Raw genomic sequence first — 115,343 nt, forward strand, 5'->3', positions numbered from 1 at the left:
TGAGTTTGACCTACACCGTGAAAAATTGGAACTTCGAAACGTATTTCTCATACATCAAAGACCCGTCGATGGAAATTTCAATCCAAAATCCTGAGACTTTTGAAACGGTTTACAATTTTACAAACATCGACCACGGGAAAAATATGGGCGCGAATGTTTCTAAAAGCTTCTCTATAAAGCCATATTGGAAGCTGAACGTTTTTGCGATGGGAGAATATCAGGAAAATTATTTTATGGGCGTGGACCAAATCCTGTACAAAAATGATGTGTTCTTCTACAATACGAATCTATCAACGCAAATCACTTTGGACAAGGCGAAAACCTGGGATTTGAACGTGGGTTATGTTTACAATTCGAAGACGATTCAAGGTTCTTTTGACATCAGTTCTTCGCAGAATACTTACGTTATCATCAATAAAAAAATGTTTGATAAGAAATTGGAAGCGGGATTGGTTTTCAATGATATTTTCAAAACGGACAAAAATACGATTTCTACCAATTATGCGAATCAGAATCAATATTTCAAGGATTATCGGGACACGCGATATTTCATCATCAATCTGAAATATAATTTTGGAAATCAAAAAGTTAAAGAGGCGAAGGCTGGAAACAAGACGGAAGAGCAGAAGCGACTTTAGAAATCGAAATCTTTATGAAAGCAAAAACACTATCAAAATCTGATAGTGTTTTTTATATTTAGTTAGCGTAGGCTGATTTGTTTTGGAAAACGTTCATCGACGCAATCCTGTTGTTTTTATTGTAAACAATCTCGACGGTGAAAGACGAAATCTCGTACAGAACAAACTTGAGTTCATCTTTGATGGTTTCGTTCATCAGTTGACCTTGGTTCAAAACGATGTCACACTGAGATTCATTCGGCAAATTTTTGAAATCGTAGTAAGAAATATTCATAGTGGTCAGTTTTAAATTGTTAGTTATTAAGTACATAATGGACTACACAATTTCTTTGCCAATTCTGTGGAAAACTACCCTACTTCAATATTATTTTTCAAAATATTAATAATATGATATCAAAAATATGAAATTAAGACGAAAGATCTTGCTGATACTTCATCTTGTTGATCACTGGATTTGCGTACATCGCTAGAAAACTCTCTTTCAGGGCAGAATCAAAACTGTCAATTCGCATCTCCAGTCTTCTGATGAACAGTTGTTTTTCTTCTTCTGTGTAACGGTGAGCAAATTGATCGGTCTTGTGAAGCAGATCGTACGCAATATACTTGGTTGGCCAAAGTTTATAATTCTGGATAATCGAGTCATCGATGATCTGTGCGATGGCCTGAAGTTGTTTGTTCTTGTTATCAAACTCGTTGGCGATGTTGTCCAGTTCTGTGTTCAACACTTTTCCGGCGTGGAGGTGGATCCGTTTTTTCTGTCCCAAAACGCCGCTGAGCATCGTTGTGAAATCTTCGTTATGATCTTTAACATATACTTCATTTCTAGATTTTGCCATCAGCTGCGGCATTTTCAAGGAATCTGTAGGATCGTATTCGTAAGAGATGGATAATGGAACAATTTTCAATGTTTTGAAAAAGTCAGTCAGAGATTGATCTTCTGCAGACATTGCCAGCATTTTCAAGACGCCTTGCTGCGTAAAATCATTGCCATCTTTGGCTCTTCCCTCACGCTGTGCCATCCAGACGGAGCGGTTTTCATTGATTAGAAGATTATAAATATATTCTGACAATGTTTTGGAACTGCTAAGTTGTTCGCGAATTGAAATCCCTCTTTGGACCAAAAAATTACGGTTCAGTTTTGCAAGGACGTGGAGAAAAGGTTTTTTGACCAGATTATCACCAATGGCCGATGACGTCATTACAAAACCTCCATTCAACAATGCCAAATTCAATAGTGAAGTATCAAGCACAATGTCTCGGTGATTGGAAATGAAAAGATAGGACTGATTTTTATCCAGTTGATCGAATCCTGAAGTCGTTAAACCCTCCGAACTTCTTTCCAGAATCTGAAGTACGGTCTGAGAAATAAACTGACTTTGAAAATCATTAATAGAATGAACATTCTTGAATTCATCAATCCAAAAATCCTCATCCTTATTAGGAAATGTGAAACTCATCAAAGCCTTCATCATAGGATGCTTTGCTACACTCTGCAGCGCAACATTTACTTCATCATCATAAAATGGTCTTATCTCATCAAACTTCGACATATTTCTATTTAAATTAACAATTTGCAAAACAACGAAAAATTATTGAACCTGCCTTAGGAATCATTGTGATTGAATTTTTTCGAATTGATTTCAAAACCCGAGCCAATTATGAAAGCTTTTATCATCAGTCATTGGCAGATATTAATTATATTTGTGTAACTTTTAAATTCTTTAATGAACTCTCCCGACCTCATCCAGCCCGAGCAGTTACTTAGTATACTTTTCAAATCTCCGAATGCGACAGCAATTTACACTGGCGACGAGATTACGATAATAAGTGCCAATGAAGCCATGCTGAACTTTTGGGGAAAAGACAGAAAAGTCGTAGGGAAAAATTTCACAGATGCACTTCCGGAACTCTCCGGTCAGCCATTTTTCGATATTCTGCAGAATGTTTGGCGCTCTGGCGAGACCTATCTGGCAAAGGATTATCCTGCTGTACTTGATGTGGACGGCGAACTTCAATATTATTATTTCGATTTTGAGTATAAAGCCATTACTGATGAAAATGGTAAAACGAAATATATTCTGCACACGGCCTTCGAAGTATCCGACAGGATGGCTGCCAGAAAACTGGTCATAGAAAAGGCAAAAGCCGAAGAAAAACTCACAAAAGATCTGGGGGAAATAAATGAAGAATATCAGATCACCAATGAGGAACTTTTAAACATCAATGCTAAGCTGGAAAATGTCAACAAAGAACTTATCCATTATAAAAATCAGCTTGAGGAGCTCAATCATAATTTAGTTGAAAGTGAAACCCGCTTCAAATCTTTGGTAAAACATTCTCCTGTGGCAATGGCATCTTTGAAAGGAAAAGATTTTGAAATCGATGTAGTCAATGATGCGATCTTGGAAATCTGGGGAAAGGACAGATCGGTGATTGGTTTGCCTCTCGCTACCGCATTACCTGAAATAAAAGAGCAAAATTTCCTTAATATTCTCACAGACGTCTATAACAGTGGGAAATCTTTTTATGGTAAAGAACACAGAACTGTGCTTTCTATTAATGATCAGTCGGTTGAACGCTATCTCAACTTTGTTTACAAACCCATAAGCGATGCGACGGGAAAAAGTTATGCTATTCTCATCGTAGCTATCGATGTTACAGATCAGGTCAACTCCAGAGAATCTGTGAATGAGATTAATACAAGATTGCAAATCGCAATGGATGCCAGCAGCCTGGGTTCTACCGAAGTGAATGTTGCAACTGGTATTATGCAGAGTACAGATCAGTTCAAGCGCAATTATGGTTTTTCTCCAGAAGAAGATTTTACCTATGCTGATCTTTTTGAAGCAATGCTTCCAGAACATCACGAGAGGGTTAAAGGATTGGTGCAAGAAGCTATGAGAACGAATGGTATTTATAAAACAGAATATCCCATCAAATGGCGAGACGGCTCTCTGCACTGGATTGAAGCGCACGGCCGGCCAAGATACAATAAAGAAGGTGTGGCAGACCGAATGGTAGGAATGACTGCAGACATTACCGAAAAGAAAATGTTTGAACAGCGCAAGGATGACTTCCTAAGCATCGCCAGTCACGAACTGAAAACACCTCTTACGATTTTAAAAGCATCAATCCAATTATTAGACAGGCTGAAGGACAAACCATTTTCTGCGACACACAGCAAACTCATAGATCAATCTTCTAAAAGTGTGGAAACAATGGTTGTTTTAATTGATGAACTTCTTAATATGAGAAGAATGAATGAAGATCAGCTTAAGCTTGAGAAAACAAAGTTTAATCTTTTCAATATGTTGTCCAACAGTTGCAATCACGTGAGAATGGAGGGCAAATATAATATCACTGTCCAGGGCGACAAAAGTATTGAAGTGTATGCAGACGAAAACAGAATTGACCAGGTGGTGATCAATTTTGTGAACAATGCCGTAAAATACGCCGCTCATTCCAATCAAATCCAGATCATCATCGAATCTTTGAATGATGAAGTAAAAGTTTCTGTGAAGGATTTCGGAGATGGAATTGATGCTGAAATTTTGCCTCATCTTTTCGACCGTTACTACAGGGCAGATCATTCGGGAAAAACATATTCCGGACTTGGATTAGGACTTTACATCTGTGCAGAAATTATCAAAAAACATGATGGAAATATAGGCGCAAAAAGTACAATCGGTGAAGGAAGTACTTTTTGGTTTACATTGCCTGAATAATTTTTTTTTAATTCTAATATTAAAAAGGATAGCCGATCGCAATATTCAATATCAAATTATCCTTTCTCCAAGCGCTATCTCCGAATTTCACTCTATCCAGCACCCAACGGTCACCTTTTTCGTAGTAAGGAACCTTCAAAGGCATTGCAAGATCCAATCTCAAAACCAAGATCGAGAAATCCAATCGCAAACCGACTCCAGCGCCGACTGCTACTTCACTCAAGAAATCTTTGGAGAATTTTCCGCCAGGTCTGGTATTGACGCCTTGTTCATTGATATCATCATTCACCAACCAGATATTTCCTGCATCTACGAAGGCCGCTACATTTAGGAATTTGTAGATATTGGCTCTGTATTCTGCATTCATTTCTAGTTTGATGTCACCTGACTGGTCAAAGTAGAAACTTGCATTCTGAACTCTCGGATCATAACTTCCCGGTCCTAACGTTCTGGCTCGGAAAGCTCGAATACTATTACTTCCGCCGACAAAGAACTGTCTGGAGTAAGGCACAAACTCTGAGTTTCCATATGGATAGGCAATTCCGGCAATGATTCGGGAAGCAAAATTTGTCTTCTCATTGAACTTATGATAGAACCTGAAATCGTGTTCCATCTTCGCATATTGACTGAATGGAACGCCGAAAATATTTTTCTGATCACCTTTTTTCGCATTCGCTCCGGTTACAAGTCCAGTGATATTTCCTGCCAGATCCAACATTCCACGGTAATAGATCGTGTTGGTCTTTGGCGAAGTTGTATTGGTATAAGTATAAGTGTAAGTTGGTCCAAAGATCAATTGTTTGTCCACTACCCTTTGTAAAGTTGGATTCGCAGGAATTCCATTTTCAGGGTCTCCGTTGATTTGTTGGCGGTATTTATCGGTTATCGTTTGAGGCGCGACCATCGTGATATCAATGACCTTCAGATCGTGTTCTTTTCTGACGTTCTCTTTCCAAACGTAACCAAATGACGCATTGAAGTTGTGAAGCGTGTACAATTCCGTACGGCTTTGATATTCATATCCAAGGTTGATGTTGGTCCTAGGAACGAATGCACTGGAAGAATTAAATCTAAAAGGCGCCACAATTCTCGGAATGGAAAGTTGGGTGTTCGCCCCAACTCGGATGATGTTGTTCGCATCTTTTGGTCCACCCAACTGAACATCGAAAGCACCATATACAGCCGCTTTGAACTGCTCAGCGCCTCGGAAGAAGTTTCTGTGCGTCCAGTTCAGGTTCACCTCGCCTCCACCATAATTGGCCGAGTTGGTTCGTCCCAAAGTTTCCAAACGCAACGACTGGATCTGTCTTGGTGTCAATAAGTAATAGGCATCGAATTTATGATTCAAAGAATCTGAAACGACAAATTCATTTTTCACAAATTTGAAAACGCCTAAACTGATCAATCTGCTCAAAGTCAAGTTGTGGTCTTTACGATTGTAGACATCGCCTTTTTTAAAGTACAAAGCGCGGTCAAAGATCCTTGGTTTGAATTTATGATCCGGGTCGATCACGTAGATATCTTCGTAAGCATATTTGGAAAGGGAATCTGCGTTCATCGGAACAGTGTATTTGCCGTCTTTCACATCACGAATGTTGTAATTGGGGAAAACCACCACTTTATCAATGGAAAATTGCTGCGTTGCAAGGTCTGGCGTTTGTTCTTTCAGTTTGACATTCAGTTCCACCTTGTGATTTTTTGCCACGGTGCTGTCTGCCTGGACGATGATATTATCTGGATGAAAATAGTAGAAACCTTTCTCCTTTAGTCCATTGTCGATCCTTTCCCGTTCGGCTTTGATGACGCCGAGATCAAATGGATTTCCGACTTTCAAAAGAGATTTGTCTTTCAAATTTTGAATTTCCTGATTGACCAAAGTCGAATCTTCCTGGAATTTGACCTGACTGATCAAATACTGATTTCCAGGTCTTACCGTGTAAATGACCTGTGCTTTTTTATTCTTCGAAACCGTGTCGTACTTCGCTTGCGCATTGAAATAGCCTTTGTTCTCAGAATAATTGACCAAGATATCTTTGTTGAATTCCTTATCGACATCGCCCAACAAGACAGGTTTTTCACCAAATTTATACTTCAACCAATAGTTGAATCCTTTCTCCTTCTTAGGTTCTTTGGCAATATTGTACGCATATAATTTTGGTCTCAGACCAAGAAAACTTGAGTTGGGTTTTGGCGTCAGATTTTCTTCGAGTTCAGCCTTTAAAGCTTTCCTTTGCTTCTTCGGAATGCTGTCGTTTTCGATCTTAACTTCGGCGCCTGTGTAAAGCATTTGTCCATCTTTCAGAAATTTGGTATTGCTGCAAGATGAGATGATCGCGATGGACGACAAGGCAATGACTGGCTTAAAATGGATTGGAAATCGGCTCTTCATTATTATTTAAAATCTACTACTTGGTTATTGTTTTTTTGTCTTTCTAATTTTCTTTTCTCACGCTTGGAACTCTGGAAAATCTCACGGAATTTATCATAATCCAAAGTGATGATGAAACCAACGCCTGTTTCCACGATCTGTCCTTGCAAAGCGACTTGATATTCGTTCTTACGGTAAGCTCTCAACATATATCTGCCATCTCTGGAGAGGCTGTAGTCGATTGTGACATCACCTGCGATATTGGTCGTATTCTCGTTTTGTCTGGCATCGCCTTCCAATCCGAAGTTACTTCCTACAGATACTTTCAATCGGTCATTCAGTAGTTTTTTGCTTAAGCCGACATTCAGGTCTGTTCTGGTGTTTTGAGCTCCTGTGGAATAATCTTCGGAGGATTCCAGATCAAAATTAAGGTCAACACCTTTTATCAAATCGGAAGCCAAATTATTCAATTGTTGCGATAGGATCTTGCTCACACTTTGTCTCGCCAAAGTTTCGGTGGAAAGTCCCGCACTATTTTCAAACGGATTTTCACCGATAAATCTATTTAATAAAAGCAATGCGAAAACCTGCTTATTCATTTCGTTTTCTTCCGTTCTTAGTTGTGCTAATTTTTGATCCACAACATCTTTTACGTTGGAAGAAATAGAGTTATTTTTTTCATCCGTCGTAATATCAAACGTGATGACCGGTTTCAACAGTTCGCCTTTCATTTGAAGCAAAGTATTGAATTCCATTCTCTGTTTATACTGATTGAGCATTGCGGCACTTTCTCCACTGATCTGCTGTTCCACAAGATCCAGCGGCGCGGTTTGGGTTTTATAAACTGCCGTGATGTCAAGCGTTGCTGCGGTCGGTTCGCCCGTCCAGGTGATTGTACTTCCTTTTTGGATCTCGAATTTACGTTTCAGAAGGCTCACGGTCATATCGTAGCTTCCCTGCTCTACTTCGTAAACGCCGACCAAAGTGGTTTTTCCGGATGGGTCGATTCCGCCGGTCAATTCTGCTTCACCTTGAAGTTTCACAAAATCACCGTTGGCTTTGTCTATGACCACAGACATTTTGGCTTCTTTGCTCACTTCAATATTGACACTCACGTCCATTCCTTTGATCTGGTTTTTGGCAGCCAAAGAATCTGTAACGATGGTTTTGTTCAATGCGATCTGGTCTTGGTCAATGAATTCTACAATGCCGTCTCTTTCCTGCAACGATGGACTTGATTGAGGCAACACAAATGTAAAATCTGTATCATCCGAAACCGCCAGTCTACCATCGACTTTTGGAAGGTCTAGGTTTCCTCTTACCTTCAAAGCAGCGTCGATAGACAAGATCCCGTACATCAAAGCGTCATTTGATTTTTCTGAATTCACAACTTTGAAATCTTTGGCATTGATGTCAAGATTGAAGGCAAAATCCCTGTAGGTCTGAGTCAAAACCTGACCGTCGATCTTAAGCGAATTTCCGTCCTTATCATTGATTTTGAAATCATCAAACTCGATTCCTCGGTTGGTGAACGCGATTTTATCATTGATCTTTCTGAAATCACTTCCAGTTTGCGCAATCATCAATCCGACATTATTCATTTTCACATCGCCGAGAATTTTCGGTTCAGTCGTTGTGCCTGTAATTTTCAGATCACCTGAGAGATAACCTTCTGTGTTGGTGATTGCATTCATAGAAAAGCCTTGTAGCGTTTTCATCTGAAGTTGATTCATCGCCAGATTCAGGTCAAAACTACTTGCTGCAGTGTTGTAATTTCCAGTGATCTTCACATCATTTTCGTTTCCGGAAAGCGCAATATCTGCATTGATGACATCGGCCGAAGTATTATTGGCCTTCAAAGCTAGATTCCCAACTGGACTTCCGTAAACAAAAAGGTCGGAAACATTGATGTCTGCATTGAAATTCATTTTTTTGTTCAAGTCTCTCAACTGCGCTGTTCCGTTGATCGTTCCTTTTGCCAACAGCGAATCTTTTTTAATGATCTCTGTAATGGTTTCGATTTTGAAATCTTTCAAAGTGACATTCAAAGGACTGTTTGGCGACGTGTTTTCTGATTGAACCAAGATCTCGCTTCCAGAATTTGACAGTCTGAAATTATCCGCAAAAATCCCCTGACTTCCGATCTGGATCTTGTTACCGTCAGCAACGGCCCAATCCATATAATTCAACTTCAAACCATTCGGGTTCAAAGAGATCTCTGTAATGTCATTCATCGATTTGGCGTTACCAGCAATCAGGAATTGTGTAGCGTCTTTATCGTCTTTGGTCGTGATGTTATAATTAATGATATTATCGGCGACATCACCATTGATATTGACTTTGTTCAAAGCAAAACTTTCGCTCTTCAAAGCTGCAACATCCAGATTATATTGTAGAGCTTGATTTTCGTTGGTTATCTTCAGGTTTGTATTTTCAAGCGAATTGGTGCCATACAATACTTGCGGAATCTTGGCATCGAGTTCTATTTTTTGAGAATCAGCGTTGTAGTTTCCAGTGATATTGATGGTTTCAAAGCTTTTCAATTCCGGAACGAACTTTCTGATCAAGTCGTCGTTTTTGATCGTAGCATTGACCGTGAAATATTGTCCAGCATCGATTTTCGCTGCCTTTCCTGGTTTTTGGAATTGATAATATTGATTCATCGTTTGCGACAAAGCCCCGAAGATTTGGGTCAATTTGTATTTTCCATTCAGTTCCACATCCGCAATCTGAGAATTGAATTTGATCTGCGTTGAATCCGCTGTAGAAACGGCCAACAAATTCACTTCCTGAATTGGATAAACTTCCTTCGTATCAGAGATGGCGAAGTTTTTCAGATTCAAATAACCATTCAGATTATCCGGATCAAGGCTTTTGAAATCACCATCGATTGCGCCAGCCAAAATCATTGGCGAACTGTAAAAACCAAGTTTGTTCAAATCTAATTTATTGATATTCCCATTGACTTTCACCGTTGGATTCTTGTCGTCGTAAACACCGGAAGCGGTCAATTGAAGGTTTGCATTCGGGTCTTTGGAATTGAGAACAATGTTGTAAGCGCCACGATTGATCTTGCCGACCAAATTCATATTTTGATAACGATAATCTTTGTAAGTCGCGGATTGCACGTTTCCTACAATATTCGCATTCGCATTTTTGAAATCAAAACTTTCTCCTTTCGCAGAGATCTGAGCCGTAATTGCACCGAGATCTTTGTTCTGAATGATCTTTCCGATCTGTAGATTTTGCAAGTTGGCTTTCACATCGTACAACTCACGGTTTTTTCTACGCATATCAACTTGCGCTTTGATTCCCGCGTTTCCGAGTGTGGAATACAAACTAAGATTCGTATTCACAACTTTCGTCGTGCCTTTCGCAAAGCCTTTGATGCTGAAATGCGAAGGCAAAGAAATATTGGACGGAATCGTCCCTTTTGGAACCAAATTGAAGATCGTTCTTCCAGATGAAGCCAGTTCGCCGATTTTCAAATCGTAATACAAATTGTCAGGATTCATCGCATTTCGGATTCTTCCTGATGCATTGACACGCAATTGATCCAGACCAGAAACTCTCAGTTCGTTGATCAAAAGGTCATTCACCAAACCTTTTACGTTGGCATTGACGGACAGAATTGCGTTTGGATATTTGTTGAATGGCGCGGTATTTCTAAGTGTAGGGACCAAATTCAGAATATCAGCAAAACCAATTTTGGAATCTTTGATATTTGCAGAGATATTGACCGCGCCAGGATTGGCTGATAATTGCTCGATAGAATTATAATTAAGGACAACCTCGTCTCGCAAAATGGTTTTAGAAGTCTGAAGATAAAGGTCTTTCAAGTAAGCTTCTTTGTCCGAGTACACAAAATCCGTATTGAATTTTTGAATATCCAAACCTCGCGCTTCCTGGATCTCAGCCGATTTCACACTTCCTGCAAAACCATTGTTTTCCATTTTGAAATTACGAACGTCGACATTCAGTTTTCCAAAATTAAGATGGTTGAAATCCATTCCAGTTTTGGTCGGCGCCACAGCAGTATTGTTGTAAGCGACTTTCACGTCATTGAATATCAACTTTCCGAGAAGAACTTTCATCGCTTTTTCCTGCGTTGTACTTTTTGAAACTTCAGATGTTTCCTCTTTAGGATTGGCGTTTGAAGTTGGAAGGAACAAGTTGGCGTTGATGTTTGCGCCCGTCAAATAAACGTTTCCAACATCGTAAGCATTATTTTGAAGGTCGAGATTGTTGACTTTTGTGCTCAATTCTTTAAACAAAACCTTCGCAAAAGTCTTGGAATTATCGTCACCGTAATCGATATTGAAATTCGTCAGTTTGATTCCGCTCAAGCCCAATTGCATTGGTTTTTTCTGATTGAGAGAATCCACTTTTTCCTCCACATTTTTGGATACTTCCTCGATCAGATCTTGTTTCAGTTTTAATTTCAAACCATCAAGATTGATATCGTTGACCGCGTATTTGTTATTTTGAAGATCAAAGGTTTTCACCCGTGTATCAAATGAATTGAAGTAAACCTTGATGTCATTTTTCGACTGTTGGTCGTTGAATGTAACGCCGATATCTTTTAGATTGATTTTATCAAGAGAAATAATAAAAGGCTTGGATGGACTTTCCTCTTTTTCCGAAGTCGCAAACGCATCCATTATGTAATCAAAGTTGAATTTCCCTTGCGGATCACGCACCACATTGGCACGAACACCTTCCAGATCAATTGAAGTCAGATCCGCTTTTGATTTGATCAATTGCCACATATCCAATCCGACATCAAATTTTCTCACCGCCAAAAGCGTATCTACTTTTTGACCTTTCAAGTATAGATTTTCGATGACCAAGCTGTGGGGAAAACCGATATAAACCTTTTCCAGACTTACTTTGGTCTTGATCTTACCTTCGAGGTATACGATCAATTTATCTTTAATTAAATTCTGAACGAATGGCAGCCTTAAACTAAATATGAGCAACACAAAAAAAACCACAATCGCAATGATGGTTCTGATGAAACGTCTAAATAGTTTTCCTTTATTGAGTTTTTTCAAATCTTAAAATGTTAACAAAATTAGCTATATCAAATACCGTACTATAAATACAGAATAATGATTATTCTTATAATTAACTTACATAGGAACTTTTAAAACTGCAAAGTTATTTGCTTCATTAAAGGATCATTACATCTTTTACTAAAATATAAAAAACAAAAATAAAATGTTATGAATCGCTATTCAATAATGATGGATTAACCGATAGAATCGATTGGAGCAAAAAAGTTATAATTCTAAAACAATAACCTTTCAGTAATTGAAATTCAAAAATAAAGGTATTCCTGAGGAATTGAATGGGAATTATAAGACTTATAAAAGAAAAAATTAATTCTGATCCAAATAACTCCTTACAATCTGCAAGACACCAAAGTTATCATTGGAAGAAGCGCCAAAAGTGGCAGTTTCTTTCACAGATGGATGGGCATTTTCCATGGCGTACGAGTATTTGGAGTTTTTCAGCATTTCGATATCATTCATATAATCGCCAAACGCCATCGTCTGCTCTGGTAAAATGTTGAGGGATTTTTGAAGCTTTTGTAAAGCATGACCTTTATTGATATTTTTATTCATCACATCCAACCAATATTTGCCGGATACCACGACATCGAGATCGTATTCTTCGAATTTTTTCAAAACGGGATATAGATTTTTCTCAGATCCGTTCGGGTGGTAAATGGCAATTTTGAATGTGCTGTCATCCACGACTTCCGTCATATCATTCACCTTTTGATTCTTAGTATAATATTGGCTAAAAAAGTCAATGAATTCCTGATCATCAGTTTCATAGTAAGCGCTCTTTTTAGCAGAAAGAACTGCTTTAGCTTTAGGGATCTCACGCGTTGCCTCGATGATTTTGACAACCAGGTCATGTGCCATTTCATCAGCAAAAAGTTCCTGATTTTTATAAATGATGTAGCCTCCATTTTCTGCAATGAAGCCAATTTCAGATTCTATATCACCGAAATATTTTGTAATTCCTGCCATCTGTCTTCCGCTGGCCGGCACAAACATGATATCCCTTTTCTTCAGTTCCTGATACATTGCTGCAAAATCCGGACTCACCTCGTGTTCCGAATTCAAAAATGTACCGTCCATATCCGTTACTATCAGTTTGATATCTTTCATAATTTAATCAAAAAAAAATGTTCCTTAAATAAAATCTAAGGAACAAAGGTCTTAAAATATTGACCTTTAAAAAAATCAGACTGATTAATTTAAAGTCAATTTATTTTCTTTTCAGGACTTTTTGCACAGCTTTTACAATCGATTCTGCATTCAGCCCATATTTTTCCATCAGCTCCGCCGGTGTTCCGCTTTCTCCGAAACTGTCGTTTACAGCTACATATTCCTGCGGCGCCAGATGTTCTGTGATCAATAGTTGCGCGACACTGTCACCCAATCCGCCTAATCTATTATGTTCTTCCGCCGTTACAACGCAGCCTGTTTTTTTGACGGATTTCAAAATTGCTGCAGCATCCAAGGGTTTGATGGTATGAATATTAATAATCTCTGCAGCAATTCCCTGCGCTTCCAATATTTCTCCGGCTTTAATTGCTTCCCACACCAAATGTCCAGTTGCAACAATCGTTACATCCGTACCTTCGTTTACCATCCACGCTTTTCCAATTTCGAAAGTTTGATCTTCATCTGTGAAGACAGGAATCACAGGACGTCCAAATCTCAAATAAACTGGACCTTCGTAATCTGCAATCGCAATAGTTGCCGCTTTGGTTTGATTGTAATCACAAGTATTAATGACCGTCATCCCGGGAAGCATTTTCATTAATCCGATATCTTCCAAAATCTGATGTGTTGCGCCATCTTCACCCAATGTCAAACCGGCGTGAGACGCACATATCTTGACATTCTTGTCGGAGTAAGCCACCGACTGGCGAATCTGATCATAAACTCTGCCAGTCGAAAAATTCGCAAATGTACCAGTAAATGGAATCTTCCCCTGAATTGCCAAACCTGCAGCAATCCCAATCATATTGGCTTCTGCAATCCCAATCTGGAAAAATCTTTCCGGTGCTTTTTCTATGAATTTTTCCATTTTCAAAGATCCAATAAGATCTGCGCAGAGTGCTACCACATCAGGATTTTTATCTGCCAGTTCTGCCAATCCAGCTCCGAATCCGCTTCTGGTGTCTTTGCTTTCTGTGTATGTATATTTTTTCATTTGATTCAAAAATTAATAATCGCCCAAAGTTTCTTCGAGTTGGTATAATGCTGTTGCCAATTGCTCATCATTTGGCGCTTTTCCGTGCCAGGCGTGTGTTCCCATCATATAATCTACGCCGTGTCCCATTCCTGTTTTTAGCAGAATACAGATTGGCTGTCCCTTTCCTGTGAGAGATTTTGCTTCGTCCAAAACATTGAGGATTTCCTCAAAGTCATTTCCATTTTCTACGTCCAGAACTTTCCAGTCGAAGGCTTCGAATTTTGTTCTGAGACTACCTAAAGAAAGAACTTTCGATGTTGGTCCATCAATCTGCTGCCCGTTGTAATCTATGGTAGCAATCAAATTGTCAACTTTGTTATGAGACGCGTACATTACCGCTTCCCAGTTCTGTCCTTCCTGAAGTTCGCCATCGCCGTGAAGACTGAAAATCAGATTCTCATCCTTATCCAATTTTTTTCCAACTGCATGACCAATAGCAACCGATAAACCTTGGCCAAGTGAACCCGAAGCAATGCGGATTCCAGGCAAACCTTCGTGCGTGGTTGGATGACCTTGTAATCTGGAATTCAGTTTTCTGAAGGTGGCCAGTTCGCTCTTCTCAAAATAACCTGCGTGCGCCAAAACGCTGTAGAAAACCGGCGAAATGTGACCATTGGAAAGATAAAATGCATCTTCGTCTTTCGCGTTCATATCAAAGCCATCTTTTCTTTTCATCACGTCAAAATAAAGCGCAACCAGAAAATCCGTACAACCTAGCGAACCACCAGGATGACCAGATTGGCAAGCGTGAACCATTCTTACAATATCCCTTCTGACCTGAGAAGCGATATGTTGGAGTTTTGAAATATCGTGTGACATCGATTACTGCATTTTTTGTGAATCCTTGATAAATTGCTCCAATCCGGAATCCGTCAAAGGATGTTTTAACAAAGAAAGAATTGGCTGGATCGGACAAGTCACGACATCGGCACCAATTTTTGCACAATTGATAATATGCATACTGTTTCTTACGGAAGCCGCCAGAATTTCAGTTTCGAAGCCGTAATTATCAAAAATCAATCTGATCTCTTCAATCAGATTCAAACTATCTGTCGAAATATCATCCAATCTTCCTAAAAACGGTGAAACGTAACTTGCTCCAGCTTTTGCGGCCAAAAGTGCTTGTCCAGCTGAGAAGATCAAGGTACAATTTGTTTTGATGCCTTTGTTTGAAAAATATTTTAGCGCTTTTACGCCATCTTTTATCATCGGGATTTTTACAACGATGTTTGAATGAATGGCGGCAAGAATTTCGCCTTCTGCAATCATTTCTTCATAAGTTGTGGAAAGCACTTCTGCTGAAATATCGCCTTCAACAATTTCACAGATATTTTTGTAATGCTGAAGGATTGCTTCTTTTCCGCTGATGCCTTCTTTTGCCATCAATGATGGATTTGTTGTTACACCATCTAAGATTCCCAAATCGTTAGCTTCTCTGATTTGATCTAAATTGGCTGTGTCAATAAAAAATTTCATTATAATTTTAAGTTTTAAAGTTTTATTAATTTTCTTTGATTTTGATTAATTATGATGCCACATATTGAGTTTGATTTTCTTTAAATCTTCCAATTCGTGAACTGGTTTTTCAATATAACTTGGAATCGGTTGTTTAGAAAATGTCTGGAAGTAAAGCAGACACGCATCTTTCCACCAAACCGCATCTTCTGCCTGAATTTTCAATTTTGATTGTACAGATTTGAATCGCTCTTCGTCAACCAAAGTCTGCAATTTGTCCCAGGTTTCCTGATAGTTTCGAACACCTTTTACGCCAGTATCATATTTTAGACAAAGTTCTTCCCAAAGGGTTTTGCCATCCCTCATTTTGTAATTCCAAGGCACGTGATGGAACCAGAGAATCAGATTTTCGGGTGTTGTTTTAATATTACCATAAGTTTGATCTAATGGCGGGAAATAGAGCGAAACAGCATTACTTCCGGTCTTTGTCCTGTCGAATCCTAAGCCGTTTGTATCTGCCTTGTGGTAGTAAACCGGCGACCAGTCTGGTCTTCCGTTTTTATAATCTCCCCAAGGCTCTGGACCATAGTGGTGTCCCGAAGCAAAAATGTGGTGAAGTCCCAAAGGCATCATATAATCAACCGCCGTTTCTCTTGAGGAAAGCATGATTTCTTTGACCGGTTTTACGAAAGACTGATTATCGGTAAAAGTCATTTTAAGCCATTCGTCTGCAATCTGCTCCGAAGACAAATCGTGATTCCAAGCCAATCTTCCGAATGCATACCAATTTGCCTGGGCAAAATGATGACCTGTCCAGTTCGCATCTTCACCAATGTTGGCTACTGCGGAAATCGCTGTGATTTTATTTTTCATTAATGTTCCGTCTGTGATCTTTGCGATTGTAGAACCTTTGCCATAAGCATAAGTATCACTATCCAAATTTTCTTTGAATAATGGAGCCAGGAAAACCAAATGATTTGAGAATCCTAAATATTCCTGTGTGATCTGAAACTCTACCATTTCCGGTGTTTTCTTCAAAGCACCAAATAATGGATTAAAAGCTTCTCTCGGCTGGAAATCAATTGGTCCATTTTTAATTTGAATAATGACATTATCTTTGAATTTTCCATCCAATGGTACAAACTCAAGATACGCCTGTTTTGCGCGGTCTTCGTTGCTCGGACTGTAGACAAATGCGCGCCACATTACAATTCCGTTATATGGTTTCAGAGCATCCGCCATCATATTGGCACCATCCGCGTGAGTTCTTCCGTAATCCTGCGGTCCAGGCTGACCTTCGGAATTGGCTTTCACTAAAAATCCGCCAAAGTCAGGAATTAATTTATAAATCTCTGAAGCTTTTGACTTCCACCAGTTTTGTACATTTATATTTAGTGGATCAGAATTTTCTAAGCCATCCAGGACTTTTGGTGACGAGAAATTGACCGACAGATAAACCTTAATCCCATAAGGTCTGAAAATATCAGCCAGAATTTTCACTTTCTCCAAGTAATCTTTTCTGAGCATATTTGGAGATGCATTGACGTTGTTCAGAACTACAGAATTAATTCCGATTGAGGCATTGGCTCTTGCATATTCTTTGTAACGGGTCGAAATTTTATTCGGCAAATCTTCCCATTTCCATAAGGAATGTCCTGCGTAACCGCGCTCGATTGTTCCATCCAGATTATCCCAATGGTTTAGGATTCTGACATCATAAGAAGGTTTTTCTGTGAGATTGAGTTTTTCCAGATTTGCTTTGGTTTCCTGTAGGCGAAGAAGGTGATAAACACCGTACAACAATCCGATTTCTTTACTTGCTGAAATAGTAATTTTATTTGCTGAAGATTTGATTGTGTAACCGTCTTTCAGATCCTTCAAAGCTTTATCTGTTCTTAATTCTACAGCCTGTCCCTGCCAGAAACTGATTAATTCATTTTTAGCAATTTCAACTGTCGGATTTTTTCCTTTTGAAATGATTTTGTCTGCAGAAATCCCGTTTTTGATATTCGGGAAACGCAGCCATAATTTGCTGCCATCGTCTGCGAAAATCATTAATGGAAATAATAAAAATAAAAGGATGTAAGCTCGGAAATTTTGCATTTGGAGATTTTTCAGATTGTAATTATAACCGTCATCTTCTAACAGTTATCGGTATTGAAACCTATGGGTTGGGCAAAGGTTAATTTAATCTAATCCTTCGATGGTTTTGAAAGTGCCATCCTCATTATATTCTAATTCAACCACTTTCATACTTCTGAGCCAGGTTTTGCCTTCACTCGGTACAGAATCGTGGAAGAACAGATACCATTTCCCTTTGAATTCTGCGATGCTGTGATGCGTGGTCCAGCCAACAACCGGCGTCAGAATCACACCTTGATAGGTGAATGGTCCGTACGGATTTTCACCAATAGCATAACATAAAAGATGAGAATCTCCTGTGGAATATGAAAAGTAATATTTGCCGTTGTACTTGTGCGTCCAAGATGCTTCGAAGAATCTGTGAGGATTGCCGTGAAGTAATTCGTCTCCGTTTTTATCTAAAATCAATAAGTCTTTTGGTTCTTCGGCAAACTCCAGCATATCATCACTCAACAAAGCCACTTTTGACGGAATTGCCGGCTCTTCTTCATTTGGAATTGCGGCAGATTCCAAAGCTTTGTTGTTTCTGTAACGCTGCAATTGTCCGCCCCAGATACCTCCGAAATACATATAATGTTTGCCTTCATCCTCGAAAATACAGGGATCGATGCTGTAGCTTCCCAATATCGGATGTTTCTCGGGAACGAAAGGGCCATAAGGTTTGTCGCTCACCGCAACTCCGATTCTGAAAATGTCATTTTTATCTTTCAAAGGAAAATACATATAATATTTACCGTCTTTGAAAGCCACATCGCAATCCCAAAGCTGACGACCAGACCAAGGAATATCTTTCACAGAAAGTACAACGCCGTGATCTGTCACCTCACCATTCTCAACATCATCCAGAGAAAAAACATGGTAATCATTCATATCGAAATGGTCGCCATTGTCGTTCTCCTCTATTCCACTTTCGCGGTCGTGGGATGGATAAATATAGATTTTACCTTCGAAAACGTGAACAGAAGGATCTGCCATATAATCTTTCGGGAAAAGGTATTTTGCTTTGTTCATTTTTTATTTAGATTTTTAGATGAGAGACTGATAGATAATATAGCTTAAAATTATTTTTTCTCAGCGAGTTTGATGATTTTTTCGACGACTGGTTTTGCATTGCAGTTTCGGTCAAAGAATAAAGGATAATCGGTGCGGCCTTTAACCGGGAAATCGTTTTTCCAGGACTGGGAATCTGTGACGCCCCACAATGTCACTCTTCTGATTTTGTCTTTGTGTTTCAGGAACAGGCTGAAGAAATCGGCGTATCTATTTTCCCACTTCTCCTCCACATCTCTTGGAAGTCCATTGACGTAAGGATTAATTTCTTTATTGTATGCAAAAGTATCGGCGATGTTGGCTCCAGACTGACCTTTCGGAACCGGTAACGCGCTGATGTCCAACTCTGTGATATTTATTTTGACGCCAGATGCGGCATATTTTATAATGGCATTTTCATATTCAGCCATTGTGGGACTGTTCATTTCCACGTGAGCCTGCATTCCGACGCCGTCTATTCTGATGCCTTTGGATTTTATATTCTTAACCATTTTTACGATGGTTTCTATCTTTTTTGGATACCATTCGTTGTAATCATTGTAGTATAATTCTGCATTTGGATCCGCTTCCTGAGCATATTTGAACGCTAATGGAATAAATTCTTCGCCGAGAATTTCGTAGAATTTTGATTTACGGTAAGAACCATCTTCCATAATCGCTTCATTTACCACATCCCAACCTTTTACTTTTCCTTTATACCGGGAAACGATGGTTTGGATATGAGATTTCATTCGTTGCTTCAAAACTTCGGGAGAGACATCTTTTCCATTCTCATCCACAAAAAACCAGCTTGCCAATTGTGAATGCCAGATCAAAGTGTGACCAATGGTAAACATATTATATTTTTCTCCAAGCGCTACGAATCTGTCTGCGTCATCAAAGAAAAACTGTCCTTCTTTCGGTTGTAGATACATAGACTTCATACAGTTTTCCGCCACTATGGAACTGAATTGATTTTTAACAACATCGACAGAACTTTTGTCGTCCTCATAAATCTGTGAAAGACCCAATGCCGCACCGATAAAAAAATCATCTTTGTACGCTGATTTGAGTGTTGAGGCCGTTTGTTTTTGGGCGAAAACACTATTTGAAATAGTTATGGCCGCAAAGCTTAAGGAAATGATTACCTGTTTCATATGTAAATTTTATTTTTTAATTGTCACATTCGCTCACCCCTTTTACTTATTAGCTTTTGAAAGTAATGGGCGATTCCACATGATTCAATTATTTTTTTCTTCTTTCTGCTAAATCGTGTTCGATCTGCACTTCTAATTTTTTATCGATTTTATAAAAGAAAAGCAATCCACAAGCAAGGAAAAATGGGATCGACGGGAAAATACTGACGAGCATTTTTGCTCCTGCTGAAACCGTTTCCGGCTGAATGACATCTTGAGTTCCTTCTGTAGAAATGTAACCGTACTTACCAATAATCAAAGCGACCAGTGAGCTTCCGATGCTCAAGCCGACTTTCAGTCCAACCATCATTGCAGAGAAGATTATGGCTGTTGCTCTCCGGTTGTTTTTCCATTCAGAATAATCGGCTACATCAGCAATCATTGCCCACAAAAGCGGCGTTCCGATACCGTAGAAGAAACCGTGCAAAACCTGAGATAAAAACATCATCCCAACAGCTTTCGGCGGATAAAAAATGAACACGAAAACAAATACAGTTGCGATGAATAATGACGTCATAAAAACATCACGCTTCCCGAATCTGTCAGCAAATCTTTTTGAGAAAGTAATTCCTACAATCATCATAATGATTCCGCCTGCATTGAACAATCCAAAACCTGCCGATCTTGGATCTTCTCCAAAGAAATTCATCCCGATAGAATTGAAAAATGAAGTGATTGGAGAAATAAAATTTGCCAGTGCCGTTTCATCAACATAATTATTAAAATAATAAACATAAGAACCACCTTTCATTGCCAAAGTGATAAAAATCAAAGTTGTAACACACAAGGTGATGACCCAAGGCTTATTTTGAAACAAGTCTTTGAGGTCGGCTTTCAAACTGGATTCCTGTTCTGGTTTTGGAATGACTCTTTCCTTCGTCGTGAAAAATGTGATCAGCAACATCACAGATCCGATGATTGCCAGCCAGGTCATTACGCTTTCAATCCCGACAGCTTTGTCGCCGTTTCCTGCAGAAAAAATAATCGGCAGCATAAAAACCTGTACGAAAAACTGAGCAAACATCACCGCCACAAAACGATAAGATGAAATGCTGTTTCGCTCCTTCATATCTCCCGTAATAACGCCGCTCAGAGCTGAATACGGTAAATTATTAGCCGAATAAAGCAACAGTAATAAAGTGTAAGTGGCCGCTGCATAAATCATTTTTCCTTTGTAAGAAAAATCCGGCGTGCTAAAAGCAAACAACGCTGCAACACCCAACGGAATTGCTGTAAACAAAATCCACGGACGGAACTTCCCATATTTGGTCCTAGTTCGGTCTGCCAAAGCGCCAATGACCGGATTGAATCCAAAACCAGCAATCAAACCGACTACGAGTGTAATGACAGAAGCGTCTTCCGCCTTCAGTCCGTAGATATCGGTGTAGAAGTAGGCCAGATAAGTTACCAAAGTCTGAAAAACCAGATTTGCAGCCAGATCGCCAAGACTGTAGCCAACTTTTTCTATTACTGATATTTTTTGTGCGTTGTTGTCCATTTTTGAAATGATTAATTCTATTAAATTAAATTTTTATTCTGTGGTGAAGGGCGATGCAGGAAGGCCGCTTTTGTTTCTGAGGTTTCCCTCGGGATTGTCTGCCCAGTTGTATCTCACCGCAATCGGATTTTGGATTTGATCGTTCCAGACAATGATTTTATTTCCTTCGATTCTGGCATCTGCCCATTTGTAAATTCCGGTTTTATCTTTGACTGCAAAGCCTTTTAATTCCTGAATTTGCATAAAATCATCCATTCCTTTTTTGAATGAAAGTATGATTTTGTTGCCATCAATTTTCATTGATTGATAAACAGGACCATCTGCAATGACATTCTTTTTATCAGCGATTTTTAAAGCCTGCAAAGCGAGTCTGTCGCCAACTGTTTTTTTGTTTAATGGATGAATGTCATTCCACTCGCCAATATCTGTGATGACGGCCAATCCCGTATTTGGAACTTTCAAAGAAACCTGACGTTGTTGATTTCTAAGTTCTGCCCAATTGCTTTCAACAGGTTGTTTTTTAGCTTCCATAAAATTGGCGAGCTGAACAATTAAAAATGGTAAATCCTGCTTCCATTTCGTTCGCCAATCTGAAATCATCGTGGTCAAAAGATCGCCGTACTCCTTCGGTTTTTTGGTGTTGCTTTCTCCCTGATACCAGAGGAAACCTTTAATAATATAATTTATCAAAGGATTGATCATCGCGTTGTAAAGTCCTGTCGGTTTCCAGCGGATGAAGGTTTGTCCCGGAGCCATTTTCTCCATTTTGGTTCCGATTTTATATTTCCATTCACCTTCTAACGATATTTTTTGACCATCAATTTCCAGATAGTATGGTTTGTCTGCGATGAATTCTCCTTTCCCGCTTCCATTGATCACTCTGACGGTGATGATATTTTTTCCTTCTTTCAGAACACCAGCTGGAATGTCGTACCATCTTGGCGGATATTCATAAGTTACATTGCCGACTTTCACTCCATTAATGTAAGTTTCATCGGCATCTTTGATTCTTCCAAGATTCAGAAATGCAGCTTTTCCAGTCTGATTTTTGGTTAAATTAATTTCTTTCCTGAACCAAACTGAACCGTCAAAAGATCCTTCTTTGTCTTCCCAAGATCCTGGAATTTTCATTGTTTTCCAGTCAGAATCATTGAGTGAAACATCTTTCCAGTTCTGATTTAATCCAATATCGCTTTGATCTAATTCTGAATACCAGGCTTTGCTCAATGTTTGTTCGTTAGATTCCGTTGATTTTATTAGATCATCATTTTTCCATTTTTCTGCTTCCTCAAGAGATTCAGGATATTTTTTCAGAGAATTGGTGTCCATCCAGGCTTGGATTGGTGAACCGCCTAAACTCGCGTTGATAATTCCAATTGCTACTTTATTTTTGAGATTTAATTCCTTGGCGAAAAAATAGGCAACCGCAGAAAAATTGACGATTGTTTGCTGACTGGCACTTTCCCATTTTCCAGTTTCAAAGTCATTCTCTGGAGCTTTGAAGTTATATTTTTGAGGAACCGTGAAAAATCTAATGTTTGGATTGTTGGCATTTTTAATTTCATCTTCATAAAGCGGTTTCACTCTTCGCATCGGAAGTTCCATATTAGATTGCCCTGATGCTAGCCAGACATCGCCAATCATAATGTCTTTCAAAGTGATTTCATTAATGGTCATAAAATAGGGACCACCGGCTTTAATTTTTGGTAAGCTGATTTTCCAATCGCCATTTTCATTTGAAATGGCAGCATATTTTTTGTTCAGAAATGTGACCTTTATTTTTTCATTCGGATCTGCTTTTCCCCAGATTTTGATTTTCTGGTCTCTCTGCAAAACCATTCCGTCCGACACCAAAGCCGGAAATTTCACTTTTGCAAAAAGAAAATTTCCTGCGAAAAGTAAAATGCCAAAAAGTAAAATAGATCTGAATATTCTAATATTTTTCATTCCGAATATTATTTATACTCATAAAGTTTAACATGCAGAATCTGGAAGTCATCCACTCCAATTCTGACGTGTCTGCCTTGGTGAGTCTGGTCGCCATTGAGTCTTCTGATGAAAACAAATTTTCCATTTTCATCCAAACCAATTTCGTCTACAGGTCCAATGCCTGCCCGCGAACCGCCGTTCCAGACCGATTGCGTTTTTTCTTTTCCGCCTTGTGCTGCAAAACCATCTTCGCCCAAATCTTTTGCCTGGATTACTTTTTTCTCGCTTTCTTTCTCGAATTCTACTACGATTCCGCTTCCTGCAACGATGTATTCGTCTTTGGCAATTCTCAGAATCAATCCACCGCCTTCCGGCCAAGTACTTCCGTCTTTGGAACGTGGATCCCAAGGCAATGAGAAATAATGTCTCGCTGTTATTTTAAGATCATCATAATTAATGATTCGCTCCGTACTTTTCTGATCGAACAATAATCCTTTTGACGCGCCTTGCCCCTGATACTTTGTCAGCAAAGGCATCAATTGTTTTAATTTGGAATAGGCATCTGCCAACCTTTTGCCTCCAGCTTCCGAATTATTTTCGATTGAGAAAGGACTGTAACCAATAGCATCGTGTTCTCCGAAAGCATAAAAAGCCTGAACGCCATTGTTCTGCGTCATTTTGATTTCCGGAACAAATAACGGATTGTTATGAAGTCTGTACTTTGCTGACCAAGAAACGAAATCTCCATCGTACAAATCCGGAGCAAGAATATCGATGCTTGGTGCAGATGCGTGCCAAATATCAATCAAATGTGCCAATGGTCCGCCCGCAGGATATTCTCCAGGTTGACGGTTTCTGCTGTTCATCGCAGCGTTGATGTACAAAGGTAGATTATGAATCGAGTGCGATGTCTTTGCCAATTTCTCAACATAAAGTCCGTAAGAATACGCGGTGAAAAGTTCATCTGTGTACAAATCTGCACCGAAAATTTCCTGCCAGTTTCCTTTGGTTTTGAAACCCGATTTACCCCATTTTTCTGATAATGAAGGATGCAGGTCTTTTTTATTTTTAACCAAGAATTTTATTAATGTTTCAGGAACCTGCGCATTGAAAATGGCATTGGCTTCTTTGGAATAATCTCGCGCGCCTTCCAGCATTCCGATCTCATTTTCCACCTGAATCATAATGACTGTTTTTTCTTTGTCAGTCGCTGCAATATGTTTGACTAATTCTCCAAAAATCTTGTTGTCCGCTTTCAAAACATTATCGGAAAATGAACTTGCAATTTCCAGCGGTTTTCCAGCTTTAGAATATGCTCTCGGATACTTTTTGTAATCCTGTTTGAACCAAAGTGGCGCATAGCAGGACATCGAATTTTTGTACGAACCAAACCAAAGGAAAACTACTTTGAGGTTATTTTTCTTAGCTTCATCAATTGACTTATCAATCAAACTGAAATCATATTTCCCTTCCTCCGGCTCTATCAGATCCCAATAAGCCGGAACCAAAACTGTATTAAGTCCCATTTTCTGAAGCTTAGGAAAATCTCTTTCAATATCCTGAAAAGATGAAGCTGATGAATTGCCTAATTCTCCGCCCAAGATCAGGAATGGTTTTTTGTCCACCATCAATTGGGTTGCTGTTCCTTTTTTCTGCAGATAAGGAATTTCCTGTGCCTTAAGAAAAAATGAAGCTGCAATACTAAAAAGAATAAAGCTCTTATTGAAATTCATACGAGAGTTTTTTGAAAGTTTCTTAATCTTGATTTTATAAATTAATGATCTTATTTCTCCTGCTTCAATTAGTGAAAAATTGATAATTCCTCTCTTCGTTATTAATAAGTCGTAATTCTACATTTCTAAAAATAAAAGAAAGTATCTACATACAAAACATTTTCGCGTCAACATTAGATTTAATGCACTAAAACGAGATTCAAGACCTCCTAAAATTATACAATTACTGCACTGACTTATCATAAAAAATAAGATTACAAAAACACAGTAAAACTTACCGTATCCATCGGAATTCTTTATCTGCAAATACATTAAAAGGAAATGCATATTTTTCAAAATTTTTATTTTGCTTGGCTTATCGTATTTTAAAAGATATCCCTTTGAAGAACTTTTTATGAAAAGGCTAATGATTCGACTGCAAACTTTAACACAATTTTAACATTCGGTTCATATAAATTTAATGTGATTCTTTACAAAAAGTAATGTTTATTAAAAAGATTAATAACTAAAATTTGGGTCAAAAAATGCTTTCCACGTCATCTGCCCGAAATATCAAATCAAAATCACTAGAAATACAATTAAGTATTGAGAATAATAGTTTAAAGTTTAACTGAAAACTGAAAATTTGTAAATCGTTTTTGAATCATATTTTTCTCCCGGTTTCAACATTGTTGATGGGAAATCTGGTTGATTTGGAGAATCTGGAAAATGCTGAGTTTCCAAACAAAACCCCGTTCTCTTTTCACTTTTTCCGCCAGTTTTTGTTTCAAATTTTCCATCGAGGAAATTGCCGGAATAGAACTGAACGCCTGGTTCGGTTGTCAAGACTTCCATCACTCTACCCGATTCCGGATGATGAACTTTGGCGATATTTCTAAGTCCATTTCCATTCAGAATATAATTGTGATCGTAGCCCTTTCCAAGTTTCAATTGCTCATCATCTTGATTAATATCTTTTCCGATTGGCTTTGAAACTGTAAAATCAAAAGCTGTGTTTTCAACATTTTTCAATTCCCCAGTTGGAATCATCGTTGAGTTTGTTGGAAGATATTGATTGGCTTCAATCTGCAATTCGTGGTCAGTAATTTTTTTGGTAAAATCTCCAGAAAGATTGAAATATGAATGTTGCGTCAGATTGACAATTGTCGGTTGGTCGGTTTCGGCTTCGTAAGAAATTTCTAAAGAATCATCGTCGGTCAAAGTATAAAAAACTGTAGTTTTTAGATTTCCAGGGAAACCTTCTTCGCCGTCTGGACTTGTGTAAGTCAGTTTTAAAGTTGGAAATTCTGAGTGGTTTACAATTTCAATATTCCAAAACTTGGTGTGAAAACCATTTTTTCCGCCGTGAAGATTATTAGAATGATCATTTTGATCGACTTGATACGTTTTTCCATCAATTTCAAATTTTCCGTTCGCAATTCTGTTTCCGTATCTTCCGATGATGGCTCCAAGGTAATATGGATTTTCATTGAAATAATCTTCTGGTTTTGTGAATCCTAAAACCACATCCTCGTAATTTCCATTTCTGTCAGGAGCTGTGAGAGAAGTGATGATTCCACCAAAATTGATGACTTCCAACTTCATCCCATTTTTGTTGGTAAAGGTATATTTTTTGACAACATTTCCGTCAGCCATTGTCCCGTAATCTGACACTTGAATATCTTTCATTAACTTAAAATCTAACTAATTTACAAAATCACTTTCCGGTGCACCAAGATAAGAATCTTTGAGTCTGCCAGTATCAATCAATATTTTTTGTAGAACAATTCCCGCATCCAAAACTCGGAATCGCAAGGTATGTTTTCCAGTTTTTGAAATTTGATGTTTCGTTTTGGATTTGATGATGTGTTCCGATTGCCATTGCCCTAATTCTCCACGATAATGACCATTGAAATTAACAATTTGAGGTTTTTCATTATCAAAAGAAATCTCGTAACGAAGACCTTTGTTCGAATTAAAATTAAGCGTCGGCGCCAATAACAACTGAACTTCAAATTCTCCAATTGAAGTGAAATCAACTTCATATTCAAGCGACACATTTTCATTTCGTTGGGGAGAAATATTTTGAGGAAAAGTCGTCACTCCTGATAATGTTTTCCCAAAGTCCGGAATCACTTTCCATTCGATTTTATCTGAATTATTTTTGCGTGAAAAATGCTCTGCTTCGATAGAAATGTAGCAGTCTTTTTCTCTGAAAATCTTACTTTTTGAACTTTCATTTTCATTTAAATAAATCAATTCCGGTAATTTATTTTTGTCCGGCTGTTGCCAATTGTCGTAACCAATTCTGGTTTGATCCATCGTGTGTTTCCACTTTCCGCCAGAGATTTCGTTGTTGTATTTGTTTTGAAGAACCGAATCATATTCAAAATTCTGTTTCGCTTTGTCGGCAAAATCATTCGCTCTGGTGTCTTTTTTCGAGGCTAATTGGTGGTTTTTTGCGACATTAAAATACAATTCATACAAATTACTGCAAGCATCGATCGGATACAAAACCAATTGGAAATACGCATCTTTATATTCAGCAGGAATCTCGTTGTACAAGCGGTTTGCATCGAGTGAAAGTTTTGTGTAATCATTCACAACAGTTTCAAATTCGTTGTAATTTTCCAGACTGTAAGTTTTGCTGTCCAAAGTTTCCGGCGTCACTCTTCGGTTGTATTTTGCATAAAGATTGATCATCCTCGCGATTTCCTTGGAATGCTTTTCTCCAAACTGTTCAGATGCCCAATTTTCCGTGTATTCCAAAAGATTGTCGGCATTGAATTGTTTCGGATTCCAAGCCATTTCCATAAAGAAACTGATCGGAAATTCCATTGGTTTCAAATCGCCAACGTTTACGACCCAAATCTTGTCAACGCCGTGTTCATAAGTCAAATTCATCTGCTCCCAAACACGTTGGATGGGACTGATGTTGATCCATTTCGAATTCCGTGGTCCGCCAACGTAATCAAAATGATAATACATCCCGTAACCGCCTTTGTGCAAAGGTTTGCTCAGATCAGGAAGCTTGCGGACGTTGCCCCAATTGTCATCACAAAAGAGCAAGATCACATCGTCCGGAACTTTCATTCCTTCATCATAATAATCCTGAACTTCCTTGTACAAAGCCCAAACCTGAGGCGTTTTGTTCGGATTTTTCCCGGTCACATTCTGGATAATTTTCCGCTGGTCTTTGACGATATTTTCCAGCAAAGAAATATTGGTATCTTCTCCCATTGCTTCGTCGCCGTCGCCACGCATCCCGACGGTTACGAGCTTTTCCCAATTTTTGCTTCGCTCGATTCCGGATTTCCAGAACTCTTGCAACACTTTTGCGTTTTTGGAATAATCCCAAACGTTCGGCAGATTGTTTTTTTTGATATAACGATGCCAATCGGTTTGCGCCAAAGCCATCGGTTCGTGGTGAGAAGTACCCATCACAATTCCCATTTCGTCGGCCAAAATTCCGTTTTGAGGATCATCGTCGTAGAAGGCTTTTCCCCACATCGCTGGCCAAAGATAATTACCTTTGAGTCTCAAAATCAATTCAAAAACTTTCTCATAAAACTTGGAATTTATTCCGCCAAAAGTCGTTCTCGCCCACGTTCCGAGCGATGGTTCTTCATCATTCAGGAAAATTCCGCGGTATTCTACGGCTGGCTCGTTGTCTGTGTAAATTCCTTTTTTGAAGTACAGATTTTCAGATTTTTTGACCGGAACATCTGCCCAATAATGCCACGGCGAAACACCGATTTGCTTGGAAAATTCATAGATTCCGTAGATGGTTCCGCGTTTGTCGCTTCCAGCAATCACGATGATTTCTGAGATTCCGTTGAAATCTTTGATATTTTGAATAAGATATTTTTCCCGTTTTCCCTTTAAATCTTTCTCGCTGATTTTTTTCTGTTTGATTAATTCATCAACGATTGAATTGGTTTCAATCGTTCCAATGATAATCAATGGCGAATTTGAATTTGAAATTTGATTAATGATAATCGGAGTTTCGCCTGTGACTTTTTGAAAATCGGATTGAAGATTATTGACAGCTCTCAGAATTCCTTTATCACTGGAAGAATTTGTGAAGATTGAAAGTTTCGTTGATTTCTCTTTGATAATGAGCGTTTCAGAACTTTTTTCTGTCGTGATGAAAGGTTCGGTCGCTTTTACATTAATGAAAAAGGAGAATATCATTAATAATAAAAAAAACTTCAAATAATTTATTTTAATTAATTGACTCATAAATATTTAAAATTTAATGTCATTATCCGAAGTTGCATATAAGCCAATCAAACTTCCGGTGAATCCGCCTGCAACATCCGTTGATAGAATATCACCAGAAACTTTTCCACCAAGATTCTTGTAATTTTTCCCATCCAAAGAATAATTGAATTGGTAATCATCGGCCACCACAGAAACCTGAAGCTGAATATTTTTTGAAAGTGAAATCTTCTCACTAGAAATTATCGTCGAATTTCCTTTTTCCGTACGTTCCAAAACGATGTAGAAATCTTTGTCCTTCTTCGTAATTCCAAAAACGTAATTAAAATTTTCGCTTTGATAGCAAGTGATTCCCGCCAATTCTTTTTCAGATTTTGGTCTGAAATCCAAGGTCACAGAAGTTTCCGAAGTGGCGTGTTGCTGTCTGTGAAACAATGCAGAAACTGGTGCTTTCGCTTTAATATTCGTCGAAAAAGGATTGATCTTAACACCATTTTTAGTCTGAGAAATAAAACTTTCACGCGGTCCACGCATCGCAATCCATCGGTAATCCAATTGAGATTTTTTTAAATCATCATTAAACGTGAAATTCCCATTTGGAAAAAATCCGTTTTCATTGGTTTGATTTTTCACGCCGTTTGGTAATTTTAATTTTGGTTTCATCGGCACCAAACCGTTTTGAAAAACTGGATAAGTTCCGCTCCAATCCACAGGCAAAATGAAGGTTTCGCGTCCAGTTGTCACTCTGTTTTTTTCATTAGGACGAATCGCTAAAAACACGCCGTAATACTTGCCATCAGGCGTTTCCACCAGATCGGCGTGGCCAGCCCAATCCACTTTGTCTTTTCTGTCTTTTGGGAAATATCTTTGCGTGAGAATCGGATTATTTTTGCTTGGAACAAACGGACCTTTCGGAGAATCTGACATAAAAATCACCTCGCTGTGATTGCCTCCAGTTCCGCCTTCTGCGCACATCAGGAAATATTTTCCGTCTTTTTTGTACAAATGTGGACCTTCTATCCAAATCGGTTTTTGGGTGATGTCCACGCCTCCATTCACGATAATTTTGTCCGAACCTGCAACTACTTGATCTTTTTCCAAATCGTAATCCCAGATTTTGATCACTCTGTGACCGCTGTATTGCTCGGTTCCTTTTGGTGGCGCATCGTTGTGAACGATGTAGGCTTTCCCGTCATCATCAAAAAAAATCGCAGGATCGATTCCATCAAAGTTTAGTTTTTGAACTTCGCTCCAGCCTTTTTTCGGATCTTTTGTTTTTACGACCATATTTCCGATTCCGCTCGCGATCTGCGTGGTTATCATATAAAATGTGTCGTTGTGCTTGTTATATTTGATGTCGGGCGCGTATATTCCTTCGGAGAATCCGGCTTTATCGACTTTCAATTGGGAAGGTCTGTCGAGAACGTGACCAATTTGTTTCCAGTTTACCAGATCATTAGAATGAAAAATCGGAACGCCGGGAAACATCGCAAAGGAAGAATTGACCAGATAATAATCGTTTCCTTTTCTCGTGATGCTCGGATCCGGATAACAGCCTTGAAGAATCGGCGAATAGAATTCATCGGATTTGAGCGGATTTTCTGAGTAGATCTTATCATTCCCTTTGTATTGAAAATCTGAAAAAGTCTGTGCAGAAAGTTGAGAGATTGTCAAAAATGCTGTTGCAATCAGCGTGATTCTATTTATTTTAAAATTGAGATTCATTGGATTCTGTTTCATTATTTTATTTTAAACTGAGTTTGCTTCTAAATTTTGTAAATAACATCAATAGGAATGGGCTAAAGCCCATTTATAAAATATTAATCCGAGATTGGCTTTAGCCAAAATCTATCATAATTTTTGGCTAAAGCCTTTTAATCTCTACATTTTGTAGCCGGGCTAAAGCCCGACCCTATTGATTTAAATTAAACCATATAACAATCAATTATTAATCAAACTCAGGTTTTTAATAGATTGATGATAAGTTAAATTGAGAAAATAACCTTTAAAAACAAGACCTTAATTGAAATTGAAATCAAGGCCTTGCTTACTGTATAAAGAAAATAATACTCAATTTTAAACGCCACTGAAAGCGCTGAAACCACCATCAACAGGAATCAAAGCACCTGTGATAAAACTTGCCGCGTCTGAACAGAGAAACTGAACGGTTCCATTAAGTTCTTCCACCTCGCCAAATCTCTGCATTGGTGTTTTGGCAATTACTTTTTTGCTTCGGTCTGTCAAAGATCCGTCTGGATTGATGAGAATCGCACGGTTTTGATCACCAATGAAAAAGCCTGGCGCAACGGCATTTACACGGATCTTATCTCCAAATTTGAGTGCCAAATCTGTTGCCAACCATTGGGTAAAATTGGTAATCGCAGACTTCGCGGCCGCATAACCTCCAACTCTAGTAATCGCGGAATATGCCGCCATCGATGAAATATTAATAATGCTTCCACTTCCCTGATCAGCCATTGCTTTCCCGAAAACAAAGCTCGGGTAAACCGTTCCGTTGATGTTCAGATCCGTCACCTCATCCCAGCCTTCCATATTCATATCGAAAAAAGATTGGTCTGGAGAAAGTGTTGCCGAAGGAATATTTCCGCCAGCGATATTCAATAAAATATCGATTTTGCCATATTTTTCGAGAATCAGTTTTGAAGCATTTTCGAGACTTTCGATATTCATAATGTTGGCCTCGATGGCTAATGCATTGCCTCCGGATTCTGTAAGTTCTTTGACACGCGCATCCAAAATTTTCTGATTTCTGCCAATCGCAACTACTTTTGCGCCAGCTTCGATGAAACTTTTGGCCAAGCTTCCGCCGAGAACGCCTGAAGCTCCGGTAATGACTGCGACTTTTCCTTTTATGCTGAATATTTCGTTCATTTTTTATAAATGATAAATGATGGTTGATAAATGATTTGTTTGTTAATTTTTATTTGACAATTCGTTTTGAACTGTTGCGATCACGCCGTCAATTTGACCTAATGCCAACATTCTTCCCAGGAAAGAATAGCCAGGATTGTAGCCTTTGTCGATATCATCTGTCAAAAGACGTCCGTGATCGATGCGCATTGGCAAAGCTGGATTTTCCTTCTCGAAAATTCGGACGACCTCAACGATTTTTCCTCTGCCTTCCAAATGTCCGGCTTCTATGAAATCTCCATTTTCGAAAACATTGGTACTTCTGAGATGGACAAATTTTGTTCTGGAAACATATTTCTGAGCCAACTTAGGAACGTCATTTTGAAGTCCGGCACTGAGAGATCCTGTGCAAAAAGTCAATCCGTTGTGGGGATTATCGACCGCAGTCAGGAACCAATCGATGTCATCTTCATTGGTTACGATTCTTGGCAAACCTAACAATGAAAATGGCGGATCGTCTGGATGAACGCACATTTGGATGTCATACTCTTCGCAAACGGGCATAATCTTTTCGAGGAAATATTTCATATTCTGGCGAAGCTGATCTTTGTCGATTCCGTCATAAAGAGCCAATAGACTTTTGAAAATGGCAACTGGATTTTGATCGCCCTCTTTGATGTTTCCATTCACGAAACCTTGTGTTTTCACGATGATGGAATCAATCAGATCATTGTTGTCTTGCTCGGTTAAAGTGGTTTTTAGTTCTTCAACTTTTGAGAGAATTTCTTGGGTGTAATCTTCCTCGGCACCTACTCTTTTCAGAATGTGAATTTCGAAATAGGCAAATTTGGCTTTATCAAAATACAATGATGACGAACCATCTTTCCATTGAAAATAAAGGTCTGTCCGAGCCCAATCCAAAACTGGCATAAAGTTGTAGCAAACGGTTTTCACGCCTGCTTTGCCAAGATTTTTTAGACTTTCGATATAATTTTCTATCAGTTGGTCTCTGTTTTCGCCTCCGTACTTGATAGGCTCGCTCACGGCAAGGCTTTCAACTACAGACCAACGAAGTCCGAAACTTTCTATAAAGTTTTTATAATCCTCGATGGCCTCCAATGTCCAGATTTCACCATTCGGAATGTCGTGAAGTGCAGATACGATGCCTTCTACCCCAATTTGGCGGAGCATATCCAATTTGATCTTGTCCTTCTTCCCAAACCAACGCCAAGTTTTTTCCATAGTAGTTTATTTAATTAAACAAAGCAGGTGTAAAGGCTACACCTACTTTGTTCTTGATTGATATGAATGTAAAATTATTAATAATTAATATCCTGGGTTTTGATACGCTGCCAATTCTGAAGCGCTAAGTTCCATTGATTCCAATTGTCCCTGTGGAATTGGTCTCAGATACAAATAGTTTGAAATTGTTCTATTGTAAACTTTAGCTGTATGATCTGTCAATGCAACGCCTCCAATTGTGTAGGTTTTGGCCAACTCGCCCCATTTCTGAGTTCTCACAAGATCAAACCATCTGTAGCCTTCTCCAAAATATTCTCTGGATCTTTCTGCAAGAATGTAATCAATTGTAATTACAGATGGTGTTGCTGCTATCATTGCTGCACTGTTATCTTCATTCTTCACTACATTTCCGTTATTGCTGAATCTCCATTTTCCAGCACGTGCTCTGATGACATTAATCAAATCTCTTGCACTTGTAGCTCCGGTAGCACCTTTAACAGCTGCTTCTGCCGCTACAAAGTAAAGTTCTGAAAATTTAGCAATCGGAAAAGGACGCGTGATACCACCATTTGGCTGGCCAAGTCCATTCCCGTTATCCGTTCTGTAAGTTCCAATTTTCCAAAGATTTGGATAAGCATATCGGTTGATACCGTTTGGAGCAATCACAAAGTCTGCCCTGCCTGGTAAAACACCTGCTCCAACATTGCTTTTATACACAGCATTTGAGTAATCGATGGATGTGTTGTCCTGATCGATAAAACTTAGAATGGCACTTCCAACTTGTACCGGCAATCCATTTGCGCCATATAAAGTTCCAGTGGAAATTCCTGCTTTGTTCCAGTTAGATCTGAAAGTCGTCACAAAAGTTCCGTCGTACCTTGAGTCATTGGTTTTATCAGCAAATGTATTTTTCACCACTTCAATTGGTGGCGCCATACATTTCCAAGGACGTCCGTAAGCTTGCGCCGCTTCTCTTTGAACCGTTCGGATTTTTGCACCTGTCCAAGCTGCGTCCGTTGAACTTTCTAAGAATGTATAATCCCAAGTTGTCATCCAAGCCGCAAAGTTTCCAGGAGAAGATCCTGTATTGTATGAGTGGCTGGATCCATCATAATATTCACTAGATTCTGTGTGGTCTGCGAACAGCAACATCTCTTTGTGACGATCATTCTGAGCCACATTTACATCGTAGTAAGTAGCCTGAAGTCCGTAACCTGCAGGATTATTGATACCTTCCATTGCAATGTTATAAGCACTTTGGAAATACCATTGCGCACTTTGACCATTCGGATCTACTCTAGGTGTTTCCGGATATGTTGGAATATTGTTTGGGTTTTGAAGCCACCAACCGTAAGTCAGATAAGCTTTAGCCAAATAAAGTCTTGCAACCGTTTTTGTCACACCTCCAGTTACACGTGGCGCTGTTGGCAACTCTTCAATTGCTTTGATAAGATCTGGAAAAATCGCTTTGGTGTAAACCTCAGTCACTGTATTTCTCTTGGATCCTCTGACTGTACTCGTATTGAATGCTAAATCTCCTGATCCTAAATCCAAAGGAACACCTCCAAAAGTCTGAACTAAATTGAAGTACATAAATCCTCTGAAAAATCTTGCTTCTGCAATGATGCTGCCTGCAATATTGAACTGACCGCCTTTTTCTATAACACCATTCGAAGTATTGATTGACTTGAACGCATTGTTCCATAAAACATCAGAACGGCTGCTTGCCGGCGTCAACTGACCAACACCTGAGAGATCCATATCTTTGTAGTTACCGTCTGCACCGTGTCCCCAAGTATATTCGTCGGTTCCGGTTTCGGTTGCATTCAGCCAATATCCATTTCCATAGATGTTTCGTAGATTGGCATACATATAAGTAATACCCCCTAAAACGCCTGCCTCTGATTCAAAATAAGCTGATGTATAGGTTGCACGCGGTGTTTCTTCTAATATATCATTTGAACAGCTAGATAATACTAATGTAGCCAAAACTGCTGTTACCGCTGTATTTATTCTTAATTTTTTCATTTTGAATAATTTTTAGAATGTTAAGTTTAGACCGATCATATAGTTTCGTATAGATGGTGTGTTGGTTCCAATTGTAAGGAATCTGCTTTTGTAGACATCATTAACAGCCTGGTTCTCGTTTCCAAGAGAGTTGCTTTCCGGATCCATTCCAGACTCGTCGTGATACGGAGAGAAAAATACAAATGGATTCGTTACTGTGGCATATAATCTCAGCCTTGTAATCCCAGCTTTTTTGAAAACTTCCTGATCAAAGTTATAACCTAAAGTGATGGTTCTGATTTTTACATAAGAAGCATCAAATAAGGCTAAAGTACTGCCATATTTTGGATTGTTACTACTTTGGATTCCGCCTGGTTTTGGATATCTCACATTCGGATTCTCTTCTGTCCAGTAGTCAACATCCACGTTATTCCTTCTTCCACTTAGCATATTGAGATAACTGGTGTTTCCGTAAAGTGTACTGATGATAACACCTCCACTTTTGAAAGCGCCCACAAGACTCAAATCAAAGTTTTTGTAAGCCAATCTGGTATTAAAACCACCTGTAAAATCCGGATCTGTATTGATAATCTGTCTGTCCGCAGGTCCAATTGCTCTGACTGGTGTTCCGTCTGCATTGTATCCACCGGTGTATAGAACTTTAATCATCCCGACATTTCCGCCTGGTTCCAATGTACTCAAGTTGGGATCGCCATTCTGCCAAAGACCTTCGTACTGATAATCGTAGATGGAATTGATAGAATGTCCCACAAACCACCAGTTACTCTCATCTCTTGTTGCTCCAGAAGCCAAAGATGTGATTTTGTTCTTATTAGCAGATAAATTAAATCCTAGATCCCAGCTGAAATCCTGCTTATTAATAATTGATCCGTTAAGAGAAATTTCGAAACCTTTGTTTTGTGTAGATCCAACATTGGAAAGTGTTCTCTCCGCTCCTGAAGTTGCCGGTAAATTAACATCTAACAGCAAATCTTTGGTATTAGTCACATAATACTCGAAGGTACCGGTAATTCTGTTGTTTAAAATTCCGAAGTCTAAACCGTAGTTGAAAGTTTCAGAATTTTCCCAGCCTAACTTTGGATTTGGTAGCCTGGAAACATAATATCCCATTGCATAATCGTTACCAAAATTGTACGGTGTCGTAGATAACTGACCAAGGGTTGTATAAGGAGTCACAGCCTGATTCGCCGTTCCACCATAACCAAAACGCAATTTCAAATTATTGATGTATTGTGAACCTTTAAGAAAATCCTCATTAGCAACGTTCCATCCTGCTGAGAATGCGTTATAGATATTCCACTGATATCCTGGAGATAACCTTGAAGATCCATCACCTCTAATGGTTGCAGAAAACATATAACGCCCGTCATAATCATACATTACACGTCCCATCCAGGACTTCAAACCAGCGATATAATATCCTTGCTGATCTGGATTGATCGTAATTTCCCCTTCAGCATGACCCAAATTGTAAAACTGGAAAGCATCTGTTGGGATATCTCTAGCAGTGATGAATGAACTGTTAAATTTTGTCTGCTCCTGGGACTGCAATGCAACAACACTCACTTTGTGTTTATCTGCAAACGTTCTGTCGTAACTTAAGATATTCTCGTTTACCCAATGCGTTGTAAGCGAATTACCGATAGAAGCTGTAGAAAGATTATTTGGTTCTGAGCTGAAAACACCCTCTCCGGTGTAAGACCCAGAATTTGTCGTTTTAAAGTTCAGACCGACATTAGATCTTAGCTTAAGTCCTTTCACCCAAGGAATATTGAATTCCCCGAAGAAATTATTGTAGGAACTGAAGGCTATCGCTTTGTCAATCCAAGAATCTCCAAGTCTGTCTATGCTTTCTCTGGTAGTCACATATTGTGTGTCTGCAGACATTATTACACGTTCTTTCAAAGTTCCGTCTGCGTTGTAAGGATTGGCAATTGGTGTAGAACTTAATGCATTATAGATTCCTAGGTTAGAACCTTTGTTCACAGTATAAGCATTGTTGCTGGACATTCCAATTCTGAAATATTGCCCTAATTCCTGATCCAAACTTCCTCTGAAATTCAGTCTTTCAAAACCTTGTCCCGGAAGAACAGATTTCTCATTATAATAACTGAATCCGAAGTTGTAAGAACCTTTCTCTGTACCGCCAGAAACGCCGACATCGTGGTTGGTAACGATTCCTTTTTTATAAAGAAGATCCTGCCAGTTTGTGTTCACATCATTGGATTCATCAACACCCGGTTGTACAAATAGATTTGCATCTGCTCTTAGTTTGATGAATTTTTCAGCATCCATCATTGGGTATTCTGAAAATATCTTGGAAATCCCTGTGAAAGTGTTGTAAGAGAATGTCGCTTTCTGTCTTTTTCTACCAGTTTTGGAAGTGATTAATATAACTCCATTCGCTCCACGGGAACCGTAGATGGCTGTTGCAGAAGCGTCTTTCAAAATATCCAAACTCTGAATATCATTTGGACTGATATCCGCTAAAGATCCAGGAAAAGGAATCCCATCCAAGACAATCAAAGGATCATTGTTCCCTGTAAGAGAACGCGTTCCTCTAATTCTGATCTGCATCGGCGCACCAGGCTTACTCGACGACTGGGAAATGTCCACACCCGCTGCTCTACCCTGCAAAGCCTGACTGATATTGGCAGAAGGCACCTCTCTCATCACATCTCCTTTTACAGAAACCACAGATCCCGTAACAGCCTCTTTCCTCTGTTTACCATATCCGATGACAACTACTTCTTCTATCTTTTTTTCGCTAGCGGAAACCGTATCATTTGTCGTTTGTGAATAAACAAGGCTCGTAGGCAATAAAGCCATTGCAAAGAATATTGCAGCTTTATTTTTGGCAAAATTAAATCTATTCATAATTTTTGTTTGTTTGAGTGTTAATAAAAACCGATGTACTAGATGTACATATTGACGATAGCTTCAAACAATTCTTGTTTACCACTTTTTCTCTGTGGCTCGCCAATTTCATGAGCTATTTTCTGAAGATCTTCCAAAGTAAGTTTTCCTTCTTCAAAGCTTTTCCCGTTTCCATTATCAAAAGAAGAATACCTCTCTGTTCTCAATTTTTTATAATCTGATTTTTCCAGAATGTCTGCTGCTACCAACAATCCTTTTGCGAAAACATCCATTCCCGATACGTGAGAGATGAATAGATCTTCCGGATCTGTAGAGTTTCTTCTGATCTTTGCATCGAAGTTGACACCACCTGTTCCTAAACCACCACTTGGAATAATCGCTAACCAAGCCTGAGCTAAGTCATAGTAGTCAATCGGGAACTGGTCTGTATCCCAACCATTTTGATTGTCTCCGCGGTTGGCATCTATGCTTCCCAACATTCCTGCATCTACAGCTGCCTGCAAATCGTGCTCGAATGTATGGCCGGCCAATGTAGCGTGATTCACTTCCAGATTCAATTTGAAATCTTTGTCCAAACCGTAGTGTCTTAGGAATCCAATGACTGTTTCTGCATCGTAGTCATACTGATGTTTGGTTGGTTCCATTGGTTTTGGTTCGATTAAGAAATTACCTGTGAAACCTTGCTGACGTGCATAATCGCGGGAGATTGTCAGGAATTTTGCCAAATGCTCTTTCTCACGCTTCATATCGGTATTCAGAAGTGTCATATAACCTTCTCTTCCGCCCCAGAATACATAATTCTCTCCTCCAAGTGCAATCGTTGCATCGATGGAATTCTTAACCTGAGTTCCTGCGCAAGCCAAAACATCAAAGTTTGGATTGGTAGAAGCACCGTTCATATATCTCTCGTGCGAGAAAACGTTTGCAGTTCCCCAAAGTAGTTTGATGCCGGATTCATTTTGTTTTTCTTTTGCGTACTCTACAATTTGCTGAAGATTGCTTTCATAATCTTTCCAATTGTCTGCAGGATCTACAAGATCTACATCATGGAAACAGTAATATCCGAAGCCCATTTTGGTCATAAATTCGAAGCCTGCATCCATTTTATATTTTGCTCTGGAAACGGCATCATTTCCAATACTCCAAGGGTGGTGAATAGTTGGACCTCCAAATGGATCGCTGCCGTCTGCACATAACGTGTGCCACCATGCCATTGCGAAACGCATCCACTCCTTCATTGGTTTTCCCATCACGACTCTGTCTGCATCATAATAGCGGAATGCCAATGGATTTCTGCTTTCTTTTCCTTCAAATTTGATTTGTTCTACACCTGGAAAAAACTCCTTTGTTCCTTTTAAAATGTTCATAATTCTTAATTTATATATTTAATTATTTTCTAAATTTTGACATAGAGGTAACCTTCTCACTGATTTTTTGAGTCTCAGCGAGCTTGGTAAAAACTTCTATTTAATTTGGATTTATATAATGTGCTTCAGGTAACTATCCCATTTTCCGTAAGCCTCTAGATATTGATCTCTTTTTTCGTGTTCCGGTTCTATCACTGCTATTTTTTCTAATGAAGCAAAGGCTTCCTGGGAGTCCGCATAAAATCCGATTCCCATTCCGGCGGCTCTTGCTGCTCCAACTGCTCCATCTGTATCATAAAGTTCTATCACCACATCGCTGACACTGGATAATGTCTGGCGGAAAATCGAACTTAAAAACATATTGGCATTTCCGGCTTTTACAACCTGGATGTCCATTCCCATATTTCTCATAATCTCCATTCCGTACTCGTAAGAGAAAACGATTCCTTCCTGTGCAGCGCGGAGGATATCGCCTTTGGAATGGATATTGAAATTAATACCGTGTATCGAGCAATCTGTTTCCTTATTTTCCAAAACTCTTTCTGCCCCGTTTCCGAATGGAATAATGCTGAGTCCTTTGGAACCTATCGGAGAAAGCGATGCTAAGTCATTCATATCACCATAAGAGGATAATGAAGTGGCAAAATTATGTTTCAGCCAGGAGTTCAGAATTCCTGTTCCATTGATGCAAAGCAAAACGCCCAATCTGGTCTGCTCCGCTGTATGATTCACGTGAGCGAAAGTGTTGACTCTTGATAATTTATCATAATCCAATTTATCCAAAACACCATAAACTACGCCCGAAGTTCCTGCTGTAGAAGCGATTTCGCCAGGATTGAAAACATTAAGGGAAAGTGCATTGTTTGGCTGATCTCCTGCTCTGTAGGAAATTGGTGTTCCGATCTTCAAACCTAATTCCTGAGCTGCAGCTGCGGAAACCGTTGCTTGAACTCCAAAAGTGGGAACAATCTCTGGGAAGAAACTTTTTGGAATGCCGTAATAATTAATCACATCCTCCGAGATGCAGTTGTTTTTAAAATCCCAAAAAATCCCTTCTGACAAACCTTCCACAGTAATTCCTATTTCGCCGGAAAGTTTCATTGCGATGTAATCTCCGGGAAGCATTATTTTATCAATCTTCTCGAAGATCTCTGGTTCGTTTTCTTTTACCCAAGCCAGTTTTGAGGCTGTAAAGTTGCCTGGAGAATTCAAAAGGTGGGAAAGACATTTTTCTTCACCAATCGCTTTGAATGCTTTTTCGCCGTAAGGAACAGCGCGACTGTCACACCAGATGATGGAAGGACGAAGAAGATTCTGATCCTTGTCCACCAATATCAATCCGTGCATTTGCCAAGTGATACCAATAGCTTTGATATCCTCCGGATCAATTCCGGAATGGTGTATCACGGATTCGTGAGCCAATTTCAAATTAGTCCACCAGTCCGAAGGATTCTGCTCTGCCCATCCGGGATGAAGGGCAGAAATTTTCATTTCTTTTTTGGGAGAAAAGTCTGACGCAATAATTTTTCCGCTGGAAGCTTCCATTAGACAAACCTTTACGGACGAACTACCTATATCATATCCAAGCAAATACATTGTACAGTGTGGGGGATTATTTGATTAATTTATTATTGTTCTTTTTATAAATCTTAGCATCGAATTTATAATATCGGGCTGCTCTGTGGGCTACATTGGTTTCAATCTCATCCAGCGGAATGATGTAGCTGAAAGACGAAATCTTCTTATGAAAATTCTTGATATCAATATTTCTCTCACTCACCGCATTGTACAACTGATAAAGCTGTCTGATTGTAAACTTCTTAGGAAGCAATTCGAAGATAATAGAGAAGTCTGATTCTATCCACTTCCTGATTTCCACCAGGGATTCTTTGATAATCTGATTGTGGTCAAAAGGTAATTCCGGCAACTTTTCTATCGGGCACCAGTCTACCGTGTCGTACTTTGCACTGTTGATCTTGTGATCTATTTTGCAAAGCGAGAGATACGCTACCGTGATGATTCTGTCAATATTATGTTTGTACTCCTCTCCCATCCAGCGGATATCGTGCTTGTTGCTGGCACGATTGGGATCTGCAAAACATTTGAATTGTTTGAGAACCATTTTCTTGATTCCCGTGAGTTCGTGGAGAACTCTCTCTGCAGCATCGTCCACATCCTCATCACTCAGGATCAAACTTCCCGGCAGTTTTTTCTGCTTATTTGTCGGCATATCATCCAGATATCTTTGAGCCAACAGAATGTTGAGGCGGTTCTCGTGATCGAAACCAAAAACCACACAGTCAACAGACACATAAGTATGAATAAAATTGAAATTCATTATTGAGTTAACATTTACGTAACATTACAAATATAAAAATACAATCGAGATAAAAAAATATTTTTTTCATTATTCCCTGCTTATCAAGTATTTACATATCTATTTTTTATGATAAGAATTTATTACGAATTATGATAAGCTTATCATACTAGTTATGATATTAATTTATAATGTACTTATAAACAGTATTATAAAATGCTAGAAATATGGATAATTTTTCGGCAATTGAAAAGGCGAGATATGATAAGAATTCAGAAATTTTCATCTAAAAATCTTGCGAAAAAATTCAGAAAACATACTTTTTAGATCAAAAAAACTTATTTGGAGAATTATTTTTTAACTTTTTTTAATGGTAAAATTGCAAAATGGCACAAATTTTAATTTTATAATACACTTTTTCCTAGTATTGTCTTGTTGGTTTAAAATCTAAAAAGCTTTTGGTGAATAACAATATAATATAGTTAAAAATCACGCATTATCTCAGTCAAACGCGCTTAAAAGACCTTTCCAATCTATTGTTTCTCAATTGAGAAGTGATCTTATTAATACTTTAAATAGCTAAAAAAAACCAATGAAAAATATCCATTGGTTTCTTAATTATAAAAGTCGCAGCTAAAATAATAGAAAGCTTTGAAAACTGAATCTAATTGCTGAGACTCATCTCTTTTAAAAACTTCAAACTTCTTAATGCCAATTCTTCTGCATCGTAAGGCGATTTTTGCCACAATGAAACCATTTGCTGCATTCCGGAGATTGACGATGAAAAATTCTCTAGAACCAAATTTCCTTCAAAATCGATTTCGTTCAAAGCATTGAAAAGTTCTTCCCAATTGACCGTTCCTTCTCCTAACATTCCACGGTTAGATTCTGTTATATGGACGTGTTTCAGTTTTTTTCCGGCAAGAATGATTGGATCATAAAAATTATTTTCCTCAATATTCATATGAAATGTATCGAGATGAAGAAACAAATTATCTTTTCCTGTTTTTTTAATTAAATCCAAAACATTCTCTGCCGTATTGCAAACATAAGATTCATAACGGTTGATGGGTTCAATTCCGATATTGACACCTTTTTCTTTGGCATAATCAGCAACTTTGCTCCAAACTTCTACAATGATTTCAGATTCATTTTCAGTCAATGGATTTCCTGAAAAAACACCAATTCCGCCGTGAAGGACACCACCTAAAAAATCAGTTTCGAGTTCCGAGGTTTTGTCAATGGCTTGCTTTATTAGTTTTTCTGCAACTTCGGGATAGAATGCGATGTGTGCATCTTTCGGAAGATTCAGTGAACAAACAACATCCAGATGATGATCTTTCAATTGTTGTTTTACTTCTTTAGAATTAAATTCCATCGAGGTTGGCAATAGGATTTCAATCAAATCAAAGCCTGCTTTCGATGTTTTTTCTATAGCATATTTTCCTGCTTTCGGATTCCAATTTGGTGTGATCCAGGAAAGCAATGATGCTCCAAATTTTACTTTCATTTTTTTATTTTAATATTAATTAGAAAATCCACCATTCCGTTCTTACGCCAAAATAAGTCCCGAATCTCTTCGCTCCGGATTGCTGTAAAAATGGTGAATACAAACTGTTCATCGCCTGATCATTATATCTCGAAACTTCTGCAATGAAACGAATATGCGGTCTTGCCCAGACGCTTCTTTCCGCGGTTGGGACAATGGTTGGCGCCAAAACTAATTTCGTCATCGCAGCTGGATTTTGATTGCCGTCTTTCCTTGATGCAAAGTGAAGTTCTGAGAGAATGTGAAACCAATTATTGAAATAATAAGTCGCTCTCAAACCTGTATTGAATTCAGTTTTTTTATTAAAAATCTCTCTTTGATAATAGTCGATTGCTTTGTTATTACTTTCCGAACCTCCTTTACTCATCGTAAAAACCGCATAAGCATTGGCAGACCATTTATTGGAAAGATTTAACAAAATATGTTCGACTGCGGTCAATGAATAAGCACCATTATAGTTTTTCGTCACTTCGTCCGGAGCGCCATAAGTTCGCCAGGTTTGGGTGTTTCCTCCGTCTCCTCCGTTGGCAATTCCGCCTCCGTATCTGATTGATATTTGATTGAAAGAACCTGCAATTTTTGTTTTTAAATTAGTATTCAATTTTGCTCCCAAAACCCAGCCTTGGTCAGACTTATATTGCTCCATCGAGTTTTTGCCCGACTTATCGACGTTATGAAATTCGGCCAGAAGTTTCAGTTGGTGACTGTTATTTCTGAATGGAATGATCTGTTCCAAAATAAAAACTTCCCGTTGTCTGTAGATCAGATTTTTTGTTCCACTAATGACATTCGTATAAGAATATGGCGTCGAATTACTGGCTGCCGTATCAATCGCTGCAGGAAAAAACATAGAAAATCTTGTATTTTTATGTCTCACGCCCCAACCCGTCGCCGAGTGGTCATCAAAATAAAAATAATCTGCAATATGAACGTCATCATATCTTAGCCAACGCGAACCTGCCCAAACATCCCAGTCGCTTCCCATAATATTTCTAGCTTCCACAAAGGCTTCTGGCAAAGCGATGATCATTCCCTGATTTGATTTTGAATCTACATTCCCGAGAAAAGTGCCGCCCGAATAGAAACTCAATCTCGCCTGCATATCGATCTTTGTAGATCTCATACTGTCGCCGTTGACAAGCGGAGTGAAATGAAAGGCTGGCAAAAAATCCACATAATCGCCCTGATCCATTCTTCCACCCAATGAACCTTGATTATTAAGATTCAGTTGTCTACCTGTTTTCCCATCTGCGTTTGGGGAATATCCTGCGCCAATCCTCCCCGTCGTTCCAAAGGAAAAATCCTTATTTTTGATAACAATTTGGGCGTGAGAAATCTGGCTGATGATTAAAATAAACCAAAAGCTGTGCTTAAAAACATTTAAATTTTTCATTTTATTTAAGTGTTTTCGGCTTGTAAAATTTCAAAGCAAATAATAGAATTACAGCATAACAAACAATCGGAAGAAGATAAGCGTGCGCAATATCTGTCTCGGCAATTTTGCCCATCAAAGGTGGAAAAACAGCACCTCCAAACATTGCCATTACAAGGAACGATGAAGCTTGTGGAACTTTGTTGCCCAATCGCTTCAAACCAAGACTGAAAATTGTAGGATACATTACACTCAAGAATAAATTTAATAAAATCAAACTGATGAAAGATGTCCACCCGAAACTTTGGGAAATGATCAAACAAAGAACGATATTACAAGTTGTGAAAATTGCGAGAAGCTTATTCGGAGCTATGAATTTCATTAAAAATGTTCCTACAAAACGTCCGATCATCATCATTGCCATACTTAAAGAAAAATAATAAGATGCCTCAATTTCCGGAAGATTCATTTTTTCCACGCCGTAGTTTATAAAATACGCCCAAGTTCCGCCTTGTGCAGCAATATTGAAAAACTGTGCGATGACAGCAAATATAAAATGTCTTTGTTTCCAAAGTGGCGCGTGCGGATCTGAAACTGAAGCTTCTACTCCATTTTCGTTCTCAGAGATCTGAATATCTTCTGCGTGAGGATCTTTCAGACTTGGAACCTTAATAAAAGAAAAAATAATGGTGATGGTTAAAATAACAAGGCCAATCCAAGTGTAAAGATCTTTGACGGAATCTAATGAATTATCATCCAAACCCGATTTCCCGAAAATGAAAAAACCACCTAAAAGCGGACCGATAATCGCACCCAAACCATTGAAAGACTGGGCAAAATTAACCCTTTGATCACTCGTTTTCTCATTTCCCAATGCTGCAACAAATGGATGCGCCACCGTTTCCAAGGTCGCCATTCCCATTGCCAAAACGAAAAGTGCAATTCTGAAAAAGTTGAATGACATCTGATTGGCAGCTGGAATGAATAGAAAAGAACCAAGCGCAAAAAGTGATAATCCCAAGATCACACCCAATTTGTAACCGAATTTCTTCATAAATAATCCAGCCGGAATTCCCATCAATGCATATGCTCCAAAGATTGAAAGCTGTACCAATCCTGATTCTGATTTTGATATTTTCAGGACATTTTGAAAATGTTTGTTTAATACATCTCCCATCGTCAAAGCAATTGCCCAAAAGAAGAATAATGAAATCACAAATGCCAGTACGACATAGTATTTCTTTTCTGTAAATTTTGCAGTATTCATCGTATTGATTTAAATAGTTTGACCGTAATGTTCTTCACGGAAAGATTTGAATTCTTCATAAGTGTAATCTGGGCAAGCGCCAGATTTCGATGTGATAAATGCACCTAAAGCAACCGCCTGTTTCATAATCTCATCAGGCGTTTTCCCTTGAATCCTTTTAGATAAAAATCCGGCTAGGAAAGAATCTCCGCTTCCCACAGTATCGTTAACCTCTATCGAGACTGCTGAAAAATCGTAACTTTTATCTCCTACAAAATATCTTGCACCTTTGCTTCCTTTGGTCAACACGATTTCATTCATATTAAAATAATTTTGAAGATATTTTATACTGCTGTTTTCATCGATGTATTCTTTGTCCAAAAATTCGATGATCTGCCGCAGTTCGGCTTTATTCATTTTCACCAAATCAGCTTTACCCAACAATGTTTTCACCAAATCAAAATCAATAAAAGGCGGACGAAAATTGACATCAAACACTCTGAATTTTGCAAACTCGATCAATCGGAGCAATGTATTTTTTGATTCTTCATTTCTGGCGATCAGACTTCCAAAAACAAAAGCTTCAGCATTTTCTATGAGTTCACGATGCTCAGGACAGATCTTGATATGATCCCAAGCAATGTCATTTACAATATCGTAATGCGCTTCGCCGTGCTCGTCAAAACTGGCAATGACAGTTCCTGTTGGTTTCTCTTCATCGATTTGAATATATTCCGTAGAGATATTCCAGCTTTTGATTTGTTTTAGAAGATCATTTCCTAAAGTATCATTTCCGATCTTAGTAATCATTTTGACATCAACATCCATTTTGTCCAGGTTGTAGGCCACATTGAAAGGCGCACCACCCGCTCTGGATCCGGATGGGAAAATGTCCCAGAGTACTTCTCCAAAACAAACGGCATAAGATTTATTATTTTCCATATTAGATTAAACGTTTAAGTTAACTAGTAAAAAAATTATTTTATAGAATTTTTGATTATCAGACTGCCTGACAATGTTATTTTCTTTGCGGTTGTAGAATACTGATTGATCTGCAGATCCAGTAATTTGATTGCCTCATCTGCCATCTCTTCCAAAGGTTGTTTGACATAGGTGATCTCAGCAGGAAACAATTTATACGCTTCTGTCTCATCAAAGGCCAGTACGGAAACATCTTCCGAAACCTTGATGTTATTTTTAATCAAGTATGAAAGACCTGCCACTGCCAGCTTATTACTTGAAAAATATAGAGCGGTATTTTTTGGATTTTTACCTAAAGCATCCTTAAGTTTTGTGTGGATTTCCTCAGTTATATTATCAAGTCCTACCAAAATATTTTTGCTTTCTACCTCTTTAACTGCCGCTGATATACTTGCTTCGAAGCCGTGTTGTCTATCCAAAAGATGAGGCAATTTGGTATCATACCCAATATATAAAATCTTCTCAAAGTCCTTTTCCAAAAGATAAGAAGTTGTGGTTTCTGCAAGTTCCCGGTTGTTGAGTATCACACCTGGTACGTTGACGCCCTTCAAATAGCGGTCAATGGTTACAACCGGATAGTTTTTGTCCATCAATTTTTGGAGAGAATGTTCGGAACCGGCAACTGGAGCAACAATCATCCCATCTACCTGTTGTTGCGAAAACAATTCAATCAGCTTTTCAAATTTTTCTGCATTTTCGTCAGAACTTCCGATGATCAATGTGTAGCCTAATTTCAAAGCTCTGTCTTCGAGATTCCTGGCAATACTGGAATAGAAATCATTGGAAATGTCTGCTACAATAAGTCCTAACAACTTGCTTTTATTATTTTGAAGACTTCTCGCAATTCTGTTGGGAACATAGTTAATCGTTTCAGCTATTTCAAAAATTTTTTTCTTGGTATCCTCACTGATTCTTTGACCTTCTTTTTTGTTCAGAACGTAAGAGACTGTTGCCACGGAAACTCCGGCAATTCTAGCAATATCTTTAATGGACGCTCTTTTCATTCTTCAGATTAACAATGCAAAGTATTCTATAATAAATTAAAAAAACAATAGTTGATTTTTTTTCGCCAGTTTAAAAAAAAGTGTAATTTGGCAAATTTTTCAATCGCTAATATTAATCAAATAAAACATTGATTATCAAACAATTAGCAATCAATTATGTCTGGAATATTAATTCTATATTAATAAATAAGTGGTCTATTGTTAAATTTTGGTTAAACGTTTAATCCGATAAATTTAATAATATTTGTCTATTGTCGTGAAAATTAATGATAACGTCAAAAGTTATGTCGATTTTTTGATGATGTATATATCCAAATTCTTACTGTCTTGAATTTTTAAAGACAACATAAGTTTCACAAATGCCTACTACTCGATTATTACATTTTTCAATCTTACTGTATGAGCCGAGAAATATCCCAATGCACCATTACTAAAATTGCTTGGCGGATTTGTCGGCGTCAGACCACCACCAAATCCTCCTCCACCCGAGAGCTGAAGAAGTGCAGAGAAATAAGTATAAACTTTTTCATCAATACAATTCATCTCAACTTCTATCTTATCGCCGGGTTTCACTTTTACACTACCATCCTCGTCATCATTAGGTAACAATAATGGCCGTTGGTTTGGCAATCCGTTGTTGACATTATCCGAGAATTCCAAGAAATTCGTTTTAGAACGACCATTGACAGAATAACGGAAAAGATAACGATTTCCCAAAGCTGGCGGGTCGGTAAAAATCGGTAAAAGTGTGTAGCTCAATTCTCCGGCTACGAGAAAAGAATCCTGCTGTAAACCTTCAAAGTCTACTGCTTTTGGCATTGTGCTTTGTGCGACATATTCTTTTCCTTCTGCAAGGATTTTCAAAGTGTAAGTTCGCCCCTGCCGCCCTTGAAAATTCAATGCTTGGTAGAATCCGTTTCCAGCATATTGTAAAGTTTCTATTTGCCCAAGATCATTGCTCAACGTCACTTGCGCATTTTCAATCGCTGGATACTCATTACTTTGAGTGAAGGCGACTGACTTTGTAATTCTAACAAAATAAGGTCCGGCTTGGTCTGTGATATTTCCCTCGATGACGATTTTTCCACTTTGGTCTTCCAAATCCAGATTGATTTCCTTCTCACAAGAAACGATTAGAAATAACGACAATATGATTAAAAATAAATGCTTCATAATTAAAATTTGAAATTGTAAGTAATGTTCGGAACCCATCGGAACAAGGAAGTCTGCATTGCTCTCGTCGTTCCCGGATTGTCTGGATTATCTTCAAAATTGATGGTGTATGCATTTTGTCGACCATAAATATTGTAGACGCCAAACGACCAAGAACCTTTGAAACGCTTGTTGGAAACGGGTTCGTACGTGGCGTTGATATCCATTCTGTGGTAGGCTGGCATTCTGTCGGCGTTTCTGTTGCTGTATTGGAAAACCGTTTGTCCGTTCAGTTCATATTTTCCGGTCGGGAACGTGACGGCATTTCCTGTGCTGTAGAGAAACAATCCTGAGAGAGACCATTTTGGATTCAGTTCGTAAGTGGCTACAACAGAGAGGTCGTGGGTTTTGTCCTGTCTGGCGTTGTACCATTCGTCATCATTGATTCCGTTGATTTTTCTTTCCGTTTTTGACAACGTGTAGGAAATCCAACCTGTCAGTTTTCCGCTTTTCTTCTTGGCAATCAATTCCAATCCATATGCTCTTCCTTTTCCAAACAACAACTCGCTTTCAACATCTGAAGCAGTGTCAAACGTGATTTGGGCGCCGTTTTTATAATCGATTTGATTTTGCATTGATTTGTAATAAATCTCAGCATTCAATTCATAATTATTGTTGTTGAAGTTTCGGCTGTAACCCGCGCTAATTTGGTCGGAAATCTCAGGTTTCACCGTGTAACTGCTTCCAATCCATTGGTCGGTTGGATTTCCGCTTCCGCTGTTGCTTAATAAATGGAGATTCTGCGTGTTTCTGGAAAATCCACCTTTCACACTGCTGACTTCATTAATTCTGTAATTTGCTGTGATTCTTGGCTCCAAATTCACATAAGTTTTTCCGAATTTTCCTTTTTCCAGAAATTCAGAATTGACGATGGTTCCGTTTTCATAAGTGTTAAAAGTGTCGCCACCCAAAACGCTGAACATCGAAAGTCGCAATCCATAATTGATGGTCAACTTGTCGGTCGCTTTGAAATCATCATTGATGTAAAAAGCATTTTCCCAGGAATATCTCGGGTTTCTCGGAAAACTACTCACGCTGGTTCCGCTTGCACTGCTCGGAGAAATCGTATGGTAAATAGACTGCAAACCAAATCGAACTGAATGTTTGTTCCCTGCAAACCAAGTGAAATCTTGTTTCAAATTCCAGTCTTCAATCTGAGAATCAAGTCCAAAAGTATTGTCGTTACTGCTGAGAGCGACATTGTAGTTGTAGTTGCTGTAAATGAACGATGTATTCGAAAACAACTTGCTGTTGATAATGCTGTTCCAACGCAAAGTCGCCGTCGTGTTTCCCCAATCTGTGGAAAAAGTATCGCCCAAACCTAGAACGTCTCGCCCAAAATATCCCGATAAATATAATCGGTTATTGTCATTAATCTGATAATTCGCTTTTAAGTTCAAATCGTAGAAATAAAGTTTGCTGTCTTTAAAATCATCGGTCGCTTTCAGAAAAACATCGGCGTAAGTTCGTCTTCCGGAAACGATGAATGAAGATTTTTCCTTTTGAATCGGACCTTCAACACTCAATCGACTGCTAATCAAACCGATTCCGCCTGTGACATTGTAGTCTTTGTTGTTTCCGTCTTTCATTTTCACATCCAAAACTGATGACAATCTGCCACCATATTGCGCCGGACTGTTTCCTTTGATAATACTTGCATCTTTCAGCGCATCACTATTAAAAGTACTGAAAAATCCGAGCAAGTGCGAAGCGTTGTAAACCGGAGCTTCATCAAGCAAAATCAAATTCTGGTCGGTTGCGCCACCTCGCACGCTGAAACCACTGCTTCCTTCGCCATTGCTTTTGACTCCCGGCAAAAGTTGAATCGTTTTCATCACATCTTTTTCCCCGAAAAGAACCGGCAGTTTTTCAATTTGTTTGATGCTCAACGTTTCCGTTCCCATTTGCGCAGTGGAAAGATTCTTGTCTTTTTTCACAGCAGAAATGACGACTTCATCAATATTGGAAGTCTTTTCCTCTTTTTCTTGACTTAATGAAATATTGAGTTTCAAGTTCTCTTCCACATTAATAATCTGCTGAAAATCTTTAAAACCAGGATTCGAAATCATCAACGTGTAAGAACCTTTCGGAAGTGAAAGAGAGTAAAAACCATATTCGTTGGCAGTGATGGAAATCGTAGGATCTTCGGCAACTTTTACAGCCACGCCGATGAGTAATTCGCCATTTTTTTGATCTTTAATCGTACCGCTCACTGAGAAATTCTGCTGTGCAAAAAGGACGGAGCTAAAACAAATTGCGGCAATGGAAGTCGCAATTTTAAAGGATGATATCTGCATTGAGGTGTGTTACGCAGTAAAGATAATATTTTCAGGACTCAAAATCTAAGTTACACAGGTCATTACTTTAAATTTAAAGATTAAATCACATTGTAAATTGTTATTTTTTAATGGATTTACTTGCCGATAAATATTCATAAGAAAACCCTTAAAAAAGTTTAAGGGTTTTTATATTTAAATTGAAAATTTCTGAAGCAGAATATTAAACAGTCACCAATGTTTCAGAAGTTGTCAATATTTGCAGTTCGTTTTTTTCTGGTTTGATGAGTTGTAAAGGATACAAATTGGGATTGTACGCACCATTCAAAACTTCGTTCAAGGCAGACTTTTTTGACTTTCCAAAAGTAATGACCAAAACATTTTCTGCTTTATTGATGATTGGCGCGGTCAGCGTAATTCTGTACATTTCTTGTGGTGCCAAATAGTAAGCATCTACCCACTTTTCGGTTTCATTCAAAATCTCTTCTCCAGGAAATAGGGATGCCGTATGTCCATCATCGCCCATTCCTAATAGGATGAAGTCAAATCGACCTTCTTCTCCAAGAACCGTTCTGATGTCATTTTCATATTCTGCCGCATAAGCTTCGGGAGAAATCCCCTCTTTGTACATTGGATATATGTGATCTTTGGTGACTGGAACCTGATTCAAAAGGGTCTCAAAGGTCATCTTGGCATTGCTTTTATCATCATCCAGCGGAACCCAACGCTCATCTACCCAAAAGAAATAAATATTTTTCCAATCGATTTTTTCTGAATATTCTTTTGTCGCCAGCAATTCGAAAATCGCTTTTGGTGAACTGCCACCACTCAAAGCCACAACGAATTTGCCCTTCTGCCCTATTGATTCTTTGGCAAGATCACTGAACAATTCCGCTGCTTCTTTGTAAAGATGGTCTAAGTCATCTACTATCTTAACACTCATTTTAATAATTTTAATTAACTTATTTTATTCCCAAGTATGCTCTTCTCGTTGAAGTAACAATTCACATTGCTCCGGTCCACTGCTTCCCGCTGCATAATTTGGGAAAGATGGATCTGGATTGCTTTCCCAATATTCCTGTATCGTTTTCACAACATCCCACGCCTCCTCTACTTGATCAGAACGCATAAATAATGTCAGGTCTCCTTCCAATGCGTCCAAGAGTAAGGTTTCATAAGCTTCCGGCGTATCTTCTTTGCAGGAAAAATAATCGAAGACCATTTCAACTGGTTTCAGTTCCACGGTAAGTCCAGGTTTTTTTGTCATAAACTGAAGTCTGATATCCATCAAAGGTTGGATGTTGATGATCAGTTTATTTTGAGAAAGTGCGTGCTTTCCTGCTATGAAAGTTGATTGTGGAAGCGGTTTGAATTGGATAGTGATGTAAGAATGCTTTTCTTTCATTCGTTTGCCTGTGCGAACATAGAAAGGAACACCATCCCAACGCTCGTTGTCCAGATAGAATTTGATGGCAGCAAAAGTCTCGGTGTTGGAATCTGGAGCTACGCCTTCTTCCTCACGATAAGCCTTGAGCTCTTTCCCGTTCAATGTTCCTTTACCATATTGACCTCGGACAGCATAATGACTGACACGATCCAGTGGGATTCTTCGGATGGATTTTAGAACATCTACCTTGCGATCTCGGATTTCACCGGCATCCAAAGAAGCTGGCTGTTCCATCGCGACCATACAAAGGATCTGCAACAGATGGTTTTGGATCATATCCTTCAATGCACCTGTGACTTCGTAAAAACCGCCTCGGGATTCTACTCCAACTTCCTCTGCTACGGTGATCTGTACCGATTCTACATAGTGGCAGTTCCAAATAGGTTCGAAGATTGAGTTTCCAAAACGGAAGGCCAAAATATTCTGAACCGTTTCCTTTCCTAAATAATGATCGATGCGGTAGATCTGCTCTTCTTCAAAAGTTCTTGACAGCAAACTATTCAACTCTATTGCGGAACTTTTATCGTGGCCAAAAGGTTTCTCAATGATGATGCGATCTTGTGCTGGATTGGGAGCCAACGCCGCTTTTTTGAGATGTCCAGAGATCACCGACACAAAATTAGGCGCAATCGACAGATAAAACAATCTGTTTGCTCTCAAACCATATTCATCATCAAGTGATTTTAATTTTACATCAAGCTCCTGATAGGAATTATCCTCATCGATCTGATGTCTGAAGTAGGTGATATGGGACTGAAACTTTTCCCATTCTGCATCAATTGATTTTTGGTTGCGGGAAAAAAGAACTAAGTTTTCTTTGACGTAATTTTTGAAATCCTCATTATTTTTATCTGCTCTTCCCAATGCCACAATATTGAATTGCTCGGGCATCCGACCTTCTATAAATAGATTGTAGAATGCTGGGAAAAGTTTTCTTTTTGCCAAATCTCCAGTTGCACCAAATATAATTATACTGGTCGGCTGCAACGCTTTGTTGTCATTCATAGATTTGACGCTTAATGATTTGTAGATTCCCACTGGGTATGAAAGACACCATCCTGATCTTTTCTCTGATAAGTGTGTGCACCAAAGTAATCGCGTTGTGCCTGGATCAGGTTCACGGGAAGATTTTCTGTAGTGTAAGCATCAAAATAGGCCAAGACCGTTTGTAATCCCAATGTGGAGATTCCATTGGAAGTTGCAAAACCAATGGTCTTTCTCAATGAACTGATCTTAGATTTTACAAGCTTCGAAATATTTTCATTAAGAAGAATATTCGATAAATTCTGATCTTCTGTATATGCTGCGTAGAAAGTTTCCAATAATGAAGAACGGATGATACAGCCACCACGCCAGATCTTCACGACATCTTTCAATGGAATTTCAAAATGATATTCTTCAGATGCTTTTACCAGAAGTGACAAACCTTGCGTGTAACTGATCAAGGTAGCCAGAAAAAGGGCATCACCAACTTCCTGCACGAATAGTTCGGTATTTTCCGGTTTCGCAATTTCTGATTTTGGATATAATTTGGACGCCAGGATCCTTTCATCTTTATAAGAAGACAAAGTTCTGGATGCCACAGCAGCATCGATGGTCGGAATAGCGACTCCGTTTTCCAATGCTTCCTCGGAAGTCCATTTTCCTGTTCCTTTGGATCCTGCTTTATCCAGAATTTGATCCAATAAAAATCCACCTGAAACGGAATCTTTCTGTTGGAAAATATCTCTTGTGATCTCAATTAAAAAAGAATTCAGCTCACCATTGTTCCAGTCTTTGAAAACTTCGTAAAGCTGGTCATTGCTAAGTTCTGCACCTCTATGAAGAAGGTCGTAGGCTTCACTGATGAGCTGCATGATGGCATATTCAATTCCGTTGTGCACCATTTTGACGTAATGTCCAGCGGCGTCTTTTCCCATGTAAGCAGTACACGATTCACCGTTCACTTTCGCAGCGATGGCCTCCAACATCGGACGAACGGAATGGAAAGCTTCCAGATCTCCACCAGGCATAATACTTGGTCCAAACCTCGCTCCTTTTTCTCCTCCGGAAACGCCCATTCCCATAAAATGCAAACCTAAAGTTGCAAGGTCACTAATACGTCGATTGGTATCTTGAAAATAAGAATTCCCGGCATCGATCACGATATCACCTTTGGTCAGGAGTGGTTTGATATTTTCTAATCCCGCATCTACTGGTTTTCCGGCGGGAACCATCAACACTATTTTTCTTGGTGTCTCTAACTTAGCCACAAATTCCTCAAGAGAATCTGTACCAGAAACAGTTGTTCCTGAAGTTGCGCCGTCTTCTAATTCCTGAACTTTCAATTTGTCAAGGTCAAAACCTGCAATAGAGAATCCATTATCTGCGATGTTGTAGAGGAGATTTCTCCCCATCACGCCAAGGCCGATCATTCCATAATTATACTTTTCCATTTTTTACTTAAAATTTACTTTATTTCATTTGTACAAAATCGTTCTTAATTTTGCACGATCAAATGTACGAAGATTGGGAATAATACGTGGATCGAAAATTCTTAATATTATGTTATAATTTCAAGATACAATCGACATCTATGCTTTCAGAAGCGCCAATTAGAATCACTCCCACAAAAAATTTTGAGGAGTTGGACAGCTTTGAAATTTATAGATATTAATTCAGAATAATTGAAAAAAATTGCACTGTCAGAATCAATATTGCATTTCAATTTCTAAGAAAAACATACCTGTAGAAAGGATATATTCTACCTCATTTAAATAATCAACTTAAATCACTATTTTACTACTGAAACTAATTTGATTTTTGATAAATTTGCGTTTTTAAATCTATGAATTATAAACTTGAACTGCAGACACAAGATCCTGGATCAAACATTGTCTTCAATAATATCATATTAGACGTTTTCAAAGTAAATATTGTTGAGAGGTACAGCGGGAAAATGAATATGAAACCGAAACTTTGCGAAGTGGTGTTTAAGGTAAGAACCTTGGACGACCAAATCATCAAAAAGAAGGATGGCAACGTCAATACCTACATAAGAAATGATGGATTTACCAACTACAAAACTTTTATAAATGTTCTTTCTTCCTATCACTACAAGAAAAAACTAATCAACAGAAAGGAAGCAGAGCAGGATTTTGTCCACTTTATTTTAAGTCTTGTAGTCACTAATTATGAATTGAATTAATACTCAAATAGAACAGCCCACAAAAAAAAGCCTTGAATTATCAAGGCTTCTCTTTTTTTAAAATCAATTAAGCTTTAGTAGCTTCCAAAGAAGTTTTTCTAAACTCTTTTAATAATTTTTCGATGCTTAAAGATGCTTTACGCGCTCTTGTACCAGCTGCTTTGTTTGATTTTTCTGCTTGCAATTCAGCGTCTGCTTTGAACGCTTCAAATTCTGCGTTGATTTTTTCGATTAATTCTGTCATAATAAAGTTGAATAAAAATTATTGGCCGCAAAAATACATTTTTCATCAAACAATTCTTATTTTTTTTATTATTAAATGTGCTATAAATAGCATATTTTCTCTTATTAGACTAATGTTTTAAATCTTCAATTCTAAATTAATCGGCAAATAACTGTCCAGAAAGAAAATTTTCCGTGGCAGAATGGATAAAATTTCTGACTAGAAAAACACTACTTTTCTAACAGATTAAAAATAAATTTACTTCCCATTCCCAATTCACTTTCTACAAAAATTTCGCCGCCTTGTGCTTCAATGAATTGCTTACTTATCGTTAAACCAAGACCTGTCCCCTCTTTTTTTGTTCCGGGAATTTTGAAATAGCGATCAAAAACCTTTGAAACATATTGTGAAGGAATGCCTTGTCCTTTGTCGATTACAGAAAATTGTATCTTGTATTCCACTTTTTCTACTTTCACATGGATTTCCGAATTTTCGTGAGAATAACGAACCGCGTTTGACAGTAAATTATTGAGAACCCAAGCCGTTTTCTCAGCATCAGCCAAAACTTCCCTCAGACCATTTTCTATATTGATTTTGAAAATAATATGCTTCTGCTCTGCCGCCGATTTATTTGCATTAATCGCATCCTCGATGATCATTCTAATATCAGAGGCTTGTATGTTGAGCTGTATTGCACCACTTTCAACTTGTGTGATATTCAAAAGTTCTTTGGTGATCTTCAGTAATCTGTTGGCGTCTTCTTTGATGCCATTGACAAGCGTTTTCTGTTCCTCATTCATCATTCCAATCTGTTCATTTTCCAACAATTGAAGTCCCATTTGGATGGATGAGATCGGCGTTTTGAACTCGTGTGAAACCGTTCCAAGAAAATTAGTTTTTGCCAGATCCAACTCTTTGAAAGGCGTAATATTCCTTAACATAATCACTTGCCCGATGAATTGACTCTCCTTCTCTCCCGTCGGAACCACGTTGATATCGATGATCTCTTTTTCGAAATAACTTTCTTTTCCATCAGCGTAAATTTTCATTGTTTCGCTAGTACTCTTTTTATTTTCTTCAATGATGTCCTTAATAATATTTCTGATAAGATCATTTGTCACAGCTACGTCCTGAATCAATTTACCTACGAAGTTTTCTTTTCTTAGACCTGTGATCTTCAAGGCTTCATCATTGACGAAAAGAACTTTTTTGCCTTCATCAATGCCTATCACAGGATCATGCATATTATCGATCAGAGTTTCGATGCGGCGTTTTCCGCGGATGATCTTATCCAGTTTGCTTTCAGAATATTCCTGAAGTTTTTCAGCCATTATGTTAAATGACATCGCCAATTGCCCAAACTCACTTTTGCTTTCAAAATGAACCCTTTCTTTATAATTCTGATTCGCAATCTGTTTAATACTTTCTGTCAAAACCTGAATTGGATTGGCAATATTGGAAGGCAGATTTACCATCAGGATGAAGGCGATAATGAAGCATAACATTCCTGCAGCTGAGATGATGGCAATAGCGCTTTTCGCAGTCGCATCGGCAACACTGCTTTTATGCTCGATCGCGACCATATTGAGTTGCATCAGCTCGGCAATATCTCTTCTGATGGATGATAGTAATTTAGGATTGTCTGATTTTTCTTTTAATAATTGAAAATGCGTGGCTATATTTTCTGTTGCTTCCTTCTCGCCAGTTTCGGTCACATTTTTCTTTTGTTTTTCGAGATGTTTTTCAAAAACACCGAAGGCCGCCGGATCGGAACTGATCTCTTCCAAGGCCAACAGCATATTTCTGGAATATTGCAGTGTGTTGTAATTGGCGACCAAGATGTTATTGGTATCTTTTTTCAGTTGATTGATGTACCAGCCGCTGAGCACAGAAAGCACGATGATCATTAAAAAAAGCAAGCCTACGCCAGCGTTGAGTTTTGTTTTGATTTTCATTTTAATTTCAACTTAAAATTACAAGGTCGATGTTTTCCTGTGATAATTTATTCAAAAGCGAATTGAAAGTATCCGTGGCGACAATGACTTTCCAAAGGTTGAGATGTGGTTTCCCGATACAAACGGTTGTGATTTTCCGCTCTTCACATTGTTCCATAATTGCTCGTGTGACATTCGTACTTTCTACCTTGATGATCTCTGCTCCCAATTCGGTGGCTAATTTAAAGTTATTAATCAAATGCCGTTGCTTGTCCAGCGCAATTTTATCTGCACTTTCTCTCGGGATCTGAACATAGAGAAGATACCATTTGCTGTTGTAATAATTGGCCAGCCTCGCTGCTTTCCTGATGACGTTCTTCGCTGTTTTCTCGTTGGAGCTGATGCACGCCAGAAATTTTTCCTTTCTAATATTTTTGATATTTGAAACTTCGGTTTCCACTTTACGTTGAACCTGCGAAGCCACTTCTTTCAGCGCCAGTTCGCGAAGCTGCAGGATATTGTCATTTTTGAAGAAATTGCTGAGCGCCGAATTGATCTTTGCCGCGTCGTAGATCTTTCCAGCTTTCAATCTGTCGATCAATTCCTCAGCTGTCAGATCGATGTTTACGACCTCATCCGCTTGGGCCAAAACGCTGTCCGGAATTCTTTCCTTAACTTCGATATCTGTGATGTTTTTGACATCTTCATTCAGACTTTCGATATGTTGGATATTGACTGCGCTGATGACATTAATGCCAGCGTCGAGGATTTCCATCACATCTTGCCAGCGTTTTTCGTTCTTGCTGCCTTCGATATTGGTGTGCGCCAATTCATCTACGATCACGACTTCTGGGCGAAGATTGATTACTGCCTGAACATCCAATTCTTCAAGCTCTTTTCCTTTATAAAATAATTTTCTTCTCGGAATGATTGGTAATCCGTCCAGCAAAGCGTGCGTTTCCTTACGATTGTGGGTTTCGATGTAGCCGATTTTCACATCGATGCCGTTTGTTAGTAGGGAATGCGCTTCTTGGAGCATTCGGTACGTTTTTCCCACACCGGCACTCATCCCAATGTAGATCTTGAATTTCCCGCGTCTTGATTTTTTTATTAAATTAAGAAAATCCTGAGCTGACCTTTTTTCATCCATAACAGATTATCTATATCAAATTTAGGTAAATCCCTTGTCAAAAATTCAACAAGGGATTTGGTAATATGGAAACTATTAAAAACTTACGGCAAGCGATGTGACTGCCATAAAATTATTTTTGTTCAACCGATCATCTCGGTCGAGGAAAATATCGTCTTTGCTGCTGAGATTTTTCACTTCTGTACGCCAAACGAGATTTGGAAGGATCCAGTAATCTGCATTCACAGAATAGCCGAAGGTCTTGAATCCATTTTCTGTTCCCGTCGCAATGATGACGCCTTTTTCATCACTGTAATATTCGCCTCTTGCCGCAAAACTCAACTTGTCTGTGGCCGCATACTTTGCAATGATCACAGGCGAAAACCAAACATTGTGCTGATTGCTGCCTTTTATTTTTTGTTCCGCGCCGATATCGAAACCTGTGGTCAACGCCAACTTTTTACTCAGCTGAAAAATACCGTACAGATTATGGAAATACCGCATCTGTCTGATGCTGTCCGGCTTATCATTCCCAACGAAGGAACTGCTGTTTAGCGTGATCTTATCTGTCGGTTTGTAGGTCAATTGGTGTCCAAAACCAAGCGTCGAATTTCCATCCACTCGTTGAATTCTTTGCCAGCTATTCAGAACCAAACCACTGACCAACCATTTTCCGCTGTCGCTGGTGTAGGAAATTTTTGCACCACTTTCGTAATAAGGTGAATTCTCTGCCAAAAGACTTCTGGTCAAAGTCCAGCAATCTTTGCTGATGGCACTTTCGAAACCAATGTGTGAAGGCATAATTCCGGCATCGATCCATAGATTCTTGGTCTTCGAAATTTTCAAACCGATGTTGGCTTCATAAATGTTTTTGAGGACGCCAGGTTCTGCAGCATAATTGGAATTCATATAAGTTCCGGTTGCCAGAGATAGATTGGCACGCAATCTTTCGGTTTCGTAATTGGCTTTTACGAATCCGAGATTCAGATTGACCTCATTATTACGGTTGTGGCTGTAGATGAAACCCGGACGTGTGTTGTTCTGAGGATTGCTGAAATCGAATTGGTAATAGACCTCAGCGTAAGCCGAAATTTTCAATGGTTTCACATCGTCTTCCTGTGCAAACAAAGATGCGGAAGCGCCTAACATCATCAATGTCAATAGTTTTATATTTTTCATTTTTATTAATTTCATTTTTTATTATTTCAAACCGTCTAGCGCGATATTGAGTTTTAATACATTGATCTTTTCTGTTCCGAACAATCCCAGAAATGGTTTTTCTATATTGGATGCTACCAGATCTTGAATTTTGTTTTCATTAAGATTCCTGATCTTCGCAATTCTTTTCACCTGCACATCCGCGGCCTGCACGGAGATATTCGGATCCAATCCACTTCCGCTGGCGGTGACGAGATCAGATGGGATCTCGGCTTTTGAAACTTCAGGATTGTGTTTGATGAAGTTGTCAATTCGCTCCTGAACGGTTTTCAAATAATCCGGATTGGAAGGTCCTTTGTTGCTTCCTGCGGCTCCGGCTGCGTTATAATCTACAGCTGAAGGGCGTGACCAGAAATACTGATCTTCTGTGAATGCCTGTCCGACATTTGTATAATACTTTTTGTTGCCCACCGTGACAATCTCGCCTTTCCCATTGTTCGGAGAAAATTGTGCGATTCCGAAAATGATGAGCGTGTAAAATCCTGAGAAAAACAGAAGACAAACCAATGTCAGTTTCAAGGCAGGAAGAATATTTTGTTTCATTTGATTTAATTTTAAAGTTCGATTTTATGTTGTGGCATCTTTTGACACTGGATCTGCAGCCCGGCCTGAGTGGAGCTCATTTTTTTGTGGCTGGAAAAGCTGGGCAAAAAATAGCGGGAACGGAGGACGGAATAGCTGCCCAAATCATTTAAATAAACAGGGACACAATCAGGTCGATGATCTTGATTCCGACAAATGGGATCAAAACGCCGCCCAGACCGTAGATTAAAAGGTTTCTTCTGAGCAATGCACTCGCACCAATCGGTTTGTAGGCCACACCTTTCAGAGCCAGTGGAATCAAGACCGGAATGATGATCGCATTGAAGATAACAGCCGACAGAATGGCACTTTCCGGGGAATGAAGGTTCATAATATTCAGTCCTTGCAACGCTGGAATCGAGGCGATGAACAATGCCGGAACGATGGCGAAATATTTAGCGACATCATTTGCGATACTGAACGTGGTAAGCGTTCCTCTGGTCATCAAGAGTTGTTTCCCGATTTCCACGATCTCGATCAGTTTGGTCGGGTCGTTGTCCAGATCCACCATATTTCCGGCCTCTTTTGCCGCTTGTGTTCCGCTGTTCATCGCAACGCCCACATCTGCTTGAGCGAGTGCTGGCGCATCGTTGGTTCCATCGCCCATCATCGCGACCAATCGGCCCTCGGCTTGTTCTTTTTTGATGTAGTTCATCTTGTCTTCCGGTTTCGCCTCGGCAATGAAATCATCCACGCCTGCTTTTTCAGCGATATATTTGGCGGTCAAAGGATTATCGCCTGTGACCATCACGGTTTTGATTCCCATTTTTCTCAGACGTTCAAAACGCTCCTGAATGCCCGGTTTGATGATATCTTGAAGCTCCACGACACCCAAAACTTTTTCGTTCTCGGAAACGACCAATGGTGTTCCGCCGTTGCTGGAGATGGTTTTTACTGCTTCCTCGATTTCTTTCGGAAAAGGATTGCCTGCTTTTTCAACCAAGTTTTTGATGGAATCCGAAGCACCTTTTCTGATTCTGATGTTTTCATAATCCACACCTGAACTTCTCGTCTCTGCTGTGAAATTGATGAATTCGGGACTTTTTACCTCGTAACTTTTAGGGTCAATTCCTGCCAGTTCTATAATCGATTTTCCTTCTGGCGTTTCATCTGCCATCGAACCTAAGACTACCGCTTTCTGAAAATGTTTTTCGTCGATCCCGTTTGCAATATGGAAATGGGTCGCTTTTCTATTTCCAATCGTAATCGTTCCGGTTTTATCTAATAAAAGAACATCTACGTCACCGGCAGTTTCTACCGCTTTTCCGCTTTTCGTGATCACGTTGGCTCTTAAGGCTCTGTCCATTCCGGCAATTCCGATGGCTGATAGAAGTCCGCCGATGGTCGTTGGAATTAAGCAGACAAATAATGAGATAAAAGCAGAAATAGTGATTGGCGTATTTGCGTAATCTCCAAAAGGTTTGAGCGTTACCGTCACGATGATGAATACCAATGTGAAACCTGCCAAAAGAATTGTTAAGGCGATCTCATTTGGTGTTTTCTGTCTGGAAGCTCCTTCTACCAAGGCGATCATCTTGTCCAAGAAACTTTCTCCAGGTTCTGTGGTTACTTTGACTTTGATCCTGTCGGAAAGTACTTTTGTTCCGCCGGTCACACTGCTTTTGTCACCGCCAGATTCTCGAATCACAGGCGCACTTTCTCCAGTGATCGCACTTTCGTCAATGGTTGCAAGACCTTCGATGATCTCACCATCTGAGGCAATGATATCGCCTGGCTCACATAGGAACACATCGCCTTTTTTAAGTTGAGAGGAAGGAATAACAGTGATTTCATCATTAAAAATATCCCCCACCGGCTGAATCCATTTTGCAGGTGTTTCTTCTCTCGTTTTTCTGAGTGAATCTGCCTGTGCTTTTCCTCTTGCTTCTGCAATGCCTTCTGCAAAATTGGCGAACAATAAGGTGATAAATAAGACAGCAGTTACTATGATATTATAGATCAAACTTCCTTGATCTTTCTCGCCAAGTACGATCCAGACACAAACGCCGGCCATCACAATTGTTCCAATCCATACCATAAACATTACAGGATTGCGGAACATTTTGGATGGACTTAGTTTTATAAAAGACTGTTTCAATGCTTCATTGACCAATTCGGCCTGAAACAAATTATTTTGATTTCCTTTCATTTTAATTCAATTATTTAAGTGAAAAATGTTCTGCGATAGGTCCCAAAGCCAAAGCTGGGAAGAAAGACAGCGCAGCAACAAGTGCGATAACAGCGAAGACCATCAGTCCGAAAGTTGGCGTGTCGGTTTTCAATGTACCAGCACTTTCCGGGATATATTTTTTGGCAGCGAGACTTCCGGCAATGGCCACGGGACCGATGATTGGAAGATATCTTGCCATCAACATAACGATTCCACAGGCGATATTCCAGAAAGGTGTGTTGTCTCCGAGACCTTCGAAACCACTTCCGTTGTTGGCACTTGATGATGTAAATTCGTACAGCATTTCGCTGAAGCCGTGAAAGCCAGGATTATTTAGCCAACTGGCGTAAGCTTCGGGGTTATTCGCATAAGTATAACTTGCAATTGCAGTTCCTGCAAGGATCAAAAGTGGATGCAGAAGTGCGATGATCATTGCGATCTTCATTTCTCTGGCTTCAATCTTCTTACCCAGGAATTCCGGTGTTCTTCCAACCATCAAACCACTGATGAAAACGGCGAGAATGATGAAGATGTAGAAATTGAGGAATCCAACGCCAACACCGCCGTAGAAGCAATTGACCATCATCCCCAGCAATTGGTTCATTCCACTAATTGGCATAAAACTGTCGTGCATCGAATTGATACTTCCTGTGGAAATGACCGTCGTCGCAATGCTCCAATAAGCAGAAGCTGCAGCACCGAAACGGACTTCTTTCCCTTCCATATTTCCCATCGATTGAGAAATTCCCATCTCGGAAATCGCAGGATTGCCATTGACTTCGGAAACGACGGTCGGTATCATTAACATTAAAAATCCGATGGTCATCACGCCAAAAATCGTCCAGGAAAGTTTTCTTCTTTTGATAATAAATCCCATTGCAAATATCATAGCTAAAGGAATCAACATCTGAGTGACAATCTCAACAATGTTTGTAAAGTAATTCGGATTTTCTAGAGGATGTGCGGAATTAGGTCCGAAAAATCCACCACCGTTGGTTCCTAAATGTTTGATCGCCACAAATGCAGCGACTGGACCACGGCTAACTTCCACTTTATCACCTTGTAAATTGATGATCGAATCCTTGCCCTCAAAAGTCATCGGCGTTCCGTTGAATGCTAATAATGAAGCAACAACAATTGCAATTGGAAATAAAATTCTGGTGCAACTTCTCACAAAAAAGAAGTAGAAATTCCCCAATTTATCGGTCGTTCTTTCTTTCATTGCAAAAAATACGACAGCTGCGATCGCTATTCCGCATCCAGCGCTGATGAACTGCCACAGCATCAAGGTTAATTGTCCGAGGTACGACATTCCTGTTTCGCCAGAATAATGCTGAAGATTGGTATTTGTAACAAAACTAACCGCCGTATTGAAAGCCAGATCACCGCTCATCGATGGATTGTTGTCCGGATTCATTGGGAGCCAGCTCATATTGGTGAGGACGAACATCGCGGCTAAAAACCATACAAGATTGATGGTCAATAAGGCAATCAGATGTTGCTTCCAGGTCATTTCTTTTTCTGGGTCGATGCCTGCAATTTTGTAGAATAGTTTGTCTACAGGATTTAAAAGCTTGTCCAGCCAGGTTTTTTCGTTTCCGAAAATTTTTGAGATGTATCGGCCGAGCGGCAGTGCAACACCGACTGCGAGTGCGAACATCAGTATTATGCCTAATATTTCTGTATTCATTTTTTTAATTAATGTTTTTTGGATGTTAAAATTTCTCTGGATTTACCAAAACGTAGCACACGTAGGCGAAGACGCAAATGGCAATAATGAATAGTAAAGTCATATTGTTTCAAAGTATTTAGTGGTTAAGAAAACCTGACTTATAGCCAGATTGCTGATACAATTAATATTGATGTCATTTTTAATTGTTTAAAACGATTGTATAAATGCTGCAAAAATGAAGACGCCTAGAATAACAGCCACATTGATGACCAAGATTTGAAGGTTATGTTTTGCGTTTGAGGATTTCCATTTTTCCCAACTGCCTTTTTTTCTGATTCTCATATCAATTTTTTACAAACCTGATTTATAAACCTGACGTAGATAAGCTTTTTGTAAGCCTAGTGGGATTTTTTCGAAAATGAGATTTTTGTACGCATTCTCACAGTTGAAAGTGATTCTGTCCAGAGAATAGATGAAAATAGATTCGACTGCATTTTTTAGAGTTTGATCGCCTTTTCTGTAGATTTCATTCATCTTGTTAAGACATTGTATCAGAACTTTTTTGTCTTTTTTGAGGATGAGTTTCTGGATCTGCTTTGTGAAAACATTGATGACCATAAAGGAATTTTGGGTCTTGTAGGTTTCTTCGAATTCCTGTGTTGCTTCTGGAGCCACTTTGATGATCTCCTGTATTGCTTCTATGTGATTCATTTTAGTAATTGTTTTGAATCACTAATGCCAATAAATATTCCCACAAGAAAACAAATCTTATAACCCACAAACAATCAATCAGTTAAAATCAAAGTAAAGATTCTAGTCAAAAAAAAAGCCTATCAAAATGATAGGCTTTTTCTCAATATGGTAATGATTTTATAAAATCTTGTATTCTTCAATCTTGCGATAAAGTGTGGCAATGCCAATTTCTAACAGTCGTGCTGCTTCTGCTTTGTTTCCTTTGGTGTAATTTAAAGTTTTCTGGATTTGAATTTTCTCTGCGCTGGCAAGCGAAAACGCCGACAGACTTTTGTTATCGGAAACGTTGGAATTTACATTTTGAAAATCCGACGGAAGTGAAATCAATTCCAATTCCGAATTGTCTGTGAGAATCACACTTCTTTCTATCACATTCCGAAGTTCGCGGATGTTGCCTTTCCAATGATGTTGCTTGAGTGCATTAAGACATTCTTGGCTGATTGAATTAATTTTCTTTCCAGTTTTAATAGAGAATGTTTTCAGAAAGTAGTGCGCCAATTCTTCAATATCAGAAACCCTTTCCCGAAGCGATGGCAGGGAAATATTAAAGATATTAATCCTGTAATAAAGATCTTCGCGGAAGTTTCCAGCTTCGATCTCCTTCTCCAAATCTCGGTTTGTGGCTGCGATAATTCTGACATTGATCTTAGTCACTTTGTTGTCGCCAACTTTCAAAAATTCACCTGACTCCAGAACACGAAGCAGTTTTGCCTGCAGATCAAGCGGCATCTCTCCTATCTCATCCAGGAAAACAGTTCCATTGTTAGCCTCTTCGAAAATTCCTTTGGAATCCTTGATGGCTCCTGTAAAAGCACCAGCTTTGTGCCCAAACAATTCGTTTTCCAGTAATTCTTTGCTGAATGCCGAGCAGTTTATCGCTACAAAATTCTGTTTGCTCCGGTTGCTCGCATTATGGATCGCTTGCGAAAAAACCTCTTTTCCTGTTCCAGTTTCGCCGGTCAATAGAACTGTAGCGTCCGTAACAGCTACTTTTTTCCCGGAATCTATTGCAAATCTTATCGGTTTTGATTTTCCAAAGATTGTATCAAAAGAATACTTTTTGCTCAGTTGTTTTTCCAATTGAAAGACGCGTTTGTTTAATGCAACCTTCTCTATGGCTTTGTAAACCAACGGGATAATTTTGTTGTTATCATCGCCTTTTGTAATGTAATCAAAAGCGCCATTTTTTATGGCCTGCACGCCATCTGGAATGTTTCCGAAAGCCGTGAGTAAGACGACTTCCAGCGATGGATATTTTTCTTTGATGAATTTGGAAAAATCGACTCCACTGCCGTCTGGAAGTTTGACGTCACAGATCACGACATCGATATCAGAAATCTCCAGTCTTTTTTTTCCGTTTTTGAGATCGGAAGCCTGGAAAACTTCAAAGCCTTCCAAACTGATAATCCTGGAAAGTAAGGTTCTGATCTTTTCCTCGTCGTCGATGATTAGAATTTTATTCATTCTACAAAGAATTTTTTGCAAAGATAAATATTAATAAATCCGTGATATGAATAAATCTTTCAGAAATAATTCCTTTTAAATTTGGAGAATTTTTCAAATGAAGTCATCGAAACTTGTTAAAATTATTTTCGACAGTACGCTTAAACCTGATGTCAAAATTGGATAGAATGTCATCTAATTATTTTGAAGGAAAGTTTGAGACGAATTTTCAGTGACATTACGTCACTTAAATTTTATCTAGAGTTAAGGAAATAAAAAAACCCAGCAAAAGCTGGGTAAAAACTAATAACCATGAAAACTCAAATTAAACTTGAGAATCGCTTCAATAGGAAGCAATAAGTAAGCCACAGTATCCTAAAACTATCTTAACAAATGTTATATTATGTTAAATTTGACAGACTTTGTTTCTGATCTGCTTTAGATTTAATTTAAAACAATCGATTATGTAACGATCTAAGAGCTTCTATCTTGTAGGTAGATGGGACTAATAAAGAAATATTGTTTTCACTTCCACCATACGAGATCATCCTTATTGGAATATGTTTGACAGCTTCAGAAACAATTGTTGCATAACCGTGATTTTTTTTATTAAAATCTCCTACAATACAAATGATGCAATGATCAGTGTCTGTATCAACAGTACTAAAAAGTTCCAGTTCTTTCAAAATTTCAGGCAGGTAGGTAACTTGATCTACAGTGAGGGAAACCGCCACTTCGGAAGTCGTAATCATATCTATTGGCGTTTTGAATCTTTCAAAGACTTCAAAAACTTTCCTTAGAAAACCATAGGCCATCAACATTCTGGAAGACTGGATTCGAATCGCGGTAATCCCATCTTTTGCAGCTACTGCCACTATTTTATTGCGGTTGGTCACTTCCGATGATATCAAAGTTCCCAGTGCAGTGGGATTCATTGTATCCAACAATCGGACGGGGACATTATATTTTCTTGCGGGAAAAACACTCTGTGGATGCAGGATTTTGGCACCGAAGTATGACAATTCAGCAGCTTCATCAAAACTCAGATTGGCGATTGGATTTGTATTGAGAACATGTCTTGGATCATTATTATGAAACCCATCGATATCTGTCCAGATTTGTATCTCCTCTACCTGTAATGCAGCGCCTAAAAGTGATGCTGTATAATCGGATCCTCCCCTTTTCAAATTATCTATTTCTCCCCGAGAATTACGACAGATGTATCCTTGCGTGATGAACAATTTTTCATCATCATATTTTTCAAACTCAGCAGAAAAATTTGTTCTTATGTAGTCTATTATTGGTTCATCGTCTTCATCAATCCTCATAAAATCCAACGCAGATAGAAGAACAGAAGAAATACCTTTTTCCTTCAGATGCAAATGAAAAAGTGTTGTGGAAAGAATCTCACCTTGAGCTAAAATCACTCGCTCTTCTGTTGCAGTAAACTGATTTTCATCCCCAAACTGATAAAGAAGATGAAATATCACGCCAATAAAATTCTGCGCTTCTGAAATTCCGGTTTCAGTTTTAAAGAGTTGATTGACAAATTTTTTGTAGTGATCGTAAAGTACATCAATATGTTTTCGGGCTAAATCGTTTTGTTTGTTGAGAAACAGTTCGGAAATCTTCACAAGCTCATTGGTAGTTCCAGAGACAGCGGACAAGACAACCAAGTGCTTATCTGCTGTCTGAGATTCAATAATTGGTAATAACTGCTCGATTCTTTCCGGGCTTCCAACAGATGTCCCTCCAAATTTTAATACTTTCATAGTAGATTTAAATTGTTAATAATTAATTAAAAAAAAAGAGCTTGTCGTGATGACAAGCTCCTGTATATTTTGATTCTAACCAAAGGAAAATGACTCACGACGTTCGACGTAAGTACTGTTTCTTTGCTTTTTTTAGGTTAGATAATATCATTTTTCTTTTTTTGCTGGGCAAATATACAAATTTTGATGAATTGTGGTAAAAAAATATTGAACCATTAGTAAAATCATAATATAGAATGCTACATATTTATAATTTTTTATAATTTGTACACGGGATGTGATAAATCATACATCTGTGGCTTTTTTCTTCTTTCTAATTTTGTATCAAATAATTGATATGAAAATATTAAACCAGATATCACGCAAAGATTTTCTTAGAAATTCTGCTCTAGCAATGGCTGGTCTCACTTTAACTCCCAATATTATGATGGCAACTTCTGTTTTTAACGATGAAACTATTTCAACAAATCCAAAATTGATTTTAAAAAATGTTCGATTGGAAGCTGGTTTTGAATACGAAGAAAATGAAGTGATCGCTACAAAAACAGATTTGTTTCTCATCGAAATTGAAAATGGAAAGATTGTAAAAATATCTCCTAACAATGCCAATGCAAAAGCCATAGATGCAAAAGGATTTCTGATGCTTCCTGCTTTTAAAGATATGCACATCCACTTGGATAAAACTTTCTACGGTGAGAGATGGCAAGCTGTGAGGAAAAGAAAAGGCGGTGTAAAAGGAATGATTGAGCTGGAAGAAAAACTGATGCCCGAACTGCTGAAAACTTCTACTCAGAAAGCCGAAAAAATGATTGAGCTGCTTCATTCCAAAGGCACTTCATTTGCCAGAGGTCACGTGAACATTGAGCCGACTTCTAAATTAGACTCGTTGAAAAATCTTCAGGTGGCTTTAGAAAACAAGAAAAAGACTTTCGATGCAGAGCTGGTCGCTTTTCCACAGCACGGTGTTTTTTATAAAAATTCTGTCCCCTATCTTAAAGAAGCTGCAACAATGGATATTGATTTCATTGGTGGCGTAGATCCATACACGCTGGATGGATCGATTGAGAAGACCATCGATTTCACTGTACAATTGGCATTGGATCATCAAAAAGGAATTGATATTCATTTGCACGAAACTGGAGAATCCGGCTTGATAACCGTAGAATACTTAATTGATAAAGTCAATGAAAATCCTGCTTTGAAGGGGAAGACTTTCCTAAGTCATTGTTTTGTTTTAGGTAAATTGGAGAAAAATCGACAAGAAGAGATCGCAGAAAAATTAGGAAACGCCCAAGTTGGGATTGTCTCCACAATTCCTTTTGGAAATCTCGTAATGCCACTTCCGACATTACAAAAACGAGGCGTCACCGTTTACACGGGCAATGACAGCATTGTAGATCATTGGAATACATTTGGCACCGGAAGCGTTTTGGAAAAAGCCAACCTTTACGCTCAACTTTACGGCCAGTCCACTGAATTTCAGTTGTCGAGATGTTTAAAATTAGCAACCGCAAATCTTCTTCCATTGGATGATCAAGGAAAACAACAATGGCCAAAAGCTGGAGACAATGCCAATTTGGTCTTTCTTGACGCCAGTTGTTCAGCAGAGGCTGTTTCCAGAATATCAGATGTGAAATCATTAATTCATAGCGGTAACATCGTATTTTAAATTAAATCAAAAATCTATGAAAATTATATTTTTTCTACTCGCATTTTGCAGTGCCAGTGCCTGCGAAAAGAGCACAGTTCAAAATTCAAAAATAAATAGAATGCAACAGGAAAACTTGGTGAGTCTGGTAATGAAAAATGACATTTCAAATGTAAAAACAGCTTTAGACAAAGGTGCTGACGTCAATACGAAAGATCAGAATGGCAGATCTCTACTACTTCTCGCGGTGATTGGCAAGCAAACAGAAATGGCGAAACTTCTAGTAAGTCATAAAGCAGATGTGAATCTTCAAGACTCACAAAACGATAGTCCGTTTTTGTATGCGGGAGCCAGCGGACAAACCGAAATGGTAAAACTATTCCTGCAAAACGGAGCCAGATTCGATGTGTTTAACCGCTACAACGGAACTGCTTTGATTCCTGCCTGCGAAAGAGGCCACGTAGAAACCGTGAAGATCTTAGCAAATACAAAAGGCTTCCCAATCAATCACGTCAACAGACTGGGTTGGACAGCTCTTATGGAAGCCGTTGTTTTGGGTGATGGAAGCGCAAAATATCAGGAGATCATCAAGATTTTGAAAACAGCAGGTGCAGATTTGAATATTCCTGACAAAGATGGAGTCACAGCTTTACAACATTCAAGATCGTTAGGATTCAAAGAAATTGTCGCGATACTGGAATCTTAAAAAATTTGAAATTTTATTCGGAATGGTTTTTCTGTTTTAAATTTTACTAATTTTAAGCGAAAATCATTCAGGATGAATCATCAGTCAGATCACTTTCCCATTTTGGGCATTCAGGATTTCAGTGAAAATGAAAATGCCGGAGGTCAGATTTTGTTTAATGAACTTCACGGTGAGCGGTCGATAGATCTTCCACACAAGCACGATTTTTTCATCATCAACCTATTTGAAAAGGGAAATGGCATTCACACTATCGATTTTGAGTCGTTTCAAATTCAAGATCATCAAATTCATTTGGTTTTCCCGGATCAGGTTCATCAATGGCACATCGAAAGAGGAACTGTGGGCTATCAATTGATGATCAGCAGAAGTTGGTTTGAGAATCTGCTTTCGTCACTTAGGTTTTCCGCACTATTTTATCAGAACCAGCCAGTTGTTGACCTTTCTAATCCATTTTTCCAATCTATTTTATATGAATTTCATTGTATTAAAAGAGAAATGGAGGCATCTAATGTCTTTTGGGAAATGGTGCAGAAACGCTGTGAAGTGATTGGACTAATGATCAGCAAAGCTGTCGAGCAAAGTTTCAAAGATTACGAAGCCGTTCATTCCAATCCTGTCATTTCGCGATTTTTAAATTTGATAGATTTGAATTTCAAAGAAGAGCGATCCGTTTCTTTTTACGCCGACAAGCTACATATTTCGGCAAATTATTTAAATATCATTTCGAAAAAAAGTCTGAATACGTCCGCCTCATCATTGATTCAGAATAGAATTTTACTCGAAGCAAAACGTCTGCTCAAAGTTTCGGAAATGTCGGTAAAAGATATTGTTTATAATCTTGGGTTCTACGATCATGCAAGTTTTTCGAAATTTTTCAGATCCAATACTGGAATGACACCTACTCAATTCAAGGAAAAGAATTTTTAAAGACAGAAAATCTTTTTAGATAGCTAGAAAATCTTTTAGTATTATGAATTGATGACAATGTAGGACTGACCAGAGATGTTATTCTATTTCAATTTTTGTGATTATTATAAAGTGTAAAATCTTATAATTATGGATTGTATTTTAATTTAAGTTAGGTATATTGAGTTTTATTACTTTCGATAACTTTACTTTCCGATACAAAACTTAAGATATGCCTGTTTATTATGTTTAGTAATAAATTAGGGGACAAGTGAAGGACAAATGATCTCAAATCCATAATAACAGCCTCAAAGCTAATCAAATTTGACTGAACAAAAAAGAAATTTTTTTTTTCTTTTCTGTTCATTTCTAGGATCTTATTAGGCTGATATTTTTGTAAATATCTATTGAAAATATTTATAAAAAATTAAGCATATATTCTTAAAATCTCCGTACTGGATGTACTAATTTACCGTCCAATACAAGTAAAGCATAAAAGACTAATTTTTACCTATGAAACGAGAGCGAAAAATCTACGATTTTGCTTTTAAGACCAAAGCCCGTTCAATTGAGCATTGAGCGAACTAAGATATCAGAACTCGCACGTGAACTGGGAACGCAGTCACATTACTTTATAAATGGCGCAAAGAATACAAAGAATTTGGGCAAGGCAACTTCCCGGGAATGGAAATTTCAAACTAACACCGGAACAATAAAAGATTCATGAACGTGAAAAAAGGTGAAAGATTCTGATTTAGAGCGGCATATATTAAAAAAAGCAATCTGTATCTTCTCCAAAAGCTGTCGATGAAATATAAATTCCTACAAAATAATGAATTTATATTCCCGATTGAAAAGATATGTAATGTTTTAAAAGTAATTTCCAGCGGCTATATTAAATGGCAGAGCAGACCAAGTAGCAAAAAATTGCAGTTGAAAGAAAAAATAAAACAGCAGATAACTTCAATTTATTTCTTATCCAAACAATACTGTGCAAGCCCCACAATTTACTTTTGAATTGAATTGTTGAGGCTATAAAATCTCCAGAATAACTGTTGCTAAATATGTGAAAAAACTGGGTTTGCGTACATGTCAGATGCAAATTTAAAGTGAAAAGATTTAAAAATAAATATATGATGCGATAACAATAATTTCCATATAAATCTTTTACTCCCTTGTTTTAAATAGTACTTTTTTCAGCAATAAATTCTACGTCAATTTTAAATCTTCAATATCGATAATAATAATAGAAAACTTTATCCGAAAAATATAGGCACTATGAAAGGTCCAAGCTGATCAACTCTTGATACAAATTATTCAATAATTATATTTCAAATAGGAAAATCGCTAAATTATCTATCGTTTTGTTTTGCTATAATGCATTTAATAACATTCATTGCTTCGTTATATTAGTATCTACAGCATTTTAGCAAGGTTTTGAGGGCCCTGAATATGAGCTGGATAATTTTTCACAATCTTGAGGTATCTATTCGACAACTTGTTGTGATTTCTATTAGGTTGACAAAATTCAAAATACGGTATATCTAATCTTTGTTCTTAAATTTTATTTTGTTAATTATTTTCTCTAATTTTTAGTGATGGAGCTTCGCAATATCCATACAAACTAAATTTTCACTTTTTACAATAGTAATCTTCAATTAATTTTTGAAAAAATTGATTAAACATTACTATTACTGTTAAACAGTAGATCTAGAGCAGTTTGAACTAAATATTAAATTATCAAAAATAGCATATTACAATTGCCTACTGCATAACATAATTGCATTACTAGCTATTTATTGGCAACATATTTGCTTTTAAGCTTTTCGATATCATTACGCCATAATATTAACAGATTTAGAATTTTATTTAAACTTTATTAAAATTAATTTAATGTTTATATCGAATACACTGTTTTACTGTTTTACCAACTCCTATTGCTTTTCTGCAAAAAGGAAAATCCCTCCAAACGAATAATATTTCTGATACAACTTTTTCTTAAATCATTGATTTAAATATTTTGATCTTTTAGTACTCACTTAAAAACTAAAACCTGGAATATTCGGTATGTATAATAACTCTACTAAAGCAACACGATTCTCAATCGCAGAAAACGATTTTTATTTCAAGCAATTTCTCGTTAAAATGCTCTTGGAAAATCCTTTATTTTCAATCGTTAACGATTGCAATAATGGAAACGAACTTATCAACAGGCTTTACAGAAAACAGGAAGATGTATTCATCATCAACTTGTTTATGCCAATTCTAAGTGGAATCGAAGCTATAAAATACATCCGTCAGCATAACAAAGAAGTTCCAATCCTTACTTATTCTACAACATATCAAGATGATATGGCTGCCACAATCAGCGAAATCCCCAACACATATTACTGCCAGAAGAACAGCATCATCATCAAAGATATTCTTCGCAATTGTATTCTCAACAAAAATTCTGATTATGAAGAATATAAGAAGGAATGGGCTTCACAAGAACAAGCTGTGAAAAGTTATATGGATCGTCAGAAAAAACAGCAAGATGAATTAAATGTAACAGAAATTCACATTATCAAACTTTGTTATGAAGGATTTAGCAACAAGGAAATCGGCGATAGAATTAGCTTAAGCACTAGAACCATTGATACGTACATTAATAGACTAACGGAAAAATTAGGTTTGAAAAGCAAATTAGATCTTGCCAGATTTTGTGTGGAAAACGGATATTATAATTCAAGCATCTAGAAATTATGGCTACACAAGGACAAAAAAGATTGAATTCTAATGATGTTAGAAACGGAATCATAAAATTTATCTCTTCATTTGTTGTGTTGATTGCAATCAGTTTAACAACGGTTTTTATGTTTTTCAAAAGTTCTAAGATTCAGCAAGAACAAATTCAAAAAGAACTTAATGAATACAAGAATATTCTAAGCAGAAATGAACTATTGAAAATCAAAATGGACACCATCTACTATAAAATGGCTTTGCTAAACACAGATCGGGTTCAAAATGATATTTTCTTGAGAAATTCAATATTAGAAGATCTTCAAGACACTCGAAACATTATGGGCGCAGACAGCAGCAGATCTTTCAAACAATATTCGACATTGACAAAAAACATTGGAAAGATGACCATTTTTAAAAATGAACTTATCAACGTAACTGCAAAAGAGAGAAATGCTTTGAGAAGCTTAAATGAATGCATCGGAAAGGTTGGAAAAATGACAACTCAAATGAAAAGTAATGAGCCAGGCGGTAAAATAGCCAGGCGATTAAAATAAACTAAAAACTATGCAAGCCAAAATTATACTTTCCAACAAAGAAAAAAGATATTATTTTTTATATCTATTGGGACTACTCTTTTTCGCAGTCTTGCTTCTTTCTGTGATTATTTTGTACCGCTATGAGTCGCCATTCAATAATTCTGATATTTTGGCAATCCAGACTTTGGAAGAGAAAGTCAAGTTTGATAATCGTCAAAAAATTGCGCAACCTGTTGTCGACAGTACTTTTAATAAAATCGAAAAAGTTTCGGCTGAGAATCAAAATCCGCTGTTGGAAAACGAAATCAGATATAGCATCAATGATATTGCCAATATTTTTGAAACCGTCAATATCACAGATCCTAGAAAAGAGTCTTACAAACAGATTGCCCAATTCTATAAGATGTATGTTGAAGACAAGAATATCGCTGGCAAAAAAAATGAGAATATAAAAATTTTCACCAAACAGTTTGAAGACTGCTCCATTGGTTTCAAGGAACGTAAAAATCAAAAATTGCAAAGAGATAACGCATTACTTATGAAAAATAACTAACAACTTTTAATTATGAATTACATCCAAAAAAACAGGAAGAATATTATTATCGTAGTAATAAGTCTTTTGCTTTTAGCGGCCATCATTATTTTGTGGTTACAGAGGAAAGTCATCCACAGCTCAGACGATATTGTTGCAGCCGTTTATCCAACTTCTCTCAATGTAGGCGACACATTGACTTTTGAAGATAAAACCACTTTTGGAAAATCCAGAAAATGGGATTTTGGTGATGGATTTAATTCTGATAAAAACAAAGGTTCTCATTTTTTCAAGAAACCGGGTTATTATCAAGTTTCTGTAATTATTGATAATAAATATACCAAGTCGTTTCCAGTTCTAGTATCAGGCGGTATTTCAAGACCAATTGATACTATAAAAGCTGCCACCAGAATCGATGCACCCACGCAAGCGATGCAATTGGAAAATGTATTTTTCCGCGCAGATTCTCCTGATGCGAAGATTTACACTTGGAAATTTGGAGAAACAGGAAACATAGATGCTAAGGAGAAAATGGCAACCTATGCTTTCAAAAATCCAGGAAATTATATCGTGACGTTATATACTGATATCGATAATGATCCTATACAACATATGATAAAAATCCTTCCTGCCTATGAGGAACTGGATGATGAAGTGATAACTGCGCCAACTGTGACGGATATTTACAGCAAAATCAATGACGATTTCAAATATCATCTTCAGCAAATCGCAAACGGAAGCAATTTCAATAGTCATTACAATTATCTTCTCAATACATATCTGTGCAACAAAGATAATATTGGACTGACTGTGAATGACAAGAACAACTCATTTTACAACTATTGTATGGGTTTGCAATTCGATAAAAATAATTCTATACAGGAAGTGAAAACAACTTTGGACACCAATCAAAATTGCGTTGTCAAAGTAGAAGTAAAACAAAGTAAGTAATAACCAAAAAATTAAATTATGAAAAAAAACTTCCTAAGTGCTGCCTATCTTTTTGGATCTTTATCTATTTTGATTGGATGTCAAGTCAGGATTCCTTCTCAGGAAACGCCTGATTCTGATTTTTATGGTTATGTAGATCAAGTGAGAGTTAATGACGGATTTCCTAAAAATGCCGAACCTTGGTTAGTAATTTCTGACCGCGCCAACAACTCTGTTTTTATGGATAAAGGTGACGAAAAATCCCCAAAAGAAATCAAATTCTTGGAACCATTACTGGTGGTAAAAGAGAAATCATCCAAAAATCTGATCAAAGTTGCGGAATATAATCCTGATGCTTTGATGAAAAAAATTCCTTCAAGATCTGTTAAAACTTACGGCTGGATTCCGAAAGATCAGTTGTTGCTTTGGACCAATTCTTTGAAACGTAGTGATAATGGTTTTAATGTAAAAGCGGTGATTTCTCCCAACAATTCTGATGTTTTGAAAAACGGCTCGAAATACATGAAAGGCGATTCTGCATTGCTTTTTTCTTCGCCCGATTTAACAAAACCAATCAACAAAAAAATCGCAGTTGGTCAATTGGTTTACGTTTACAAACAAGCAGAATCTAACAAACGATTCCTGATTGGAAAATCTCCCAATCTTAAAATTGACAGTATTCCCAAGGACGTTTATGGTTGGATCAGTTCCAATATGATTGCAAATTGGGGAGACAGAACTGCTTTGAAAGTTTCATCAGATTTCAATTATTCCGATGAAAATAATTTAGCGATCTATAAACAAAACCAAGATGGATCTTCGACGGAAACGACCTTCTCTCTTTCTGACGGAATCAACAGAACTCCAGTCGAAAATCTGGTATCGGTGACGCCTTCGATGGTTGATAATTCTAACAAAGCGAGATTTTTCACTAATGCTTTAGATTACAGCAAAAACTTTGTTTATAATGTTTTAGGACAACCAGTTTATTATTATAGATTCAAAGAAATCACGAACAGAAGTAAAAATCTGAACATTGTTTTCACAGTTGATATCAGCAGAGACAATATTCAGAATTCAGCTTTGGCTAAATCTGTTTTTCAGGATATTCAGTTGAAATTAGAGCAGCTGAAATATTTCAAAAGCATCAAATACGGGGCAGTTCTTTATAAAAACAATACTTGCGGAGAAGATGTTTTATCATCCACTTTGAGCAATAATTTTGAAGAAATCAATTCATTCATTGACTTGCAAGCTTCCAATCAAAATTGTAGTGATGGCGGAGCACAACCGTTACTTGAGGCACTATCTGCCACAGGAGAATTACTAAGGAATAATTCCGACGAAAATAATATCGTCATAGTTGTTGGTTCTACTGCGTCAAGTTATGGCGGTGTGAGCGAAGCAATGAGAAACTTAACAAAAGCACGAGCCAAAATGCTGTTTTTCCAATCCGCTTCGGGATCTTCTGATTTCTACAATAACTTTGTTTTATTTTCAGAAAACGTTTTGACAGGAACTGCGAGAAATATTGCAGAACTAGATAAAGCCAGAATCGTTGATCAAAAGATGATTATGGATAAGAATAATTACAGTCTCGTGATGGGCGAAGGTGGTGTTTATTCTTTAGACTACCCGAAAGCGAGTATGGCTCAGGGTTTTGTGGTCTATCCGAGAAAAGGAGAAATCAACTCTAGCAATTTGCTTGTGAAGTCTTTAGACAGTCTTTTCGCTCAGGTCATTGATTATAATAAAACAGTTAATACTTCTTTAACCAATTATTTCAAATCTGCAGTTGGAAGTTCAAAAACGATCGTGAAAGCAGATTTCAAAAATCAATTTTCTGATGCGCCAACACCAATTCCTACAGAAACTACAACACAATTAATCACTTATAATAATCCATTTATCACAAAAGGAAGTTTCCCAGATCAATTCAAAGATAATTATCCAGCCGTTGAAAAAGGAATTCTATTATCTGAGACCGAATATGATAAACTTAGAGCTTTTTATCAAGAAATCTATCAGGAAACAAAGAGTTTTACGTCCAATTTCAGTCAAGGGTCGGCAATCAATTGTTATTTGAAAACGCTTAACAAATATTATTCCGGCGACACGAAATTTGATAAATCAAAATTGAAAGATCAATCGATGGCGTATTCTGTGGCAGTAAGTACAGGTTTTGACAACGCAGGCGAGGAAACACTATCAAAATTCAAACTGAGTGGATGGAAACAATCAAAAGTGGTTTCCAACGAGATTGTAAGAAACTATTTCAAACAATATAAAACATTGGCAGACAGATTGCTAAATAATAAAAATAACCCGAAGATCATCATAGATCAGAATGGTGAAAAGTTTTATTGGCTCAACAGATTCTTTATGCCAACCATTGAACCCGTAGAATCTCTGTAATGTTTTCATTTAATAAGATTCTAAAATATTTTAGTAAAAAATCAGAAAATCAATCACAAAAAATAAATGATATGGCAATGTTTAATTATGGTGTTGGGGGAAACGAAGTAAAAGTTGACGCTAACGAAGCAATCCAAGAAATTCAGGAAAATAGATCTCTCATCGTTGGTCAACTGACGGCAGACGAACCATTTATTCCAGAAATTACAAAAGGTCTTAAATCGGTAGATGATGTTTTCAAACATTTTCAACCTTCTATTTCCGTGCAGCATGAGACAGAAGACGGCACTTATGTGGATGAAGAATTCAGATTCCAGCAGTTGGGAGATTTCACTCCAAAAAATCTGACTCAAAATTCAGAATATCTGAAAACGCTAAGCATAGAACAGGAACAGTACAACAAAATACTGAGACAACTGAAAACGAATAAAATCCTTCAAAATATTCTAGCAAATCCTCAAACCAAAGATGCTTTGATAGAAGTTTTGAAAGATGTTGCAAGCGAACTCGAAAAACAATAAACACGAAAACTATGGATAATAGACAACAAGCAGCGCCACAAAATCAGCAAGCTGCAGAACAACAGCAAGATCAAAGAAAAGGTGGATCAGCGATTAATGACCTGAATAAAGTTGGTGGATTTAATTTTATTGAAACCGTTGTGGACGGAATCGCAAATATGAATCCAACGAGAAAAGCGCGTAAAGAAATCTTCTTAAATGATACAAATAAGCAATCTGAAAGAAAAGATTTAGCTCAAAAACTGAATCTATGGATTTCACTTTTGGAAAACAATGCTTCTGCTGACGAAATGGCCGAAGCTTGTAAAACCAAAGCTATAAACGCAGAGAAAAATCTGAAAACCAATCTTAAAAACAGTCTTAGTGCAATTCGTGATTTGGAAACATCCTATAGAACGATGGCTCAGTTTTTTAAGAATACCGAGTTGGACAAGGTTGATAACGTTAGTATCGTCAACGCTTCTCTGGATCAGATGAAAGATTTGGATAATCCGCTTTTCATTGATGCTATTGCAGATGAATTCAAACAAAACTACGACCGTCTTGATTTGAGAGACAACTACTCTATTCTTGCAATTCCAGGGTATTTGGGATCCAATAAAGTGGTTGAGAAATGGGCAAAAATCTGTAATGAAAACAAAGTGATGTTGGTAACCGATTTTGCGAATCTTGATAAACCAGATGACGTTGTAGATCTTTTCCATTCAGCGAATCTTACAGGTGGAGAACTTCACAGAAGTAATGTGATTATGACAACCAACTGGCTTGTAGGAAGAGGCAGAGCTGAAGAAGTGGGCGAAGAGGAAAACGTAGATCTTCCACCTTCTACTTCTATGGCAGGGAAAATTTACAAAACATTGATGTCCCAAGTTGCCGCTGGTAAAAAACACGGAAATATCAATGAAGTGGATGCTGTGAAATTTGATCTTAAGAAAAGTGAAATTTCTCAATTGGAAAAAATGGGATTGGTTCCAATGGTAAACGAGTACGGAAAAATTATGGCATTCTCAGCAAAAACATTGTTCACGGGAGACAATATCGGTTTACAAACTTATTCGGTTGTAAGAGTTTTCGATTATGTGACTAAGGTTCTACTCGATTTCCTTAACAGAAGAGCTTTTGAAAACTGGAATCCAAGAAATGAGGATGACTTGAGAAGACAAATCGTAACATTTTTGGACGGAATCAAAGGTGCCGACAAATTGATCGAAAAATTTAAAATTGTAAGATTTGAACAGGATAAAGTCAATAAAGATCGTGTTTGGCTGGATATCAGAATGACGCCTTACTTCCCAACAAAAAGTTTCGTCATCAAATTAGACGGACATAAAGGTGATGACGGTAACGAATGGGATGCTGAATATCAACAGGAATAAAACCTTAATAAATTTAACAATGAAGGGAATTTGCAACAATAAGTTATGAATTCCCTTTTTCATTTTAAAAATCTATCACGATGAGAAAAGTTAATATCTACACTCAATTTATCTTGTTAGCACTAGTAATTTCTTGTAAAAAAAAATATGAAAGACCAGATCATTTTTCGGTAGATCTTTTTGAAAATGAAAGAAATGAACAGCCGAAAAAAACGCTAACACCGCAAGAAGCGTCGGGCAAAAGTTTATTAGTTTTAAAAACAATTGATATTGAATTGCTTAATAAGTTTAAAATCGAAGATAAAAATATCAAAATTTTTAAAATCAATTCTGGCACAATCATAAAATCCGCAAATGATAGTATTCGGTTTCCGATCAAGATTATTTCGAATTATGATTTGAAAATTAGTGATTCTAATGTAGACTCAATCGCTGTTTACCTTATCAAACCGCAATCGTACAAATTATTAGTGAGAGATATAAAGATTGATTATCAGACTTTGCCTGCTCAGATCTCTCAATAAAATTAATAATGATGAGGTTTAATCAAAATAAGATTGTCTGAAAGTGTAGTAATTCTACTATTGAATTTTTTGGAAGATGGTTCTATCTTTGGTATAATAAAACCAAGAAACACACTAACAAACAACACAATATATAATAACAATTAAATTTTAGAAATCATGGCAAACAATTCAAGAGCCGTATTAAAATTCAACGGCGGATCAGAACAAAAAATTCTTAAACTGAATTACGGTGTATCAAGAAACACGGACGTTTCCGGTAGAGTTGCATCAGACCCTTCCAACGCATTGATTAAAATCACTGTTGAAGCGACTGAGGATTCAGGAATTTTGGAAAGTTTATTAAACGGGAAGTACAAACCAACAAGTGGTGAAGTAACTTTTAACAAATCTCACGAAGAAGGAACTTTGACAACTTTGAAATGGGAAAATGGTTATGTAATCCAGCACGAGGTGGATTATGACGCTTTGAATGAGGACAATATGTTCATAAGCTTTGTAATCAGTGCAGAAAAAATCGACTATGGCAATTCTGCTTATGATGGAATTTGGCCAGGCGCGAAATAATCAGATGATTATTGATTCTTCCAAATATTAAAGCAATAATCCTGATGAAATCCCCTTCTGGTCATATTCATCAGGATTTTTGACTATTTAACAATCTTTGAGCCCATTATTGCATCATTATTGCTACGATTTGAAGAACATATTATGGATTTATAATTAATTTCGGATGTAGATTAAAATTTTCATCAATTTGATTTTATCGATTTTAAATTCAATACAAAAAAGCTTTTATAGAAAGCTGAATAGCAACATAGCTTAACAAAAGTAACAGATATTTCAATACCAAAAATCACAAAATATGGCTACTTCCAATACTCCTACCAAAAGTTTCAAACCCGACAATAGCGCCAATTCCATCTCCTCAAGCCAGATATTTGGAATCAACCGATTGGTTAAACTCAATATTGTGATAGAAGGAATAGTAATCTCACATTACAAACATTTTACGCTATCTCAGAACAGCGCTAAACATCACGAATTCGAACTGATTCTGGCGCACGATACTTTGGGAAATCAGGAAAATCATAATCTGGAATCCAGCCAAGAGTTTTTAGGGAAAAGAATTACAATTGTTCAAAAATATAAGGACATCCAAGATAGCCCGGAAAGGACTTTTGTGGGTGTGATTACACGAGTTGGATTCAGTCAGGAAAAAGGTGGACTTCCGAATATCGTTTTGGGCGGTTTCAGTCCGACGATTTTGCTGGATGCTGCACCAACTATCCAAAGTTTTGGTGGAGAATCACCTGTAAATATGAGCATTATCGCTGCACAACTCATCAAGGAAGGTTTAGGTAGCAGCAAATATGACGTTCGTGTGGATGCGAATGATTTTTCTGAAATTCCATTCAGTATTCAGTACAACGAAACACATTATAATTACCTCGCTAGAATGGCTGAAGCTTACGGGGAACAATTTTATTACGATGGCGAGGTTTTACATTTTGGTATGTTACCGCCACAGAATCCACCACTTAAATTAATCTATGGAAGCAATGTCAGCGATATCAGAGTAGAGCTCAAAGCAGTTCACACTAAACCCGAATTCTACGGCTACAACAGCAGTCAGAACAGCAAATTGACCTCAGGAGAAACGCCGATTAAACATAAAAGTGATTTGGCAAAAAATGCATACAGTCAAAATCAGTCTGGCATATTCACAACCAAATCCTTGCAGGTTTCGCCTATAAAAGCAGTTACAGATAAAGACGTCATAAATTCCCAAGAAAGTGCAGCAGGAAGCAAAGCGGTGGAAGTTTTTACAGTGACAGGAAATATTTCCATTCCGTTTTTATATCCTGGATGTGTTGCTGATTTGGAAATGAGAAAACCAGACAGCAATCAAACGAGTTATTTTACAAGGATAATGGTCATCGAAACGTCTCACGATGTCGATACTTTAGGAAATTATAAAGGAACTTTCAAAGCGATTGCCAGCGATACGGGATTTCTGCCAAAACCAGAGTTTACAATTCCTTCAGCACAAACTCAGATTGCAACTGTCATCAGCAATACAGATCCTCAAGCCCAAGGTAGAATCACAGTTAAATTTGATTGGCAATTACACGACACGACGAACTTCATTAGAATGATGAGTCCTGATGCTGGAGGAACAGATCAAATCACACAAAATAGAGGTTATGTAGCAATTCCAGAAGTTGGCGATCAAGTGATGGTTGGTTTTGTACACAATCATCCTGACAGACCTTTTGTAATGGGCGGAATGTTCCACGGTGGAATTGGACTTGGTGGCGGCGTTGATAACCGCGTCAAATCCATTATGACAAGAAGTGGACACAAAGTGGTTTTCACAGAAGATGAAAGCATCATTATTACAGATAAATCAGGAAACGAAATTCATCTCGATACAACTGGAAGCAACATCAACATCACAGCTCCAGAGACGATGACATTGAATTGTAAAAATATGAACATTAATGTCACTGAAAATATGACAACCAATATTGGACAAAATTCTTCAGAAACTATTGGTATGAATAATACCCAGAGTGTAGGAATGAATTCGACACAAAGTATTGGCGCAATGAAACTGACATCGGTTGCTGGTGACGCTAGTATGTTTATAACAGGAAAATTAACCGAAATGATAGATGGCGATGTTCACAGCGAAACGAAAATGGAAAGAACGGAAATAAGTGAGAAATCTATGAATATTCAATCCAACGAATCAATCCACAAGCACGCTCAAAAAGAAGTTCAAAATAACAGCGGAGAGAAATCTAAAGCCAATTAAAATGAGCAGAACCCGATTTGTCAAAGGAACATACACCAAAGTGTCTCAAAGCAGACACAGTATGTACTCTAATGAAAGCATCATCTCCAACGCATTAAACTGGATTTCTGAAGTTGGAGAAAAAATTGGTATTACTTACGGAGATCCAGCCAATCCACCTGCGACGGAAATAAGAGCAAAATGTGTGGTACATTTTCGCAGTAAAGATGGATGGAAAGGAGAAGATTATGGCTTCGATTGGATGAGACTTGGCGACACTTCGGTTTTTGGAGATTCTAATTATGAGGACATCGTTTCAAAACAATATACAGATTCTACTTACACGACTCTGGTTACAGACATCAACTCATACGGTGGAAGTTTCAAAAAGTCACCTACTCTATTTTCAAATCTTAAAAGAACATACGGAACATTTAGCATTCCTTGGAAAAAAAAGGCCGATGGAACTCTAGAAAATTATTATTGTTCTTGGGTTTCGTTGTATCCTTCTCAGATCAAAAATTCGAGAACTCAAAAGCTTGAAGCTTCTAATTTCAAGAACACGAAAGCATTACTGTCATTGAATATCGAGGTTGATGAAGAGCCAGATACTTTAAAATTCAAAGCAAACAAATTCTTCAATATTTCGCCAATTGACATTACTACCAAGTCAAAAGGAAAACACACTCTCAAAGACTTTGTAACGATAGAATGTCTGGAAGAATTTGCAACAGATCAGGTTATAGAAGTGATTGCTACCAAAAAAAATGCGGCTGGTGCAGAAGTTTCCGAAGTAGCAGGACGATTGAAAGTCTGGGCAAACCACAAACCACGACGAAAAAAAGCTAAAATTGTTCTTATTGAAGTTATCGCTCCCATTATAAGCACTGGGAATCCAGGAAGCGCTTCGGGACAGAAAGATTTATTTGAGCGTTATTTAAAACAAGCACTGATAGAGACAGAGGTACAAACTGAGGTATTGGATGTATCATCAGATTCAAAATTTCAAACGGGAGGTTCGTACGTTGTTGGTGGACAAATTGCGGCGTATTATTATCCATCATCACTAGCACCTTCGGGTTTTCAAACGCTGGAAAATTATCTTTATGATAAGTTAAAAGCTCAATTAAAATCAATCAATCCTGCTGATGAAAACAAATATGATTCTTATTACAAAGCGTTTTATTTGGGAGAAGGTGGAGGATATGCAGATGCTACAGGAATTGTTAAAGGTTTAAATGGCTATGCTCAAGGAAGAAATGTTGTCCTGTTTCCTTCGAAAAATGACCAAACTGCAGCGCACGAGTTTTTACACTCATTCAATCTTCCTCACAGTTTTACCAACCAAGAAGCAGATGCAGATGCTCTGTACACCTACGAAGCCATAAAAACAGAAAACCTCTTGGATTATTCCCACCGGATTCCACAAATAAGATACTCTCTTTGGAAATGGCAGTGGGAAAAAGCTAATAACAGTATCACTTGAAGTATCAGCAATGAAAAATATAATATTAATAATCCTTTTATTTATTTCTACATCTTGTCATTCCCAAAACACAAAATATATGTTTCCACAAATTGATAACAAATCTGAAAAATTTGACTTATCTAAATTCGATAATTCCAAGAAAGAAAATCAATATGTTCTAAGGGAAACATTGCCAGATGCTTCTTATCTTGAAATGGTAAGGTTACAAGAAAGTAGATTTTTTTTAACGTCTAAAAATTCTTATTTTACAGTTGTAAAAATATACCACCAAAATTTAAATATCAAACAAAAGGGGCTAGGTTTTAACACAAATCCATTCTCTTTTAAGAAAGGAATATGGTATGAGTTTGATGAACAGGGCAATTTAATTAAAGAAAAAGATTACGACAAAAATTATCAATTTAATTTTGAGGATGTTTTAGAATTTTGCAAAAAAGAATCCATACAGGTTGATAAAGGTCCAATTTTACAAAGTACAGGCTACCACACAATGATTTCGAGAAATGAAGATACAGAGAAATCTGGCGCTATTTGGGAAATAAAGTGGATGAAAGATAATCACATAGAAGAAATTATCAAATTGGATGGCAAAACAGGAAAAGTTTTGGAAAGACGTGAGCAAAAATTCATTAACAACTAAATGATTACAGAGACGGAATATGAAAGAAATTTTCATTTGAAGATGTTTTAAAATTTTGTCAGAAAGATCAAATCTGTTTAATATAAAGTACCGATTTTAAAATTACAGGTTCGCATACCAATATTACCAAAGGACTAGAAAATGAAAACCTATCTGGAAAATCCAGTGGAAAAAGAAACCTGATATTTTGGAAACAATTATTTAGGATGGTGTTGCCGGTAAGTTTTTATCAAAAAGAGAGTCACAGTACTTCAATGATCAATTTGTTATTCAGAATCACATCAATCAAGAGACATAATATTTTCAAAAATTAAACAACAATGAGCAGAACAAGAATCGTAAAAGGCACCTATAACAAAGTATCCGAAAGAGGTCACAGTATGTATTCTAATGAAAATATTGTGACAAATGCAACACATACTGTAACTGAAGAAGGTACTGAAAATGGTCTGCATTGGGGATCTCCTGAAGATCCGCCACAAACAGCCAGCAGAATTATCGATATTGTAATGTTTGTCGCAGGAACTACAGATCCCATTAATACTACCGGAGAAAGACATCAAGCCAATACAAGATACTGGCAGGCGATTGATGCAGAACTCAAGCGAAAGACAAAAGAAAGTCTCAATAACTTTTGGCACAAAATCCAGGAAATCAAACTGCATTATCTAAACCTTCATATAGAAGGTGAATTTTTCAGTTGGTCTGGTGATAACAATACGAATGAAAGAATTGTTGCTTCCGAACGTTTATTGGATGTGATGCTGAGGACCTACCGTTTTTGGAGAAATCAGGAAGTTCATCTGCATCTGATTGGTCACTCGCACGGCGGAAATGTCATCAATCAATTTTCTGAACTTATTACGAGCAGAGAAATGATAGGTAAATCTGCAATTCTTAAAAGAAACAACTTTACCGAATTTCCCACGCCTTGGAAAATCAAAAGTATTACTTACCTCTCTACGCCATTTTTCCAGAGAAAACATCAGCTGAACCACGGTAAACTGCATCCAGGTTGTAAAATCATCAATGTTCACAATGAATATGATCTGACACAGCAGTTGATTGCAGATTTCAGTTTACTTAATATGGAAGGATTGCTAAAGTCTTTTCAAATGGAAAAATTCGAAAATGGAATCACTATTCTGAGAAATGTAAAGATGGATCTCATTATGCAATATCTGAAAGGTTGGTATAATGAGAATAAAGCTATTACTGCCTGGAAAGAAATGTCTAATGCCTTTTTGGGAATAAATTTGATTGTTCAGGAATTCATCAAATATATTGATTCTATAACAATCCAAAATTCTACTTTAGCGAATGAGAAGCAGTCATTCATAAACTTATTGAGAAACGTTCTCCACTGGACTTATGATGTTCATAAAAATTTTTCCGGAGGCGGAAGACATGATAAAATAACCTTCGGAAGACATCTTCAACTTACCCAAGGAATTACCACGCTGAATATGTTGTTTGATATAAAAACTGGCGTGAGAGACAGTTATATCCTAAGTTTGCTAGCCAACGTTTTTGGCGAAAATAGAGGAATTACCGACAGTATAGACGCCACTTCCTGGACGCCTCGAAGACAAACCAGAGGATTAACCATTTTGGATGTTAATATTACCCAGCATGATCCTTACAATTCCAGAAGAAAGAAAAGTGCATTTGACACATTTTTACGAGGAACTCAATCTGCGGTGCAAAACAATAATCTGGAAGATCTGCTTATGAGACTTATCAGTCAGTTTGTAAAACCTGCTCAACTGCAAAAAATTACGGAAGGAATTAATGCTGCAGAATATATTTTCACTGGTAATCTAGATGCTCAGCTGAAAATTCTGAGAGGAAATCTAGAACGATATCACACACTTGTAAATCAGTATCATGCCTTTCTAGTCACTGCAAACGATGAAGCAACTATCACAGAATTGGATAAAAGACCCGGATCAATACCATATCTCGCCATGGCTTCTCACAGCTTAAGTCATACACAATTTTGGCAGCAAGTGGAAGATGGATTGCGAGGTTCCTTCAGCTCTGGTAGAAATCCGAGATATCAGTAAGAATGAAGAGATCTATAAACTTGTACTTCGGTTTGTTCATCTACATTATTTTTGTTATCGGACTTACAATTTGGTATCAATCTATCCATTATTTGACTGAGATTACAACAAAAAACATTATTAAAATCATTACTCAAGTTGCAATGATAGCAGCAATTGTTCCTTCGATTTTAGCTTTTTTAATGTATTACTTCTGTACAAAATCAATGGATAAAACTTCCAGATTTTTCTTAATTTTAATATTGTTTCTATTTTTTATATTTTCAATTTACACTATGACTTTGGTAATGGTTTTTGATGATCTATCAGATTCGAAATCTTTTTTACAATCTTTAATAGAATCATTTTAAATTTTTCAAATTGCAACTAATTATGAAAAAATCGGTCCTATATTCCATCCTAATTTTTCTATCTGCACCGATAAATTATTATGCTCAAAAATCTGCAAATCAAGCCAATTTCACATTCATTGCGAAGGAGGATGAAGGGGATTTGAATAATGATAAAAAACTGGACAGAGTAATTGTAGAAATGGATTTGAAGAACGAAACACGACCGCTAAGGCTTCGGATTCTTCTTTCTCAGTCTAATTCTAAAACTTTGAAACCTGCTATTTCTTCTACAAAAATTATTGAAAGTCAATATCCAAAAAATAAGGAAGGGAAACATAATGGTAATAATATTCCTGATTTTTTTATTGAGGATGGAAATTTGCAAATGTTGACTGATATTAACAATCTCAAAAGCCGTTACACTTTTAAATTCCAGAACGGCAATTTTGAGTTGATTAATATTTCTAGAGTGATTTGGAACGGAAAAAATAAAACTTCGGAAACCGAAATCGACCTCGTCAAAGGAACTAAAGTCGAATTTGACCAAGGATTGGATTCTAATAAAATTCTGAATAAGAGACAGAAATCGATAAAACATAAGAGCTTACCAAAGCTTCAGGATTTGACGTTTTCTGATTTAGAACGTTATTAATTTAAAATAAAAAAAATAATTATTTTTGATAATGTTTTTTACTGAAGACAGCAAAATCAACATCTTTCTCTAATGATTTTTCTGATGAATCTTTAACAAAAAACTCATCATAGACGTTTATTTTTATGTATGTGCTATTCACGACGCTGGTCTTCCCATTAACTGTCTTTTCCTCTTTACCTATTTTATCATCGCTTACCAATTGCACAATTTTATCTTTTCCAAACCATTGATGGACAGTCAGATCGCCGTACATCTTGTTTTGCTTATATTGAGAGTTATTATTTTCTTTTTTTAAATCATTCACAAAATTATTTATATCAGACATTTTTCCGTCATAAAAATTCTTGGCTGAGTAGCCATAAATTTTATTCTTGGCATCCGTCAAAATTACCAATCCATTGAAGAAAAATTGATTATTATAATGGAATAGATTTTTGCCCAATATCAAATTTTGTTGATTGGAAAAATGATATTTGTAGAATTTTACAACATCCGATTTTTGCAGCGTTTCAATTTCTTTCTCTTCGTTGTTAGCATTCACGATAGCTGTTTTCCAGACTTCTGTTTTGGATGTTAATTCAGAAATATTTTCATTAAAGGTCATTTTTGATAAATCGAAACTTCCGCATTCTTTACAAATAAAATCCGGATTTTTCTGACCTTTGGATTCTGAGCAAGAACTCAAAATCATTAGAAAACTAAATATTATTATTTTCGCTGTCATATTACACAATTTTTATTTCATTTAATAATCGAAATACGTATTCCAGATGAAATCATTTATCTGATAATCTCCAAAGCTTCGCCTTCAGATTTTCTATGAAAGAACAATAGAAGACTCACACCCAGGCTTTCCTCATTTACAGTTATAGGCTGATATGTAAAACCTGGAAGTTCTTTAGGAAGTTGTACGCTTACCAGTTTTCCGTTTCCAAAGATGCCAAGTTGGTAGATGTGATCTGGCAACGATTTTAAATCCTTGAACTTCGAATGGAAAATATTTTGTGAACTTTGAACAAATGGTATTGTGTAAGCTTTCGCATATTCAGCTTCTCTTTGGTAATAAATCTTGTTATATTCTGATATGTTGGAAGTCTTATAAATAGTCAATAATTTTTGATTCCAAGCCAAAACTTCGCTGAGCAATTTATTTTTATCTTCGTCCATCAATGAAATGGAGTTTTTCCAGCCATCATTTTTATATGGGACAGTTACTGGGAAACTTCCTTTTTGAACAAATAAAGGTAAGGTATCTCTATTTTTTATATCTATTGATGACTTTTCGATAATTTCAATTCTTTCGTCTTCTGTCACTGCCTCTATCGCGTGAATTCCAAATTCCGCCTCTGCCTGCTGCGATAATCCGGATTCTCCTTCGTAAGGTAAAAGTCTAACTTCATAGGATTGTACACCAGATTCTAAAATAAATTGATTAATAGGCCAATCTACCCAGATACTTCCATTTTTTTCGTAATGAGCAAATACAATAATATCGTTGAGCCATAATTCCACATAACAATGAAAAGCTTTGATTTCTAAGTAATAAATAGGATTTGTCATAGAACTGAGTTTTTTCTGTAGTCAGATAGTGTTGAATCTCCGATAGCATTATTTCTGTCAAAAACCTTATAAAATCCAAGATTATTAATTGTATTTGCTGTGCTTGAAGATTGATTTTGATTAAAGTTCTGCCTCGTAACATCATTCCCAAATTTCAGATTAAGATATTTTGCAATATTATTATTAACGTAATCAAGATGTTTATTCGCCATTGGAAAAAAACTGTGAAAATCAATATTTCGATAATCATCAATTCTAATAATCGTCACTTCAGCTCGGTCTGTGTGAGCGGGTAAAATTTTATTATACCACTTTTGATCTTTGTAACGAACTGTCTTCACGGGAGTTTTGGCAAAAATAATATACTGAAAATTGAAATATTCACCATCCAACGGCGCTGAATTCATTAGAAAAACTGCTTCAACCTGCTTCCACTCTACAATTTTTTTTTCTTGCAAAAGAGGACTGTCGATCACAAATTCACCGTCATAAAAATACAATCTGTTTTTACTGATTTCTGACTTCTCAAACTGTTCCGCGGAACCATAAGTTTTAACATTAAAACTCGCTAAAACTGTAATTAAAACAAGAGTGATTGCACCAATAACAATGGAAGAAACAACGGTCAACTTATCTGATTTCAGAAGAAAAATAAATATTAAAATGCAAATAGATATAAAAATGACTAGAATAATATTTAATGCGATAATTGGATTAAAACTTTTCATACCGTGTAATCTTTATCAGATTTGTACCAAGGATCTACAGGTTTTTCTATGATGGTAAAATCTCTCCTGAACGTTTCATTATATTTCATACCATCCTTTATAGCATAGACAATGATAGTAGCTTTCAATCCGGTAAATTCTAATTTATGCTGACTATACTGTCCTTTACTATCAGATGTTACCTCGTAAGTGTAAAGTATAGAAGACACTCCAGAGGCTTCTGCTTTATATTTCTCAACCTTTGCAGATTGTAACTTTCCATCTGCTTCTGGAACCATTACGGTCACAAACTCTGTGCTTTTCACACCACCTTTTATAGCTATTGCAGGTTCTACCTGTAATTTTCTGGGTCCTGGTGCGAAACCTTCTACCCGATTATATGTCAATGTTAATTCACCCTTAGCTTCTAAGGACACTTCGAAAATGACATATATTGTAAAATTATATCTGTTTTCCAATTTTTCTTTTATCCAATCTGCAATTTTTCCACCAACTCCAGCGTATTGTAAAAGAGTCATCAGATCTACACCAATTTTAAACTTTGCGATAGGTTTTAGTGCGATAGCCCCAGTTAATTGCCAAACGATATCACCCGTACCTTCGATTTTCTTATTTGTGATTCGTAATGCAAGAGCTAAATTAGGCGGTTCTAAATCAAAAGTAACTTTTGGTAAGATCTTTTTTTGATATGCGATAGAGTCAGAAACTTTATCCCTTCCATCGAAAGGTGCTAATACCTCATTAACTTTATTGTAAAAACCTATCAGTTTTTTAATTTGATTTTTAGTGTGTCCTAGTTCTACAGAAGATTCTACACTATCAACTTTTATTTTCGCTGATAATCCAAATCCAAGACCACCTTTCGTCTGATATAGAATCTCTAATTCATCACGAATCAGCCTCATGCTTTTTTTCTTGTTGTAGTCGGTCAACTTCTCCCTAGTTGAAAACTTAGGATTGATCTCTGCATTCAATGTTTTGAAAAGCGTTAAAACAAAAGCAACCTCCCTTTCTACAACAGGATAGACGTTGATATTAATAACTTGGTTTGGTTGCGCACAAGTATTTGCTACAAATTGATATTTATTGATTTTATCTGGCGAAAAGAAGAAAAGTTCAGGATTGGTCCTTATTAAACCTCTATTACCGTTTCCCTCAATCTTTAATTTATATTGATCATTTTCTGCTGTTATAATTTCTATTTTATTATCAAATATAAATCTACCTTGCTTTTTATGTTCATTTTTCTGTATACATTCAAGTACACTATAACCGTTATATTTAAGCTCAAGAATATTAGGATTATCATCGTCAGAGCTTGCAAAGCAATTATAAGTAAGACTATCAATAGCTAGTTTATCTGCACTATTGTACAATTGCTGGTCCGCCACTTTGTTTTGTGGATCAGTTAACAAAATCTGATCATATCTACAAGGAGAATAGGCCGCTACGTTGGTTTCTATTTCGCTTACAACTACTGGTTTATTAGTAACCTCTTTCTGCACATCATACAATACGCCATCTCTGCTGCAAACTTCCAAAAATTCTCTGGAAAAATTCTCGTAGTACTTACCCGTTTTCAAAGATTTTACAGTTGGATAAATTTTAAGATGCTCTCCAGCGCTTTTCATCCAAGCATAGTCAACTTTTACCTCTATCGTAACTTTTTGTATGTACTGCTCTCTCTCTATTGCGTTATCTGTTGCGCTTTGATCTGATTTTATAAGATTATCGGCAACACCTTTTTTACCAATTTCCTTTGGGTGTACTTTTTCTATATTTACTTCACGCCGGAAAGAATTTCCTTTCGCAATATTCAAGCCGTCATCATTGAAGATATCTTCATCAAAAAGATTAATTTCCAATTCTTGTCCGTAGAGTGCTTCTGTATAAATATGTAGTAACACTTCTGAATTGAATGCAACCAACTTATTCTCTAACAGATTATAATCAAAATCCGTCCATTCCACACGTACGATCCGAGGAGTACCTGTAGCTTTTACAAGTATACCAAAAGGCTTTTTACCTCTTGCTCCTTCTTCTGCTTGAAAAGCTTCTAAATATGCCATTCCACCTCCCTCCAAAATTTTCGGAAATGTAATAGTATATCTACCGTTTTGTGTTATACCCTTCGAAAACGATTGATTATGAGAAAGTTCTGCCGAGGTCAATTGTTTAGGTGCTACCACCCAAACCCAGTTTACATCCTTGTATTTTAGATGCATTGCATCAAGTGAATCCTTTTTTTTGGCATCTCGCTGAACTTCATTTGCCTTCCAGTTTTCATCTAATTTTTCTTTGCTCCAACCAGCATCAGACCTTTCCTTCCATTTTTGCTGGGCAAATTTTCCATCTTTCTCGAATTCAAGCGCTCTTTTTTTATATTCTGCTTCATATTCCTCTACAAGTATTTTAAAAGTTCCTGCTCTTAATAATGTCAAACATCCGTATACTGCATCAAACTTATTTTGTTCAAAACCTTCCTTAATAACTTGTATATGGAGACCAGTACTCATAATTTATAAATTTTTGATATTTAATAAATCTTTTTCTCGCTGAATATCACCTAGCGGAAACAATTCCGCTAAAACTTCTTTATCTGCATTTTTCACGTTCTGATTAGAAAGTTCAGCTGTCTGTCCGTGGTTGATAATCGTAATACAATCTGTAGTTCCAATAGGACAAGTTGCCTTACTACTTTCTAATAAGGCTTTGCCACCATTTTCTTCAATTGTAATTTTGTCATAAAAACCACTCCATTGCGTGACAGTAACTTGGCAAGGATTATTATTAAGTTTAGAACAGTTTCCGAACATGTTTTTTTCAAACGTCTTACCAATATCTTTTTCGGTAGCCACCAGTTTTTTACTACCTCCATTATCGTTGATGTAGCGCTTGCTTTGTGTTAAGACTTTTAATTTATCAGGAGTTGTCCCGAAGTTGCAACGGCAAATGGCGCCTTGGCAAACAAGATGTCTCTCACTCATAATATTGTTTTTACACTTCTTATCACTTAATTCAAAATATTAAATTTCGAATATCTGTACTTCAATCTTTATTTCTTTTCCTCTCTCAAAAGTGGAAACTGAACCCGTTATTGAAAATAAATCATGGGTGTCTCTATGGAATTTATATAGCCAGTCTAAACATCCCTTTTCTTCTTTTTTAACCCAGTAATCATCTGCTTCGTTGCCCGAAATCCGTAAAGCGATTTTATTCCCTCTTGTATATTCTTTTTCTAAAGTATATTTTACATTAAAATTGATATCACTTTGAATTTTAGCAAAATAAAAACTAAACGAATCCTCTTTACTGTACCCCGAATACAGCTGGTAAAGAGGAAGAAAAAAAAGTTTATAAAAGCTACTTTGAGACAAATAACTTTGTTTTGACTTCATATTTCTAAAAGTGATGTCCATCTTCTTTAAAATGTCTTCGGCAATTTCTCCAACATAATATTCCTTCAATTTCGGTGAATATTCTTTCTCCCATCTATCCTGGATTTCCTGTTCGTTTTCAATTTTAAAAAAGAGTCCTTTGTTATCTACTGATATTTTTATGGGATAAATTGCTTGCTCTGCCTTTTCAAATAATTTTTCAATAGTATTTTCAACTTCCGTATTATTGATAAAATTCTTTCCTTTTTTAATTTCAACCAAATATCCATCCCGCTTAATATCAACCTCAAAATGGATCTGAGTATTACTGTGAAGATATTTTATGACAACACCATATTTTTTTTGGCTTATTCCGATTGGATATTGCAAATCACTTGACTTTAGAAACTCCAAATTTCTGTCCTCAAAATTCTTCTTTGGCAAAAAAAGAAAAGGAACATATTTCGGAAGATGCAAAGGCAGAATCTCTCCTATCTCGCAATGTTGATTATGAAATTTGATAATGTCTTGTTTGGAAATCTGGTATTCTTTTGCCAAGACTTCCAAATCCAATAAACCATTGATTTTTAATTTGATGTAACTATCTTCTGAAAACATTCATTTACACAATTTCTTGCGATTATTAAAATTAAAAAACATATTTTGATTGGAAAAAAATCATTCTATATAATTTTAAAAATGTAGTAATTCTACGACTAAATCTATTTATTCCCTACCTAAAATTAATCGATAACACTCCAACCTTTTTTCGGATCGTCGTTGGATTTCACTTCTTGCTCGTTTACGATGATATTTTCTTTTCTCTGGCCGATGTAATCTAATTCGCTCAATTTTCCAAAAATAGATTCAAGACTTTTCAGCATTTGATTGATATTGTAAAAATATTCACCGGTATTATGATGATCGTAATTAATTTCTGCAGAAACCGTCAATTGATTCAACAATGAATGAGGTGTAATTTCGCTCCATTCTAAGCTGTAATTCAGCATTTCTTCCAACTCAGACTGGACAATCATCTGCGTATCATTGTAAAGTTGAAGTGCCAGTTTTGAGAAAATATTAATCAAGAAAATAGGAGGTTGTTCTGTTACTACATTTTTAAATTGGAAATAATTCTCCCCGATATTAGAAATAATCGTTTTACAAAGTATTTTCACGTTTTCTGCCAAAGTCACATTCTGGTTTTTATGTGCCGTTTTCTGGATAATTTTAAACGCGTATTGACGAAGATTGCTCAAAGAATTAGAGTAACTATTATAATATTCTACCAATCTCGGGTGACTTTCTATCGAACTACAAGGCGGAATAAAATGCGCATCAATCTGAGCCATTCCAGTCTTCATTGCGACTTTTCCTAGAACCAAATAATTTCCTCCGGAATAACTGCTATTCAAAATTGAAATATCTATCAACTCAATTTTGTAATTCGGTTTTGTAAAAGGATGTCTTGGCGGGATTTCTTCTGCATCAATATCTCCAAAAGATATGTGATCAAAAGGATTGACTGAAGCCAGAATATAATATTCACCGTCCATATCTTCCTGTTCATGAGACATATTTTTTGCCAGATTTCTGATATTGACTTTATAATCGAACAACTCGATTCTGTAGCCTGCAAGTGTGACAGCCGTACATTTTTTGATTGTCAGTTGCGCATCATTGGTTGCGGTGCTTTGAAGTTCGTAGATGGTTTTGTCTCCAAATTTTTCAGAAATCGGAAGCAATCCAAAGTTGTAAGAGTTGATTTGCAGAGAATTACAATCTCGGATAGAATCTATAATAAAATCTTCCTGTTGTACAAGATGATCTTTCGAAATCTTCATTCCGTCTACCCAGTTTACTGCATAATGTTTAATTGGCTGTATCATAATGTTGTCGTTATTTGGTTTGCGATATTACCTTCTTCCTGATGTCTTATGACTCTTTTGCAGATGATTGTTTGGTTTTCGGTAATTTTATTGGTTAAAATATCTTTCTCAAAATCGATGTATTTTCTAAGGCTGAAAAATGATTTTTTGATGTAGAAAATCCAATAGAAAGGTTCATCGTTTGCGTCCAATAATTTGATAGTCGTTGCTGGATTTTTGTAATTATAATCATCAACCAGGCGATAAAACCAATCTCCAAAAGTGATTCCCGTAGGAAGCGTTTTTGCTTTTACAATGAATCTCTGCTGATCTTCGGAATTTTTGCTTAATTCTACATTCAGAACCATTAATTTATCAAAATCAACACCTTGAAAATTGTGAGGTTTCTGCTCTGGATCAAATCTCCAGGTTTTGTAAATATCAAAAGGAATGCTGATAAATTGTACGAAGCAGTAATAAAAAACCAGAGGAACAATGAAAATCAAAAGACTAGTTGCAGCCATATATTCGTTGCCCAGATCTTTGCTCATCCATTTGAAAATCAATGTAAAAAGATAGCCTCCAAAAAGAATACATGTGATGCTAAGGATGCTTTCAAAAAGAATACTTTTCCAAAGTTTATCTATATATTTTCTAAAATAATGATGCAATAAATTTACGTGAAAAATCCCCAATCCCAAATAAATCACCTGTGAAAAAAGATACCAGTAAGGATTAAAAAGATTCCCCGAGAATCCCAGAAAACCAGGTAAAGAGAGGCATAACCCAGCTATCAAAATATAAAAAATGATATGTTTTATTTTGATGGCAGGTTGACTTTTGCGAATCAGTGCAAGAATAAAGACCATAATTCCCGCAATCAGTGGCATCAGAAGATATCTCAAAAAAATCTCTTTCACAGATCCTACTTCCATATTAGTTTTTTATTTTATATAATTTTATCTTTTTTAAATATACGTTGAAAATCCCAATCTATTATTGTTTCCTGTTGCACTTATGATAAATGAATCATCTCTTTTTTCAGTCACAAATTTCTCCTCAATTTTTACATTGATTGGAATAAAATAGTCATATATATTCTGCAACAACTCACGAAAAGCCGTTCCTGAAACATACTTATGAATTTGATCATACGGAATAGATCCCACTTTGATCTGCCAATTTCTTTCCCCATCCATATGTTTTCCGTTTGGGATCAAAGTAATTCCCAGTTTTGCGTTTCCTAAAGATGAAATTCCTAATTCGCCTTCGTTTTTATGAATGATATTTGGGACAAAATCAATCTCAACTTTTACATTCAAAAAAGCAGTCAGAAATCTTTCAATCCAACGTTTATTCCCTCTCACTTCGTGCAAAAACGGAAGAATGTAAAAAAAGACTTTTGCTGTTTCCAAGTCTACCTTTTTCAGAATCGGCCAAAGCTCTGTAAATGTTTCGATCAACGTATCCGACTTATCCGCAATATCAAATTCAGTTTCCTTCAATAGCGCAGAAACTTCTGTGTAGAAAAACTCCTGCTCAAAAGGTTGGAAGAAATTTCTGGCATTTTCCTCAACTTCTTTTTGTTTTCTAATAGCCTTCACAACACTCTCTACACCTCTGCTAGAAGCACTTCCCAAAGATGGCGGATGAAACAAACCTTCTGGAAGATAATCGTAAATACTCTCGCGGTACGTTTCCATAATAATTGTCTCATTATCCAGACCATAATACGTGGAATATATATTTTTGATATCCTTGAGATAAGGACGGTCATTAATCCCAACTCTTCTGACAAAAATGCTCGAACTATCATTGTAATATTTCAACAAATTGGCAGCCACCGATTCTATTTTAAAATCAGTTCCGAGTTTGTTGTACTTCAGTTCAGAAATATGTTGAGTATCGTTCATCATTAGTGAGTTTAAATTTCCAAATGCATAGCTTCTTCCACGATCATCACACGATATTCTACGCCGTCTATTGCTTTTGCTTTTATATTATTTCTTAGGACATTCGCCAGATTATCCCAGTATTTTCTTCCATAAAAAGAATAATTCAAAGGTGTGATTTCCACATCCACAGTTCTGATGAAACCTTCTCTTGGTTTGTCGCTTATCATTGTTCCACGTTTGACAGTTACAGTTTTCAGTTCGCTGTTCAACATCATTTTGCAGTAATTTTTCACATCTTCTGCAGAAATAATTTTATCTCTAGTTGTCAATGCATATTTGTAAGCCAGAATCGTATCTGACTGCTTTTTCTCTTCTGCACCGCCAGTAGTCTCAGTAACCAAAGTAATGATCTGAAATTTTTTCTGAGAATTAAGATCTGTACCGGGACGAATGCTGTTAGCCAATGAAGCGTGAGAAACCCAAAATGACGCATAAGTGTGAGTAGAATTTTCCAAAGGTTCTATGATGACGTAATTGACATCTTCTTTAAGTTCCTTATTCGCCTGCTCTACTTTTTTCATCAGACCTTTCATCTTATCAGAAATTTCACCCAAAACATCTTTCACTTTATCTCTGTTGACGATGGCGAAAGCTGCAACCTCATCTCTCAACAATTCCATTACATAGGACATCAGATCAGTTGCATTTCTGCTGGTAAAGCGTTCCATTCCACCTTTTCTGACGGTGAAAAGCCCTTTCTCAATTTCATCATTTGGAGTAAACGGAATTTCGGAATATCGTTTTCCAAGACCATCTACCACTTCTTCTACATATAAGAAAAATTCTTCTTCACTGGTTTCCATTGGGATGTTATTTCCCATAATATCCAGATTGTATTCCGTCTTTTTCCAACCACGGTTATAAACGGGAAAAGCATTCATTACAAATGAAAAATTCTCCAAAATCTCTGACGTGAATTGTGGTGGAAATTCCATTTTCAGCCAAAGGATTTTTTTATTTCTGAAAGGATCCAAAACTGAACTTCCATCTTCAATATTTTCTGGCAATCCTAGCGTAATTCTTTTCAAAAGCGATTGATAAAGACCACTGATCTCTATGAATTTGTGATTGTAAAGATTTTTGACATCTTCTTTGATCTTATGCCGAATAGATTGTTCCTCGAAAATACCTTCATAACCTTGATCTTCACTCATTTTATTATAATTAATTCCTGCAGAAACCTGCAATGGAATATTATTATGAAAAACCTTGATATGAGGTAAAAGTCTATAAATGAAATCTACTTTTTCATAAGTAGGATTTGAACAATACAAATTGAATTTTTCTGGGAAAACTTCCGATTCGTACTGACTGATATCAATGCCAATCATTATATTTCTGTATTCAGAAACATCTTGCGAAATTCTCTTAATTGGGATTTTATTCAATTGTTCATCTATATGATAAACTGTATTTCCAGCAACCATTAAGATATTTTGAGCCTTGACCAAATCAATATTATCGACTGGCGTAAAAGGAATTTCGACCTGTTTATCAGACTGTGTTTTTCTAAAAGAATTCAAATGCTTTTTAAAGAAAAATTCGGAATGTTCCATCAGGATTTCCGTATCTTCTTCCGGCATACAAAATGCAATGGCGTGAGATGGCGTCGGATGTGTATAATTGGTTGGAGTCAGCAATTTTGCCAATCGTTCCAAAATTCTTCCATTGATGCTCTGGATTTCGTTATTAGCTTTAAAAACTTCCGTACTAAATGCGTCAATCAGCAATTTTACAAACGGATCCAACGATTGGATGCTTTTCAAACCCCAGAGCTTGGTCGCATTCTGAAGCATTCTCGCTTTTATGACTTCCTTAGAAAAAGTCTGTTGTTGATCAAAACTCATACTTCTATATTTTAATCGATAGACATTGGACTTAAAAACAATTCTGTAGAAAAATTAAAACGCTCGCCTGTTGATTCCATTTTGGCATTGATTCCAACTCTCACTTTCTTCTTCACTTCGCTGAAACCTCTAGTTGCATAACTGTGTTCTACATAAGTAATATTTGCCTGAACTACTGCATTCACGATTCTTGGCTCATATTCTGCAAGTTGCCTTTGCAAGCTGGTTACGAATAGATTTTCCCACATTGCAGGCGTTACACCATTATCAAATTCTACATTCCAGACATCGTTTCCATAGTTTTCATCATATCTGTTTTCTCCTTTTTTAGTAACGATTAGTAGCATAATATTTTGAGCAATACTTTCCGCCATATCACAAGTTTCAATTTGACCGTTGCTGATCATCATATTCGCAGGATTGAAGGGAATTTTATAATTTTGGCTTTCCATAGATTAGTTTTTACATTAATTCTTCAAAGAATTGTTCAGAATTTCATTTTTATTCATCAAGAAATTAACCATCAAATCCTTAGGCAAATAAAAATTGCTTTCTCCTTGTTCACTCAGATTCTTTTCTAATTTGGGATTCCAAGCTAAAATTTCTTCTTTATTAATATCTAGCCATTCTGCAATTTCATTGATATCAAAAGCGCCATTTAATTTGGTTTCCGCTAAATTGGCTTGAGAATTCGAAAAATCTGATTTGAAAGGCGTTGTAGCTTTCCGGCTTGCAGTAAAATTTCTGTAATCATTCAGAATCTGTTCCAGCTCTCCTGTTGCATAACCTGCATTCAAATATTTCTTAACGTGATTTTGAGTTTCTAATGGAAGATAAGACGCAAATTCTGTGTAAACTCTGGAATTCGCTTTATCCATAGCCTTTTGGATATTACCTTCACCACAATTGTAAGCGGCAACAACCGTGATCCAATTTCCATATTTTCTGTACAGATTTTTCAGAGAAATCGCAGCCGTTTTGGTGCTTTTGTACATATCACTTCTGTTATCATCGGACAAACCATAACCGTTGGCGTGTGCTGACATAAACTGCCACAAACCTTTTGCCCCAGCGTGGGAAACCTGTGTATGATCCAAACCAGATTCTATAACAGCAAGGTTTTTTAAATGTCTCGGAATGCCTTTTTTCACAAAAGTATATTCTATGAAATCTACAAGTTGTTTGTTGCCTTTGATAACGCCTTTATACCTTCTCACACTCTGTTCAGATGTGTCAGATGCCGTTAAACCTTGAGCATGAAATTTTGAAACGATAATCGTAAAAAATAAAATGATAAAATATTTCATTCTTATAATTTGATTATTACTTTATGATATTACCCACTCCAAATCTTCCCTCTCATTATTCCAGCTCACATGGATTGTTTCACCTGATTTCACTTCCTCTCTAACAATTTTTTTGGAAATTGGTCGTGCCAATTGCGCTCTGATGACACCAGAAATTTGACGTGCGCCATATTTTGAACTGAATCCATTTAAAGCTAAATTTTTGATTGCGTCATCGTCAATATTGAAACCAATCCCCAATCTAGTTAAAGCTTTTCTCAATGATCTTAATTGAATACTGAAAATCTTCTCAGCCATATTTTCATTAATCGGCGCAAAAGGAATAATCTCGGTAATTCTAGCCAAAAACTCAGGTCTGAATCTTCCCGAATCCGTCATTATTTTCATCAGATTTTTAGAGTTCGGAATTTCATTTTTCTCAAAATGTTCCACAATTTGTTCACTTCCAATATTAGAAGTAAATAAAACCAAGGAATTGCTAAAATCACCTTCTTTCCCTAATTTATCGTGAATTTTACCTTCATCCATTATCTGAAGAAAAACATCGAAAACTGAAGTATGTGCTTTTTCTATCTCATCAAAAAGAACCACAGAATAAGGATTTTGTCTGATTTTATTGACCAACATTCCTCCTTCTTCATAACCGACGTAACCTGGAGGTGCACCGTACAACAATGCAGCAGAATGTTCCTCTTTAAATTCCGACATATCAAACCGAATCATCGCAGCTTCATCATTGAAAAGTAATTCTGCGATAGATTTTGCTAATTCAGTTTTCCCCGTTCCGGTTGGTCCTAGTAAGAAAAATGATCCGATTGGTTGTCCCGGCTTGTTGAGTCCGCTTCGGTTTTCTACGATCGCATCAGATAGGATTTTCAAAGCGTGATCTTGCCCTACTACTCTTTTGATGAGCATTTCCTCCATATTCAGGAGTTTTTCTTTTTCCTTGGCTTGGATTTTCCCAATTGGAATTCCAGTTTTTGCAGCCATAACTGCAGCCAATTCCAGTTTGCCAACTTTTTCTCTTTTTATCGAAGCTAACTGTATTAATTCTTCAAAGGTTGAATTAATAATATTTTTAATCTGAGCAATATCCATTGATGCTTCCAAAGTATGTTGTTCAGACAGTGAACCCCAAAGAATTGGACTCAGTTGATTTTGAAGAAGATTGTAATTCCAGATTAATTCATCAGCTAAAATCGGATCTGTTTCATCAATTTCGGCAATGATTTTATCATAATTTTCTTTCCAGGATTGTAATTCTGTTTCAGACAATTCATCCAACATTTTGATCGAAGCCATTGTTCTGTCTAGCAAATCGATTGCAGAATCTGGTAATTTTTTTCCCTTAGAATAACGCTTCGCCAAACTGACACAATCTGCCAATGCACTTCTATCGACATCTACTTGATGATGATTTTTATAACCATCTAGTAGAACATCAATCATTTTCACGCAAGTTACATCATCTGGCTCTTCAACATTCAAAACTTCAAATCTTCTATCGAAGGCGCGTTCTGGTTCTATAATTTTTCTATATTCTTCTTGTGTAGTTGCGCCAATTACTGTTATTTCTCCTCTCGCTAACTCTGGCTTCAAGAGATTAGCGACATTTCCTGCACTTCCTTTGCTATCTAAAAGAGAATGAATCTCATCTATAAAAAGAACAGCTTTGTTAATATTTTTACATTCATTAATCACTTTTTTCAGACGATCTTCGATTTCGCCTTTGTAGGAAGTCCCGGCTAATAATGATCCTGTGTCCAATTCCAATAAAGTTGCTTCTTTCAGCATCTGCGGAACATTCCCTTTATTAATTTCAATCGCAAAACCTTCCAGCAGAGCGGTTTTTCCAACGCCTGGTTCTCCAACAATAATAACATTTGGTTTTGTGCGGCGACAAAGAATTTCGATTAACATTCTGAGTTCTTTATCTCTACCGATGATATTATCTAGTTTACCCTGGTTAGCTTGCTCAGTTTTATCAATACAATAACTTTTGATAGCTGGAAATGAATTTTTATTGGGGGTAGAATGTCCCGTCAAATGATTTTCGTGAATATTGACATTTTTGTCTTCACCACGGAAAAAATTTAGAATCTCATGTTCGCGGAGAGGAAAAGATTTAAGTTCCTGAACATTGTAGGCAACATTTGGTTTCGAAATGGCAGCAAGTAAACATAGTGGAGAAATTTCATCTAATCCCAATTTTAATCGAATATCATCCGCTTCTTCAAGAATAGTACTCACTTTTTCATCTTTTATAATATCATTAGGAAGATGACCAGTTTTTGCGAGTTCTTCGATTCGAACTTCTGCCCATTCATAGATGTAAGCTGGATCTTTGTCGATATTTAAAAGAAAATCTTTTAAACCAAAATTATTGTGCAAAAGCGCTTGTAAAAGATGGGAAGCTCCATATTGATTATTGTAATTTTCTCTTGCTACAGATTCAGCAATATGAAAAACTTCTTTTATTGTCTCGTTAGTTACCAGTACACTCATAATTTTGATTTTAGTTTTTGTATCTAATAATTAATGGTAAGGCTTATCAAATCAGAAAAACTGATTTCCTAATTCGCAGTAAAAATGATGCCACAACGATTGAATTAACAACATTAATTTAATATTACTAGAAAGTATTCAAAACATAAAGTTATTTTAATCATACAATAACAATTGTATAATCAATATTATCATAACTTAGTTTTTTATCACATGATATCTCACACTGTTTTCAAGAGAGGATTATCAACCATCTTTCAAAATTTACAATCGTAGAATTACTACACTTTTTCAAATAAACAGAATTACTGGAAATAATGGAATATGATTAGCTAAATTTAGAAGAGAAAATCTGTTAGCAAATCCCAAGTTATGGACGACAATATTTTACTTTATGACATAAAAGCTGGCGATAACCTTGACATTATAGCTCACAAAATCGGGATGACAGGTGATGAACTGAAAGATTTTCATAATAGTCATTGTGATAAAATGAATAGATTGTGGTTTAATAATTTAGCTGGTGTAAGGCAAATTATTATTCCTAAACAATATAAAAATCCGGAGCAGGCCAAAATTGAATGCGAGAAAGAATTGCCATCAGCCAGTGTGACGAAAGATTTTTATGCTGATACTTACTTTGTAAAAGAATCATTTTCGGGAATTACGGAGAATAATTTAAGATTAGAATATAAAGTTGATATTAAATTCAGAGAAAAAAAAGAAACTAATCTTCCTTTTGAGATTGTAGATGTTCAAACTTATGATTTTTTAAAAAATGGGTCAGTGCCAGATGATAAAATAAGCTTAATTTCTTTAGCTTGTATGCAGTGTATTTCGCCAATTTCTTTTACAATTCCAGTGCAGGGAAAAATCTCTGGATTTTTTGAATTTGAGAATCTCAGGAAGAGATTCAGTGAAAAACGAGTGCATTTGGAAGATTTTTTCGTCGGAGAAGTTTATCAAGCTTACTTCAAACGATTTTTCGAAAATCTTGAAAAAAAAGATTATACCTTAAAAATGTTTACGTCATGCTTATTATACCAATTATTATTTCCTAAAATGGATTGGTTTTATAAATCGGGACAGTGGACAGAGCAATTTTATTTGTTACCAAACTCGATGTTTATCAATTGCTCAACATCGGCAAGGTATAATCACGAAGATGAAAATATTGTTGTTACAAAATTGAAAGGTATGATAAAGGATTTGTTCAGCCTTCAGGATATTTTGCGAGGACAGTCTTTTGATAATTATTCTCAAGAATTGGCGGATGGAGAAATAAACCTTATTTACAAAACTGATAAGAAGACAAAAAAAATGCTAGGGGCAGAAGCTTCGATAATATTTAGAAAAGATTCTGAAATTGTAAGAGAACAAACTTTAAAGCTGCTACAAAATGGATAGAAATTCTGATTTAAATACACTTTCCAATGAAAATTCAAATACTGATTTCAGTAATCCCAATATATCGACTGGTGAAGATTTTTTGGAGGTTGATGAAGGACGTGACACAATGGAGGATGAAAGCTCTGGCGAAGATGAAGACGAAAATAAGAATTTGGATGATCAGACAAACGAAATTGAACCGAAAAATCAAACTAAGTCAAGCGAACACGATGGCAAATTTCTAGTGGTACAAAAAGGTCTATCATGCTGTGATAAAGGTTCTAAATTTCCGTCATTCAAAGTGACAAGCCATCAAAAACATTATTGGAATGATGAAGATGGAAATGCTGATTATCTTGTAGTTACAGAAGATGATCTTAATTTTAATCCTTTAGGAATGCCATTCGGTGCATGTTCCGTTAAAAACGGAAATCCTTGTGCTTTTGCACCTTCAGGAAAGTGGACTAAAACCTATGAAAAGGTAAAGGTATCTGGGAAAAAGTGCGTGACGGAGATTTCTGAATTGCTTTGTTCCGTCGGCGGAAAAATAACCGTTATGAAACACGGTCAACAAACGGAGGCAGGAAAAAGCAATACCAACAATGCCAATTCACAAGAACAACAGACCTACAATCCAATGATAGATTTTGAGGAATTCAAAGAAGAAATCAATCAGGCTGATCAACTTTATTACACCTAAAACTATGGCGGCAATCATCGGTAATCAGAATCCAAAAGTTGGAGAAACTAATTTCTATGAAGTCAGTATTTTCGGCGCACTACCCTACTATAATCCTAATAGTACTTATGAGTGGTATCTCTTCAAAAAACAAAAGAACGGCAACTGGATAGATATTACCAAAAACGGAATTCCAAAAATTGGAACTAAGGTTGACTACACATTTTTTGAACCTGTAGCAGGCGATTTATTTGAAATCAGAATCTTCGAAATCAGGCAAACTCTACTTCCAACAACGCAAAACACCAAAACATTCTACGGCAAACTGGAAATTACGCCCACAGCTAGTATAAAGGAGCAAATTAATAAAGTGGTTCTTTTCAACCGTGGAAAAGTTGATGTAAACAAGGCTGATTATCGAGATACTTTGATTGCCCAAGCTTTCTGCACAGGACTTTTTGGGAAGGAAATAGAATTCCAGCTTTGGGAGGATGATGCGCTTGGGGATGGGCATAACCCTGAAATTAACAAAAGCAACAGAATCCCAAGGGTTTATAATGCCACTGTTAATGAAAAAGGTATTGCTGAAGCGAAAATTCCACTGAGTGCTGATGAAAAAGTGATGCGACAAATAGCCAATAAATATCTGATGAAAGGCGATGAAGACGAAGGTGCCACTCACGAATTTTATGTTACTGCTACCCATCTAGGTAAAGGTGAAAAAGCGAGTCAAATCAATGTGAATGTGGCAAATCCTGATTACAGACCAAAACCAAAACAAAATTCTGCCAAATTTCCGGCAACTATTGCAAGTAAGACTAAGAAACAGCCTGACCCAAAAGGAAAAATAACAGATGCGTATTTTGTTGATGCCAATGAAAAAAAATTGACTAAGGTTGAGGTCGGAAATAAAATTCGGGTTAGGATCAATTCCCAGAATCTGAAAGGCAAAAGCATCCAATATGTCATCTGGGAATATGATAATCTTTCTACTAATGACGAAGTTTACCGTAGTGGAAAAATAAGGGTTGACCACGATGCGATTGTTACAATGGGATTTACATTAACGGAAAGTATTTTTTCTAAAGGGACTTCTGGCATTTGGGGAGATTCTGACAATGAAAAACAGAATTACTTTATAGAAGTTATTGTACTGGATGTTTCTGCTGAATCTAAAAAATTCGGTATTGATTCTGATGGTTTGATGACGGTTGAAAAATTGAAAAGTCCAGCCGTAATTAATAAAAAAGATAAAAAGGACACAATTGGAAATTGCATTTGCCAAGAGCAATACAAAGATCTCATTTGGGGAGGAAAAGTCAGTTGTCAATTCAGAAAGAAAGTTGTGCAAATCTGCACGGAACTTTGGGGAGAAGATCGAAAAATGGAGATGTCCAATGGTCTAATGGCAGTAATGAATGTCGAAACTGCTGGCTCATTCAAAGCGCATCAAATAATGGGTAAATCTTTACAAGATGTGAACTCTATAACTAAGGATGATTTTTGGCTCTACAAAAAAGATAAAACTGGGAAAATCATTTCTAAAGGTTCTAGAGCCGTGGGTCTGATTCAATTTACACAATCTGCTTTGCAGGCTATCGGAGAATTTAAATCTGGGACTGGCTTTGATAAATTACACGAGTTGAAATTAAAATTAGCCAAAATGGGCGAGGTCAATCAACTGGATTATGTCAAAAAGTATTTTGAAGATAGTAAATCCAAGATAAAAAGTCCAGAAGATATCTATCTGCACGTTTTTGCTCCAAAAGGTGTTGGAAAAGCAGATAACTTCGTTCTGTACGAAAGTGGCACGGAGGAATACAGGCAAAACGCCAGTGTAGATACAAAAAGTACCGGCATATATAAGGATGACAAGAAGATTCAGCGGTCGGAAATCTTGGAACGTTATTATCATAGTTTGAAAGAAGGACAAAATAATAAGCCACTAGAGTTCAAATGTTCATCTTCTGAAACTGCGCCAGTTTCTAAATCACCTGCAACTCCGAAAGAAGACATGCTGAGTGTTCATTTAAGTCTGGCACAAGCTATAAGAAGTGATACCGCTAAGCAAAATGGATTGGATAACACTCCAAGCGCAGCAGAAAAGGAAAATCTGAAGCAACTTGGCATAAATATTTATGATAAAATTTACGATCAATTTAATGGTAATGTGAAGTTGACAAGTGTTTTTCGAAGTGAGGCTGTTAATAAAAAAGTAGGTGGTTCAAATACTTCGCAGCATCGTTTCGGGCAGGCATTAGACATCCAAGGTACCAACGGGATTACCAATAAGCAAATATTCAAATATGTTAGACATAATCTGAGTTACCATCAGATCATTTGGGAGTACGGAAGCAAAAACGAACCAGATTGGGTGCACGTTGGCTACAAACCAAGTGGAAATAAAAAGATCAACACTAGAGCTGTACGCATCAAAGGGAAAACCAATTATATAACTTTCGATTTAGAAATTTAAAAATCATAATTTTATGAGAAATCTGACCACTTTATTTATTTTATCGTGCCTTTTGTGTTGTAAAAAAGAATCTGGCAATTTATCAAATACTATAAAAAAAGATTACACTTTTGACTACAATAAACAGTCAATTGATGATCTCGCAAATTCAAATTCATATTTGAATACAGAAGAAAATGAGTACGATCAATTTTTAAAACCAATTTCAAGAGCAGAATTCATCAAAGACTCATCAGCTTATCAAAATAATCTCGATGAAAAGAAATATAGGTTTAGCAGCAACATTTTAAAAACAGACTACGGAAATATAAAAATGATTCCCACCAATGATAAAAACTCAGATTCATTTGTCAATTATTCTTATGCAGGTTTTTCCGATTTGATTAATAGCCATATCATCAATTTAAAGCTCTACGACGGTGAAAAGGCATTGATATTAAGCAACAAAGATTATAAATCAGCAACTATTTCATCTCTGCCCTATTTTTCTAAGAGTAAATTATACGCACTGAACTTTAAGAATTCTGATGGACTTTCATCCCAGATCTCTATTTACGATATCAAGGAAAAAAAACTAAAGCATTTTACAACGCTATGGTCAGAAAACTTTTTGACAGATGATGTCTTTTGGGATTCAGATGATAATATGATTCTTAAGCTGAGAAAAAATGATTCTGGCAAAATTTCCTATTCTAAATTAGTAATTTCGGATATTAAATCATTAGATAAAAACGATATCATATCGACTAAAAAAGAGAACAGCCAATCTTGGAAAGGCGAATATCAAATTACAACAAAAGCCATAAGTAATTATAATCAAAAAGAAATAGATTTACTATACTCCATATCACTAGCATCAGACGAATCAGCTATATTAAGTATTGGAGCGGACCAAGCTCAAGATTACTGGTGCGAAGGCGAGTACTATCTCACTGAACAAAATGGAATTCTAAAAGCGACTGGAAAATGCGATGAAGATGACATCAACGATTTTTATTTGAAACAAGAACAAGGACGTTATTATATCAAAAGCAAACGTTTTCTAGACCAAAATTGGATAGTTCTGATAAAAAGCAACAATTGATTTTGGTTTAGAGAAACCGTTATTGCTAAAATTTACACCGAGAATCTATATAAAAAATCCTGACGAATAAATTTTCATCAGGATTTTTAACTAAAAAGTTTTATGACTATTTTGCTCCTGGCCAAATTCCGTCGTAAGAAGAATTACCGTAGTCGATTTTTTCTGCACTGATGACAAAGCTTACGAACATATTGTCCTCGTTCAAAGCATCATAATCCACCTCGTGCTGGATTACATAACCATTGTCCCATTTCAAAGTTGTCAAAGTTCCTTCTTCGTGAGATTTGTTAAAAGTTACTTCACCATTTGTTGGTTTGTACTTCCCGTTCAATAAACTTTCCAAAATTCCTGAATCCTCAGTCGCTTCAACAGTGATTTTAATCAATGCGTTGGAAGGGTCTGATGCAACTCTACCGGAAACGTCTGTGTTTCTTGATACACCGTAATTCAGTTTAAGAATTTTTTGTTCTGATCCGCCGTTGAATTTTAATACGGCTCTTGAATTGTTTGCCATGATTTCTAAAATTTAATTGTTAATATATTGTATTTTAATGTTTTCCTTACTTTTAACATACCAAAGATAGAACCACAGCACTTAAAAAAACGTAGTAGAATTACTACAATTGCCATATAATATTAAGTTAGGTGTGGAACATTTTTTCATTCAATATCAACTATAAATCATTTTTCAGAAATGAAATATCAGCTTGGTTATTACAATAGAAAAAAGACAATTTACATAAAAATCTAAATACCAAAGCATTATCAAAAGTGAGTGAATGATATTAATCTGCTTTTTTGAGAATATGAGATTCTTTTCAATAAATACTTCAATTATCTATAAATTCTATTTGGCAAAACTATATTAGCAGATTACCAGTACCAAAAGGACGATAAGCACACACTTTTATTGTACTCAAACTAAGAAACCGTTAAAATTTATTCGTACCTATCTTTATACGGAGACAGTAGGATACCTTTTACTGTCTTGATATGCCTAAACCTTATTTCTGGTATCGGCATGAAATTGTCCACTTGATTTGGGTATTGCATACTTGCACATTAGACAATCAGCTACAATCTCTCCCATTCCACTGCTGTCAAACGTTTCACAGACTATCTTCGCCGGAAAACAGCTCAATCTACTAAAGGTGTACTTCTTGAAACGGGAATTAAAGCTTAGTTTGAAAAATATTCCGATAGATCGGCTTCTTTTATTCTCTGGTTTGATCTCGTACTGAAGTTTACATCTCTGTTTTACAGGAACCAGCAACCGTTCTTCAAGAATTTCAATCTCGGACTTACCTCTTGGAGAATAGAACAAGAATGTAAGAAACTTAAAAGACATATTCTTTCTTTGTCGTTAGATATGGAATACTTTAATTAAAAAATTCAAAGTTATCATTGGTCATTACCTGTGCACCATAACTTAGCATTTCTTCTGCCCAAGAGATCTTATCGTCGAGGACATTTTCCTTGATGTTTTGTGCCGGTTTTCTCACTCGCCTTAATGACAATCGTTGCATCACTGATCAACTCCATTGTGCGGTTTCTTATAGGGAAACTTTTGGGTAACCTTGAAATTCAATAGCAGTTTTGTGTGCGATTGAATCGATACCTTCCGCTAAACCACTAACGACAGTGACATCATTTTGCACCAACAGCTACACGATCTTCCTTGTTCTTTCTGCTTATAACCATTTCAGATACCTTCCAAGAACCAACAACCGCTAAAACCTTGAAGCATTTTCAATTCTTTGATTCTTACTATTAAAGCGACAAAAAATGCCGCTTTATCAGTAAATGTTTTAAAACATTAAATCAGTTTCAATAGCTCCTCCGCAACTTTTTCAGAAGAAGCTGGATTTTGTCATGTGATTAGTCTTCCTTCAACTACTGCATAAGGAGCCCAATCTTCAACTTTACTATATGATCCACCATTCCTTTTAAGCATATCCTCCACCAGGAACGGAACAACATCAGTCAGTTGTACTGCCTCTTCTTCCGTATTGGTAAATCCGGTGACATTTTTACCCTTCACCAGATATTCACCATCTATTTTTACATCCTTCAAGACCCCGGGTGCATGACATACAAACGCTACTGGTTTATCATTGTTATAAAAATCAACAATAAGGTCTTGTGAAACTTTATCTTCAGCCAGATCCCACAAAGGACCATGTCCACCAGGATAAAATACCGCATCAAAATCTTCGCTTTTAACTTCCGATAACTTATGTGTATTTTTTAATTTTTCGTTTAATACCTCATCATCGTCCATTCTGCGTGTAGCATCTGTCTGAGATGAAGGGTCTTCACTTTTCGGATCAATCGGCGGTTGACCACCCTTTGGAGATGCCAATGTGATCTCTACCCCTTTATCCGATAATGCATAATAAGGAGCGGCCAATTCTTCAGTCCAGAATCCTGTCTTTAAACCTGTATTTCCTAATTCATCGTGATTCGTAAGCACGAATAATACTTTTTTGCTCATTTTTATAATTATTTATTTGTAACTACAAAGTTGGAATTTACCTATTTTTTAACAAAGGATCCAAATCACTATTTAAAAGTGATCCGGATCACATTTTTTATTGCTTCAACTCCTTTTGGATCATAGAATTATACGCCGACATAGTCAACATTAAAGGAAAAGTATGAGCACACCATTTCCCACACCAAGATAATGAAGGTCGAGATTATCAATCTGATAACACAATGTGGCAGAAATCCTGAAGATTCAGCATCAGTCACCGGTACATTGCACAGGGCGTGGATCGATATTAAAAATGCATTTGTGATCAGTGACCTTGAATCATCGACTTTGCAAAATGTAATGTTTGGAGAGAATGCAGCGATTCAGTCCTACCAAGACGCTTTAGACACAAATGAACTAAATACTGAAAGCTTCAGTGTAATAGGTGATCAACTAAAAAGGATCAAGGATTCAGCTCAGGAATTCAGGGGAATTGCTGAGAGTATCAAATCATAAAAATTAGACATACAGATGAAGATACAGGACCGTAATATTTTCGGTCTTTTTTTGCGTTTTACCTTGCGTAAATTCTTCTTCATTTTATTTAATTACCAAAAGAGATTATTAAGAGCTATCTGATATGGACGTCAAATAGTATAAGTCTTCTGTTCTTTCGCTTATAGTCTTAAATTTATTTTTCCTACTACCTTCTTTTGACTTAGACTTTTAAATAAGTTTACAACTATTATAAAAAAATAAATTAAGTAACAATTCAACTATTTTCTTTCTTGATCTGATATTTTTAAGTAATTTTACATTATGCTTTAGGGGTATTCTGAAAAGAATTGAGAGAGTCCCTTTGAACCTGATACGGCTAACACCGACGTAGGGAAAAGCAATAAGTCATTCACTTAAAAATGGCTGTTGTTTCTTTTATTTTTCCTAAAGCATTTATTTTAAAATATTTGAATATGGAAAATAATCTTTGGAAACACATCCTTACTGTTAGAGAATCGTCCCCTCTCGTACACAGCATCACCAACTATGTAGTAATGAACAATACCGCTAATGCACTTCTTGCCATCGGTGCCTCTCCTATTATGGCGCACGCCAAATCTGAAATGGAAGAAATGGTTTCGATTTCTCATTCTCTGGTCGTGAATATCGGGACATTGGATGAATATTGGGCAAAATCAATGTTACTGGCAGTGAAAAAAGCCAATTCATTAAACAAACCTTGGGTTCTGGATCCTGTTGGAGCTGGCGCCACTTCTTATCGCGACACTGTACTAAGCGAACTTTTAACTTTGAATCCCACAGTAATCCGTGGAAATGCATCAGAAATCATTGCTTTGGCAAAGGCCAATGTCACAGCAACCAAAGGCGTTGACAGTACAGCCAAGAGCGACGAGGCCATAGAGGCAGCAAAAAATCTGGTTCGAAATTATGGTTCGATCGTCTGTATTTCTGGCGAGACAGATATTATCATTAATGATAAACAAGGTATATTTTTAAAAAACGGCCACGAGATGATGACAAAAGTAACAGGACTTGGTTGTACTGCATCAGCACTGATAGGCGCATTTGTTGGCGTCATCGAAAATAAAACAGAAGCTGTAGCCACGGCAATGAGCTTACTGAGTATTGCCGGTGAGTTGGCTTCTGATCTAAGTGTTGGACCGGGAAGTTTGCAGCTTCATATCATTGATAAGATTTTCAATATGACGGAAAAAGAATTTTCACATCATCTTAAACTAAGCTATTAATGAGCCTTCATCCAAAATTTCCTTATCAGTTGTATTTGGTCATTTCTGAAAAAGATTGCTTAGGAAGAAACTTTCTGAAGGTTGCAAAAGAAGCTATCCTCGGCGGTGTTGACATCATCCAGTTGCGTGAGAAAAATATTGGAAAGAAGGAATTTCTTCAAAAGGCATTGCAGCTAAAGGACGTTACAGAAAAATACAACATTCCGCTCATTATCAATGATCACCCTGAAGTTGCGGAAAAAGCTGATGCCTTTGGAATTCACGTCGGAAATAATGATATATCCCCGACATCTTTGAGAGATCAATCATTCTTCAAAAACAAAATGATCGGCTACTCTATCGAGTACCTAGAACAGTTGGAAAATGAGCAAACCTCTACTTCAGATTATCTTGGAATAAGTCCGATATTCAGTACCAACACAAAAGAAGATACGGTGACTGAATGGGGAATTGATGGTCTTAC

The 115,343-nt window shown here is 37.0% G+C and carries 88 protein-coding genes, 1 pseudogene and 1 riboswitch (2 of these 90 only partly in view); of the genes and pseudogenes, 27 read left to right on the forward strand and 62 right to left on the reverse strand.

The genetic code is table 11. From position 1 onward, the window contains the following. A protein-coding gene (locus tag PQ459_13160; GenBank protein ID WDF45846.1) for an outer membrane beta-barrel family protein crosses the window boundary here: on the forward strand, positions 1 to 638 show its end. 1,714 nt of this gene lie to the left of the window's left edge; the window shows 638 of its 2,352 coding nt (coding positions 1,715–2,352); the start codon falls outside the window, past its left edge; it ends in the stop codon at positions 636 to 638. 58 nt (positions 639 to 696) lie between these two features. On the opposite strand, the gene PQ459_13165 is transcribed toward PQ459_13160, so the two are convergent. Next, positions 697 to 912 (reverse strand): hypothetical protein, encoded by a 216-nt coding sequence (locus PQ459_13165; GenBank protein ID WDF45847.1) that lies wholly within the window; start codon positions 910 to 912, stop codon positions 697 to 699. A 133-nt stretch (positions 913 to 1,045) separates the two neighbouring features. Then, a complete protein-coding gene (locus tag PQ459_13170) occupies positions 1,046 to 2,188 on the reverse strand; it encodes a 1-acyl-sn-glycerol-3-phosphate acyltransferase (GenBank protein WDF45848.1) in 1,143 nt (380 codons plus the stop codon). A gap of 174 nt (positions 2,189 to 2,362) precedes the next feature. Between PQ459_13170 and PQ459_13175 the strand changes: the two genes are divergently transcribed. Next, positions 2,363 to 4,363 (forward strand): ATP-binding protein, encoded by a 2,001-nt coding sequence (locus tag PQ459_13175; GenBank protein ID WDF45849.1) that lies wholly within the window; start codon positions 2,363 to 2,365, stop codon positions 4,361 to 4,363. A 19-nt stretch (positions 4,364 to 4,382) separates the two neighbouring features. Here PQ459_13175 and PQ459_13180 read toward each other — a convergent pair whose 3' ends face one another. The 32 genes from PQ459_13180 to gndA all read right to left on the reverse strand — a co-directional run bounded on the left by PQ459_13180 (position 4,383) and on the right by gndA (position 55,415). After that, positions 4,383 to 6,752 carry a BamA/TamA family outer membrane protein gene (locus tag PQ459_13180; GenBank protein WDF45850.1) on the reverse strand — a complete coding sequence of 790 codons (2,370 nt, stop codon included), beginning with the start codon at positions 6,750 to 6,752 and terminating at the stop codon, positions 4,383 to 4,385. Between the two features lie 2 nt (positions 6,753 to 6,754). Then, positions 6,755 to 11,785 carry a translocation/assembly module TamB gene (locus PQ459_13185; GenBank protein WDF45851.1) on the reverse strand — a complete coding sequence of 1,677 codons (5,031 nt, stop codon included), beginning with the start codon at positions 11,783 to 11,785 and terminating at the stop codon, positions 6,755 to 6,757. 327 nt (positions 11,786 to 12,112) lie between these two features. Further along, positions 12,113 to 12,913, reverse strand: a complete 801-nt coding sequence (locus PQ459_13190; protein ID WDF45852.1) for an HAD family hydrolase — start codon at positions 12,911 to 12,913, stop codon at positions 12,113 to 12,115. A gap of 100 nt (positions 12,914 to 13,013) precedes the next feature. Beyond that, on the reverse strand, positions 13,014 to 13,967 hold the full coding sequence (locus PQ459_13195; protein ID WDF45853.1) for a transketolase C-terminal domain-containing protein: 954 nt from the start codon (positions 13,965 to 13,967) through the stop codon (positions 13,014 to 13,016). A gap of 12 nt (positions 13,968 to 13,979) precedes the next feature. After that, entirely contained in the window at positions 13,980 to 14,828 is an 849-nt protein-coding gene (locus tag PQ459_13200; GenBank protein WDF45854.1) for a transketolase, read from the reverse strand. 3 nt (positions 14,829 to 14,831) lie between these two features. Then, entirely contained in the window at positions 14,832 to 15,485 is a 654-nt protein-coding gene (gene fsa / locus PQ459_13205) for a fructose-6-phosphate aldolase (GenBank protein WDF45855.1), read from the reverse strand. 45 nt (positions 15,486 to 15,530) lie between these two features. Beyond that, a complete protein-coding gene (locus PQ459_13210; protein WDF45856.1) occupies positions 15,531 to 17,567 on the reverse strand; it encodes an alpha-glucuronidase in 2,037 nt (678 codons plus the stop codon). Positions 17,568 to 17,651: 84 nt separating this feature from the next. Next, complete coding sequence (locus PQ459_13215) at positions 17,652 to 18,617, reverse strand: glycoside hydrolase family 43 protein (GenBank protein ID WDF45857.1); 966 nt, start codon at positions 18,615 to 18,617, stop codon at positions 17,652 to 17,654. Positions 18,618 to 18,667: 50 nt separating this feature from the next. Further along, the gene (locus tag PQ459_13220) at positions 18,668 to 19,792 is read right to left on the reverse strand and encodes an endo-1,4-beta-xylanase (GenBank protein WDF45858.1); all 1,125 of its coding nucleotides are present in this window, start codon (positions 19,790 to 19,792) and stop codon (positions 18,668 to 18,670) included. An 88-nt stretch (positions 19,793 to 19,880) separates the two neighbouring features. Continuing rightward, on the reverse strand, positions 19,881 to 21,329 hold the full coding sequence (locus PQ459_13225) for an MFS transporter (GenBank protein WDF45859.1): 1,449 nt from the start codon (positions 21,327 to 21,329) through the stop codon (positions 19,881 to 19,883). 33 nt (positions 21,330 to 21,362) lie between these two features. Next, complete coding sequence (locus PQ459_13230; protein ID WDF45860.1) at positions 21,363 to 23,276, reverse strand: sialate O-acetylesterase; 1,914 nt, start codon at positions 23,274 to 23,276, stop codon at positions 21,363 to 21,365. Between the two features lie 8 nt (positions 23,277 to 23,284). Continuing rightward, complete coding sequence (locus PQ459_13235) at positions 23,285 to 24,991, reverse strand: DUF5597 domain-containing protein (protein ID WDF45861.1); 1,707 nt, start codon at positions 24,989 to 24,991, stop codon at positions 23,285 to 23,287. Positions 24,992 to 25,597: 606 nt separating this feature from the next. After that, positions 25,598 to 26,659, reverse strand: a complete 1,062-nt coding sequence (locus PQ459_13240) for a galactose mutarotase (protein ID WDF45862.1) — start codon at positions 26,657 to 26,659, stop codon at positions 25,598 to 25,600. A gap of 15 nt (positions 26,660 to 26,674) precedes the next feature. Continuing rightward, positions 26,675 to 29,185: a glycosyl hydrolase 115 family protein gene (locus tag PQ459_13245; protein ID WDF45863.1), complete on the reverse strand. Its 2,511-nt coding sequence runs from the start codon at positions 29,183 to 29,185 to the stop codon at positions 26,675 to 26,677. Between the two features lie 33 nt (positions 29,186 to 29,218). Beyond that, positions 29,219 to 30,931: a glycoside hydrolase family 43 protein gene (locus PQ459_13250; protein ID WDF45864.1), complete on the reverse strand. Its 1,713-nt coding sequence runs from the start codon at positions 30,929 to 30,931 to the stop codon at positions 29,219 to 29,221. A 336-nt stretch (positions 30,932 to 31,267) separates the two neighbouring features. After that, positions 31,268 to 32,083, reverse strand: coding sequence for an SDR family oxidoreductase (locus PQ459_13255; protein ID WDF45865.1), 816 nt, complete (start codon positions 32,081 to 32,083; stop codon positions 31,268 to 31,270). 42 nt (positions 32,084 to 32,125) lie between these two features. Then, positions 32,126 to 33,304 (reverse strand): mannonate dehydratase, encoded by a 1,179-nt coding sequence (gene uxuA, locus PQ459_13260; protein ID WDF45866.1) that lies wholly within the window; start codon positions 33,302 to 33,304, stop codon positions 32,126 to 32,128. Between the two features lie 84 nt (positions 33,305 to 33,388). Further along, the gene (locus tag PQ459_13265) at positions 33,389 to 35,332 is read right to left on the reverse strand and encodes a RagB/SusD family nutrient uptake outer membrane protein (protein ID WDF45867.1); all 1,944 of its coding nucleotides are present in this window, start codon (positions 35,330 to 35,332) and stop codon (positions 33,389 to 33,391) included. 12 nt (positions 35,333 to 35,344) lie between these two features. Continuing rightward, positions 35,345 to 38,209, reverse strand: a complete 2,865-nt coding sequence (locus PQ459_13270) for a SusC/RagA family TonB-linked outer membrane protein (GenBank protein ID WDF45868.1) — start codon at positions 38,207 to 38,209, stop codon at positions 35,345 to 35,347. 38 nt (positions 38,210 to 38,247) lie between these two features. Beyond that, positions 38,248 to 39,576: a xylose isomerase gene (gene xylA / locus PQ459_13275; protein ID WDF45869.1), complete on the reverse strand. Its 1,329-nt coding sequence runs from the start codon at positions 39,574 to 39,576 to the stop codon at positions 38,248 to 38,250. 111 nt (positions 39,577 to 39,687) lie between these two features. Then, on the reverse strand, positions 39,688 to 41,172 hold the full coding sequence (locus PQ459_13280; GenBank protein ID WDF45870.1) for an FGGY family carbohydrate kinase: 1,485 nt from the start codon (positions 41,170 to 41,172) through the stop codon (positions 39,688 to 39,690). A gap of 16 nt (positions 41,173 to 41,188) precedes the next feature. Then, positions 41,189 to 41,914, reverse strand: a complete 726-nt coding sequence (locus tag PQ459_13285) for an NUDIX domain-containing protein (protein WDF45871.1) — start codon at positions 41,912 to 41,914, stop codon at positions 41,189 to 41,191. 643 nt (positions 41,915 to 42,557) lie between these two features. Further along, positions 42,558 to 43,403 carry a sugar phosphate isomerase/epimerase gene (locus tag PQ459_13290; protein WDF45872.1) on the reverse strand — a complete coding sequence of 282 codons (846 nt, stop codon included), beginning with the start codon at positions 43,401 to 43,403 and terminating at the stop codon, positions 42,558 to 42,560. 19 nt (positions 43,404 to 43,422) lie between these two features. Beyond that, positions 43,423 to 44,835, reverse strand: a complete 1,413-nt coding sequence (locus PQ459_13295; GenBank protein ID WDF45873.1) for a carbohydrate porin — start codon at positions 44,833 to 44,835, stop codon at positions 43,423 to 43,425. 1 nt (position 44,836) lies between these two features. Then, entirely contained in the window at positions 44,837 to 46,081 is a 1,245-nt protein-coding gene (fucP, locus tag PQ459_13300; GenBank protein WDF45874.1) for an L-fucose:H+ symporter permease, read from the reverse strand. Between the two features lie 9 nt (positions 46,082 to 46,090). Further along, positions 46,091 to 47,002, reverse strand: a complete 912-nt coding sequence (locus PQ459_13305; protein ID WDF45875.1) for a carbohydrate kinase — start codon at positions 47,000 to 47,002, stop codon at positions 46,091 to 46,093. Positions 47,003 to 47,037: 35 nt separating this feature from the next. Continuing rightward, positions 47,038 to 48,045: a LacI family DNA-binding transcriptional regulator gene (locus PQ459_13310; protein WDF45876.1), complete on the reverse strand. Its 1,008-nt coding sequence runs from the start codon at positions 48,043 to 48,045 to the stop codon at positions 47,038 to 47,040. A 366-nt stretch (positions 48,046 to 48,411) separates the two neighbouring features. Further along, a complete protein-coding gene (locus PQ459_13315) occupies positions 48,412 to 49,218 on the reverse strand; it encodes a DUF4249 domain-containing protein (GenBank protein ID WDF45877.1) in 807 nt (268 codons plus the stop codon). A 2-nt stretch (positions 49,219 to 49,220) separates the two neighbouring features. Continuing rightward, a complete protein-coding gene (locus PQ459_13320) occupies positions 49,221 to 51,554 on the reverse strand; it encodes a TonB-dependent receptor (protein ID WDF45878.1) in 2,334 nt (777 codons plus the stop codon). Positions 51,555 to 51,756: 202 nt separating this feature from the next. Further along, positions 51,757 to 52,476 carry a 6-phosphogluconolactonase gene (gene pgl / locus PQ459_13325; GenBank protein ID WDF45879.1) on the reverse strand — a complete coding sequence of 240 codons (720 nt, stop codon included), beginning with the start codon at positions 52,474 to 52,476 and terminating at the stop codon, positions 51,757 to 51,759. 24 nt (positions 52,477 to 52,500) lie between these two features. Next, positions 52,501 to 53,985 (reverse strand): glucose-6-phosphate dehydrogenase, encoded by a 1,485-nt coding sequence (gene zwf / locus PQ459_13330; protein WDF45880.1) that lies wholly within the window; start codon positions 53,983 to 53,985, stop codon positions 52,501 to 52,503. 11 nt (positions 53,986 to 53,996) lie between these two features. Further along, positions 53,997 to 55,415 (reverse strand): NADP-dependent phosphogluconate dehydrogenase, encoded by a 1,419-nt coding sequence (gene gndA, locus PQ459_13335; protein ID WDF45881.1) that lies wholly within the window; start codon positions 55,413 to 55,415, stop codon positions 53,997 to 53,999. A gap of 392 nt (positions 55,416 to 55,807) precedes the next feature. Between gndA and PQ459_13340 the strand changes: the two genes are divergently transcribed. Continuing rightward, positions 55,808 to 56,167: a prevent-host-death protein gene (locus PQ459_13340; protein WDF45882.1), complete on the forward strand. Its 360-nt coding sequence runs from the start codon at positions 55,808 to 55,810 to the stop codon at positions 56,165 to 56,167. 67 nt (positions 56,168 to 56,234) lie between these two features. Here PQ459_13340 and PQ459_13345 read toward each other — a convergent pair whose 3' ends face one another. The 11 genes from PQ459_13345 to PQ459_13395 all read right to left on the reverse strand — a co-directional run bounded on the left by PQ459_13345 (position 56,235) and on the right by PQ459_13395 (position 69,063). Next, positions 56,235 to 56,411, reverse strand: coding sequence for a histone H1 (locus PQ459_13345; GenBank protein WDF45883.1), 177 nt, complete (start codon positions 56,409 to 56,411; stop codon positions 56,235 to 56,237). A 209-nt stretch (positions 56,412 to 56,620) separates the two neighbouring features. Then, a complete protein-coding gene (locus PQ459_13350) occupies positions 56,621 to 58,345 on the reverse strand; it encodes an ATP-binding protein (protein WDF45884.1) in 1,725 nt (574 codons plus the stop codon). Positions 58,346 to 58,352: 7 nt separating this feature from the next. Beyond that, a complete protein-coding gene (locus PQ459_13355; protein WDF45885.1) occupies positions 58,353 to 59,474 on the reverse strand; it encodes a sensor protein KdpD in 1,122 nt (373 codons plus the stop codon). Positions 59,475 to 59,549: 75 nt separating this feature from the next. Continuing rightward, on the reverse strand, positions 59,550 to 60,632 hold the full coding sequence (locus PQ459_13360) for a porin (protein ID WDF45886.1): 1,083 nt from the start codon (positions 60,630 to 60,632) through the stop codon (positions 59,550 to 59,552). A 21-nt stretch (positions 60,633 to 60,653) separates the two neighbouring features. Next, positions 60,654 to 61,214, reverse strand: coding sequence for a K(+)-transporting ATPase subunit C (locus PQ459_13365; GenBank protein ID WDF45887.1), 561 nt, complete (start codon positions 61,212 to 61,214; stop codon positions 60,654 to 60,656). Positions 61,215 to 61,362: 148 nt separating this feature from the next. Continuing rightward, a complete protein-coding gene (gene kdpB, locus PQ459_13370) occupies positions 61,363 to 63,402 on the reverse strand; it encodes a potassium-transporting ATPase subunit KdpB (GenBank protein ID WDF45888.1) in 2,040 nt (679 codons plus the stop codon). Positions 63,403 to 63,412: 10 nt separating this feature from the next. Continuing rightward, positions 63,413 to 65,113 (reverse strand): potassium-transporting ATPase subunit KdpA, encoded by a 1,701-nt coding sequence (kdpA, locus tag PQ459_13375; GenBank protein WDF45889.1) that lies wholly within the window; start codon positions 65,111 to 65,113, stop codon positions 63,413 to 63,415. Positions 65,114 to 65,302: 189 nt separating this feature from the next. Beyond that, positions 65,303 to 65,437: a hypothetical protein gene (locus PQ459_13380; protein WDF45890.1), complete on the reverse strand. Its 135-nt coding sequence runs from the start codon at positions 65,435 to 65,437 to the stop codon at positions 65,303 to 65,305. Between the two features lie 9 nt (positions 65,438 to 65,446). Beyond that, a complete protein-coding gene (locus PQ459_13385) occupies positions 65,447 to 65,806 on the reverse strand; it encodes a hypothetical protein (protein ID WDF45891.1) in 360 nt (119 codons plus the stop codon). Between the two features lie 159 nt (positions 65,807 to 65,965). Continuing rightward, complete coding sequence (locus PQ459_13390; protein WDF45892.1) at positions 65,966 to 67,312, reverse strand: sigma-54 dependent transcriptional regulator; 1,347 nt, start codon at positions 67,310 to 67,312, stop codon at positions 65,966 to 65,968. Between the two features lie 428 nt (positions 67,313 to 67,740). After that, complete coding sequence (locus PQ459_13395) at positions 67,741 to 69,063, reverse strand: aspartate kinase (GenBank protein WDF45893.1); 1,323 nt, start codon at positions 69,061 to 69,063, stop codon at positions 67,741 to 67,743. Between the two features lie 337 nt (positions 69,064 to 69,400). On the opposite strand from PQ459_13395, the gene PQ459_13400 reads away from it, so the two are divergent. The 17 genes from PQ459_13400 (at position 69,401) to PQ459_13480 (ending at position 89,860) form a co-directional block, all read left to right on the forward strand. Further along, a complete protein-coding gene (locus PQ459_13400; GenBank protein WDF45894.1) occupies positions 69,401 to 70,732 on the forward strand; it encodes an amidohydrolase in 1,332 nt (443 codons plus the stop codon). Positions 70,733 to 70,832: 100 nt separating this feature from the next. Beyond that, positions 70,833 to 71,417 (forward strand): ankyrin repeat domain-containing protein, encoded by a 585-nt coding sequence (locus PQ459_13405; protein ID WDF45895.1) that lies wholly within the window; start codon positions 70,833 to 70,835, stop codon positions 71,415 to 71,417. 72 nt (positions 71,418 to 71,489) lie between these two features. Next, positions 71,490 to 72,344: a helix-turn-helix transcriptional regulator gene (locus PQ459_13410; GenBank protein WDF45896.1), complete on the forward strand. Its 855-nt coding sequence runs from the start codon at positions 71,490 to 71,492 to the stop codon at positions 72,342 to 72,344. Between the two features lie 2,046 nt (positions 72,345 to 74,390). Continuing rightward, the gene (locus PQ459_13415; GenBank protein ID WDF45897.1) at positions 74,391 to 75,062 is read left to right on the forward strand and encodes a response regulator transcription factor; all 672 of its coding nucleotides are present in this window, start codon (positions 74,391 to 74,393) and stop codon (positions 75,060 to 75,062) included. A gap of 5 nt (positions 75,063 to 75,067) precedes the next feature. Then, positions 75,068 to 75,601 carry a type VI secretion system TssO gene (gene tssO / locus PQ459_13420; protein ID WDF45898.1) on the forward strand — a complete coding sequence of 178 codons (534 nt, stop codon included), beginning with the start codon at positions 75,068 to 75,070 and terminating at the stop codon, positions 75,599 to 75,601. A gap of 10 nt (positions 75,602 to 75,611) precedes the next feature. Next, positions 75,612 to 76,136: a type VI secretion system TssO gene (gene tssO, locus PQ459_13425; protein ID WDF45899.1), complete on the forward strand. Its 525-nt coding sequence runs from the start codon at positions 75,612 to 75,614 to the stop codon at positions 76,134 to 76,136. 12 nt (positions 76,137 to 76,148) lie between these two features. Continuing rightward, the gene (locus PQ459_13430) at positions 76,149 to 77,066 is read left to right on the forward strand and encodes a PKD domain-containing protein (GenBank protein WDF45900.1); all 918 of its coding nucleotides are present in this window, start codon (positions 76,149 to 76,151) and stop codon (positions 77,064 to 77,066) included. 18 nt (positions 77,067 to 77,084) lie between these two features. Next, positions 77,085 to 79,460 (forward strand): type VI secretion system protein TssR, encoded by a 2,376-nt coding sequence (tssR, locus tag PQ459_13435; GenBank protein WDF45901.1) that lies wholly within the window; start codon positions 77,085 to 77,087, stop codon positions 79,458 to 79,460. Between the two features lie 71 nt (positions 79,461 to 79,531). Next, entirely contained in the window at positions 79,532 to 79,981 is a 450-nt protein-coding gene (locus PQ459_13440) for a type VI secretion system contractile sheath small subunit (protein WDF45902.1), read from the forward strand. A gap of 11 nt (positions 79,982 to 79,992) precedes the next feature. Continuing rightward, positions 79,993 to 81,357 (forward strand): DUF5458 family protein, encoded by a 1,365-nt coding sequence (locus tag PQ459_13445; GenBank protein WDF45903.1) that lies wholly within the window; start codon positions 79,993 to 79,995, stop codon positions 81,355 to 81,357. A gap of 80 nt (positions 81,358 to 81,437) precedes the next feature. Then, the gene (locus tag PQ459_13450) at positions 81,438 to 81,881 is read left to right on the forward strand and encodes a hypothetical protein (protein WDF45904.1); all 444 of its coding nucleotides are present in this window, start codon (positions 81,438 to 81,440) and stop codon (positions 81,879 to 81,881) included. Positions 81,882 to 82,040: 159 nt separating this feature from the next. Then, positions 82,041 to 82,448 carry a type VI secretion system tube protein TssD gene (gene tssD, locus PQ459_13455; GenBank protein ID WDF45905.1) on the forward strand — a complete coding sequence of 136 codons (408 nt, stop codon included), beginning with the start codon at positions 82,041 to 82,043 and terminating at the stop codon, positions 82,446 to 82,448. A 298-nt stretch (positions 82,449 to 82,746) separates the two neighbouring features. Continuing rightward, positions 82,747 to 84,702: a phage baseplate assembly protein V gene (locus PQ459_13460; GenBank protein WDF45906.1), complete on the forward strand. Its 1,956-nt coding sequence runs from the start codon at positions 82,747 to 82,749 to the stop codon at positions 84,700 to 84,702. Position 84,703: 1 nt separating this feature from the next. After that, on the forward strand, positions 84,704 to 86,167 hold the full coding sequence (locus PQ459_13465; protein ID WDF45907.1) for a hypothetical protein: 1,464 nt from the start codon (positions 84,704 to 84,706) through the stop codon (positions 86,165 to 86,167). Between the two features lie 79 nt (positions 86,168 to 86,246). Further along, positions 86,247 to 86,810, forward strand: a complete 564-nt coding sequence (locus PQ459_13470) for a hypothetical protein (protein ID WDF45908.1) — start codon at positions 86,247 to 86,249, stop codon at positions 86,808 to 86,810. Between the two features lie 320 nt (positions 86,811 to 87,130). After that, complete coding sequence (locus tag PQ459_13475) at positions 87,131 to 88,876, forward strand: hypothetical protein (protein ID WDF45909.1); 1,746 nt, start codon at positions 87,131 to 87,133, stop codon at positions 88,874 to 88,876. A gap of 372 nt (positions 88,877 to 89,248) precedes the next feature. After that, positions 89,249 to 89,860 carry a hypothetical protein gene (locus tag PQ459_13480; GenBank protein ID WDF45910.1) on the forward strand — a complete coding sequence of 204 codons (612 nt, stop codon included), beginning with the start codon at positions 89,249 to 89,251 and terminating at the stop codon, positions 89,858 to 89,860. A 19-nt stretch (positions 89,861 to 89,879) separates the two neighbouring features. Here PQ459_13480 and PQ459_13485 read toward each other — a convergent pair whose 3' ends face one another. From PQ459_13485 to PQ459_13545, 13 genes are all read right to left on the reverse strand, one after another. Beyond that, complete coding sequence (locus PQ459_13485) at positions 89,880 to 90,587, reverse strand: hypothetical protein (protein ID WDF45911.1); 708 nt, start codon at positions 90,585 to 90,587, stop codon at positions 89,880 to 89,882. A gap of 56 nt (positions 90,588 to 90,643) precedes the next feature. Then, the gene (locus PQ459_13490) at positions 90,644 to 91,423 is read right to left on the reverse strand and encodes a hypothetical protein (GenBank protein ID WDF45912.1); all 780 of its coding nucleotides are present in this window, start codon (positions 91,421 to 91,423) and stop codon (positions 90,644 to 90,646) included. Continuing rightward, positions 91,420 to 92,151, reverse strand: a complete 732-nt coding sequence (locus PQ459_13495) for a hypothetical protein (GenBank protein ID WDF45913.1) — start codon at positions 92,149 to 92,151, stop codon at positions 91,420 to 91,422. The genes PQ459_13490 and PQ459_13495 overlap by 4 nt, the downstream gene beginning before the upstream one ends. After that, a complete protein-coding gene (locus tag PQ459_13500; GenBank protein WDF45914.1) occupies positions 92,148 to 94,667 on the reverse strand; it encodes a hypothetical protein in 2,520 nt (839 codons plus the stop codon). Before PQ459_13500 ends, PQ459_13495 begins: the two co-directional genes overlap by 4 nt. A 3-nt stretch (positions 94,668 to 94,670) precedes the next feature. Further along, positions 94,671 to 95,138 carry a DUF4280 domain-containing protein gene (locus tag PQ459_13505; protein ID WDF45915.1) on the reverse strand — a complete coding sequence of 156 codons (468 nt, stop codon included), beginning with the start codon at positions 95,136 to 95,138 and terminating at the stop codon, positions 94,671 to 94,673. A 39-nt stretch (positions 95,139 to 95,177) separates the two neighbouring features. Continuing rightward, entirely contained in the window at positions 95,178 to 96,086 is a 909-nt protein-coding gene (locus PQ459_13510) for a hypothetical protein (protein ID WDF45916.1), read from the reverse strand. A gap of 185 nt (positions 96,087 to 96,271) precedes the next feature. Further along, positions 96,272 to 97,417 carry a hypothetical protein gene (locus PQ459_13515; protein ID WDF45917.1) on the reverse strand — a complete coding sequence of 382 codons (1,146 nt, stop codon included), beginning with the start codon at positions 97,415 to 97,417 and terminating at the stop codon, positions 96,272 to 96,274. Further along, positions 97,414 to 98,331, reverse strand: coding sequence for a TssN family type VI secretion system protein (locus PQ459_13520; protein ID WDF45918.1), 918 nt, complete (start codon positions 98,329 to 98,331; stop codon positions 97,414 to 97,416). Before PQ459_13520 ends, PQ459_13515 begins: the two co-directional genes overlap by 4 nt. A gap of 33 nt (positions 98,332 to 98,364) precedes the next feature. Beyond that, positions 98,365 to 99,312, reverse strand: a complete 948-nt coding sequence (locus tag PQ459_13525; GenBank protein WDF45919.1) for a hypothetical protein — start codon at positions 99,310 to 99,312, stop codon at positions 98,365 to 98,367. An 8-nt stretch (positions 99,313 to 99,320) separates the two neighbouring features. Then, complete coding sequence (locus PQ459_13530; GenBank protein WDF45920.1) at positions 99,321 to 101,198, reverse strand: type VI secretion system baseplate subunit TssF; 1,878 nt, start codon at positions 101,196 to 101,198, stop codon at positions 99,321 to 99,323. Positions 101,199 to 101,209: 11 nt separating this feature from the next. Next, positions 101,210 to 101,650, reverse strand: coding sequence for a GPW/gp25 family protein (locus PQ459_13535; protein WDF45921.1), 441 nt, complete (start codon positions 101,648 to 101,650; stop codon positions 101,210 to 101,212). Between the two features lie 15 nt (positions 101,651 to 101,665). Next, entirely contained in the window at positions 101,666 to 102,505 is an 840-nt protein-coding gene (locus tag PQ459_13540; protein ID WDF45922.1) for a lytic transglycosylase domain-containing protein, read from the reverse strand. A gap of 21 nt (positions 102,506 to 102,526) precedes the next feature. Beyond that, the gene (locus PQ459_13545) at positions 102,527 to 105,010 is read right to left on the reverse strand and encodes an ATP-dependent Clp protease ATP-binding subunit (GenBank protein ID WDF45923.1); all 2,484 of its coding nucleotides are present in this window, start codon (positions 105,008 to 105,010) and stop codon (positions 102,527 to 102,529) included. Between the two features lie 372 nt (positions 105,011 to 105,382). Between PQ459_13545 and PQ459_13550 the strand changes: the two genes are divergently transcribed. From PQ459_13550 to PQ459_13565, 4 genes are all read left to right on the forward strand, one after another. Continuing rightward, positions 105,383 to 106,417: a hypothetical protein gene (locus PQ459_13550; GenBank protein WDF45924.1), complete on the forward strand. Its 1,035-nt coding sequence runs from the start codon at positions 105,383 to 105,385 to the stop codon at positions 106,415 to 106,417. Next, positions 106,410 to 107,099: a DUF4280 domain-containing protein gene (locus PQ459_13555; GenBank protein ID WDF45925.1), complete on the forward strand. Its 690-nt coding sequence runs from the start codon at positions 106,410 to 106,412 to the stop codon at positions 107,097 to 107,099. Before PQ459_13550 ends, PQ459_13555 begins: the two co-directional genes overlap by 8 nt. 4 nt (positions 107,100 to 107,103) lie before the next feature. Beyond that, positions 107,104 to 109,554, forward strand: a complete 2,451-nt coding sequence (locus PQ459_13560) for a D-Ala-D-Ala carboxypeptidase family metallohydrolase (protein WDF45926.1) — start codon at positions 107,104 to 107,106, stop codon at positions 109,552 to 109,554. Positions 109,555 to 109,714: 160 nt separating this feature from the next. Continuing rightward, a complete protein-coding gene (locus tag PQ459_13565; GenBank protein ID WDF45927.1) occupies positions 109,715 to 110,638 on the forward strand; it encodes a hypothetical protein in 924 nt (307 codons plus the stop codon). Between the two features lie 106 nt (positions 110,639 to 110,744). Here PQ459_13565 and tssD (PQ459_13570) read toward each other — a convergent pair whose 3' ends face one another. From tssD (PQ459_13570) to PQ459_13585, 4 genes are all read right to left on the reverse strand, one after another. Continuing rightward, positions 110,745 to 111,152, reverse strand: a complete 408-nt coding sequence (gene tssD / locus PQ459_13570; protein ID WDF45928.1) for a type VI secretion system tube protein TssD — start codon at positions 111,150 to 111,152, stop codon at positions 110,745 to 110,747. Positions 111,153 to 111,635: 483 nt separating this feature from the next. Beyond that, the gene (locus tag PQ459_13575) at positions 111,636 to 111,986 is read right to left on the reverse strand and encodes a hypothetical protein (protein ID WDF45929.1); all 351 of its coding nucleotides are present in this window, start codon (positions 111,984 to 111,986) and stop codon (positions 111,636 to 111,638) included. A gap of 31 nt (positions 111,987 to 112,017) precedes the next feature. Further along, entirely contained in the window at positions 112,018 to 112,155 is a 138-nt protein-coding gene (locus PQ459_13580) for a hypothetical protein (GenBank protein ID WDF45930.1), read from the reverse strand. A 353-nt stretch (positions 112,156 to 112,508) separates the two neighbouring features. Continuing rightward, on the reverse strand, positions 112,509 to 113,132 hold the full coding sequence (locus tag PQ459_13585; protein ID WDF45931.1) for a type 1 glutamine amidotransferase domain-containing protein: 624 nt from the start codon (positions 113,130 to 113,132) through the stop codon (positions 112,509 to 112,511). Between the two features lie 162 nt (positions 113,133 to 113,294). Between PQ459_13585 and PQ459_13590 the strand changes: the two are divergent. From PQ459_13590 to thiE, 3 genes and pseudogenes are all read left to right on the forward strand, one after another. Then, a pseudogene (locus PQ459_13590) lies at positions 113,295 to 113,630 on the forward strand (PA2169 family four-helix-bundle protein). A 300-nt stretch (positions 113,631 to 113,930) separates the two neighbouring features. Continuing rightward, positions 113,931 to 114,023: riboswitch (TPP riboswitch) on the forward strand. Between the two features lie 62 nt (positions 114,024 to 114,085). Continuing rightward, on the forward strand, positions 114,086 to 114,880 hold the full coding sequence (gene thiM / locus PQ459_13595) for a hydroxyethylthiazole kinase (protein ID WDF45932.1): 795 nt from the start codon (positions 114,086 to 114,088) through the stop codon (positions 114,878 to 114,880). Next, on the forward strand, positions 114,880 to 115,343 hold the 5' portion of the coding sequence (gene thiE / locus PQ459_13600) for a thiamine phosphate synthase (protein ID WDF45933.1). Its footprint extends 175 nt past the window's final position; only the first 464 of its 639 coding nucleotides appear in the window; its start codon is at positions 114,880 to 114,882; its stop codon lies beyond the right edge, outside the window. Before thiM ends, thiE begins: the two co-directional genes overlap by 1 nt.

The sequence above is a fragment of the Chryseobacterium sp. KACC 21268 genome (assembly GCA_028736075.1).
Lineage (GTDB): Bacteria > Bacteroidota > Bacteroidia > Flavobacteriales > Weeksellaceae > Epilithonimonas.

Bases quoted from the DNA above. Each gene is read 5' to 3' on its own strand.
- PQ459_13165 (WDF45847.1), bottom strand. From the start codon at position 912: ATGAATATTTCTTACTACGATTTCAAAAATTTGCCGAATGAATCTCAG.
- PQ459_13170 (WDF45848.1), bottom strand. From the start codon at position 2,188: ATGTCGAAGTTTGATGAGATAAGACCATTTTATGATGATGAAGTAAAT.
- PQ459_13175 (WDF45849.1), top strand. From the start codon at position 2,363: ATGAACTCTCCCGACCTCATCCAGCCCGAGCAGTTACTTAGTATACTT.
- PQ459_13180 (WDF45850.1), bottom strand. From the start codon at position 6,752: ATGAAGAGCCGATTTCCAATCCATTTTAAGCCAGTCATTGCCTTGTCG.
- PQ459_13190 (WDF45852.1), bottom strand. From the start codon at position 12,913: ATGAAAGATATCAAACTGATAGTAACGGATATGGACGGTACATTTTTG.
- PQ459_13195 (WDF45853.1), bottom strand. From the start codon at position 13,967: ATGAAAAAATATACATACACAGAAAGCAAAGACACCAGAAGCGGATTC.
- PQ459_13200 (WDF45854.1), bottom strand. From the start codon at position 14,828: ATGTCACACGATATTTCAAAACTCCAACATATCGCTTCTCAGGTCAGA.
- fsa (WDF45855.1), bottom strand. From the start codon at position 15,485: ATGAAATTTTTTATTGACACAGCCAATTTAGATCAAATCAGAGAAGCT.
- PQ459_13210 (WDF45856.1), bottom strand. From the start codon at position 17,567: ATGCAAAATTTCCGAGCTTACATCCTTTTATTTTTATTATTTCCATTA.
- PQ459_13215 (WDF45857.1), bottom strand. From the start codon at position 18,617: ATGAACAAAGCAAAATACCTTTTCCCGAAAGATTATATGGCAGATCCT.
- PQ459_13220 (WDF45858.1), bottom strand. From the start codon at position 19,792: ATGAAACAGGTAATCATTTCCTTAAGCTTTGCGGCCATAACTATTTCA.
- PQ459_13225 (WDF45859.1), bottom strand. From the start codon at position 21,329: ATGGACAACAACGCACAAAAAATATCAGTAATAGAAAAAGTTGGCTAC.
- PQ459_13230 (WDF45860.1), bottom strand. From the start codon at position 23,276: ATGAAAAATATTAGAATATTCAGATCTATTTTACTTTTTGGCATTTTA.
- PQ459_13235 (WDF45861.1), bottom strand. From the start codon at position 24,991: ATGAATTTCAATAAGAGCTTTATTCTTTTTAGTATTGCAGCTTCATTT.
- PQ459_13240 (WDF45862.1), bottom strand. From the start codon at position 26,659: ATGAAAGATATTCAAGTGTCAGATTACGGGACAATGGCTGACGGAAAT.
- PQ459_13250 (WDF45864.1), bottom strand. From the start codon at position 30,931: ATGAAACAGAATCCAATGAATCTCAATTTTAAAATAAATAGAATCACG.
- PQ459_13255 (WDF45865.1), bottom strand. From the start codon at position 32,083: ATGAACGAAATATTCAGCATAAAAGGAAAAGTCGCAGTCATTACCGGA.
- uxuA (WDF45866.1), bottom strand. From the start codon at position 33,304: ATGGAAAAAACTTGGCGTTGGTTTGGGAAGAAGGACAAGATCAAATTG.
- PQ459_13265 (WDF45867.1), bottom strand. From the start codon at position 35,332: ATGAAAAAATTAAGAATAAATACAGCGGTAACAGCAGTTTTGGCTACA.
- PQ459_13270 (WDF45868.1), bottom strand. From the start codon at position 38,209: ATGAATAGATTTAATTTTGCCAAAAATAAAGCTGCAATATTCTTTGCA.
- xylA (WDF45869.1), bottom strand. From the start codon at position 39,576: ATGAACATTTTAAAAGGAACAAAGGAGTTTTTTCCAGGTGTAGAACAA.
- PQ459_13280 (WDF45870.1), bottom strand. From the start codon at position 41,172: ATGTATTTGCTTGGATATGATATAGGTAGTTCGTCCGTAAAGGTTTGT.
- PQ459_13285 (WDF45871.1), bottom strand. From the start codon at position 41,914: ATGAATTTCAATTTTATTCATACTTATGTGTCTGTTGACTGTGTGGTT.
- PQ459_13290 (WDF45872.1), bottom strand. From the start codon at position 43,403: ATGAAAGTAAAATTTGGAGCATCATTGCTTTCCTGGATCACACCAAAT.
- PQ459_13295 (WDF45873.1), bottom strand. From the start codon at position 44,835: ATGAAAAATTTAAATGTTTTTAAGCACAGCTTTTGGTTTATTTTAATC.
- fucP (WDF45874.1), bottom strand. From the start codon at position 46,081: ATGAATACTGCAAAATTTACAGAAAAGAAATACTATGTCGTACTGGCA.
- PQ459_13305 (WDF45875.1), bottom strand. From the start codon at position 47,002: ATGGAAAATAATAAATCTTATGCCGTTTGTTTTGGAGAAGTACTCTGG.
- PQ459_13310 (WDF45876.1), bottom strand. From the start codon at position 48,045: ATGAAAAGAGCGTCCATTAAAGATATTGCTAGAATTGCCGGAGTTTCC.
- PQ459_13315 (WDF45877.1), bottom strand. From the start codon at position 49,218: ATGAAGCATTTATTTTTAATCATATTGTCGTTATTTCTAATCGTTTCT.
- PQ459_13320 (WDF45878.1), bottom strand. From the start codon at position 51,554: ATGCAGATATCATCCTTTAAAATTGCGACTTCCATTGCCGCAATTTGT.
- pgl (WDF45879.1), bottom strand. From the start codon at position 52,476: ATGAGTGTTAAGATAGTAGATGACTTAGACCATCTTTACAAAGAAGCA.
- zwf (WDF45880.1), bottom strand. From the start codon at position 53,985: ATGAATGACAACAAAGCGTTGCAGCCGACCAGTATAATTATATTTGGT.
- gndA (WDF45881.1), bottom strand. From the start codon at position 55,415: ATGGAAAAGTATAATTATGGAATGATCGGCCTTGGCGTGATGGGGAGA.
- PQ459_13340 (WDF45882.1), top strand. From the start codon at position 55,808: ATGAATTATAAACTTGAACTGCAGACACAAGATCCTGGATCAAACATT.
- PQ459_13345 (WDF45883.1), bottom strand. From the start codon at position 56,411: ATGACAGAATTAATCGAAAAAATCAACGCAGAATTTGAAGCGTTCAAA.
- PQ459_13350 (WDF45884.1), bottom strand. From the start codon at position 58,345: ATGAAAATCAAAACAAAACTCAACGCTGGCGTAGGCTTGCTTTTTTTA.
- PQ459_13355 (WDF45885.1), bottom strand. From the start codon at position 59,474: ATGGATGAAAAAAGGTCAGCTCAGGATTTTCTTAATTTAATAAAAAAA.
- PQ459_13360 (WDF45886.1), bottom strand. From the start codon at position 60,632: ATGAAAAATATAAAACTATTGACATTGATGATGTTAGGCGCTTCCGCA.
- PQ459_13365 (WDF45887.1), bottom strand. From the start codon at position 61,214: ATGAAACAAAATATTCTTCCTGCCTTGAAACTGACATTGGTTTGTCTT.
- kdpB (WDF45888.1), bottom strand. From the start codon at position 63,402: ATGAAAGGAAATCAAAATAATTTGTTTCAGGCCGAATTGGTCAATGAA.
- kdpA (WDF45889.1), bottom strand. From the start codon at position 65,113: ATGAATACAGAAATATTAGGCATAATACTGATGTTCGCACTCGCAGTC.
- PQ459_13380 (WDF45890.1), bottom strand. From the start codon at position 65,437: ATGAGAATCAGAAAAAAAGGCAGTTGGGAAAAATGGAAATCCTCAAAC.
- PQ459_13385 (WDF45891.1), bottom strand. From the start codon at position 65,806: ATGAATCACATAGAAGCAATACAGGAGATCATCAAAGTGGCTCCAGAA.
- PQ459_13390 (WDF45892.1), bottom strand. From the start codon at position 67,312: ATGAATAAAATTCTAATCATCGACGACGAGGAAAAGATCAGAACCTTA.
- PQ459_13395 (WDF45893.1), bottom strand. From the start codon at position 69,063: ATGAAAGTATTAAAATTTGGAGGGACATCTGTTGGAAGCCCGGAAAGA.
- PQ459_13400 (WDF45894.1), top strand. From the start codon at position 69,401: ATGAAAATATTAAACCAGATATCACGCAAAGATTTTCTTAGAAATTCT.
- PQ459_13405 (WDF45895.1), top strand. From the start codon at position 70,833: ATGCAACAGGAAAACTTGGTGAGTCTGGTAATGAAAAATGACATTTCA.
- PQ459_13410 (WDF45896.1), top strand. From the start codon at position 71,490: ATGAATCATCAGTCAGATCACTTTCCCATTTTGGGCATTCAGGATTTC.
- PQ459_13415 (WDF45897.1), top strand. From the start codon at position 74,391: ATGTATAATAACTCTACTAAAGCAACACGATTCTCAATCGCAGAAAAC.
- tssO (WDF45898.1), top strand. From the start codon at position 75,068: ATGGCTACACAAGGACAAAAAAGATTGAATTCTAATGATGTTAGAAAC.
- tssO (WDF45899.1), top strand. From the start codon at position 75,612: ATGCAAGCCAAAATTATACTTTCCAACAAAGAAAAAAGATATTATTTT.
- PQ459_13430 (WDF45900.1), top strand. From the start codon at position 76,149: ATGAATTACATCCAAAAAAACAGGAAGAATATTATTATCGTAGTAATA.
- tssR (WDF45901.1), top strand. From the start codon at position 77,085: ATGAAAAAAAACTTCCTAAGTGCTGCCTATCTTTTTGGATCTTTATCT.
- PQ459_13440 (WDF45902.1), top strand. From the start codon at position 79,532: ATGGCAATGTTTAATTATGGTGTTGGGGGAAACGAAGTAAAAGTTGAC.
- PQ459_13445 (WDF45903.1), top strand. From the start codon at position 79,993: ATGGATAATAGACAACAAGCAGCGCCACAAAATCAGCAAGCTGCAGAA.
- PQ459_13450 (WDF45904.1), top strand. From the start codon at position 81,438: ATGAGAAAAGTTAATATCTACACTCAATTTATCTTGTTAGCACTAGTA.
- tssD (WDF45905.1), top strand. From the start codon at position 82,041: ATGGCAAACAATTCAAGAGCCGTATTAAAATTCAACGGCGGATCAGAA.
- PQ459_13460 (WDF45906.1), top strand. From the start codon at position 82,747: ATGGCTACTTCCAATACTCCTACCAAAAGTTTCAAACCCGACAATAGC.
- PQ459_13465 (WDF45907.1), top strand. From the start codon at position 84,704: ATGAGCAGAACCCGATTTGTCAAAGGAACATACACCAAAGTGTCTCAA.
- PQ459_13470 (WDF45908.1), top strand. From the start codon at position 86,247: ATGTTTCCACAAATTGATAACAAATCTGAAAAATTTGACTTATCTAAA.
- PQ459_13475 (WDF45909.1), top strand. From the start codon at position 87,131: ATGAGCAGAACAAGAATCGTAAAAGGCACCTATAACAAAGTATCCGAA.
- PQ459_13480 (WDF45910.1), top strand. From the start codon at position 89,249: ATGAAAAAATCGGTCCTATATTCCATCCTAATTTTTCTATCTGCACCG.
- PQ459_13485 (WDF45911.1), bottom strand. From the start codon at position 90,587: ATGACAGCGAAAATAATAATATTTAGTTTTCTAATGATTTTGAGTTCT.
- PQ459_13490 (WDF45912.1), bottom strand. From the start codon at position 91,423: ATGACAAATCCTATTTATTACTTAGAAATCAAAGCTTTTCATTGTTAT.
- PQ459_13495 (WDF45913.1), bottom strand. From the start codon at position 92,151: ATGAAAAGTTTTAATCCAATTATCGCATTAAATATTATTCTAGTCATT.
- PQ459_13500 (WDF45914.1), bottom strand. From the start codon at position 94,667: ATGAGTACTGGTCTCCATATACAAGTTATTAAGGAAGGTTTTGAACAA.
- PQ459_13505 (WDF45915.1), bottom strand. From the start codon at position 95,138: ATGAGTGAGAGACATCTTGTTTGCCAAGGCGCCATTTGCCGTTGCAAC.
- PQ459_13515 (WDF45917.1), bottom strand. From the start codon at position 97,417: ATGATACAGCCAATTAAACATTATGCAGTAAACTGGGTAGACGGAATG.
- PQ459_13520 (WDF45918.1), bottom strand. From the start codon at position 98,331: ATGGAAGTAGGATCTGTGAAAGAGATTTTTTTGAGATATCTTCTGATG.
- PQ459_13525 (WDF45919.1), bottom strand. From the start codon at position 99,312: ATGATGAACGATACTCAACATATTTCTGAACTGAAGTACAACAAACTC.
- PQ459_13530 (WDF45920.1), bottom strand. From the start codon at position 101,198: ATGAGTTTTGATCAACAACAGACTTTTTCTAAGGAAGTCATAAAAGCG.
- PQ459_13535 (WDF45921.1), bottom strand. From the start codon at position 101,650: ATGGAAAGCCAAAATTATAAAATTCCCTTCAATCCTGCGAATATGATG.
- PQ459_13540 (WDF45922.1), bottom strand. From the start codon at position 102,505: ATGAAATATTTTATCATTTTATTTTTTACGATTATCGTTTCAAAATTT.
- PQ459_13545 (WDF45923.1), bottom strand. From the start codon at position 105,010: ATGAGTGTACTGGTAACTAACGAGACAATAAAAGAAGTTTTTCATATT.
- PQ459_13550 (WDF45924.1), top strand. From the start codon at position 105,383: ATGGACGACAATATTTTACTTTATGACATAAAAGCTGGCGATAACCTT.
- PQ459_13555 (WDF45925.1), top strand. From the start codon at position 106,410: ATGGATAGAAATTCTGATTTAAATACACTTTCCAATGAAAATTCAAAT.
- PQ459_13560 (WDF45926.1), top strand. From the start codon at position 107,104: ATGGCGGCAATCATCGGTAATCAGAATCCAAAAGTTGGAGAAACTAAT.
- tssD (WDF45928.1), bottom strand. From the start codon at position 111,152: ATGGCAAACAATTCAAGAGCCGTATTAAAATTCAACGGCGGATCAGAA.
- PQ459_13575 (WDF45929.1), bottom strand. From the start codon at position 111,986: ATGTCTTTTAAGTTTCTTACATTCTTGTTCTATTCTCCAAGAGGTAAG.
- PQ459_13585 (WDF45931.1), bottom strand. From the start codon at position 113,132: ATGAGCAAAAAAGTATTATTCGTGCTTACGAATCACGATGAATTAGGA.
- thiM (WDF45932.1), top strand. From the start codon at position 114,086: ATGGAAAATAATCTTTGGAAACACATCCTTACTGTTAGAGAATCGTCC.